The organism is Streptomyces sp. NPDC001002 (assembly GCF_053599215.1).
Window position 1 is genome coordinate 1 of record NZ_JBSFLV010000018.1, and the last position, 99,196, is coordinate 99,196.

Below are 99,196 nucleotides of genomic sequence, written 5' to 3' on the forward strand. Positions count from 1 at the left end.
CTACTGAGTCGAGTTCGGTCTTGGCGCCGGCGACTTCTGTGCGGGTCTCCTCGGGCAGCAGCAGCCAGAGCGGGGGCCAGCAGCGCACTGCGTCGCCCGGAGGACAGCGCGATGGCCTCGATGCCACAGAAGATCACTACTTTCCTGATGTTCGAGGGCGGGGCCGAGGAGGCGCTGACCTTCTACATGTCGCTGTTCGAGGACGCCGAGATCGTCGACATCTCCCGCTACGGAGCCGACGGTCCCGGCAAGGAGGGCACGGTCGAGCGCGCCACGTTCGCGCTCGCCGGCCAGCGGTTCATGTGCATCGACAGCTACGTCAACCACGCCTTCGGGTTCACCCCGGCGGTGTCACTGTTCGTGGAGTGCGAGACCGAGGCCGAGCTCGACCGCCTCTACACCGCCCTCGCTGCTGAGGGCGCGGAGCTCATGCCCCTGGGGTCGTACGGCTTCAGTGCCAAGTTCGGGTGGGTCAACGACCGCTTCGGGGTGTCTTGGCAGCTGAACCTGCAGGAGTGACGGGGGTGTTTCAGCCGGCCGCCGCCGTAGTTTTCATCGTCGCCTTCACCAACTGCTCCCGGTGCGCCCGGGCCCTGGCCATCAGCCGGTCGAGGGTGTCCCTGGTCTGCACGAGGTCGGCGATGTGGGCGGAGAGCCGCTCCCGCTCCAGTGCCATCCGCTCCAGCGCGGAGTCCGAGTTCTCCTCGCTGGGCGCGTCGACGCAGGGCAGCAGTTCGGCGATGGTGCGGCTGGACAGGCCCGCTGCGTACAGCGCCTGGATGAAGGCGACCCGCTCGACCTCGTCGTCCGAGTAGTGCCGCTGCCCGCTGGCGCTGCGCGTGCTGGTGAGCAGGCCCTGTTCCTCGTAGTAGCGCACGGACCGGACGCTGACCCCGGAGCGTGACGCGAGTTCGCCGATCCGCACGAAGCCCTCCCTGCTTGGTTCTGTTCGACGGGTTCTGCCTGCCTGGTTCCGCACTGAGTCCTGCGTCACAGGCCCTTGCCCCTGACATCGGTGTGAGGTTTTAGCGTAGCCGCCGTACCCGGGACACGGGTACGGCGACCACGCGAAGGAGCCCTGACATGACGACCCTCTTCACCAGCTACCGGCTCGGCGGCCTCACCCTGCCGAACCGGACGGTCATGGCCCCGATGACCCGGGTCCGGGCCGCTGCCGGTGGTCTGGCGACGCCGTCGATGGCGACCTACTACGCCCAGCGGGCCACGGCCGGGCTGATCGTGAGCGAGGGGGTGCAGCCGAGCGCGATCGGGCAGTCCAACCCGGGCACACCGGGACTGCACACCGACGAACAGGTGGAGTCGTGGCGCCCGGTGACCGCCGCCGTCCACGCCAACGGCGGCCGCATCTTCGCCCAGCTCATGCACGGCGGCCGGGTCTCCCACCGCGACACCATCGGTCTCCAGCCGGTCGGTCCCTCGGCGGTCCCGGCGGTCGGCGACGTGTTCACCCCGACCGGGCCGCAGCCGGCTCCGATGCCACGCGCCCTGGACACCGCCGAAGTGCCCGAGCACGCGCGGTCGTACGCCGAAGCCGCCCGCCGTGCCGTGGACGCGGACTTCGACGGCGTGGAACTCCACGGCGCCAACGGCTACTTGATCTCGCAGTTCCTCTCGTCCAACGCCAACCTGCGCACGGACCGCTACGGGGGCCCGATCGCCAACCGGATCAGGTTCGCCGTCGAAGCCGTCACCGCCACCGTCGAGGCCGTCGGCGGAGACAGGACCGGCATCCGGCTCTCACCGGGCGGGACCTTCTGGGGAGTTGAGGAGGCGGAGGTCCACGACCTCTACGCGGCGCTGCTGACGGAGTTGGCTCCGCTCGGGTTGGCGTACGTGCACCTCGAAGCCACCGCCGACGAGGTACTCCTCGTGGCTCTGCGGCGAGTGTGGCCGGGCACCCTCGTCATGAACCCCACACTTCCGATGGGCCCCAAGCAGACGGGCCGGGACGACGCCGACCACTGGCTCGGCCTGGGCGCCGATCTCATCAGCTTCGGCCGTGCCTTCCTCGCCAACCCCGACCTGGTCGAGCGGTTGCGTAGCGGCCTCCCCATCGCCCCCGTCGACGAGGCCACGTACTACCAGGGCGGAGACGCGGGCTATCTGACGTACGGGGCGCACCAGCACGCGGCCTGATTCCGGGGCGCGGTCCCCGTCGAGGCGCGGTCTCGGCCGGTGTGCGCGCGGCTCAATTCCCTGGGCTACACTGGATCTTGAGCTGACCGCATCAACTCCGGTCGGCCGGTGCTGCGTCGGTGGTCCAAGGAAAGACGTCCCGCTTCCCGCGGGGAAATGCAGGTGCAAGGCCTGCCCGGCGCTCGATCACAGGGCCTGTCCCGCACACGGTGCGGGACAGGCCCTGTCTCTTGCTCCTGGACGTCGGCTCAGCGCGTGGGGAACAGCTGAAGCTTGGCCTTGCGGCCGGAGACCGACTTCACCCAGACCTTCAGGTTGTTGAGCTGAACGGTGCCGCCAGGACTGGTGCTGCCGCTCAGGTGGACTCGGCCCGAGGTGGCCGACATCTTCACGGAGCGGGAGCTGACGCTCGTGATCTTCAGGCTCCCGAACCCGAACTTGCGGCTGTTGACCTTGATGGTCTTGGGCGCGGACACGGTGATCTTGCACCGGCCGTCGTAGCAGGGCCCGTGGGCGGCCGCGGATGCCACCGGTGTCATCAGGCCGAAGCCCAGTGCGCCTGTCATGGTCAGAGTTACGGCAGTCGTCGTGGCTCGCCGGCGCATGGTCGTGCTCATCATGGACCTCCAGTTCCAAGGCGGAATTCCGCTTGGCATTTCTAGACGGCCCGACTCGGGACCCCTCCCGAGACAGTCCTCGGCCCCTCCCGAAACGGCGCCTCGAAGAGCGATGAGTCTCGACGTGATCGCCGGTCTCTACCCCCGACAGGCTTTGGACGGCACCTCGGGCTTCGGGAGAGCATCATGACCGCCACGTACACCTTCGACGTCTTCTCCAGCCTCGACGGCTTCGGCGCCGCCGAGGGCGACTGGACCGGCTACTGGGGCAAGCAGGGCCCCGAGTTCCTCGACCACCGCCTCGGCCAGTACAGCGAGGAGCAGCGGATGGTCTTCGGGGCCACCACGCATCGGGACTTCGTACAGATGCTGGCCGCGAGCACCGAGGACTCCGAGGTGCACGACCCTTGGGTGACGCGGATGTTGAGCCTGCCGGCGACGGTCGTGTCGACCACGCTCAAGGAGCCCCTCGACTGGGCGGACGCGACCCTCGCGAACGGTGACGCCGTCGACGTCGTGGCTCGGCTCAAGAAGGAGTCCGAGGTGCCGCTGCGCTCGCACGGCAGCCTGGCCATGAACAGGTCGCTGATGGCCGCCGGTCTGGTCGACCGCGTCCAGGTGACGATCTTCCCCGTGATCACCGGTCGGACGGGACTGGCCCCGATCTTCCAGGGCGCGGCCGACTTCGACCTCGAACTGATCGAGCACAGGACGCTCGACGGCAGCATCCAGGAGCTCATCTACCGGCCCACTCTGCACGGCTGAGTGGCCGACGCCGTTCTTATCGGATTCCCGAGGCCACGCTGTGCGCGAGGAGGCTCTCCGCGGTGTCGGCGATGGTGTCGTCGATGGGCCGGGGCGTCCAGCCGAGGAGCCGCTGTGCCTTCTCCCCGGTGGCGTCGAAGTCGTGGCCGAGTTGCGGGCGGACCGCGCGCAGTTGCGGGTTGAACCGGCTGAGGACGCGAGCGAGGGCCAAGGGCATCTCGCGGGTGGGCGCTTTGGCGGCACGGTCGCCGAGCCGCCGGCGCAGGATGTCGGCGACCTCGATCATGCGCAGGCTGTCACCGGCGGAGGCGAGCCAGCGCTCACCGGCCGCGACCGGGTCGGTCATGGCCCGCAGATGCAGGTCCGCGACGTCACGGACATCGACCCAGCTGGAGCCGAACGGCGGGCAGGCGGGAACATCGCCGTCGAGCATTCTATGGATGATCCGCAGCGAGGGCGGATCGTCGGGCCCGAGAACGGGTCCGAGCACACCGACCGGGTGCACGGCGGCGAGTTCGAGCCCGTCGCCTTCCTCCTGGACGAACTTCCAGGCCGCACGCTCGGCGAGCGTCTTGGACTTCTGGTACGGCGCGATGTCGGCGTCCACATTGGTCCAGTCCTCCTCTGTGAACGGTGTCGAGCGCGGCGGATGCCCGTAGCCGACGGCGCCGAACGCGCTGGTCAGCACGACCCTGCGCACGCGGGCGTCGCGGGCCGCCCGCAACACCCTCAGCACGCCGTCCCGGGCGGCGCCGACCATCGCCTCCTCGCTCTCCGGCCCGTTCCGCAGCGTCGGCGAGGCGACGTGCAGCACGTACTCGCATCCGGCGACCGCGTCCGCCCACCCGTCGTCGCCGCGCAGATCGGCGCGTACGACGGTCAACCTCGCGTCGTCGAACGCGGCCGCGTCATGCAGCTGGGTGCGGAGCGCGGACTCGCGTCCCAGGTCGCGCACGGTGGTGCGCACATCGTGCCCGGCTTCGAGCAGTGCGAGGACGCACCAGCCCCCGATGAAGCCGGATCCTCCGGTGACCAGTACCTGTGTCATCGCGTGTCTCCTTGGTTCGTGAGTTGTCCACCGGCAGCAGCCGGCTGGTGAGCGGTCTGCCACATGGCAGGGACGGTCTGCCTCACGACAGCGACATGCCGGGGATGCGGGCCCGGATCGCGTCCAGCTCGGCCTCGTCGGACACGCCCTGCCAGTCGTAGCGCGGCGTGTACGGGGCCTCCAGCTCGCGCACCTCGTCGTCGGTGAGCTCGACGTCCAGCGAGGCCAAGGCATCGTCGATCTGCCGGATCGAGCCGGCCCCGACCAGGGGTGCGGTGACGACGGGCTGGTGGCGCAGCCAGGCCAGGGCGATCTGCGCGCGGCTGACGCCGTGCGCGGCGGCGACCTTCCCGACGGCGTCGACGATCGCGTGGTTGGACGCTTCCTCGGCGGGCGAGTAGAGCAGGTCGGCGAAGTCGCCGTCGGAGGCGGAACGGCTCGTCGACCTCGCCTCGTCCCAGGCACGGGCCAGCCGGCCGCGGGCCAACGGGCTCCAGATGATCGTGCCGACGCCCTCGTCCAGGCACAGCGGGATCATCTCCCGCTCCTCCTCACGAGCGAGCAGGTTGTAGTGGTCCTGCATGGACACGAACCGCGCCCAGCCGTTCCGCCGCTGCAGGTGCAGTGCCTTCGAGAACTCCCAGGCATGCATGGAGGAGGCGCCGAGATAGCGCACCTTGCCCGCCTTGACGAGGTCGCTGAGGGCTTCGAGGGTCTCCTCCAGCGGCGTCGCGTGGTCGTTGCGGTGCACCTGGTACAGGTCGATGTAGTCGGTGCCGAGGCGGCGCAGCGAGTGGTCGACCTCGGTCATGATCGCCTTGCGCGACAGGCCGCGGCCGTTGGGGCCGGGCCGCATCGGGTGCCGGAGCTTGGTCGCGATCACCACGTCGTCGCGGTCCGCGAAGTCCTTGAGCGCGCGGCCGAGGATCTCCTCGCTGGAGCCGTTCGAGTACATGTTGGCGGTGTCGAAGAAGTTGATGCCCGCTTCGAGGGCGTGCTTGATCAGCGGCCGGCTGGTCTCCTCGTCGAGGGACCAGACGGGGTGGCCGCGGTCGGGTTCGCCGTAGGTCATGGCGCCGATGGCGACGGGGGAGACGTCGAGGCCGGTACGGCCCAGTTTGATGTAACGCACGAGGGGGCTCCTACAATGGGGAACGAGAGCAAGCGGAGAACTCTCCGGTTGACCCTTGTGACGTTAACGGAGAACTCTCCGTTTCGCAATCGGGCGACCGTACGCCCATGAGGAGGAGCCATGCCCGACGCCGCGTCGCAGCGTTCTGACGCGCTGAAGAACCGGGAGGTGATCCTCCAGGTCGCCCATGACGCGTTCGCCGAGTCGTCGGCCGTCTCGCTCAACTCGATCGCCAAGCGCGCGGGGGTCGGCGCCGGCACGCTCTACCGGCACTTCCCGACCCGTGAGGCGCTGATCCTGGAGGTCTACCGCCACGACGTGGACCGTCTGATCGGCTCCGTGCCGGACGTACTGGCCGCCCACGCCCCGCTGGACGCGCTCCGCCAGTGGTTCACGACCCTCGCCGCCTACGTACGCCTCAAGCACGGCCTCGGCGACGCACTGAACACCGCCGCCGCGCAGGAGGTCGTCAGCACGACGTCCATCGCGGTCACCGCCGCCGTAGGCCGCCTCCTCGACGCCTGCGAACGCGCGGGCGCGGTACGGCCCGGCCTCGACCCGATGGACGTCATCATGCTGCTGAGCTGCCTGTGGCGGACGCCTGACAACCCTGAGGGCGCGGCCCAGGCCGAGCGCCTCATGGAACTGGCGATCGACGGCTTCCGGCCGTAGAAGAGGCGAGTTCAGCGCGTGGGAAATCGCGCGGGAAATGACGAAGGCAAGGAGATGTGTCTCCTTGCCTGTCTCAAGTTATAGCCCAGTGGGGGGCTTGCGGCAAGGCCCGGGTCGCAGCGCACAATCGTCCGCCAAGGCCACAACCTGCGGAAATGAGGGCACCACGTGCGAGTGTTGGCGACGTCCGGGGGACGCGGTGACGTCGGATCACGGGCGGGATCGGTAGTGCGACGGAAGACGGTCGCCTCGGAGGTGTCGCGATGACCGAGCGATACGTGCGGGAACTTCAGGAAGTCGACGAGACGCAGGTCGCGGTCGTCGGCGGCAAGGGCGCGCACCTCGGCGATCTGTCGCGGATCGACGGCATCCGCGTACCGCCCGGCTTCTGTGTGACGACGGACGCCTACGGGCGGATCATGGCGGAGGCGCCGTCGATCGACGAACTGCTCGACCGGCTGTCGCGCCTGGACGCCGACGACCGGGAGGCGATCGGCGGGCTCAGCGCGCAGATCCGTCGGACCATCGAAGAGATCGTCATTCCGGGCGATCTGGCGGCGGCGATCACCGGCGCGCTCGCGCGGTTCGGGGAGCAGGCCGCCTACGCCGTCCGGTCCAGCGCGACGGCGGAGGATCTGCCGACGGCGTCCTTCGCCGGGCAGCAGGACACGTATCTGAATGTCGTGGGGCCGGCGGCGATCCTGCGGCACGTCAGCCGGTGCTGGGCCTCGCTGTTCACCGAGCGGGCGGTGGCCTACCGGCTGCGCAACGGTATCGATCACCGCACGGTCCGCATGGCCGTGGTCGTGCAGCGGATGGTCTTCCCCGAGGCGTCCGGCGTGCTGTTCACGGCCGACCCCGTCACGGGTGACCGGAAGGTCGCCACCGTGGACGCCGGGTTCGGCCTGGGTGAGGCTCTGGTCTCCGGTCTGGTGAACCCGGACGTCTTCAAGGTGCGGGACGGTGAGGTCGTCAGCAGGGCGATCGCCGCCAAGCAACGTGCCCTGCATGCCCTGCCGGCCGGCGGTACGCGGGAAGTCACGGTCGACGCGGAGCGCCAGGACCAGCCGGCGCTGACGGACGCCGAGGCCGTGCGACTCATAGATCTCGGGCGGCACATCGAAGCGCGTTTCGGCCGGCCTCAGGACATCGAATGGTGTCTGGTCGACGGGGACTTCCAGATCGTGCAGAGCCGGCCGATCACGACGCTGTTCCCCGTGCCCGAGTCGGGTGACGAGGCCAATCACGTGTACGTCTCCGTGGGGCATCAGCAGATGATGACCGACGCCATGAAGCCCCTGGGGCTTTCCATGTGGCGGCTGACGGCCATGGTGGCGATGCACGAGGCCGGCGGGCGGCTGTTCGTCGACGTCACTCCGCGCCTGGCCTCGCCTGCGAGCCGTGCCGCTCTGCTGGACATCATGGGGAGAGGTGACCCGCTGGTCAGGGACGCGCTGGAGACCGTCCTGGAGGGCGACGACTTCGTCCCGTCGGTCCCGGCCGCGGTTCCCGGCGGACCGCCGGTCGGCGGTGGACCCGCTCCGATCGAGACCGACCCGGCCATCGTCACCGAGCTGATCGAGCGCAGCCGGACATCCATCGCCGCCCTGGAGCGCGACATCAGCGCCAAGAGCGGACCGGAGCTGTTCGACTTCCTGGTGGAGGCCTTCGAGGAGCACAAGAGGGTCCTCGGTGATCCGCTGAACATCCAGGCGATCATGGCGGGGATGGAGTCCACCTGGTGGCTCAACGACAACCTGGGGGAGTGGCTGGGCGAGAAGAACGCGGCGGACACGCTCACCCTGTCCGCCCCCGACAACATCACGTCGGAGATGGGACTCGCGCTGCTCGACGTCGCCGACGCGATCCGCCCGCATCCCGAAGTGGTGGCATTCCTGCGGGGCGTCGAGGACGACGACTTCCTTGACGAGCTGCCGAAGCTCGCGGGCGGGACCGAGGCTCGTGACGCCATCGAGGCCTATCTCGACCGGTACGGCATGCGCTGCGTCGGCGAGATCGACATCACGAGGCCGCGCTGGCGCGAGCGCCCCAGCACGCTCGTACCGGTGATCCTCGACAACGTCAGGAACTTCCAACCCGGTGCAGCGGAGCGGCGTTTCGAGGAAGGGCTGCACAAGGCGCGGGCGGGGGAACGGGACGTTCTGACCCGCCTGCGGGCCCTGCCGGACGGGGACCGGAAGGCCGACGAGACCAAGCGGATGATCGACCGGGTCCGCACCTTCATCGGATACCGGGAGTTCCCGAAGTACGCCATCGTCTGCCGCTACTTCGTCTACAAGCGGGCCCTGTTGGGGGAGGCCGAGCGTCTCGTGCAGGCAGGTGTGCTCGCCGAGCGGGAGGACATCTTCTACCTCACGTTCCAGGAACTGCGCGAGGTCGTGAGCTCGCACCGGGTGGACGACCGGCTCGTGCCGCAGCGCAAGGAGGCGTTCCGGTCCTACCTCGCGCTCACCCCGCCCCGGGTGCTCACCTCGGACGGTGTGGCCGTCAGTGGGTCGTACCGGCGTGGGGACGTGCCGGCCGACGCTTTGGTCGGGCTGCCGGTCTCCGCCGGGACCGTCGAGGGGAGGGCGCGCGTCGTCCTCGACATGGCCGATGCCGATCTCGAAGCGGGCGACATCCTGGTCACGACCTTCACGGACCCCAGTTGGTCGCCGCTGTTCGTCGCCGTCGCGGGCCTGGTCACGGAGGTGGGCGGGCTGATGACCCACGGCGCGGTGATCGCCAGGGAGTACGGTCTGCCGGCCGTCGTGGGCGTGGAGCGGGCCACGCGACTGATCCGCGACGGGCAGCGGATCCGCGTGCACGGAAGCGACGGCTACATCGAGATCCTGTCCTGACCGTTGCCGTTCCTCACCCGCGAGGTGTCCGTCCCCTGTCGTTCGGGGCACGGCGACGGAGTTCGCGGCGAAACGGCGCACCCCTGCGGGAGTTCCCGTCGGCGCATCGGTAGTGTCCGCTGCGACGCACCGGGCCCGCGGCACCGCGGTCCGCGAGGAGGAGGATCACCATGGCGGATCGTGGGGACGAAGGCGCGGCGGACGAGGCATCCGCGACACGGTCGCCGGAGGGTCGCCGGGCGCTCAAGCGGGACACGGTGCGGCTCGCCGTGGTGATCGGCGCGCTCGGCGTGGTCTTCGGCGACATCGGGACCAGCCCGATCTACACCCTCCAGACCGTGTTCAACCCGAGCGACCCGCACCCGGTCCCGGTCAGCACCCAGAACGTCTACGGCGTGGTCTCGCTGGTGTTCTGGTCGGTGATGGTCATCGTCACGGTCACCTACGTGCTGCTGGCGATGCGCGCCGACAACGAGGGCGAGGGCGGCATCATGGCGCTCATCACGCTGCTGCGGCGCTGGAGTTCACAGCACGGCGGGCGAACGGCCGTCGTACTGGCCGGACTTGGCATCTTCGGTGCCTCGCTGTTCTTCGGCGACAGCATGATCACCCCGGCCATCTCGGTGCTGTCCGCGGTCGAGGGGCTCAAGGTCGTCGAGCCGTCGCTGGACAGCGCGGTCGTACCCATCACCGCGGTGATCATCGTGCTGCTGTTCCTGGTGCAGCGGCGCGGAACCGCGGCGGTGGGCCGGGTGTTCGGGCCGATCATGATCCTCTGGTTCACGGCGATCGGCGCGTGCGGTGTCGTCGGCATCGTCGACCACCCGGGCATCCTCCGCGCGCTGTGGCCGAGTTACGCCCTGAGTTTCCTCTTCGGCCACTTCGGCACCGCCTTCTTCGCGCTCGCCGCGGTCGTCCTCGCCGTCACCGGCGCGGAGGCGCTCTACGCGGACATGGGGCACTTCGGTCGCCGCGCCATCACCCGCGGCTGGCTGTTCCTCGTCTTCCCCGCCTGCGTCCTGAGCTACCTGGGCCAGGGCGCGCTGATCCTCGACGACCCGGCCAACATCAGCAGCCCGTTCTTCCTCCTCGTACCCGACTGGGGACGGTGGCCGATGGTCCTGCTGGCCACGGCGGCCACGGTGATCGCCTCCCAGGCGGTGATCACCGGCGCGTACTCGGTCGCCTCCCAGGCGGCCCAGCTCGGCTACCTGCCGAGGCTGCGGATCGCCCACACCTCCGAGTCCACCATCGGCCAGATCTACGTCCCATGGATCAACTGGCTGCTGATGGTCTCGGTCCTCACCCTCGTCTTCGCCTTCCGCAGCTCCACGGCACTGGCCTTCGCCTTCGGCATGGCGGTCACCGGCACCATCACCATCACCACCCTGCTGTTCTTCTACGTCGCACGCGCGAAGTGGGGCACCCCCGTCTGGCTCATCGCGACCGGCGCGACCCTGCTGCTCACCGTCGACCTGCTGTTCGTGGCGGCCAACCTGACCAAGCTCGTCCACGGCGCGTGGCTGCCGCTGCTCATCGGCCTCACCGCGTTCACCGTCATGACGACCTGGCAGCGAGGCCGCGCGATCGTCACCGCGGAGCGGGCCCGCCACGAAGGTTCCCTGCGCGAGTTCGTCGACCAGCTCCGCAGCGGGGAAAGGCCGGTGCTCGAAGTCCCCGGCACGGCCGTCTTCCTCAACCGCGGCAAGGAGACGGCGCCCCTGGCCATGCGCGCCAACGTGGAACACAACCACGTACGGCACGAACAGGTCGTGATCCTGTCCATCGAGACCGAACCGGTGCCCCGCGTCCCGGACGACCAGCGGACCGTCGTCGACGGCCTCGGCTACGGCGACGACGGGATCATCCACGTCACCGCCCGGTACGGATACATGGAGACACCCGACGTGCCCGGCACGCTGGCGTTGGTGGACCCGGCCCAGACCGAGGGGCCGCTGCACCTCGACCAGGCGTCCTACTTCCTGTCAAAGATCGAGCTCCAGCGCGGCAAGGCACCGACGATGGCCCCCTGGCGCAAACGCCTGTTCATCGCCACCTCGTACATCACGGCCGACGCCGCCGAACACTTCGGCCTCCCGCAGGACCGCACGGTCATCATGGGCTCGCACATCGAGGTGTAGACGCCGCCGACGGCTTGACCGCAGCCGGTTCGGAAGTGTGCGTTCCGCCCTGTCAGGAGGCCGTCTCGGCGGCCGCCGGCCTCGGTTCCCGTACGGCGACGCAGTCCTCCGCGTGCACATCGTGACCGGCGGAGCAGCGCGTCACCGTGTGGACCTCCGCGCCGCAGTCCCGGTGCATGAAGCGCCAAGGGGCCCGGTGTCCCTCGGACACCCAGGTCTCGCCCCAGTCGCGCAGGGACATGATCGCGGCGAAGAAGTCCCGGCCCCTGTCGGTGAGTTGGTACTCGAAGCGCTTGCGCTGGCCGGGCTCCTGGTACGGCACCTTCTCAAGGAACCCGGACGCGGTCAGGTCTTTGAGCCGGGCCGCCGTGGCCGCCTCGCCGATGCCCACCCGCTCGGTGAAGTCCTGGAACCGGCGGGTTCCGAAGAATGCCTCGCGGATGATGAGCAGGGACGAGCGCGTGCCGACCACGTCCAGCGTGCGGGAGACCGGGCAGTTGGCCAGGGACAGCGCGTCTGGGCGCTTCGGCAGGTCATCCATGAGAGCAGCCTACTTGCTGACTATTGCTGGCCGAAGTCAAGGCTTCCTGGAGTCAGGACCACTGACAGAAGCAACGGCAGGGGTCGGCGCGCTCGGCAGCCGATGGCGCACGAAGAGCGCGGACGGGACGGCGACGACCAGCAGCGTGATGCCGCCGACCAGTAGCCCTCGGTGCACGGCGTCCGTGAAAGCTTGGGGCACGGCTTCGGCGACGGTCCTGGCGAGGGACGCGGGCAGTCCGGCGCCGCCGCCCCCGTGCGCCGCGCCGGCCACGACACGGTCGGCGTCCGAGGCGGGAATCCCGGCGTCCACGAGCCGCCCGCGCAGGTTGTCGGGGAAGCGGGTGGTGACGATGGTGCCCAGCACGCTGGGGCCGAGGACGTTCCCGAGCTGACGGGCCATGTTGATGGCCGACGCGGCCATCCCTGCCTGCAGTGCGGGAACGCTGCTGACGGCTGCCGCCGACGACGGGGCGACCAGCAGTCCACCGCCGATGCCCGCCACGAGGAGACCCGGCCACATCGCGCCGTACCCGTCGAAGGGGCCCACGGAGAGGAGGGTGAGTGCGCCCGCGCCCATCGCCACGAGGCCCGCGGTGAGCACCGGGGTGAATCCGAACCGGCGCACCAGGCGCGGTGCGACGGCGCTGACGGCGATGAAGGTGACGAACAGGACCAGCAGCCGTACGCCGACACCGAGGGTCGTGTACTGACGGACGCGCTGCATGTACAGCACGCTCAGCAGCGCCACCCCGACGAAACCGAACATGGCCGCCGCGGCTACGCCCATCACCGCGCTGAACGAGGCGCTGCGGAAGAGGCGCAGGTCGAGCATCGGGTCCGCGTGCCGCAACTCCACCCGCACGAAGAGGGCCGCCGACACGGCGAAGACCACGTACATGGTGATGATCCGCGGCTCCGCGTAGCCGCTCGCACCGCCCTGGATGATCGCGTACGTCGCCGAAGCCAGCGTCACGGTGCCCAGCAGGACGCCCGCCAGGTCCAGGCGGCGCGAGGGGTGCTTGCTCTCGTGCACGAACACCGGCGCGAGCGCGGCGGCCGCGGCGCCGACGAGGAGGTTGGTGAGGTAGACGGAGTGCCAGGAGAAGTGCTCCAGCAGCAAGCCGGCGATCAGGGGGCCGACGGCCAGTCCCAGTCCCGAACAGGCCGCCCACGCGCTGATCGCGGTGGTGCGCTCGTGCGGATCCGTGAACGTGGTGCTCACGATCGTGAGGCTGGACGGCAGTACGGCCGCGCCTCCCACGCCCATGACCGCCTGCGCGGCTATGAGGGTTCCGGGGCTGTCGGCGACGAAGGCCAGTGCGCTGCCAGCGGTGAAGACGAGCGCGCCGAGGATGAAGGTCAGCCGCCGTCCGATCAGGTCGCCCAGGGTTCCCGCGGACATCACCAGGCTGACCACGGCCAGGCTGTAGGCGCTGGTCAGCCAGACCAGCGTGGCCGCCGAGATGTGCAGGTCGGCCTGGATGCGGCCGAGCGCCGAGATGGTGCCGGTGATGTTGACGAACGCCATCATCACGCCGAGGCACACGACCATCAGGCCGAGCCACCGGCGAGGAACGGTCCCGCCCTCGGCGGTCCCGGGGAGAGGCGGGGCGGTCCGGGATCCCGGGCCTGCCGACTTCTGACTTTGTGTAGGCATAGCCAGGACAGTAGCAGGCTGACTTTGGTGAGTAGAAGTTAGGTGGGGAGAGCTTTACGGTCGGGTTCTCGGGCTCGATCGATGTCGGTCGCCGATGCGCGTGGACTCGCGGGTCACGCTGATTCGCGTGGACCCATGGACTTTGGCGATTCGCGAACCGCTATGGACCTCGGCGACTTGTTCACTTACTGTCTAGACATGCCTGGACAGGTTCACAAGCATCACCGCATCGCCCGCGTCCTCGCCGACGAGATCCGCTCGGGTGTGCACGCGGACGGCAGCAAGCTCCCCGGAGAGCACTCGCTCAGAGAGCGGTTCGGGGTCAGCCGCACCACCTTGCGGCAGGCTCTTCAAGTGCTCGGCGAGGAGGGACTCATCGCCACCCACGCGGGCATCGGCTCCTTCGTCACCTTCGACGGGACACCGCTCGACCACCGCCTCGGCTGGACGAGGGCGCTCGCCCAGCAGGGCACCGAGCTGACGACCGAGACCCTGCGGTTCGACGAGGTCAGCGACCCGGAGCTGGCCGCCGAACTGGGGCTCGCGTCCGACGCGTTCATAGCGCTGGACCGGGTCAGACGACTGCCCGACGGCCACGGCGTGTCGCTGGAGCGCAGCCGGGTCCCGGCCACCGGAAGCCTGGCGGGCCTGCCCGAACGCGGCCTGGAGGAGGGCTCGCTCAGCCGGGTCCTGGCCGGCGCAGGGCGCATCACCGAGTCCGGCGAGGGCGTGGTGTCGGTGCGCGGGCTCGACGCGGCCGAGGCGCAGATCCTGCACCGCTCGCCCGGCGAGTCCTTCCTGCGCCTGAACCAGGTCTATCGGGCGGCCGACGGTTCCGTCGTCGAACAGGTCACCAGCCTGCTCGACCCCGCCCGATTCGAACTGCACGTACGTTCCGGTCGAGGAGGCCGACAGTGACCGACCGACTCGACCGCGCCCTCGGCGCCTACTACGGACTCGCCCTCGGCGACGCCCTCGGCATGCCCACCCAGGTGATGTCCCGGCAGGACGTCGTCCGCGTCTACGGCACCCTCACCGGCTTCGAGCCCGCCCGCCCCGACAACCCCGTCAGCGCGGGCATGCCCGCCGGATCCGTCACCGACGACACCGACCAGGCCGTCATCGTCGGACGCCTCATCGACGAGGGCCACGGCCGGATCGACCCGTTGCGCCTGGCCCACGAACTGCTCGCCTGGGAGAAGGAGATGAAGGCCAAGGGCTCCTTCGACCTGCTGGGCCCGTCCACCAAGGCCGCGCTCGACGCGGTGGCCGCCGGCGCTTCTGTGAAGGAGGCCGGCCGCACCGGCACGACGAACGGCGCCGCGATGCGCGTCACCCCGGTCGGGATCGCCTTCCCCGCCGAGCCGCTGGATCCCTTCCTCGACCACGTCGTGGAGTCCTGCCAGGTCACCCACGACACGAACGTGGGGATCGCGGGCGCGGCCGCCGTCGCCGCCGCGGTCAGCACAGGGGTGGACGGCGGGTCGCTGGACGAGGCCGTCGCCGCCGCCGTGACCGCCGCCCGGGCCGGTGCCCGACGCGGGCACTGGGTGGCGGGGGCGGACATCGCCGCTCGTATCGAATGGGTACGCGGCCTGGTGCGCGACCTGCCGGAAGCCGAAGCCCTGGACCTGATCGTCGACCTCGTCGGCACCAGCGTCGCCAGCCAGGAGTCGGTGCCCGCCGCGTTCGCGGTGCTCACCGTCGCCGACGGCGAACCCTGGCGGGCCGCACTGCTCGCCGCCAACCTCGGCGGCGACAGCGACACCATCGCGGCCATCGCGGGCGCCGTCGCCGGCTCGGTCACCGGCCTGTCGGGCCTGCCCGCGGACGCCGTACGCACCCTGCGCACCGTCAACTCCCTGGAACTGGAACCCCTCACCGCCCGCCTGCTCACCCTGCGCTGAGCACCTCCTTCCCCATCCTCCCAACTCCCTTCTGCCACCCGCGCTTTCCGCACCCGCAAGGAGGTTCCGTCATGACCGCTTCGAAGACGAACGATCGCGTCGGCACCATTGAGACCCGGGGGATCGAACCGGTCCCCGACAGCGAACGGCACGGCCACGCCGGACAGATGTTCTGGACATGGTTCGCCGCCAACATCAGCATCCTCGGGCTGCCCCTGGGCGCCACCCTGGTGGCGTTCCGCGGCCTGAACATCTGGCAGGCGGCGCTCGTCGCCGTACTCGGCTCGTTCGGTTCCTTCGCCCTGGTGGGAGCACTGAGCCTCGCCGGCAAGAAGGGCGGCGCGCCCGCACTCACGCTCTCGCGCGCCGTCTTCGGTCAGCGGGGCAACGCGGGTCCGACGCTGATCACCTGGCTCAGCCGGGTCGGCTGGGAGACCATCACCACCACCACGGCGGCCTACGCGCTGCTGGCCCTGCTGAACACCGCGTTCGGCGTGGGCCGGGGCACGGTCCTGACGCTCGTATGCCTCCTGTTCTTCATCACCTGCACGCTGCTGATCAGCGGCCTCGGTCACGCGACCATCATGTGGATCAACAAGTGGGCCACCGTCGTCTTCGGGGTCCTCAACCTGATCGTGATGGGCTTCCTCGTCGCCACCGTCGACTGGTCCCGGGTGCTCGACACCCCGGCCGGTGCGACGAGCGGGGTCGTCGCGGGCATCGGGTTCATCGCCGCGGGCACGGGCATCGGCTGGGCCAACGCCGGTGCGGACTACGCCCGTTACCTGCCCCGCAGCATCCCGGGCCGACGACTGGTGGTGGCCTCGGCGTTCGGCGCCGGCATCCCTCTCGTCCTGCTGATCTCGCTGGGCTCACTGCTCGCCGCGGGGGACGGCACGCTGGCCACCTCCTCCGACCCGGTCGCGGCGATCAACGCCATGCTGCCCTCCTGGATGGCCATCCCGTATCTCATCGCGGCCTTCGGCGGCCTGCTCATGTCGAACCACCTCTCCACCTACTCCGCCGGACTGACGATGATCACCCTGGGCCTGCGCGTCCCGCGCGCCCTCGCCGTCACCTTCGACGTGGTGCTGATGTTCGCGGGCGGCATCTACTTCATGCTGATCGCCGACGATTTCTACGGTCCCTTCTCCACCTTCCTGACCTTGCTGGCCGTGCCCATCTCCGCGTGGATCGGCGTCGGCGCGGTCGATTCGCTGCGCGGCCGCACCTACGACGCCGAAGCGATCATGGACACTCGCCGCACCAGCCGTTACTGGTACACGGGCGGCTTCCACCTGCCCGCCGTGCTGGGCTGGGCCGGCGCCATCGTGGCCGGACTGCTGTTCACCAAGGCGTCGACCAGCGCCGACGACGTCTGGTTCGAAGGCCCCCTGTCCAACACCTGGCTCGGTGTGAACGGGCTGGGCTGGGCCATCGCCATGGTCGTCGCCGGCGCCGTCTATGCGGTGTGCGGTCCCCGGGGCGGTTCTCTGGTCGCCGACTCCTCCTCTCCGTCCGCCGCCCTTCAGGAGGCCGCACGATGAGCGGCCGTCTCGTCCTCGCCGGGAACGTCCTCGCGGACCTGGTCATCGAGGTGCCCGCGCTGCCCGAGCGTGGCGGTGACGTTCTCGGCACCCGCACCGAGACCACCGCGGGCGGCGGATTCAACACCCTGGCCGCCGCCGCGCGCCTCGGCACGCAGGCCGTCTTCGCCGGTCTCCACGGCACCGGCCCCTATGGCGACCTCGTCCGTGCGGCCCTCGCCGCCGAAGGCATCGCGACCCTGTTGCCCGCGCGTACCGACCGTGACACCGGCTTCACCGTCGCCCTGGTTGACGACGGGGGCGAGCGTACCTTCGTCACCAGCTTCGGCGTCGAAACCGATCTCACGTCGGCCGACACCCGGACGATCGCCGCCGGGCTGAGCGATGGTGACCTGCTTCAACTCTCCGGCTACGCGCTGGTGTTGCCCGGCAACGGACCCTTGCTTGCCGAACTCACGGTCGGCCTTCCGGCAGACGTCACCGTCTGTCTCGACCCCGGTCCTCTGGTGGCCGACATTCCCGACCAGGTCCTCGCGCCGGTGCTCGCCCGTACCAACTGGCTCAGCGTCAACGCCCGGGAGGCCCGGCTGATGAGCGGTCACCCGGAGCCGAGTGCCGCGGCCAATGTGCTGCGCGAGAGGCTGTCACCGGGGGCGGGTGTCCTCGTGCGGGCCGACAAGGACGGGTGCTGGCTGGCGGCTTCCGACGGGGCGCCGGTCCACGTACCCGGATTCCCGGTGGACGCGGTGGACAGCAATGGCGCGGGTGACGCGCACGTCGGTGCGTTTCTCGCCCTGCTCGGTCAGGGTCACGACCCGCTGACGGCCGCCCGTGGGGCCAACGCTGTGGCGGCTTTCGCGGTGACCCGCCGTGGTCCCGCCACCGCACCGAGCCGGGCCGAGCTGGCGGAGTTCCTCGGGGAGGATTCCCTTGCGGGACTTCTCTTCGGTTCCGCGCAACCCTGAACAGCGTGAGTTGCCGGTGACCGGTCGTTCCTGAGTGACGTCGCGACCGCGTACGTCAGTCGGTCCTCGGCCTCAGCTGTTCACCGGGTGGACGGTGAGCAGGTCGGCGAGGTCGACGCGGGTGAGGAACTCGCGCCGGATGCGGTCGGCGAGGTCCGAGACCTCCTCGGATCCGTCGTTCGCGGGGTCGATGGTGACCCGGTAGGGGCGCTCTCCGGCGGGGAGCCCGACTATGCGCGTGATCTCGTCGGAGACGAGAGAGGCCTCGGCGCCTTCGGGGGCCAACGCGGCGAGTTTCTCCGCGACTTGCCCGACGAGCCCGGCGTACTTGGTCTCGTACTCGGCCTCGATGTCCTTGTCAGCGGGTCGGCCGGAGTGGGCGAAGTGGTTGGTGCCGCTGGTGAACGAGCCGGGTACCACGATGGTCGTCTCGACGCCCCAACGGGCCAGTTCGGCCGCGTAGCTGACGGCGAGTGAGTCCATGGCGGCCTTGGCCGCGAAGTACGGCGCGAGGTAGGGCGGGGTGCCGCCCTTCACGCTGCTGCTGGAGACCCAGACCACCAGGCCCCGGCCGGCCTCGCGCATGGCGGGCAGGGCGGCGCGGTTGACGCGCTGGGTCGACAGGACGTTCACGTCGTACAGGTCGGCGAGCTGTTCGGGAGTGAAGGCCTCGGCGGGGCCGGTGACCATGTGGCCGGCGTTGTGGATCAGGACGTCGATACGGCCGTGCTCGTCGAGGATCTGGCGGATCGCGGCGTCGACGGATTCCTGTGCGGTGACGTCGAGTTCGACGGACCGCAGGTCGACTCCGTGTTCCTTGCTGTACGCGGCGGCGGCCTCGACCTGTGCGGCGTTGCGGGTGGTGGTCTGCCGTATTCCGGCGTAGACGATGTGGCCGGCGTCGGCCAGGGCGCGGGCGGTGAGGGCGCCGAATCCGCTGGAGGCGCCGGTGATGACGACGATGTTGCTCATGGTCTCTGTCTCCTTCGGAGCGTGGAGGGGCGTGGGTGGTGGTGTGGAGGGATCTGGGCGGTGTGCGGGGGCCGTCACGCGATGCCGCCGTTGGTGTAGAGGATCTGACCGTTGACCCAGCGGGCCGGGCCGGCGAGGAAGGCCACCGTCTCCGCGATGTCCTGCGGGGTGCCCAGACGCTCCAGCGGCGCCGCCTTGGACAGGTTCGCGATCGTGGCCTCGTCCTTGCCGTCGAGGAACAGCGGCGTGGCCGTCGGGCCCGGTGCCACGGCGTTGACGGTGACGTCCTTGCCCCGCATCTCCCGGGCGAGGACGAGCGTCATGGCCTCGACCGCGCCCTTGCTCGCCACGTAGGCGCCGTAGGACGGGAACTGGAGGCGGGTGACGGAGGTGGAGAAGTTGATGATCGCGCCGCCGCCGCGCACGCGCCGGGCCGCCTGCTGGGAGACGACGAAGGTGCCGCGGATGTTGGTGCGGTGCATACGGTCGAGGTCGTCGAGGTCCAGGTCCGCGATGGGGGAGAGGAGCATGATGCCGGCCGTGTTGACGACCACGTCGATGCCGCCGAACTCCCGCTCCACGGTCTCGAAGGCCGCGGCCATGGCGTGCTCGTCGGCGACGTCACCGCTCACCGCGACGGCCCGGCCGCCGGCCGAGGTGATGGCGGCGACGGTCTCGTCGGCCTTGGTCTTGTTGCCGGCGTAGTGCACGCCGACCGCGATGCCGTCCGCCGCGAGGCGTTCGGCGACCGCGCGGCCGATACCGCCGGAGGCGCCGGTGACGAGGGCTACACGGTTGGTGCTGTCGTTGCTCATGACTTTTCCTTCGGTGTTGTTGTCGATCGATGGGGGCGAGAGGTGGGCGGGGTGGTGCGGTCCCGGCAGGTCAGCTGCTCCGGCCGGGGTCTGCCAGGTGTGCCAGCCACTGCTTGAGCAGCGCGGACTCGGCGGGGGTGAAGGGCTGAGGGGTGAACTCGTCCGCCGAGGCCAGCAGCGTGGTGGCCGCTGCCTGCCGCGCGTCGTGCGTGGCGGTGTCCGCGGCCGGGTCGAGAAGGATGTCCCGGTGGATCGCGTCGCGGACCATGACGGAGAGGCTCATGTCCGGATACAGGGCGGGACGCGTGATCAGGGCGAGGGCGACACCGGTGTTTGCCGACATGACCATCCGCGCGGCCACGTCCGACGCCACGCGCAGGCGGCCCTGCTGAGCGAGCCGGTCGAGAACCTCGCGCAGGATCCGCATGGCCTCCGTCGCGGCCTCGGGCTGCTCGCCCAGGGCCGAGGAGAACATCAGCTTGTAGGCGTTGGGGTGGGCCAGCGCGAACGCGGTGTGACTGTCCCAGCCCGCCCGCAGATCCTGCAGCGGATCCGGGGACTTCTCGGCGGCCCGCTTGCTGCCCAAGTACTGGTCCCACACGTAGTCGACCGTGGCCGTGAGCAGCCCGTTTTTGTCGCCGAACAGTCGGTACAGCACCGGCTGCTGGACGCCCGCGGCCTCGCTGATCGCGCGGGTCGACACGTCGCCGCCGGGGGAGTGGGCGAGCAGCTCCGCCGTCGCCTCGATTAGCGCTGATCTCGTATCCATGCAATCGACGATAACAGTCTGCGTTATCGATGGCAACAGATATCTGTTATCGACGATGCGGCCGGTCGGTGACGCCTGAACTGATCGTGGCCTTCTTCGACCTGCACCTGCGCAACCGCCCCACGCCCCTCCTGGTCTTCAAGCAGGAGAGGGGCGCGGGGCGGCAGTAGGCGGCGGATCGTCAGACGGCCGCGTCGAGAACCGAGCGGATCACGAGTTCGCCGACGTCGACCTGCGCGGGCTGGTTCACCGCGTACACGATGGCGTCGGAGATGGCGGCCGTGGGCAGCGCGAGCTTGTCCGCCATGCCCTGAACCCACGCCATGGTGCCGGGGTCGCCGCCCTGGATCAGCTCCGACTCCACGAAGGAAGGGCTGACGATGGTCACGCGGACGTCGCCGTTCTCCTTGCGGATGCCCTCCGAAATGGCCCGCACCGCGTACTTGGTCGCGCTGTACACGGCGGTGGTGGGCGACACCTCGTGCCCGAGCGTGGAGGCGATGTTGACGAAGTGACCGGAGCCCTGGGCCTTCATGAGGGGCAGTGCCGCCGCGATGCCGTGCAGCACGCCGCGTACGTTGACATCGATCATCTGGTCCCAGTCGGCCGTCCGCCCCATGATCAGCGGCGACAACGGCATGACACCGGCGTTGTTGACCAGGACCTCGATCCGCCCATGGCGCTCGTGCGCCGCGCTGACGAAGGCCTTCACGCTGTCGAGGCTCGTCACATCGAGTTCGGCGTGGTCGGCGGAGCCGCCGGCGGCCTTGATGCTGTCGGCGATCTCGGCCAGCCGGTCGACCCGGCGGGCACCGAGTACGACGTGGTGTCCGGCGGCGGCGAGGGCCCTGGCGGTGGCCTCGCCGATGCCACTGCTGGCTCCGGTCACCAGGACGATCTTCGACGTTGAGGTGGTGGTCATGTGATGCTCCGGTTTCTCTTCATGGCTGACGAGTCATGGCTGACGAGCAGCAATATCGAGATTGGCACCGTGAGAGCAGCGAAAATGCGTCGGCGAACGCCCAGCCGAACATAGGTCCAGCTGGGCCACGATCGACTCCGAAGCCGTGCCGCGGTGGGCACACAATGGGTGTATGGACCAGAACACCGAGCTGGGGGAGTTCCTCCGTTCTCGCCGCGCACGCCTGACTCCCGAGTCGGTCGGCGTACCGACGAGCGGCCGGGGCCGCCGGGTGCCGGGTCTGCGCCGCGAAGAGGTGGCTCGGCTGGCCGATGTGAGCACCGACTACTACACCCGGCTGGAACAGGGGCGGCATCCCCGTGTCTCCGAGAGCGTGCTGGACGGAGTGGCCCGCGCGCTGCGCCTGGGTCCGGTCGAGCGCGACTACCTCTTCCACATCGCGCGCCCGCGGGTGACCCACCCTCGGCGAGACCGCGCGCGACCCGAGCGTGTGCGGCCGGAAGTGCATCAGATGCTGGATGTACTGGGGAGCGTCGCACCGGCCTTCATCGTCAACCACCGACTGGACGTGCTGGCCTCGAACTACCTGGTCCGCGCGCTCATCACGGACTTCGACGCGCTCGCGATCCGGGAGCGCAACTTCGCGCGCTTCGTGCTCTTCTCTCCCGCCGCGAAGGAGCTGTACGACGACTGGGAGGCCATCGCCCGGATCATCGTGGCCAACCTCCGCCTGTCCTCTGGGCGCCATCCCGACGACACCCGCCTCAACGAACTCATCGGCGAGGCCTGCGTCAAGGTCCCGGAGTTCAACGGCTGGTGGGCGGGTCACCAACTGGACGACTGCAGCCACGGCACCCAGCGGCTCCACCATCCCGTGGTCGGGGACCTGACCGTGCACCACGAAGCACTGAACTTCTCGACCGACCCGGACCACACCATCTGCCTGTACACCGCCGAACCCGGCTCTTCCTCCGCCCAGACCCTGGCGCTGCTCGCCAGTTGGAGCGCGCCGCACGCCCCGGCGGAGGGGTTCCGTTCCGGGGCGTGAGGCGGTCGGTGCTACTTGGTGGCGAGGAAGAGGTAGTCGGCGGTGTAGGGGACGCGGGCGCTGGGCTGTGTGGTCGGGTTGCAGGTGCCGGCCGGTGCGACGCCGCCGACGGTGTTGAGCCGCAGGACCGACGTCGTCTTGGACAGGAGTCCCTCACTCTTGCCGGTCTGCTGTGCGCGGAGCAGGAGCTGGGGGATGTTGCCCGTGCCGTTGTCGAACTTGTTGACGACGCTGCCGGTCACCGAGGAACCGTCGGGCGCGATCCACTGCGGGGGGCCGGCGGGACCGTGCTTGGCGAAGCTGTGCTGGATGTCGCCCTGGAGGGTGGCGTCGACGTTGTCCTGGGTGAAGGCGTAGGAGCCGTCCTCTTGCTTGGTGCAGGCGTAGATCTGGGCGCCCTTGACCACGCCGGCCAGCGCCGAGTGCCGGATGGCGTTCGGCAGGGAGACGGCGCCCGGCAGCGCGATGGCCTGTCCGCGGACCGCGCCGCCCGGGAACTCGGCGGTGTGCAGGTTGAAGTAGAACTGATCGGGGTGGGCCTTGATGCTGCGGAGCAGGTCGGCGTCCTTGACCTTCACGCTGCCGAACACGAACGGCGTGCCGTCCTTGAGCTTCTCCATGAAGAACGGGATCTTCACGTCACCGTTGGTGCCCCGCGCACCCTGGTGGAGGTGGGCCATGGTCGGGGTCCCGGTACCGGTCCACGCGAACGCGAAGGACACCTCGTCGCCCTGGATGCGCATGAGGGCCACCGCGCTGCCGTCCTTGTCACCCACCGCAGGCTTGCCCTTGACGGGCACCTCGTTGTCACCGGTGAGGATCGAGGTGAAGTACGTCGCCCCCGGCTTGTTCTCGGAGTAGCGGCCGAGGGCGCCCGCGGCCTGCGTCGCTCCTGCCGCCGGAGGCGAGACGTTGGCGTTGGCCGCGCCGTCCGCGCCATTGCAGGCGGTCAGAAGCAGGGTGCCGGTGACAGCGGTCGCGGCGATGGTCCCGAATCGCTTGAACATCATGGATCTCGTTCTCCCCGTGATAGCCGATCCGCGGCTGGCCCGCGGTCGTTCCTCCTCCATCACGGGCCCCCTGGGGCGATCCCTCAGCACATGACACTCCTGAGACATCCCTGAGAAGAGACGGGATCACTGAGGACACGATCTTGACATTACGACGCCCACGGACCGGTGCGTGCGGCGCGCACCGCGCCCCGGTCCGAGCGGCGGGCGGCCCGAGTGGCCGCTGGTAAAATGACGAGAACGCTTCGACGCCGCCGGGGCCCGTACCAAGGGGTACGGGCCCCGGCGCGTTGAGGGCATCAGACCGAGGAAGGTTCTCCATGAACGCGCAGCCGCCCGTCGCTTCCTTCGCCACGCTCGGGCTGCCGCCCGAGCTGGTCGAGAAGATGACCGGCCTCGGAGTGACGGAGCCCTTCCCGATCCAGGCGGCGACCCTGCCCGACGCCCTGGCCGGCCGGGACGTGCTGGGCCGGGCGCGCACCGGCTCCGGCAAGACGCTGGCTTTCGGGCTCGCGCTGCTCGTACGCACCGCGGGCCGGCGAGCGGAGTCGAAGCGGCCGCTCGCACTGGTCCTGGTGCCGACCCGAGAGCTCGCCCAGCAGGTCGGCGACGCGCTGGCGCCGTACGCGCAGACCTTGGGGGTACGGCTGGCCACGGTGGTCGGCGGACTGTCGATCAACCGGCAGACGGCGCAGCTGAAGACCGGCGCCGAGGTGGTCATCGCGACGCCCGGGCGGCTGACCGACCTGGTGTCGCGCCGGGACTGTCACCTGAACCAGGTGCGGATCACGGTCCTCGACGAGGCGGACCAGATGTGCGACCTCGGGTTCCTGCCGCAGGTCTCGGAGCTCCTGGACCAGGTCCCCTCCGACGGGCAGCGGCTCCTGTTCTCGGCCACGCTCGACCGTGACGTCGACCGGCTGGTGCAGGACCACCTTCACGACCCTGTCCTCGCGTCGGTCGACCGGGCGGCGGGCTCGGTCACGACGATGGAACACCACGTGCTGAACATCCACGCCGCCGACAAGTACGCGACCGCGACCGAGATCGCCGCGCGGGACGGCCGGGTGCTCATGTTCCTCGACACGAAGGCCGGCGTGGACCAGTTCACCCGGCACCTGCGGGCCAGCGGCGTACGGGCGTCCGCCCTGCACAGCGGGAAGTCGCAGCCCCAACGCACGCACACGCTCGCGCAGTTCAAGGACGGTGAGGTCACCGTGCTGGTGGCCACCAACGTCGCCGCGCGGGGCATTCACATCGACGCCCTCGACCTCGTCGTCAACGTCGACCCGCCGGCCGACGGCAAGGAGTACCTGCACCGGGCCGGGCGCACCGCCCGCGCCGGGGAGTCCGGGCGGGTGGTCACCCTGGTCACCCCCAACCAGCGGCGCGATGTGAACCGGATGATGTCCGAGGCCGGCATCCGCCCGACCACCACCCAGGTGCGCTCGGGCGAGGCGAAGCTGACCGCCCTCACCGGCGCCAAGCGCCCGCCCACCGAGACGAAGACCTCTGGCGGCAACGCGCCCTTCCGCGGCATGGGCACCCGCCCGGGCCGCCCCGCCAAGGAGTCCCGCAAAGCCGCCGAGGCTCGTAAGACCGCGGAGGCTCGCGCGGCGGCCCGGGTCCGCAAGGGCCGCTGACCTCAAGGGCCGCTGACCTCAAGGGTGCTGCCGAGGGCCGGCGGCCTCGCCGGGCGACTTCCGCTCCGACGAGGGCGCCGGTCCGTCAGGCGTAGTAGTGGATCGTGCCGTGCAGAGCGGGTTCCATGCCTTCACAGTGCTGCACGAAGGTGGCGGCGAAGGCCTGGATGGCGCCGTCGTCACCGCGAGCCAGCTCGGTCACTGTGAACTCTCCGGTGACCGTGTTGCAGCCGCGCCCCACGCCGAAGACATCCAGTCCGGCCACTGAAGCACTCTGCGAGCGCTCCGCCTGGTAGGTGTGCCCGACCTCGAACTGCGCGCCGACGGGCGGGGTCAACAGCGCGGTCCAGTACTCCCGCTTGCCGGAGACGTCGTACGCGACGCCGTTGGCATAGGGCCTGAGCGCGAAGGTGCTGGTGGCTCCCTGATGAGTCTGGGTCTTCCCCTGGCCTATGTAGTCGCCGGGGTCGCTCGTGTAGGCGTAGGCGAGCGGGTAGGCGCGGTACCTGACGACGCCCTCGAGAGCGGGGGCGTCGGCGTTCTCGCAGTGCTGGGTGTACGTGGCGTCCAGGACCGTGATCGCGCCGGACGCGTCGGTCTCGATCTGGTTGACCGAGAACTCGCCGTAGACCGTGTTGCAGCCACGGCCGTCTCCGGAGACGTCGAGTCCGGGTGAGCGTCCGGTCCGAAACGAGGCGCGCTCGGCATCTCGGTAGACGCCCGGCCGCAGTTGCTCGCCGATGGGCGCCGCGAGGTCGACGTCCCACCACTCGTCGGCGGTGCTCACGCTGAGTCGCACGTACCCCGCGTTGCCACCGACACTGATGTCTGCCGTGGACGGTGTGTAGGTGGCGCTGGTGCCCTGGCCGATGTAGTCGCCGCTCTGGCTGGTGAAGTTGTACTCGGTCACGGCCGTCAGTCCGCCTGTGTCAGCAGACGCCGTCCCGGCCACGCCGACACCGAGGCCGACGGCCACGGTGAGACTCAGTAACGCGCCCAGCAGCGAGCGCCCTAATCCTGTGCGTCTGTGCACAGTCACATTCCCCTCGTCGGTATCGAATACGGCCGGCCCTGGTATCGAATACGGCCCTCAGCCGCAGGTCAGCGTCGGCGTCCCCCAGTCACCGTGGTCGTTGCCGTTCCCGTCACCCGCGTCACCGACCTTGAGGTCGATCACCTGGGCGCCGCTGACGTCCACGTCGATCGGTACGGCGGCCTGTCTGCCGCGGATCGTCGGTGTGGTGACCAAGGTCTTGCCGTCGGCGATGACGGAGAACGTCACCGTCCCCCCACCACCCGTCTCGTCGTCGACGCCGACGTCCGCCGTCAACTTGGAGCACTTTCCGGCGAGATAGAGCTCGACGTCGCTGACCGAGTTGGTGCCCAGGCCCTTGGCGTGGCCGACGCCGGCGATGGTGATCGGACGGCCGTCGCCGGCCGCCTGTTCGCCGACGCTGCTGTCACGTTCGACCGGGCCCCAGCCGTTGGTGGACGACAGGAACGGCAGGTCGCTCACGGCGCTGGTGCCGGTCGGTGGAGCCGGTGGGATTCCGCGGACGATACGTTCGTCGCCGCCGCCGGCCTGGTGTCCGTTCTGGCGGTAGTGCGCCGTGGTGGTGAGGGGCGTGGCGGAGGGCAGTGTTCCGGACGGTGGCTGGACCTTCCAGGTGAAGGTGGCCGATGTGCCGGGTCGGACCCGCTTGACCGACGTGGGGCTGGTGGCGGTCACGGTCCAGCCGTCGGGCGCGGAGAGTTCGGCCGTGAGCCGGGTGACGGACGGTCGGTTCTTCGGCACGTCCACCGTCGTACGGGCCGTGAACGCTTGGTCCGGCTGAGCGGTGTCCGGCACGTCCAGAGTGACGTCCGCTCCTGGACGCTTCGGCATCGCGTACGTCCGAGGGTCGTAGCGAGGGCTGTCGTTCTGGGCGACGCGCAGAGAGGAGGCGTAACTGCCGTAATTGGTGAGCGAGACCTTGCCGAGTCCGCCGGTGCTGCCGTCCAGGTTCCAGACGGCGATGGCGATGCTGTTGTGCCCGTTCGGGTCGAGGACGCCGTTGGGGACCGGGAAGGTGTGCTGCGGGCCCAGGTAGTTGACGTAGTTGCCGACCTGCCAGCCGTTCACGAAGATCGTGGCGCGGTACTTGCGGGACGGGTCGTCGGTGAAGGTCAGCCCGAGCGAGGTGTCCTGGCCGTGCGGCAGATCCAGGGTGGCGTCGGTGCGGTACCAGGAGACTCCGGGACGGGTGTCGGTCGTCGGGAGCGTCACGCGGCTCCAGTTGGCGTCCGGGTAGCCGGGCAGGGACCAGCCGGCGCGCTCGCCGTACAGGCCACCGGTCGAGAGGGGGCCCCGCACGGTGTCCTGCAAGTCCTCGCCGCCCCGTACGCCTTGGAGCCGCCAGGTGACGGAGGTCAGCGGCGCCCCGACGAGGGAGGCGCTGGCCAGACCGCGCGCGGTCTTGTTGCCGTTGGTGGAGTTGTAGTCCTCTTCATGTCCCATGTTGACGGTCAGCACGGAGAGGACGTTGTCGCCGGTGGACTTCACGGAGCCTGCCGGGAAGGTGAAGTCGCCGCCGCCCGTGGTGGAGCTGCCCAGGAAGGTGCCGTTGAGCCAGGCGGAGAACGCCTGCGCGCCTCCGCCGGAGTCCGAGACCAGGTGGATGCCGGTCTCTTTGCCGGTGGCGTGGAAGCGGCCGCGGTACCAGGTGTTGCCGGTGTGGAAGCCGTAGTCGTCGGCGTAGAGCACGGGGAGTGAGTTGACGCCGGAGACGCTGTTGGTGGTCGTCTTGTCGGCCACCTGCCAGCTGGTGTCGTCGAAACCGGGGGCCGCCTCGGGGGATTCGTCGGCGTGCTTCCAGTTCGTCAGTGCCGGCAGGTGGATCGGGGCAGCGACCGGGATGGTGCCGGCCAGGCTCCCCGTGTCGGTCGCCTTGGTGCTCAATGTCCGCCCGTTCCAGGTGACTTGGGCGGCGGAGGTGAACACCTCGATGTTCTTGTCGTCGGCGTTGTCTCCGGTGAGCGCCACGGTGTGGCCGCCGTTCTTGCTGGTCGCAGTCCGCAGCAGGTGGGTGCCGCGCACCAGCACCGGGCCGGACGCGGTGTCCTGGCGCCAGAAGGTCTTCGCCGTAGCCTTGTCGCCGACGAGCAGGAGCAGCGGGCGCTTCCCGCCGCCGCTGATGCTGATGCGTACGAGGCCCTTGTGCGTGTAGTTGAGCCGCAGGTCGCCGGTGGCCGCGTCCCAAGTCGTCGTGACCGTACCGCCGTTGGCGGTCACGGTGGGCTTGGTGGCGTAGTGCAGGACGGTCTCGCCGTCGCTGCCCTCGTCGCCGTAGAGCACGGCGATGTCGCGGTCACCGATCGTCGCGTCGGTCATGAGCTCGGAGGTCGAGTACTGCAACTGCGCGTCCCCGAGACGGTAGTTGGCCAGGATCACGTGCGAGTCGCGTCCGTCGAGCGTGATCGCGGTGCCGGGTTGCTGCGGCACGACCGGATAGGTCGGCTCCGTGGCGGAGTCGCCCGTCGGTACGTCGATGGCGTCGATAGCCACGTAGTTGTCCGTGGACCCCGAGCTGTGGGTGCCGTTGACGACGATCTTCAGCGTGTGCGTGCCGGGTGTCAGGCCGGTCTTCTGGAAGAGCACCGCCTGGTTCTCGCTGCCGGAGTCGTCGACCGTCGCCGTCTTGGTGCCGTCGAGGTAGACGTCGGCGTAGCCGTGGTTGTTCGTCTTCGAGCCGATCCAGCGGATCGCGGTGCCGTCGAAGGGGACGGTGAGCGAGTCACCGGACTTGTTCGAGAACGACTCCGTGTGCTTGTAATCGCCGCCGGTGTAGCTCGTGTCGGCCACGTGCGACCACGAACCGGCGTACTGCAACGCGGAGTCGGGGTCGTCCCAGGTGTAGGTGGTGTCCGACGTCGGCTGCGCGTTGAAGTCCAGCGCGATGTGCGTCTTGTCGACCGCCGTGGACGTGGAGTTCCCGTGCCGCAGGACGTGGAACTGCGTCTTGGTGTCGGGATTCATCCGGGCGGTGTCGACGACCGCCGAGTTGTCCGGCGGGGTGGCCCTGATCGCCTCGGTCTTGGTCAGCGGGGCGACCGACTGCGTGAAGTACCCGATCAGCTTGTCCTCGTCGTACTTCGGATCGAGCTGGCGGGTCTCGCGGATCGCGGCCCCGTAGTCGTACGAGGTGTAGTTCTGGGGCATGCCCAGCCAGCCCCAGTTGGTGCCGCCGTAGGTCATGTAGAAGCTCTGCGCGGTCGCGCCGACGGCGATGTTCTGCTTGTAGAAGACGTTGGCGAACTTGTCGTTGATCAGCTCGGCGCACTTGTCGTAGCCAGGGCCGCCCCAGGGGTCGAAGGCGCCGCCCTGGAACTCCGGTGAGTACAGCGGCTTTCCGGCCGGGTGGTCGTAGCTGATGTCGGGGACGCCGTTCCACTTCGCGGGGTTGGAGCAGTCGAAGCCCTGGGGATAGGAGTCCGGGCCGTCGACGTCCAGGGCGCCGGTACCGGAGTTGAAGGTGCCGTTGTTGTTGCCGGTCAGCGGGACCGTGATGCCGTCGGCACGGGCCTTGTCCTCCAGGTGCTGCATGTACGAGCGGCCGGCGGCCGAGCCGTTGTAGTACTCGTTCTCGACCTGATAGGCGATCACCGACCCGGTGCCGTTGGTCAGTTGATGGCGGGCGATGATCCGGTCGATCTGCGTCAGCCATTCGTCCGCGTACTTCAGGAACCGCGGGTCGTCACTGCGGTTGTTCTCCGCCTTGGTGGTCAGCCAGCCCGGCAGACCACCGCTGTCGACCTCCGCGTTGATGTACGGCGCCGGTCGCGCGATGACGTAGAGCCCGGCCTCCTCGGCCATGTCGAGCAGCTTGTCGACGTCCCGCACCCCGGTGAAGTCGTACACACCCGGCTTGGGCGAGTGGTAGCCCCAATCGAAGTACAGCGAAGTGGAGTTGAAGCCGGCGGCCTTCATCTTCTGGAAGATGTCGCGCCACAGGTCCTGGCTCGGGAGCCGGAAGTAGTGGAACTCGCCGGACCACAGATAGGTGCGCTTGCCGTCGACGAGGAACGAGTAACCGTCGAGGGTCACCGTGTGCGCCGGCGCGGCTGCGGCGGGCGGTGGAGCGGGTTGCTCTGTGCCGACGTCCATGGCCGCGGCGGGCGCGGTCATTCCCGCGGCCAGGGCGATGGTCGCGGCAGCGGCCAAGGCTGCCCTCCACCACCGGCGGCCGGGTCTCGCAGGTTCCGATCCGATCCCATGACTCCGCACTGCGGCCTCCATAGCCCCTGAGCGATCAGCATCGAACAGACTCAGGCAAAGCCGAACAGTAAAGGGGCACAGGGCTCAACACAATGGGGCCGGAGAAGACGGTCGAGGCAGCAGGGGCGGGAGCGCTCGCTTCGGGCCCGGCCGGGAACCCGGCGGAGAATTCGGCTCCGGAGTCTCCACGCCGTCGCGGTGAGTTCCTAGCATGTGATCGAGAACGGGAAGCCCGAAGGACATCGAGGGCGGCCACCGGTCCCGAGCGTCTCGAGACCGCTGCCCGCCGGCTACCGATGAGGTTCGCTATGCCTGATGACGCGTTCCCGGTGCGCCCGGCCGCGACGCGCCCGGGCGGGTGGCACGAGGACGCGGTACGGCGGGCAGCCGTGGGCCGGGCCCTTGCGGCGGCGATCGCGCCGGAGGAGGTGGCCTGGTTCGCCGCGCCCGTCGGCGGCCGGTTGGTTCTCGGCCAGGTCCTCGGCGCACGGACCAGAGCCCTCCCGGGGCTGATGGTGGCGGCGGGACGCGGACTGACGGGAAAGGCCGCCGCGAACGCGCGGCCCGAGTTCGTCGACGACTACTTCGCGGCGGACAGCATCACGCACGACTTCGACCGGGTCGTCGCCGATGAGTCGATCGCCCGCATGCTCGCGATTCCCGTACGGTGCGGTCGCGCCGGCGCGGGCGTCATCACCGTCGGTGCGCGCACGCACGGACGGTTCAGCGACCGCCGGATCGACGCGGTCGCCGCACGGGCCCGCGAGTTCGAACGGACCCTTGGGCTGGTCGACGACCTCGATCGGCGGATGGAAGCCGCGCTCGCCCGACAGCACGAGGCCGCCACCGCCTGGCTGCGGGAACAGGTGGCTTCCCGGGTCCGCGGACTCGACACCGCGCTGGCCGAGTTGCGCGTGCTGAGCGGCGACGATCCGGCGATGGCGGACGAGCTGGCCCGCTTGGAGCGGCGGACCGCGGAGTTGGGCCGGGCGGTGCGCGGTCCGATGGGTGCGCGTACCGCCGCCGACGCGTCCAGCGTGGCCGATCCGACGACGGCCGCCACCTCCGGCGCGGTGAGCATCGCGTTGACGGGATTGACCACGCAGCCGGCCCGCAGGATGCCGTGATAGGCCGCGACCCATTCCCACCGGTTCTCCGAGAACAGCGTCACCGCTGCCCCGGGCCGCACCCCACCCGCGCTCAGCGCGGACGCGACCCGGTTCACGGCCGCGTCCAGCTCGCCGTAGGTGAGGGACCGGTCCCGGCAGACGAGCGCGGTACGGTCGCCGTGCCGTGTCGCGGAGGCACGGATCAGGTCGGCGGGATCCTGGACACGCATCTCAGCCGACCAGGGAGGCCGGGAGGTCCGAAGGAAGCTCCGTGTCGGCCAGCGGCCGGACGTCGATCACCGCCGAGTAGCTCTCCTCGCCGACCAACAGGCCGGTCTCGTCGAACGGCCAGGAGATCAGCATGCGCATCCTGACCTCGTGGACCGCCTCGGGCGTACTGGTCGGCACGCCCATTCCCGTCACGCTGGCGCCCGGGGTCAGGGAGGTCATCACCCCGTCGGTGATGATGATGTCGTCGGCGACCGTGAGCCGGTCGATGTCGAACTGGAAGTACAGCTGCCCCTGGGCCCGGCGTTGCAGATAGAACTCCCGGATCGCGTCGGGTGAGGCCGGCTGCATCTCGTCCGGGGCGCCCCACGTGCGGTACTGCTGGTGCCGAGGGGAGATCGTCGCGAGGAGCGCGGCCACGTCCTCGGTGATCTCCCCGATCATGTGCGCGCGCAGCACCCTCAGTTGCTCGGCGTGTTTCGCGTTGCTGGTCCGCGCGATGCGATCGTCGATGTAGTCGATCATCGAAGTGCGGTTGATGGCCATCTCGGTCTCCCGGCTCGGAGCTGCGTATACATCGGATACACGGCTGACCTCATTGAACGCGGGGACCTCGGCGCCGCCAATCTCCCATCGGAGACATGGCCTACGTCATCACCGCACCGGAGTGTCGGGAGGCCCTGGTCCAGGAGACCCGCACTGCGCAGTCGCGCCGCTGCGACACAGGCGGGTCAAGCCCCGGCAGCCTGCTGCAGCGCGCCGATCGTCAGATCGGTGAGCCGGTGGAGGTAGCGGTCGTCCACCGGCCGGCCGTGGGCGAGGCGCCAGAAGACCGGTGCGATGGTCAGGTCGAGGACGAGATCGACATCGTCGTCGGCCAGTTCACTCCGGTCGCGCTCCCGGTTACGCCACCGGCAGCGCCACCTCACGGGAGTTCCTCGCCCCCTACCTGGACTACCACCTGGGCGACGGGATCGCCGAGCGCATCAGCTGCCCGGTACTGGTCTGCTCGGCGGGCGACGACCTGTTCTTCGCCGGCGACGGGACGACGACGAAGCCCCAGCCCCAGGAGCTCTACGACCACCTCACCGCCCCCGCGCACGTGCAGCACTTCACCGCCGCCGAAGGCGCCGACGCCCACGGTCACGCAGGCGCCGAACGGCTTGCCATGGAGCGCGTCTTCGACTGGCTCGACACCACCCTGGCCACCACCGACTCCCGGCAGTACCTTACGGAGATCGCAGGAACCTGCGGGAAATCAGCGACCGGTTCGAGATACAGGACGCCGTCCACCAATTGGTCCGGGGCTTCGACCGCCGCGACTGGCACACTGTCGAGCACCTGCTCGCCGACACCGTCGTCTCCGACTACACCGCGATGCTGGGTGGTGAAGCGCAGTCGCGCACTGCCGCGGAGCAGACACGGCACTACCAGGAGCAACTCGACCCCCTGGACGCGACGATGCACGCGGCCACGACCCTGCTGGTCGGCCTCGACGGCGATCGCGCCACAGCAAGCGTCAACATGCTTACGTGGCTGCGCCGCGAAGTCGCCCACGACGGCCCGTTGTGGTCCAACGGCGCCGCCGGGGACATCGAGTTGATCCGCACCGACGGCCGCTGGCGCATCGCCCGGATCACCGTGCGACCCGCCTGGGCCGACGGCAACCGAGGCGTCCTGGCCCCCGCCCACTGAATCGACCGGCCCCGCAGGCACGTTCCTCATACAAGGAGTGACATGACCATCGCCATCGACGTCCACGCGGCCGTCGCCCCCTCCGGCCGAGCAGACCGCATCGGCCGTGGACTCGCGGCTTTAGCCGCACTCGCCACGGTCGGCGCCTTCGCCGACGGAATCGTCAGGATGAGCGACGCGGCCGATGACCGCCTCTGGATCGAAGCCTGGCGAACCATCACCTACGCCTTCTTCATCGGGCTCTTCGCCCTGCTCGCGGCCAGGCCCCGCCGCTCAGCGGGCATCTGGGAACTGGCGATCGCCGGCAAGACCGCCCTGGTCGTGTTCGCCGTGGCGGTCGGTGACATTCCCGAGGCGCGAGTGGCCGGCATGGTCGACTTCGCTCTCGTCGTGGTCGTCGCGCTGGCCTACGTACTGTGCCGAGGCTGGCAGGCCTGGCGACCGTCGCTGTGACAGCGGCTCGATCCCGTCCGCTGGTACCAGCTGTTACCATCGGCCCATGGCGAAGACGCAGAAGGGCTGGCGGGTCGACGACGAGATCGCGGAGCTGGCCACGGCCAGGGCCCGGGACCGTGGGATGAGCGTCGGTGACTACATCGCCGCGCTCGTACGGGAAGACGTCGGTGGGCTCAGGCAGCGGGGCCTGGACGCGGCACAGCGGTTCCTGGACGAGCACCAGGCGGTGTTCGACGAAGCTGAGGACGCCGACCGTCGCTCCTCGGGGGCGCACGCCGCCTGATGGAACTGCACATCGACGTCCCCTGGGTCCTGCAGGTCGCGGAGATCGCGGGCGCGGCGGACCCGGCTCCCGACGACTACGGGGTGCCGGTGGCCGCGGTCGCCTGCCACCGCGCCGAACTGCTGGACACCCCCGTGTACGACGGCCCCTACGCCCGTGCCGCCGCGCTGGTGCACATCCTCGGGCGCTGCCACTGGCTGGAGCGCTCCAACATGGCCGTGGCCGCCGCGACCGGCGTCATGTACCTGGAGGCCTCGGGCATCCAGGTCAAGCCCACCCGCGACGACGCCGTCGCGCTCCGCGACCTGCTGCGGGACCCCGCCTGCACCGCCGCCCGGATCACCGCGCTGCTGCGGGCCTGGCCCCACGCCACCTGAACCGCGCGGCACGCGGCTCCACCCGCACCTGCTCATTCGCCTTCACAGACCAGCGGTGGGTTCGCGGTCTGTGAAGGCGATCGGCTGTGTGGCTCGGCGTTTTCCGTCAGGCAACGTCCGACGCTTGCCATGTGGCCTGCACCAGAGCCCGCTCCGTATCGGCCAGATACACAGCCGCGGCGAGCCACGCGCGTGCGTACCCGTCCGGGTCTGCTTCCTCCGTGCGGCCGAAGACATCGCGGCTGCGCCGGTCCGCCTCCGCGGCGAGGGCGTGTGCCAGGTCCGCGGCCGTCCGAAAACCGCTCCGCCGCAGTGCCACGACGGCACCGGCTCGGTCGCCGTCGCGCGCGGGTTCGGCAGCCGCTCGGCGACCGCCTGACACAGCGACCTCGACCAACCGCCGCAGCCGCCACAAGGGCGCCTCCGCCACCGGGTCCGACGGGATCCGGAGGAGCCCGGTCGGCTCCGGGAGTGCGTCGGCGGGCGGCAGGTGGTTGCCCTCAAGGCGGTCGTAGCCCAGGTCGGCATGCCCCGACCACTCCGCCGGTAGCCGCAGGGTCGCCGGGCTTTCGTCCGGCAGCGGGCCGACGGCGAGCGGGCGGAGCGTGGCCGCGCGATCGGGGTCCAGGCGTCCGACGACGCGCAGGCGCAGTCCCGGTCGGGACGCCAGGCGGCGAAGGTTCGTGGTGTGGGCGAGGTCGGGGTGACCGTTGGACGGCAGCAGACGGATCAGGAGGCCGTCCGTGTCCGTCCCGCCGGGGAGCAACTCCTGCGCGACCAAGTGATGGTCGACCACTCCGACGATGACGAGATCACAGCCGATCAACTCGCCGGCCGCCTGCTCGGCCCCCTCGGGATCGCTCACCGGAGCATTCCCGAGCCGCGCGGCGACGGCCTCGGCGAGGGGCCGGGTGAACAGGGCGGCCATCGGCCCCGATGTCCAGGACCGGCCCGCGACCGGTGTGGCCCGGACTCCCTTGCCGGCACCGAGACGGCCGTCCGAGGAGAGCGTCGCCCCCGAGATCAGCAGCCCGCCGCGCGAGAGTTGGGCGTGGTCGAGGCTGCCCGAGCCGAGCGCGACCGTGGCCGTCGCGGCGCCGCGCGCACGGGCGGGACCGCCCGGTCTCACGTCCGCGACGCTGAACCAGCGCCCGTCGTCGGAGAGGAGATGCGTGACGACTCCGCCGTACCCGGTCGCCGAGATCACCGGCTCCCGGCACACTCCGTGCACGCGCAGCGCGCCTTCCGGCCGGTAGTTGCGGCGGGCGGTGCCGACCAGGGCCGGGGCCGGGTGGGCTGCGGCCAACAGGCCCGTGGTCAGGAGGAGTTCACGGAGGTTGGCGACCAAGTCGTCGAGCCGGTGGCCGTCGTGGCGGGATCGGGCGCCCCGCAGTCCACGGACCACCCGCAGGGCCGCCGCCTCGGCGCGGTGCAACCCGGCGAGTCGGGCGGTGTGCGACGCGCGCAACACCTCGGCCTGCGCCACGGCACCGGCCGCGGGCACCCCGGCGGCGAGCACGGCGGCCGCGGCGGTCCAGAGTGCGCGGGCGGCGGCCAGTTGGGCTTCTGTGGGGCCAGTCTGCGGCGCAGCGTTGGCCGCGGCAGGCCCGGGTACGGCAGCGGCGGCCCGGACGGCGTCCGTGCTGGTTGCGTCCGTGGTGCCCTGCGCCGGCGGTACGCCCTTCGCAGAGCTGCCGACCGCGTGGTCCGTCGACGTGCCGGCCGCGGTGTCTGCGTACGTCACCGTCTCGGCGCCGCCCGCTGCGTCCGCGTACGCATCTGTCCCCGCGTCCGCCATTGTCTCCGCGTCCGCAACCGGACACGCGCCGAGTACGGCCGCGCGGTGCAGGCACCTCGGGGCCAACAGGCAGCTGCACACGGCCTGTTCGGCGTCCGTGACCGCTCCGGAAGGGCCGGGGGTGAGGACGACCTCCGCGTCCTCGCCGCACCGCACGCGTCGCGCGGTGCCCTCGACGGTGACGGCCGCGCTCACGTACGTCTCGATCGCGGTGTCGAGCTTCTTGCGCAGTCGGGAGGTCAGGCCCTCGACGGCGGCAGCGGCCACCTCGGGTGCCACCGGGGGCAGTTCGGGGTTCATCGGGTCTCTCCGCGGAGGCGTTCGCCCACCCAGCGGGCGAGGGCGAGAGGACTGAGGGCGGCGACGGGCATGCCGGCCGCGACGAGTTGCTGGGCCACGGGCACGGAGTAGCGCGGGTTGCCGGTGTCGTCCAGGGCCGCGCAGCCCATCAGATGCACCCCGGAACTCGCCAACGCCCGTACCTCGCCGAGGAGTCCGCCCAGCGGGTAACCCTCCTCGAAGTCGCTCACCACCACCACGAGGGTCCGGCTGGGTACCGTCACCAGGGAGCGGGCGTGGGCCAGACCGGTGGCGATGTGCGTGCCGCCGCCCACCTTTACCTCCAGCAGCAAGGACAGCGGGTCGTCGACCCGGTCCGTCAGGTCGATCACGTCCGTGGAGAAGGCCAGGAAGTGCGTGCTGAGCGTGGGTACTCCGCCGAGCACGGCCGCGGTCAGCGCCGACCAGATGACGGAGGCCTCCATCGATCCGGACACGTCCACCACCAGGATCAGCCGCCAGTCCGCCTCCTTGCGCGAACGTGTGCTGAACACCGGCCGTTCCGGCACGACCAGGGTGCTGCCGTCGGGCCTCTTGCGGGCGTGGACCAGGTTCGCGCGCAGGGTGCGCGGCAGGTCGATCCGCCCTCCCGGACGCCGAGTCGGTCGAGGCGTGGCCAGCCCGGTCAGCGCGGGCCGCATCCGGGTGGCCAACTCCTTGGCCAACTCGTCGACAAGGCGCCGCACCAGCGGGCGCAGCCGGGCCAGTTGCTGCTCGGGCATCCCGCCCGCCAGCGACAGCACGGAGGTCAACAGATCGACAGACGGGCGTACGGACTTGGGGTCGAGCTCGGCCAGTACGTCGCTGCGCCCCTGGTCGGCGGCGCGGGCCAGGACCTCCTCGCGTACCTCCGTGCCGAACAGCGCCTGGAGTTCCTCGGCCCACTCACGCGCGGTCGGGAAGGAGGTGTCCTGTCCGCCGCCGCGACCGTTCTCCTGGCCCAGCTCGGAGGAGCCTTCGCCGCGCCCGGTGCCGTACAACTCGTCGAGTGCGTGCGCGTAACGGCGGGCGTCCGCCGGCAACCGGTCGCTCTCGCGGCCCAGGAGCAGGCGCCACCGGTCCGTCGGCGTGAGACGGAGGACGCCGTCGGTCGGCTCGCCCTCGTCGGACGGGTCCGGCGACGGCAGTTGACGTGCGTCGGCGGGAACGGCGTCAGAAGAATCGGCGCTCTCCGGGCCCGAAACCTCGGCGTGCCCCGGCAGCGGGATCGCCGGCCGCAGGGACTCCACCGCCGTACGACCTGCCTCGTCCGCCGCCGTCCACAGGGCCAGTAGCTGCGGAGAGGCGGTCAGCGTCAGGTCGAGGCGGTCGCCCAGCCGTTCCGTGATCGTGTGCAGGAGCCGGTCGCGGCCGGCCGGGCTGAGCGTGTCGAAGCCGCCGCGCAGGGCGGGCAACCGGGCCAGGAACGCCTGGTCCCCGAGCGAGTCGATCCGGTCGAGGAGAGGGTCGAGCGCGGTGGGCGCGGACTGGAGCAGCGGCGCGGCCCCGGTCAGCAGCCCGGCGAGTCTGCGAGCCAGCGCGTGCCGCCCGTCGGGTCCGGCGGCAGTATCGATCCAACCGGCGGCCCGCGCGCCGAGCGTGTCCGCGTCGTCCAGATCCAGCAGGACCCGGCAGGCGAGGGCGGCTCCTTGGACGAGAGGAGAGGCTGTGTGCGCGAGGCCGCCCAAGGCCTCGTCCATGCGCAGCCCCAGACGGTGTTCACCGGCGCGGGCGGCCAGGGCGACGAGCGCGGCGGCCTCCTCCGGGTCGTCGCTCCCCGCCAGACCGGGCAGCGACCGTACGGCCGACTCCAGCAGGTCGGCCGCGAGTACGGCCGCCGCCTCGCGGCCCTCTGGCGTGGTGCCGGGCAGATGGCCCCGGCGCAGCGCCTCCAGCAGATCCAGTCCGGTGAGGATCTCGGGGAGTGTCGCGGAGGCGGGCAGCACCTCGGCCGCTTCGGCCAGCCGCTGGGCGACCAGCGCGGGCAGATCGCAACGGGCGGCGTCCCGCAGCCCCGTCAGGACCAGCGCGCAGGTGGGACCACCCTCCGCCGACTCCCTGCGGAAGGTCTCCCGCAGGGTTCCCTCGGCCGCCAGCGCGGCGGTCACGCCCCGCACCCCGGCCAGGTCGAGCCGGACGGGAACGGACGGCACCCACGCCAGCCGCCACTTGGTGGTGAGCGCGGCGGCGTCGCCCGTACCGGACACCTCCACGGCCTCGCCGTATCCCACCCCGCACACGTCGAGCCGCCGAAGGAGGATCTCGCGCCGGTGGTCGAGGGCCGAGCGGAGCGGGTCGAGGCGCAGTTCGCGCCGAGCGGGCTCGTCGGGACCGGGCAGGCGCAGGGCGGCGAGTTCGGCCTCGACGGAAGGGCCGAGCCCGGAGCGCGGGGTGCCCGGCGCGACCCGGCCGCGGTCGGTACCCACCAGGACCACTTCCAGGGCCCGCGCGAGAGCCCGGCCCCGGCCGAGCGGCTCGCCCTGGCCCATCACGGACGTCAGCGCTTCCAGCACCTCACCCCGGCCCGGCGCCGGGAGCCCGCGCAACCGGGCGAGGTCGCAGGCCACGCGCAACGTCTCGCGAGCCTCGCCCGTCCCCGCGGTGTGCCCGGCGGCGCGCAACTCCCGGCACACCCCCGTGATCGCCCGGGCAGCGGCGTCGAACAGCAGCTCGGGGTCGCCCCCGGCGCTGAACACCGCCTGCTGCCAGCGGGGGTCGCGGATCCCGGCGGGGTAGCCGGAGCGGGAGTCGAGCAGATCGAAGGCGTATGGGACCAGGGAGGTGGCGACGGTGGACGGTTCCTCGGGGAGCGCCGGTCCACCGGATGCCGGCCCGCTGGCTCCTTCCTCCGACGCCCGTTCCCGGCCGCCCGCCACACCGGCCAGCGCCGGTGCGTGAAAGGCGCCGATCACCGCCGCCACCCGGCGTCCGCCGACCGCCGCGAGGGCGATCCTCTCCTGCATGTGCGCCTCGCGCGCCAGGTCCACCGCGGGCACTCCGCCCGACGATGAGGCGTCCTGTCGCAGCGCCCAACCGACACCCAGGGCGGCCCGGCGCAACGACTCGGGGGTGCAGCCGGGCGCGAGGACCTCCACACTGCGGTCCCACAAATCGTCCCCGGCACGGCCGGTTCCGGCCGCGGTGAGCGCCTGCGCGAAGGAGACGGGCGCGGGGTGGTCGGCCGTATCGGCATGGGTGCCACCGGCATCGGCAGAGTGCTCCGCGTTCCACCGCGCATCGCCCATCGGCAGATCGCAGCAGACGACCTCCACGCCCCGCTCGCGCGCCCAACGCACCGCGGCGAGTTCGGGCGAGAAGTCGGCGAACGGGTAGAAACCGAGCCGTCCGTCCTCACCCGCGCCCGCGAGCGCGACCGGCGCGAGCGTTCCGGGTGCGCCGAGGTGGGGCAGCCACGACTGGAAGTCGGTCGGCAGCTCCACGCACACCACCTCGGCGCCGGCCGCGTCCAGCAGCGCGGGCACGGCGGCGGCGAGCGCCGGGCTGTGGTGGCGTACGCCCAGCAGGTACGGCACCACGGAGTCGGCGAGCGCGTCGAGCGCGGCCCTTGGTTCTTGCGGGAGGGCGTCGAGCGCCGCCCTCGGGTCCTGAGCGAGCGTCACCGAAGGTTCTCCCGCAGGTCCCACAGCCGGCGCCAGGTCGCCGAACCGTCCTCGGCGCGGCGGCGCACCGGGCCGTCCCAGTAGCCCAGCAGGCGTGCGTGGTCGGAGGGGTCGTCCTTGCGGACCACGCCCAAGAGATGGCCGGGTACCAGGTCGAGGGAGTCCTCGGCGGGCAGGTAGGCGGCGGCCACCCCGAGGGAGACGGCGACCTGGACCGCTTCCGCGGTGGACATCACCGTGCCGGGGCGCTCCACGTCCCAGCCCTCGGCCGAGCGTCCGGCCCGCAGGTCGCGGAAGACGGTCACCAGGACGTCGAGCACCGCGTCGTCGACGTCGAAGGCCGCGCCCGCCCGCTCCACGGCCGCGACGGCCTGCCGCTTCACGAGCGCGGTCTCGGCGTCGACGTCCGAAATGGGGTGCACGGTCTCGAAGTTGAAGCGGCGCTTGAGCGCGGCGGACATCTCCGAGACACCGCGGTCGCGCAGGTTGGCGGTGGCGATGACGGTGAAGCCGGGGGCGGCGGCGACCTGCGCGGCGTCGGTGCCGGACAGTTCGGGCACGCTCATCCGGCGGTCGGAGAGGATCGACACCAGCGCGTCCTGCACTTCGGGCAGACAGCGGGTGATCTCCTCGACGCGCGCCACCATTCCGGAGCGCATCGCGCTGAGCACGGGCGAGTCCACCAGCGCCTGGGGAGTGGGTCCTTGGGCGAGGAGGAGCGCGTAGTTCCAGCCGTAGCGCAGGGCGTCCTCGGTGGTGCCCGCGGTGCCCTGCACGGTCAGTGCGCTGGTGCCGCAGACGCCCGCCGACAGCAGCTCCGAGAGCATCGACTTGGCCGTGCCCGGCTCACCGACCAGCAGCAGTCCGCGTTCGCCGGCGAGGGTGACCACGCACCGCTCCACCAGGGCGCGTTCACCGACGAACTTGGGGGCGATGACGAGTTCGCGGGGCAGCGTCTCGTGGGGCTTGGGCAGCTTGAGTGCTTCGCCGGCGGTGCCGCACACGAAGGTGATGACGGATCGGGGCGTCAGCCGCCAGCCGGGCGGGCGGGGCCCCTCGTCGTGGGCGGCGAGGAAGGCGAGTTCGATGGCGTGGCGCTCTTCGGCGGGCAGCGTCTGCCGGGCGGGCAGGGCCGTCGCCGTGTCGGTCGCGGTCATGAAAGTCCTTGCTGGGTAGGTCTGTTGGTCGTTGATGAGGGGGCGCCGGTGCTGTCCGACGCCCCCGTTACTGCGTCCGTCAGCGGCGGCGACCGCGTCGCACCCTCAGCTCCTCGAACCGGGGAGCGTCGCCCTCGCGGACCCGCTGCCAGGCCTTGCGGTACAGGTCCGCCACCGGTTCGGTCGGCACGATCACGCCGAAGGACGCGTGATCGCCGTGGACGCCGTCGAACATGGGCAGCTTCCAGCGCTCCAGGGGAACGCGCGGGGCCGGCTGTTCGGCCCAGCCGCCGGGCAGGAAGAGCGAGCGTCCCGCCCTGGTGCGGGTGGCCTCGACCACGAGGTCGGTGGCGGCCAGTTCGGCGCGGGCCTTCTTGAGGCGGGCCGGCTTCCATCCCGTCCACCGGGCGGTCGCGCGGTCGGTCGGGTCGGGCATGGCGAGCAGCATCAGGTACAGCGTGGCCGCGTCCTCGCCGAGTCCGTACGCCTCGGCCGCCTCGGTGACCAGGTCGGGCACGGAGTGGCCGGGGTGCTGGGGCCACCAGGTGCCGTCCTTGTCCCGTTCGCCCGCGATCGGCTCGCCGGGGTCGGCGAGGAGGGCGGCGAAACGGGGGTCGCGGACCAACTGCAGGGCGACCTCGGCCGGGTACGGCTGGTCGTCGATGCGAGTGGCGGGCAGATAGGGGTCCTGGCCCGCCTCGTCGAGGAGGTCGACACGGATGCCCGGGGCCGGCTGGTCGTCGTGGGTGGCGAGGACGACTGCGCCGTAGCGCTCGAATCCCGGTCCGGTCTCGGTGGGTGTGCCCGCCGTCTTCCGGAAGGTCGGGAGGCTGATGTAGCGGCCCAGGTCGAGCATGAGACCGGGGGCGGCGAGCCGCCCGCGCACGGCGGTGAGTACGGGTGGCAGCGCGGCGCGGATCGGGTCGCCGGCGGGCAGCCGGTGGGCGAGCCAGGCGGCGAGGCCGACCGAGCCGACCAGGGTCTGGTTGGTGAACCCGGTGCCGTCGTCGCCGACGGGCCGCACCCGGTCGCCGTTGACCTCCCACCGCAGATCCCGGCTGAGCTGCGGGGCGTGGGCCGGGTCCAGCAGGGCGGGCAGGGCTTCCCGTACCGGCCACGGGGCGTGCTTGAGGGTGCGGACGGCGTCGCTGAGCAGGTCCTCGGGGATGGCGGAGCGCTTGCCGAGCCTGCTGTTCCACACGGCGGCGGCCGCGGCCACGTCCGGGCCCTCGGTCCACAGGCGGACCGGGTCGGCGGGCAGCAGCGCGGCCACGACCGCGGCACGGACGGCGGCGTCGATGCCCTGCAGCTCGTCCTTGGCCAGTGCCGCCGGGGCGACCTTCACCCCGATGACGTTGCGTGCCTCCGTGCTGAGGAAGGCCCGATCGTAGGCGTCGACGCCCGGCAGTCCGGCGACGACGAGCCGGGCCATGGTCTCGGTGACGCCGGTGAGGCGGGCGAACTCCTCGGCCGCGTCCGGGAACCACGGTGCCGGACCGCGCTCGGCGAGTTCGGCGAGGAAGGAGCCGAGCCTGCCCCGGGGTTCGTCCTGGCCGATCGGGTCGCAGGCCAGGACCTTGTAGGGCTCCGGCACGGCGAACCGTCCCGCCGGATCGTGGATGAGGCCGGTGAAGTCGCAGCCGTCGTCGTCCGGGGACCCGCGTCCGGTCACCGCGACGAAGGCGCCGTCGGCCAGCGGCAGCAGCCCGTACCAGGAGCCCTCCCGCCAGTCGCCCGAGCCGGTGCGCAGCCGGTGCGCGTCCAGATGCAGGGCCACCTTGCGCCAGGTGCCGGTCGCACCCGTCTGCCCCAGCCCCAACCGGTCGAATGCGGCGAGCAGTTGCCGCAGTGTGTCGCGGTGCTCGTCGGTGGCGGTGCCGGCGGCCGCGCGGAAGGCGAGAGCCGCCGTCCGTTCGAGCAGGGTGTGCAACTCCGGCTGGCCGGTGGGCAGTTCGGGTCCGTCGAGGTGGAGCCGGCCGTCGAGCGGCTCCGGTACGGCGTCGGTCGCCTCGGCGGCGCGGGTCAGCACCCGCAGGGCGCGGAAGACGGTGTCGGCGCCGTCGTCCCGGTTCCACCAGTACCCGTTCGACGCGCCGAGACCGCTCATCGCGTCGCGGATCAGGCTGTCGGAGGGACCGGCCGGGCCCTCGTCCTCCAGGCCGCCCTCCAGCGCCCGGGTCAGCCTGGTCGCCGCCGCGTCCAGGACGGCCTGTTGGGCCGCCGCGTACCGCACGACCCCGGCGATGCCCGCGAGCAGGGCGGGGTGGGTGACGGGCAGCAGGGTGCGGATCGCGCCGGGCAGCGCCTCCGGGTCCTTGTCGGCGGCGGCCGACAGCAGGGCGGCCGTCGTGTCCCGGTCGATCTGCCGCAGTCCTGCGGAGCCCTCCGGGTCGCGCGGGGTCAGGCACTCCCAGTACTGCACCGGCGGCAGCAGCAGGGTGCCCTCGCCGAAGACGCCCGCCGTGCGGTCGGTCTTCCCCCAGGCGGTGACGACGCCGTCCGCGTCGACCAGGTCGAGCTGCCAGCCGTTGTGTACGACGGCGGTGGGCCGCTCGGCGCCCGGGAACATCACCAGCGTGAACGGCCGGCCCGCGTCGGAGGGCACCGTGAGGGTGTGTCCGGCGAGATCCTCGACCCGCGTGGAGCCGTCGGGCAGTTGCAGCCTGCGCAGGCCGACGAGGCCGTCGACGGGAGCGGAGGCGGGGGCGGCGCCGGACGTGGGGGAGGGGCGCAGCCGACCCCCGGCGAGGGTGCTGCCCGCGGGGGCGTCACGCAGAGCGTCGGCGAGGAAGGCGGGCCGGCTCATGCGTCCGAGCTCGTCGGTGGCCGGGTCGTACTCGTACCAGCCGTGCTCGTCACGGTCCTCGGAATGCGCCTGCCAGACCCAGTAGTTGGAGCCGTCGAAGAGCAGCGGACGCTCCTCGGGCACCGTGGTGTCCCCGGCGTGGAGCACACCGCGGCCGGTGGTCCTGCCGCCGCCGGGCAACGGCAGGGTGATCGGGAAGTTGCCCTTGTACCAGTCCATTTCGGTGCCGCGGGTACCGTTCGGGCCCGCCAGGCTCTCGACCCGGTCGGCGCGGGTGTGCCAGTAGCCGCGCAGGCCGTCGTTGCGGCTGTTCCAGTAGACGAGGAGTTCGCCGTCGACGTGGTGGAATCCGGGGTCGCCGTACCGGTCGCCCGTGGGGATCCGCAGGTCGTGGGTGAGCAGGGTGCCCTCGGTGCCGATCACGCGGGCCTGGGCGTCGCCGGCCACCACGAGGTGGGGCCAGGCGTCGGCGACGATCAGGTCCTCGACCTGGTTCTTCGGGACGAGGTCGGCCGCCGCGCTCTCCCAGGCGGGCCAGCCGAGTTCGTCGAAGAGACCGCCCTTCAGGGTGCGTGCCAGCACGGGCGCGAGGTCGGTGGCGATGGCCTTCCGGACCTCCGCCTCGGCGAGCGCCAAGGCCTCCGAGGGCAGCCACTTGAAACGGGCCAGCGCGTCGGGCAGTTGGGGCAGACCGACCGCGGTGAACCGCTCGACGACCGTCCGCACCCACTGCGTCAGCAGCGGACGGCCGCCGGGGGAGGCCGCCAATAGGCGGATGGCACGCAGTCCTTGCTCGTCGCCGCTGAACCGGTCCGCGCCCTTCAGGAAGGCGTCGTGGAACCGGGCGTCGGCGCCCAGGAACAACAGGTCCCGATGTCCGTCGCCCGAGGCCCACTGCTCCAACGGCAGGCTGTCGTTCTGCTCCGGAGCGGCCACGGGGATGTCCAGGGACAGCAGCAGGTCGATCAGGTCGATGTCGTGGGTGACCTTCAACGCGCCGTCGGACGCGGCGAGTTCGGCCCGAAGGCGGTCCGCCGTCCGCTCCACGAGCGGGTACAGCTCGGGCATCCGGGTCGAGCCGCGCCAGGAACGGGCCCGCTCGCGGAACGTGACGAAGCGCTCCAGCCAGCCCGCCGTGCCGTCCCGCGGACGCTCCTCCTCGGGCAGGGACGCGTCCCACAGCCCCGCCGTGGCGCCGGAGTCCTCCAGCACCTGGAGCCACAGTGCGGGCACCTCGTCGTCGTAGCCCGCCGCGGGGAGCATGTCCAGCAGGGTGCCGCGCACCCGCCGCTCGCGCGCGGCCAGCGCCACCAGCGCGGCACGGTGGCCCTTCCACCAGCCGGCCGCCGCACGCAGGGTGGCGGGCAGACCGAGCAGCTCGGACAGGTAGTCCTGTTCGGCGCGGTCGGCGTCCTGACCCGCGGCGCGGGCCAGCTTGCGCAGATCGCCCGCCATCTGCGCGGACGGCGGCAGACCGCCCGCCGTGCGGCGCAGACACAGCCGGGTGAAGCGCCGCAGCGCCTCCTCGGCCGGCACCCGGGCGCCCAACTCCTTGCCGTAGGCGGACAGCACCTTCACCGGCAGTGCGCCCGCCAGGGCGAACTCCAGGAACACCGCGTCGAGACGGTCCTCCTCGATGACCAGCCCGTGCTCGGCCTCGGCCTTGCGGGCTCGGGTGAACAACTGGGCCGCGTAGGTGGCGTTCTCCTCGGCGAGGAACACCCGGGCCGCCTGCTCGTAGAAGGTCGGCAGGAAGTGCGGGACGGAGGCCGCCAGCCGCGCGCCGAGCTCCACATAGGCGTCCAGGGCGGTCTTGGGCCGGGACTTCGCCTGCCGGGCCGCCCGCTCCAGGTCCGGTACGACACCGAGCGCGTGGTGTCCGTCCTCGGGGTGGTGCACCAGCACCCACTCCGGGAAGCCCAGCGACTGGCGCAGCCCCAGCCCCACCACGGCCGGTTCGGCGTCCTGCTCCAGGCCCAGGAAGCCGGCGGCCAGGTCCTCGGCCGCGCCCAGTTCACCCGCGACCAGCCGTACCACCACCCGGTCGTCCAGACCCGGGTGCTGGTAGCTGCGTGCCGTCAGCGGCACCGCCCGCTCACCGGCGCCCTCCGTGTCCGGCGGCAGCACCGCCCCCGCCGCGAGCATGTCCTCGTACGACACCTGCGTCCCCCCACTCATGCGTTCTTGTCCTCCTCGATGTCACGGCCCGCGTACAGCGCCGCGGCCATGCGCATCCCCTCCGACCAGGCCACCGGGCCCACCTCGCGCAAAGGCAGGGCACGGCCGTCCTGGTCCTGCCAGCTGAGGCCGCCGGTCTCCACCGTGTCCTCCCAGTACGGCTCCCCGATCCACACCGAGGCCTCCACGACCCGCCCGCCGTCGCGCACCCGGGCCGTGGAGTAGCCGCCGGAGACGCGGTAGCCCAGCGAACTGGCGCGCGCGGCGAGGGCGAAGCGCGAGCGGAACGAGCCGCCCGCGAACTCCCGCACCTCGGTGGCGTTGGGGGCGAGGTCGTCCGGCCGCTGCCAGGTCGCCCGGTGGATCTGCTCGACGCGCTGGACGATGCCCAACTCGGCCGCGAACTCCCGGATGTCGTCCAGGTCCGGCAGCAGCACCGGGTGCGGCAGGGTCACCGTGCGCGGGGACAGCCGTACCGTCTCGCCGTCGAGGTTCACCACCCGCAGCTCGCCGTCCTCGGTGGTGCCCCGCAGGAAGCCGACCTCGTCCGGGTCGTCGCCGACCACGGCCAGGTCGCGCAGGGCCGACTGCCAGGCCTCGTCCGGCCACACGCGGGCCAGCAGGCCGGTGGGGACGGGCAGCGACGACACCATCCAGGAGTCGACCTGCGCGACGCACCCCGCTGCGTGCCGATCCAGCCATTCGGCGAAGCGCCGCAGCCGGTCCACCTCGGGGTGATCCTTGAGCGCGCGCGGCAGGGACTTCAACTGCCGCCCCGCCGACCGGCCCCCGGTGGCACGCGCCGCCACCCGCCCCTCCACCAGGGCGACTTCATACCCGTCACCCGCCGACAGCCAACCCACGATGCCCCCGCCTCCCACATCAAGACAGCCTGAAGAAAGCACAGTTCGGCCGGTCCCTCCCGGCGTCTGTGCGACGACATGCGGAACGTTAGCGGCGATCACTGACATTCGGCCGAGCGGGCTGTGGACGGGCTGAAATCAGCCACCGCGGCCGGGTCGCGCTTAGCACACCACGTAATGAGCCAGCTGTGTGGGGCACTTCCAACGCGTTAAATCTCAGCGAACTTTTCTACAACCATTGGTCACGCGCGCCTGTCTGGTTAGCAAGAGTGTGCCGAGGTTCGTCAAGAGGAGTTCAGAACGTGACCGTGCGTTCCTTTGCCAGGCGGATGCGACCGCGAGTGGAGCGGAAGACCGCCGAGGGGCTGTGGCAGCTGCGTACGATGCGAAAGCGCCGCAGATCGGCGGTCACGGACCCGGCGCTGCGCCCGGTGACGGTACGCGGCCAGCATCTGTACGGGCGGGTCGTGACGAGCTTCAGCGCCGCCGAGGCGGCCGCCGCCAACCTCGATCTGGTCGTCGCCGCGCTGGAGCAGGAAGGCATCGCCTACTTCCTCGTGCCGGCCTCCGGCACCCGGCACACGGTCGGGCTGAACGCCGTCAACCGGGAACGCTTCCTCGCCGCCTTCGAGGCGCGGAACGCGGACCGGGCGGTCTTCATCGGCCGCCCGCTGCCCGGCGGCAAGCTCAAGCACCCTGCCCTGCTCATGGACGGTGTCCTGCCGGCCGCGCTGCGCACGGCACCCACGCTGCGGATCGGCGAGAACCACCTCGGTCCCGCCGGTCAGTTGCTCGGCGGCCCCGACCTCGCCTGTGACGTCGAGTTCTGGGAGGACGGCGCGCAGCTCCTGGCCCGCGAGGACGGGGAGCGGCGCCTGGCGAAGGTCCAGCCGCAGGCCTCCCAGGACGTCTTCGCCGAGTCCCTGGTCGCACCCCGCACCAACGACATCGCCGACGTGCTGCCGACCTCCGAGCAGACTCCGGCCACCCTGCGGATCGCCGACCGTGAGCTGCCCACCTTCGGCCCGCTCACCCTGCCGACCGTCAACGACGTGACCTTCCCCGTCGACGTCGTCTACACCTGGGTGGACGGCGAGGAGCCCGAGATGCGGGCCAAGCGCGCCCGCCATCAGGGCCTCGGCACCGCCGAGATCCTCGACAAGGAGACCAACGCCTCCCGCTACACCAGCCACGACGAGCTGAAGTACTCGCTGCGGTCGCTCGCCATGTACGCGGACTTCGTACGGCACATCTACCTCGTCACCGACGGGCAGAAGCCCCACTGGCTCGACGACACGGCACCGGGCATCACGGTCGTGGACCACCGCGACATCTTCCCGCCGGACGTGCTGCCGGTCTTCAACTCGCACGCGATCGAGACCCGGCTGCACCACATACCCGGCCTGTCGGAGCACTACCTCTACTTCAACGACGACGTGTTCGTCGGCCGCCGGGCCAGCGCCGAGACCTTCTTCCACGGCAGCGGCCTCATGAAGATCCCCGTCTCGCCCCTGAAGATCGGCATCGGCAAGCCGCACGCCGAGGAGACGGCCACCAACTCCGCGAGCAAGAACGTCCGCCGGCTGCTGCTGGAGAAGTTCGGCCGCATGACGACCAACAACTTCATGCACACCCCGCTGCCCCAGCAGTGCGAGACCCTGCGGACCCTCGAAGAGCTCTTCGCCGACGACATCCGCCGCACCACGGCGTCCCGCTTCCGCTCGCCGCAGGACATCGCCATGACGGCCCCGCTGCTCTACCAGTACGCCCTGATGACCGGACGCGGTGTGCCGGGCAGGTTCAGCTTCCGGTACGTCAACATCAGCCGCCCCGACGCCGAAGCGCGCCTCGCCGAGCTGGCCCGTACCCGCCGCTTCGACTTCTTCTGCCTCAACGACGTCGACGTACCGCCGGAGGAGCGCGAGCAGGTCGGCACCCGCATGCACGCGTTCCTGGAGGACTACTTCCCCTTCCCGAGCCCCTTCGAGAAGCAGTCCGTCGAGAAGCAGAGCTGAAGGGGGGTACGTCCATGGATCTCCGCCACCGTTTCGTGGCGCCCCCGGGCCTGCGTGCCGCCCGGAACCTGCTCCGGCGCCTGGGCCTGTGGCTGTCGGCCCGGCTGTGGGCGCTGCGCGCGGCCCGGGCCCGCCGGCGCCTGCGGGCCGCCGTCCCCGGCCTGCGCCGGATCGCCCGCGGACCGATGCGGCTGTACGGCCAGACGGTCGCCGGCTACACCGCCGCCGAGGCCGCCGAAACCGACCTGGAGCGAATGTGCGGCCTGCTGGAGGCCGCCGGTGTCCCGTACTTCCACATCCCCGCGGGCCAGAGCGACGGCACCCGGCCGGTGATCGGTGTCGAGGACGGCCACCGTGCCACGATCCTCGCCCAGGCCACGCGCCGGTTCGCCGGCGGCGTCGCCTACGTCGGCGCGGTCGACCCGCACGGCACGGTGACCCGTGCGGTGCTGTGGGCCGACGGCAGGCTGCCGCGGGAGCTGAGGCGAGCCCCGGTGCTGCGCGTCGGAGTGATCCGCCTGGGCCCCGAGGGGCAGGTGTTCACCGCACTCGACACCGGCTGCGACCTCGAGTTCTGGCAGTACGGCCGGGACCTGCCGGCGGCCCGGAAGCCGGACCCCGTGTGGCTCACCGTCCCCGGCACCCGGCTCGGCGAGACCTTCGGCACGGCGCTCGTCGCCCCGCGCCGCAACCCCGTCTCCGAGGTCGTCCCGGCGACCGCGCAACAGCCCGCCGCGGTGGCCGGCCGCCGCCACAGCGTGCCGACCTTCGCCGCGTTCGCCGAACCGGGCATCGACGAGGTGCGCTTCCCGATCGACGCCGTGTACACGTGGGTCGACGGCGACGACCCCGTGCTGGCCGCCAAGCGCCGCGCCCACCAGGACCTCGACCGTGGCGGCATCGCCCCGCGCGAGACGGGCGCCTCCCGCTACACCAGCCACGACGAACTCAAGTACGCGCTGCGCTCGTTGGAGATGTATGCCGATTTCGTCCGGCACGTCTACCTCGTGACCGACTCGCAGATCCCCGCCTGGCTGAACCCGGAGGCGGCGGGCCTGACCGTGATCGACCACCGGGACATCCTGCCGCCCGACGCGCTCCCGGTCTTCAACTCCCACGCCATAGAGAGCCGGTTGCACCACATCCCGGGCCTGTCGGAGCACTACCTCTACCTCAACGACGACGTCTTCTTCAATCGCTCGGTACGGGCCGAGACCTTCTTCCACGGCAACGGCATCGCCCGCATCCCCCTGTCCCCGCTGAAGCTCGGCGTCGGCGCCCCGCACCCGCTGGAGCCCGCCCCCAACTCGGCGGGCAAGAACGCCCGCGAGGTCATCAGGCGCTTCCACGGCAGGCAGGTCACCCACAAGTCGCTGCACACCCCGCACCCCCAACTGCTGTCCGTCATGCGGGAGATGGAGAGCCGCGGGATCGAGGAGCTGGAGCGGACCGCCTACTCGCGCTTCCGCTCCACCGCCGACGTCGCGCCCGCCTCCACCCTGCACCACCACTGGGCCATCGCGACTGGCAGAGCGGTCCCGGCCGACTACCGCTTCCGCTATGTGGAGTTGGGGACACCGGACATGCAACGACGCCTGGCCCGCCTCGCGGAGGGCGAGGACGTCGACTTCTTCTGCCTCAACGACGTCGACACCGCCCCGGCCACCAGGGCGCGGGCCCAGGCCGCCATCCACGCCCTCCTGGAGTGGAAGTACCCCTTCCCGAGCCGCTTCGAGGGAGCGCTCCGCCCGACACCGGACTCAACACGTGCGGGGTTCTTGCGAGTTGGGTGACACCGTCACAGCCGCAGGACGACCAGGGCCGTGTCGTCGGTGTTGCCCCCGCTGGGGAGCAGATCGGCGAGGAGGGCGTCGGCCAGGGCTTCGGGTTCCGCGTCCCGGTGACGGGCGAGGGAGCCGGCGAGGCGGGCCAGACCGCGGTCGATGTCCTCCGTACGGCGTTCGATCAGTCCGTCGGTGTACAGGACGAGAGTGGCGCCCTCGGTGAAGGGGATGCTCGTCTCCGGTCGGCCGACGTGCTCGGGGCGGGCGCCCAGGGGCGGGTCGGTGGCCCGGTCGAGGAAGGTCACCGAGCCGTCGGGGTCGAGCAGGGCCGGCGGAGGGTGGCCCGCGCAGCTGTAGGTGATGGTGCGGTCGTCCCAGTCGACGAACGTCGTCACCGCGGTGGCCGACTCGGCGCCCTCGACGAAACGGGCGTACAGACCGAGCGCCTCCAGGGCCGAGCCCGGCCCGTCGGCGACCCGGCAGGCCGCGCTCAGGGCGCTGCGCAGCTGGCCCATGGCGCAGGCGGCCGCCAGACCGTGCCCGACGACGTCACCGACGGCGACCGCCATGCCGCCGTCGGGCAGGTCGACCAGGTCGTACCAGTCTCCGCAGACGTTCAGCGCGCCCACCGCGGGCCGGTAGCGGACGGCCGCCCTGTGGTGGCCGACCGGTCGCGGCGGGGGCAGCATCGCCGCCTGCAGGGTCAGCGCCACCTCGCGCTCATGGGCGTGGGCCCGGCGCAGTCGCTCGTTGACCTCCTGCAGCTCACGCGCCCGGGTGTACAGCTCGGCCTCCAGGACCCGGGCCCGTCTGTCGTCGGCCTTGCCGCCGAAGGCTCGGATGAACTCGGTGACCTCCTCCACCCGGTGGGCGATCAGCATGACCTCCCCGTCCTGGTCGAGTACGGGCGCGTTGACCGGGCTCCAGACGTGCTCCACCCACTGGCCGGGCCGCTGGGGGTCCTCGATGTCGTAGCGGACCAGCGCCATGGTGTCGCGCTCGCCGGTGGCCACCGCGCGCAGCATCGACTCCCGGGTCTCGCGCATCCCGGCCGCCGCCGGGTCCTTGGGGTTCTCGGGGAAGACGTCGAAGATGTAGCGGCCGACCAGTTCCTCGCGGGTACGTCCCGACAGGCGCTCGAAGTCCTCGTTGGCGTCGACGTAGACCAGCTCGGGGGTGAGCAGCGCCACCATGCCGGGCAGCGCGCGGAAGACCGCCGCGTAGTCGATCTCCGGATCCTGCATGGTCTGCCCGATTCGTCGCCGAGGTTCGATGTGTCGTTCCACGATAGGAGGGATCCGGCCACCAGGCCCGGAAAGTGCTCTCTTCGGGTCCCGATGAGTGCTCACGCCGTTGACGTCCCCGTTCCGGTGCCCACGGCCTGTTTCGACGGCTTCGACGACCGTCGTTCGTAGAGCATCGGCCACACGGTGATCAGGACGAGCAGCCAGACCAGGGCCACGGTCCTGACGTGGGCGCCGAAGGCGGCCAGCAGCAGCGGCAGTACGCAGCAGGGCAGGGCGACGGACAGCAGCCAGCGCCGTTCCCGGGCCGCTTGGCCCAGCCAGGCCAGTCCGCTGAGCAGGAAGTACCCGGCCAGCGCCGAGCACAGCAGCCAGCGGGTGGCGTCCGGCAGTGTCTCCAGGTGCTCGGCGGCGGCTCCGAGCGCGGCGGCCAGGGCGGCGAGGCAGCCGGAGACGAAACAGTGCAGGGGCAGTGCCGCGCGGGCGGGCAGCACCCCGGCCGCCAGGTGCGGCACTCCGGCGTAGCCGTGCCGGAAGGACAACGCCCACAACGCGGCCAGCAGGAAGAACGCCGCGACGGCGAGCGCGTACAGCTTCCTGTCCCACTCCGCGTCCGACGTGGCCTGGACCACCTGGGCGACACCCTCACCCAGCACGATGATCACGAAGAGACCGAGCCGCTCGCTCAGATGCTCCGTCTGCGACCGGGCGAGCGATGTGCCTCGTCCGGAGTCCCGCCGGGCGGGCCGGTTGCCGAGCCGCTCCCGGGCCACCTGACGCTCGACGATGTCCCGCGCGGAGACCGCGAACGTGACGTACAGATCAAGGGCGATACCCAGGGCCCAGAGCCAGTAACGGGTCGGTTCGTGAGCCCACAGGGAGACGATCCACGGGATCACACCGAGCGACATCTGCGCGGCCGGCCAGTCGACGAGGATCTGCCGACGGTGCTGCCAGGCCCGTGTCGCAAGGGCTCGGATCAGGATGTACGCCAGGGCGAACACACGCGCGTGCTGATCGTCGCCCTCGTGCACGCCCGGCACGGCAGCGGCCATGACGGCCATGCCGAACATCGCGGCCAGCACCGTACGGACGTGGGTGTTCTCGTAGGCCACGTTCGCGTACAGGGTGAAGCAGATCCACGCCGTCCAGAAGGCGAGGAACAGCAGCGCGTACAGGCCGAGGTCGGACACCTCGGGGACCCCGTGCAGCAGATGCGCGATCTGCGCCACGCCCGCCACGGCGACCAGGTCGAAGAACAGTTCCAACCAACTGGCGTGCCGGTTCTCCTCGTTGGTCGGTCGCGGGACCGCTGCCGTCGTGTCGTCGTCGCTCACGGCACCACCATGCCCTGTCGCCGATCATGGCGTCCCTCGGTTCGCTCATCCCCGCATGTCCGGATCCGAGGGGTTGATGGCCGGACGCGAGAGGCGCGGAAGGCAGTGCGGTGGGCATGGTGGTGTACGGACGCACGGTTCCCACCGTGCTACGGACGCACGGTCCCCGCCGTGCGCATCACCCGGAAAGCGCGAGCCTCATGACCGACACCATCGCCGGAGTGGAGATTCCCCGGACCGCGGCCGTCACGGAGGCGACCGAGATTCTCCGTGGAATGACCGGATCGCTTCTCTTCCACCATTCCCGGCGGGTATTCCTCTTCGGCAGCCTGCAGGCGCGCCGCCTCGGCCTTCAACCCGATCCCGAGCTGTTGTACGTCGCGGCCATGTTCCACGACGCCGGTCTGGTGACCCCGTTCTCCGCGGCGGAGCAGCGCTTCGAGGTCGACGGAGCCGATCACGCGCGGGCGTTCCTGCTCGGCCGCGGGTTCTCGAAAAGCGCCGCCGACGTGGTGTGGGAGGCCGTGGCGCTGCACACGACGCCCGGGATCCCGGGCCGGCTGGGGCCGGAGACGGCCGCCACGAACCAGGGCGTGCTGACGGACGCCCTCGGCTGGGGCCTGGACGCGCTGGACGGCGACGCGGTGGAGGAGATCCTCGCCGCGCACCCGCGCGGAGAATTCAAGAAGGAATTCCTTCAGCAATTCGTCGAAGGGCTCAAGAACCGCCCGGACACCACCTACGGGACCATCAACGCGGATGTGCTGGAACACTTCGTTCCCGGTTTCCGGCGCGCGAGCATGGTCGACCGCATCACCGACGCGCCTTGGCCGAGCTGACCGTAGAAACACTGGAAACCGTAGAAACACCGGAAGGAGACACCGTCCATGCGAGCCATCACCGCCCAGGACCGGGATGCCGGCGCCACCGGGCTGACCCTCACCGACCTGCCGTATCCCCATGCCGCCGAGAACGACGTCGTCGTACGCGTGCATGCCGCGGGATTCACCCGGGGCGAGCTCGACTGGCCCGGCAGCTGGACGGACCGTGCAGGGCGGGACCGCACGCCGAGCGTGCCCGGGCACGAGGTCTCCGGCGTCGTGGCGGAACTCGGTTACGGCACCACCGGCCTCACCGTCGGCCAGCGGGTCTTCGGCCCGACCGACTGGACCCGCAACGGCTCGCTGGCCGAGTACGTCGCCGTGGAGGCCCGCAACCTGGCCCCGCTTCCGGCGGACGTCGACCACACGGTGGCGGCCGCGCTGCCCATCTCCGGACTCACCGCCTGGCAGGGCCTGTTCGACCACGCCCGGCTCACCACCGGCCAGAGCGTCCTGATCCACGGTGCCGCGGGCGCCGTCGGCTCGATCGCGGTGCAGCTCGCACGGGAGGCGGGCGCCCACGTCACCGGCACCGGCCGGGCGGCAGACCGGGACACCGCGCTGGCCTTGGGCGCGCACGCGTTCCTTGACCTCGACACAGACGGGTGGCAGCAGGCGGGGGAGGTCGATGTGGTCTTCGACGTGATCGGCGGCGACATCCTCGACCGCTCCGCCGCGCTCGTCCGCGCCGGCGGCACCCTCGTCACCATCGCCGCGCCGCCCAAGGTCCGCCCCAAGGACGGACAGGCGCTGTTCTTCGTCGTCGAACCCGACCGCGCCCGTCTCGCCGACCTCGCCCAGCGGGTCAGGGACGGACGGCTCAGCGTGCGGGTCGGCGAAGTGCGGCCGCTGGCCGAGGCCGTGGCCGCCTTCGCCCCGGCCAGGCGGGTCGCCGGCCGGACGATCATCCAGGTCGTCGAGGAGTGATGAGCCTTCCTGACGGCCCGGTCATCGGCGCACGCTCGCGCGGCGGAGAGATCCTCGTCGGCCGTACATGACGTGCGGCCCGGCACGACCCGGGGTCGGATGGGAGGCGTGCAGAGATCCAAAACATCGCGGTACGACCGCGCACGCCTGCGTCTCATCGTCCTGCTGACCGGCCTCGGCCTCACCGTGGCGGCGGCACCCCCGGAATCCGAACCCGCGCCCGCGCGGGGCAACGCCTACATGGGCATCGGAGTCACGGCCCACGAACGAACCACCGGCACACCGGAGGCGATACCCCCGGACACACGAGCCGTGTGGACGGAGGGCGTCGACGTCTCCAGCCACCAGCGCGACGTCGCCTGGTCCACCCTCTGGAGCAGCGGCACCAGATGGGCCTACACGAAGGCCACCGAAGGCACCTCCTACCAGAACCCGTACTTCACCCAGCAGTACGGCGGTTCCTACGGCGTCGGCATGGTCCGCGGCGCCTACCACTTCGCCGTACCGGACTCCAGCAGCGGCACCGCGCAGGCCGACTACTTCGTCGACCACGGCGGGGACTGGTCCGGCGACGGCCGCACGCTGCCCGGCGTCCTCGACATCGAGTGGAACCCGTACGGCGCCTCCTGCTACGGCAAGTCCACGAGCGGCATGGTCAGCTGGATCCGGGACTTCGTGAACCGCTACAAGGCCCGCACCGGACGCGCCGCCGTCATCTACACGTCCACGTCCTGGTGGACCAGTTGCACCGGCGGCTACACCGGCTTCGGCGCCACCAACCCCCTGTGGGTCGCCCGGTACGCCTCGTCGGTGGGGGCGCTCCCGGCGGGCTGGTCGCAGTACACGATGTGGCAGTACACGTCGTCCGGAGCGACGGTCGGCGACCACGACAGATTCAACGGATCCCCGGACGCGCTGCGGGAGTTCGCCGTCGGGTGACAGGAAAGTGCGCCGGACACGGGGTCGTTCTCGCCGAGGACGGCCCCGGTCGCATCGGCTCGCCCCGAGTTGGGGACTCAGCGGTGAATGGCCAGGTGCGTGTCGCTCAGCCTGCTGCCGCTCCCGCCCCACCGCAACGCGATGATCTCCGCCGCGATCGCGACCGCGGTCTCCTCCGGAGTGCGGGCACCGAGGTCCAGGCCGATCGGTGAAGCCAGCCGGGACAGCGCCTCCTCGCTGACGCCCGCCGCACGCAGCCGCACGAGCCGGTCCTCGTGGGTGCGGCGGCTGCCCATGGCGCCGATGTAGCGGGCCGGTGTCGTCAACGCCCGCTCCAGCAGCGGCACATCGAACTTCGGATCGTGGGTGAGCACACAGATCACCGTGTTCTCGTCGACGGGGTTCTGGTCGAGAAAGTCGTGCGGCCACTGCACGATCAGCTCGTCCGCGTCGGGGAACCGCTTGCGGGTCGCGAAGACGGGACGTGCGTCGCAGACCGTCACGCGATAGCCGAGGAACTTGCCCATCCGCGCCACCGCGCCCGCGAAGTCGATCGCGCCGAACACCAGCATCCGCGGCGGCGGGGCGAAGGACTCCACCAGCACCGCGACCTCGCTCCCGCGCCGCTCACCGGCTCGGCCGACGCGGATGACGCCGGTGGTGCCGAGCGCCAGCATGCCGTGCGCCCGCTCGGTCACGCCCTCGTCCAGACGGCTGTCACCGAGGGACCCGAGGCCGGTCCGCTCGTCGGAGAGAACCACCAACTGGCCGCCCGACAGCGCGGGTTCGAGAACCGAGGCCACCGCGACGGGCGTACCCAGGGCGATGCGGCGCAGCACCTCGGGCAGTTCGGGGAAATGGGTCGCGCCCATCGGCCGCACCAGCACCTCGACGGTGCCACCGCAGGTCAGGCCCACGGTGAAAGCATCGTCGTCGCTCACTCCGTACCGCTCGACCACCGGCCGGCCCGACGCGATGACCTCACGGGCGACCTCGTAGACGGCCCCCTCGACGCATCCTCCCGAGACGCTGCCCACCACCTCGCCGTCCTCGGCGACGGCCATGGCGGCCCCCGGCTGACGCGGTGCCGAGTTCCAGGTGCGGGTGACCGTGGCCATCGCGAACGCCTTGCCTGCCGCATGCCAGGTCCCGATCGTGTCGGCGATGTCCCGCATCAGGGCTCCCTTCGCCCGGCCGGCCGTGAGCGCAGCCTGTGCCGGGTGTTCGCCCGCGTCAACGGCGACTTCAGCGATCGCTTAGGTGGCGCGGGACGGATTAAGCGACTCCTTAAGTCGCTGTTGACGGATTCGGTGCCGGGAGGCCGAATGACCGGACACGACGACGTCGTCGCCCAGGTACGCAGAGAGGGATCGCGATGCAGGTTCCCGCGCCATTCGAGTACGAGCGCGCCACCAGTGTCGATCACGCGATAGGACTGCTCGACCGGCTCGGCGACACCGCGCGGCTGATCGCGGGCGGGCACAGCCTGCTGCCGATGATGAAGCTGCGCCTCGCCAACTTCGAGTACCTGGTCGACATCAACGACCTGTCGGACGAGCTCGGTTACATCACCGTCGAGCCAGGACTGATCAGGATCGGTGCCCTCACCCGCCACCGCGAGTTGCTGGAGTCCGCCCAACTCGCCGACCCACTCCCGATCTTCGCCGACGCGGAGCGCGTCATCGCCGACCCCGTGGTCCGCAACCGTGGCACCCTCGGCGGCTCGCTCTGCCAGGCGGACCCTTCGGAGGACCTGTCCGCGGTGTGCACCGCGCTCGACGCACGGTGCGTCATCCAGAACAAGGACGGCCGCCGCGAGGTGAGCATGGAGGACTTCTACCGCGGCCCCTACGAAACGGCGGTCGGCGACGCCGAGATGCTGATCGAGGTCCGCTTTCCCGTCCGTCCCGGCGGATCGAGCGCGTACGAGAAGGTCGAGCGGCGGGCGGGGGACTGGGCGGTCGTCTCCGTCGGCGTGGCCGTGTGGCTGGACGGGGACGTGATCTCGGACGCGCGGGTAGGTCTGGCTGCCGTAGGGCCCAACACCACCGGACTGCCCGAGATCTCGGAGGCCATGAGGGGCCACCGTCCGTCGGAGGAACTGTACGAACGGGCCGGCACCATCGCCGCCGCTTCCTGCGATCCGGTGACCGACCGCCGCGGCAGCGCCGAGTACAAGCGGCACCTCGCCAAGGAACTGACCATTCGCGCACTGCGCCGCGCCGTGGACCGGGCACGCACGTCGACAACGGCCGTACGCGGCCCGCTGGGAGGCTGACATGCAGGTCACGATGGTCGTCAACGGTGAGGAGGTCACCCGCGAGGTGGAGGGACGGCTCCTGCTCGTCCACTTTCTCCGCGATCACCTCGCGCTCACCGGCACCCATTGGGGCTGCGACACCAGCAACTGCGGCACCTGCGTGGTCTGGCTGGACGGCGAACCCGTCAAGTCCTGCACGGTGTTGGCCGCGATGGCCGGCGGACACGAGGTCCGCACGGTCGAGGGGCTGGAGACGAACGGCGAACTCGACCCCGTCCAGCGGGGTTTCATCGAGTGCCACGGACTCCAGTGCGGCTTCTGCACGCCCGGCATGATGATGACCGCACGCGCCCTGCTGGACCGCAACAAGAACCCGTCGGACCAGGAGATCAGGGAAGCGATCTCGGGCCAGATCTGCCGGTGCACCGGCTACGCCACCATCGTCAGGTCCGTCCAGTGGGCCGCCGCCGAGGAGGCGGGCACCAGGACGACCGCACCGGCCGACGACGGCACACCCCCGGACACGACCGTCGCCGGCACGGCGTCGAGGAGGTCGTCATGAGCACGGTCGCCGATCACCCCGCGGAAGGGCCCGTCACCTCGTTCACCGACAACGACCAGCACCCCGTCGGACACGGGCGCATGCTCCGCAAGGAGGACCCCAGGTTCGTGCGCGGCCGGGGCCGGTACGTCGACGACGTCCAACTGCCTGGCATGCTCCACCTCGCGATCCTTCGCGCCCCGATGGCACACGCCCGCATCCTGAGCGTGGACACCTCGCTCGCCGAGGCCCATCCCAAAGTGAAGCTCGTCGTCACCGGCGCGATGCTCGCCGAGAAGGGCCTCGCGTGGATGCCGACCCTCTCCAACGACGTCCAGGCCGTGCTCGCCACGGACAAGGTCCGCTTCCAGGGCCAGGAGGTGGCGTTCGTGGTCGCCGAGGACCGGTACGCGGCCCGTGACGCGCTCGAACTCATCGACGTCGAATACGACATCCTCGACCCGGTCATCGACGTACGCACCGCACTCGCGCCCGAGGCCCCGGTCATCCGCGACGACCTCGAAGGCAAGGCCGACAACCACTGCTTCGACTGGGAGACCGGCGACGAGGCCGAGACCGCCGCCGTGTTCGAGCGCGCGGACGTCGTCGTCAGCCAGGACCTCGTCTACCCGCGCGTGCATCCCGCGCCGATGGAGACCTGCGGCGCGGTCGCCGACTACGACTCGGTCGAGGGCCGCCTCACCCTCTGGTCCACCAGCCAGGCCCCGCACGCCCACCGGACGCTGTACGCGATCGTCGCCGGACTGCCCGAACACAAGATCCGCGTCATCTCACCCGACATCGGGGGCGGCTTCGGCAACAAGGTGCCCATCTACCCCGGCTATGTGTGCGCGATCGTCGGCTCCCTCCTCACCGGCAAACCGGTCAAGTGGATGGAGGACCGCTCGGAGAACCTCACCAGCACCGGATTCGCCCGCGACTACGTGATGCGCGGCGAGATCGCCGCCACCCGTGAGGGGCGCATCCTTGCGATCCGCACCAACGTCCTGGCGGACCACGGCGCGTTCAACGGCACGGCCGCGCCCGTGAAGTACCCGGCGGGATTCTTCGGGGTCTTCACCGGCAGCTACGACATCGAGGCCGCCTACTGCAAGATGACCGCCGTCTACACCAACAAGGCCCCCGGCGGCGTCGCCTACGCCTGCTCGTTCCGCATCACGGAGGCCGTCTACCTGGTCGAGCGCATCGTCGACTGCCTCGCCTTCGAACTCGACATGGACCCCGCCGAGTTGCGGCTGAAGAACTTCATCAAGCCCGAACAGTTCCCCTACCGCAGCAAGACGGGATGGGTCTACGACTCCGGGAACTACGAACCCACCATGCGCCTGTCCATGGAACTGGCCGGGTACGAGGAGCTGCGCCGCGAGCAGGCCGAGAAGCGGGCGCGCGGTGAACTCATGGGCATCGGAATCTCGTTCTTCACGGAGGCGGTCGGCGCCGGGCCGCGCAAGGACATGGACATCCTCGGCCTCGGCATGGCCGACGGCTGCGAACTGCGCGTCCATCCCACCGGCAAGGCCGTGGTCCGGCTCTCCGTGCAGTCCCAGGGACAGGGCCACGAGACCACGTTCGCGCAGATCGTCGCCGAGGAGATCGGCATCCCGCCGGCCGACATCGACGTCGTCCACGGCGACACCGACCAGACACCCTTCGGCCTGGGCACCTACGGCAGCCGCTCGACCCCGGTCTCCGGCGCGGCGGCGGCACTGGTCGCCCGCAAGGTCCGCGACAAGGCACGGATCATCGCCTCGGGCATGCTGGAGGTCTCCGTCGCCGACCTGGAGTGGAACAAGGGCGCCTTCCACATCGCCGGCGACCCGGCCAAGTCCGTCACCATCCAGGACATCGCCATGCGCGCGCACGGCGCGGGCGACCTGCCCGAGGGGGTGGAGGGCGGCCTGGAGGCGCAGATCTGCTACAACCCCGAGAACCTGACCTACCCGCACGGCGCGTACATCTGCGTCGTCGACATCGATCCCGGAACCGCGCAGGTCAAGGTCCGGCGCTTCGTCGCCGTGGACGACTGCGGCACCAGGATCAACCCGATGATCATCGAGGGGCAGGTGCACGGAGGCCTCACCGACGGGGTCGGCATGGCACTGATGGAGATGATCGCCTTCGACGAGGACGGCAACTGTCTCGGCGGCTCGCTGATGGACTACCTGATACCGACCGCACTCGAAGTCCCCGACTGGGAGACCGGGTTCACCGTCACCCCCTCGCCGCACCACCCCATCGGCGCCAAGGGCGTGGGGGAGTCCGCGACGGTCGGCTCGCCACCCGCGATCGTCAACGCCGTCGTCGACGCGCTGCGCCCCTTCGGCGTCCGGCACGCCGACATGCCACTGACGCCGTCACGGGTGTGGGACGCGATGCGAGGTCGGCCCGAGCCGCCCATCTGACGCCAAGCCCTCGACGCCCGTTGACCCAAGGAGGTGGACACGACCCATGCCGACAGCGAATCCGGCGCCGACAGCGCCGGAACGGCCGCCCTCACTGAGTACGCGGATGCAGCAACTGACCGCCGCCCGCGTGCCGTTCGTCCACGCCACCGTGGTCCGCGCCCAGGTGCCGAGTTCGGCGCACGCCGGTGACGAGGCGATCGTGCTCGCCGACGGAACCATCGACGGCTTCGTGGGCGGCGTATGCGCGGAGACCAGCGTACGAACGGCCGCGCTCGGCGCGCTCGACGGCGGTGGGCCGCTGCTGCTGCGCGTCCTGCCCGAGGACGAGACCGGGTTCCCCGAAGCGCCGGGCGCGCGCGTGGTGGTCAACCCCTGCCTCTCGGGCGGGGCGTTGGAGATCTTCCTCGAACCGAGGCTCCCGCCACCGCTCGTCGAGATCGTCGGCCGGACGCCGGTCGCGGACGCGGTCGCCGCCATGTGTGAACTCCTCGGCTACACCGCGGCCCGGTCGCTGCCGTCGGAACACCTGCCCCGAGGAACCGACGCCGTCGTGGTGGCGAGCCACGGCCGCGACGAGGAGGAGTCGTTGCGGAGCGCGCTGGCGGCCGAGGTGCCGTACATCGCACTGGTCGCCAGCCGTGCACGTGGCGCGTCGGTGGTGGCCGGCCTCGACCTCCCGGACGCGGACCGCGCCCGGATCAGCAGCCCGGCCGGCCTCGACATCGGAGCACGTACCGCGCCGGAGGTCGCCCTGTCGATCCTCGCGGAGGTCATTACCTCGGTCCGTACACGGCGGGCCCTGCCGGCGAGTGAAGGCACCTCCGCCGCCGCTGAGAGCGCCACGGACCCGGTCTGCGGCATGACGGTCACCGTCCTGCCCGACACACCCCATCTCACCGTCGAGGGAGTGGACCTGTGGTTCTGCGGCCCGCACTGCCGCGACCGGTACGCGTCCGCGCAGCGCGATGAGTGACGCCTTCGCGGACGCCGACGACGTCAGGCGACGGCTCGACGAGGTCGACTACCTCGTCGACGAGGGCACGGCCACCGCGCTGTACCTCGCCGTCGCATTGGAACGCCCCCTGCTCGTCGAGGGCGAGCCGGGTGTCGGCAAGACCTCCGCGGCCAAGGCCCTCGCCGCCGCGCTGGACGCCCCTTTCATCCGGCTCCAGTGCTACGAGGGACTGACCGCGGCCGAGGCCCTGTACGAGTGGAACTACCAGCGGCAGCTCCTCGCCATCAGGCTGGCGGAATCACGTGCGGAACAGCTCACCGACGCCGACCTGTTCACCGAGGAGTTCCTCCAGGACCGACCGATCCTGCGGGCGATCCGACATGCCGGCCCGATGGCACCCGTGCTGCTGATCGACGAGATCGACCGGGCCGACGACGAATTCGAGGCGCTGCTCCTGGAGTTCCTCGGCGAGGCCGCCGTCACCGTCCCGGAACTCGGCACCTTCCGTGCCGAGCGCCGGCCCCTGGTCGTCCTCACCTCCAACCGGAGCAGGGAACTGCACGACGCGCTGCGCCGCCGCTGCCTCTACCACTGGATCGACTTCCCCGCACCGGAGCGGGCGGCCGACATCCTGCGCAGATCCGTACCGGCCGCGAGCCGCCCGCTGATCGCCTCCGCGACGGATTTCGTAGGCCGGGTCAGGCAGTTGGATCTCGACAAGGCCCCCGGAATGGCCGAGGCCATCGACTGGGTCTCCGCCCTGACCGCACTGCGCGCCACGAACCTGGTCCGCGCCGACATCCTCCGCACCCTCAGCGCACTGGCCAAGAGTCCCGACGACCACACCACCATCACGGACGCGCTGGACGAACTGGGCTATCCGCAGCCCGCGTCCGCGTAGCGCGGGAACGGACGCCAACCGATGAGGATCGACAACAAGTTCACCGTCGACGCACCGATCGACCACGCCTGGGAGGTGTTGACGGATCTGGAGGGCATCGCGCCCTGCATGCCCGGCGCCGAACTCACGGGCGTCGACGGGGGCGTCTACAGCGGCAAGGTGAAGATCAAGGTCGGTCCCGTGATCAGCCAGTACGCCGGGACCGCCGAGTTCGTACAGAAGGACGAGGCCGAACACCGGGCCGTGATCCGGGCGAAGGGCAAGGACTCCCGGGGCGCGGGCAACGCGTCGGCCGTCATCGACGCGAGGTTGACCGCGGAGGGGGACGTCACCACGGTCACCGTCGAGACCGACCTCAACATCACCGGAAAGATCGCCCAGTTCGGCAGCGGGATGATCAAGGAGGTCTCGGAGAAACTGCTGGGCCAGTTCGTCAAGAACCTGGAGACCCAGCTCCATACGACACCGGAGGCGCCGATTTCCGCCGCGGCGCCGGCGAATTCCTCGAAGGAGGAGGAACAGAGGCAAGGCCAGAAGCAAGAACAGAAGGAAGAGCAGACGACCGTCACCGCACCAGCCGCGCACACCACCGCCCCGGTCGATCTCCTCGACCTCGCGGGATCCTCCGTCTACCGCAGGCTGATACCGGTCCTGGTCGTCCTGGTCGTGGTCATCGGGATCGTCGTCTACTTCCTGGCCCGGTGAGCCGGACGCCATGAACGCCCCCGCCTCCGCCCCGGCCCTGCTGCGCGGTGTCGACCTCGCCGCCTTCGCCACCGCGTTCGCGGTGCGGTTGCGGCAGCACGGCGTCGGGGTCGGACTCACCAACAGCGCGACCTTCGTGCAGGCGTTGACCGTGTCACCGCCCTGGACCCGGACCGAGCTCTACTGGACCGCCCGGATCTGTCTGGTGCGGCGCGACGACCAACTGCCGTACTTCGACGCGGTCTTCGCCGCCGTCTTCGAGGACGCGGTCCTCGCACTCGACCCCAACGCCCGCAGAGAACGCGGCCCTCAACGCACCCAGGCACCAGAGGGCAGCCCGGGCCGGGGAGCCGACGAGAGCGTCGACCGAGGAGGGCTCCCGTGGGTGACGCTGCCCCGCATGGTCGAGGACGGCGACCAACAGGACGCGCAAACGCCGGAGTCCGGGCTGCTCGTACCCCGCCCCCGGGCCAGTGGAGACCCGGGAAATCTCGACGTGCCGTTCGAGCAGTTGGGCCCCGAGGAGACCGCCCTCCTGGGCCGTTGGCTGGAGAACGCCGTACCCACCTGGCCCCGGCGTCGATCGCGGCGGCTCGCGCCGGTCGGCGGCACCCGCGGCCGCATCGCGCTCAGGCTCACGCTGGCCCGGGCTCGCCGGACCGGCTGGGAGCCGCTGTGCCCCGTACGGGTGCGGCCCGTGCACGCACCGCGTCCCGCCGTCATGCTCTGCGACGTCAGCCGGTCCATGCAGGCACAGGCAGTCGCCTACCTCCATCTGATGCGTGCGGTCGTCCTGCGAGCGGGCGTCCGTGCCGAGGTCTTCGCCTTCGCCACCTCCCTCACCCGGTTGACGCCCGTCCTCGCGCACCGGTCCGCGCAGACCGCGATCGAGAACGCGACGGCCCAGGTCACCGATCGGTTCGGCGGTACGAGGATCGCGAGCAGCGTGCGGGCCCTGCTCGACTCACGGCACGGTGAGTGCGTGCGGGGCGCGGTCGTGATCATCGGCTCCGACGGATGGGACGCGGACAGCCCGGAGGAACTGGCCGAGGCGATGCAACGGTTGCGGCGACGTGCCCATCAGGTGATCTGGATGAACCCGCGCGCGGCGGCGCCAGGCTTCGAGCCACGCGTCGGAGCGATGGCGGCCGCGCTCCCGTACTGTCACCGCTTCCTGCCCGCCGACACCTTTCACGACCTGGAACGCGTGCTGGGCGAGATCGCCACCGTGCGAAGGGACGGCTCGCGCGTCAACTCCACAGCGTCACATGGATCGCGGGCCTGAAGCGTCCCGCGTTGACACCCCCACCGCGCAGCATCGCCTGGGTGGCGCGAGGCGTCGTCACAAACCGCACCAGTTCCTCGGCCGCGGCCGGTGCCGTACGGCCGGAGAGCGTCGCCGCATGCCATGCGCTGCGCGCGTTGAGCGCGGGCACGGACAACTGCCGTAGATCACCGGCCGCGACGTCCTGGGTCACGGCGGACGACAGGACCAGGGCCACGCCCTTGCTGTGCTTGGCCTCCTCGACCGCGGCGGTGTGGCTCTGGAAGATGCGCTGCTGCTCCTCCGGGACGTTGATCTGGCGGAGCACCGTCGTGGCCAGGTCGGCCCGGTCGACGGCGGAGGGGCCCAGCAGCCAGGTCTGCTGCCTGAGTTCACTGACCGACGCCTCGGTGCCCAAGGGGCGGCCGGCCAGGGCGTGTTGGGGACCGACGACCAATGCCATCGCGTAGTTCAGGAACGGTGCGCACGCGATCTTCCCGTCCGTGGACGCGGGCCGGGGGCCGAGGGCCACGTCGATCGTGCGGTTCACCAGCAGTCCCGCGAACTGGTGGCTGCTGTGCACGCTCAGCTCGACGTCGAGGTCGTCCGCGCGATTGGCGAACAGGTCGATGAGGCCGGGAGCGGCGTACTCGGCGAAGAGACTGGACGCCCCCACCCGCAGGAGCCGGCGCCCGAAACCCGCCTGGCTCACCTCCAGAATGGTGCGGTCCTGAAGGCCCAGCAGCTCGGTCGCGCGGCTGGCGAGACGCAGTCCGCCCGGGGTGAAGGCGAGACCGGCTCCCGTACGCGCGAACAACTTGTCGCCGAGTTGCTTGCGCAGGTGGGCGACGTGCATCGAGACCGCCGCCTCCGACACCGACAGGTCGCGGGCGGCGGCCTTGACCGAGCCGAGCCGTACGACGGCCGCGAACGCCCTCAGCTGAGTAGGCGTCACGTGATCCTCCCCTGTGTCGTTGTCGGTTCAAATTATCTCGCGTGATCGCGGGAGGCTACAGATCGCGAGAGGGATTGTGCCGTGCGGACGAGACGGGGAGGGCCGCGTCCGCAGGACTGCGCGGGGTGGGTCGGAGTGTACTTCGCTCGGCGCTCAACTCGCCGAGTGGAAAAGGGGGTTGGGCGGGATCCGCAGGCCTCAGCGCAACCGGCGTGCGCGCAGCACGATGTCGTCCGTGTGGTGGGCCCCGGCACCGCCCTCGGGGGCCACGCGCGGGCGCTGCTCGTCCACTTCGACCGCCCAGTCGTCGTCGAGCAGCGCGGCGACCATGGCGGGCCAGACGTAGTCGGCCGGGTCGAAACCGCTGTCGTCCGGCTGGTGGGTGTCCATCCCCGCGTGGTGCACGAGCAGCAGCACACCACCCGGGGCGACGGCGGCGAGCAGCGCGCGCTCGGACGCGGAGTCGGGGGTGCGCAACAGGGCCGGGTACTGGGCGGAGACCAGATCGAAGGAGGCCGGCGGGAGCGCCGCGCCCGTCAGCGCCGCGTGGATCCAGCGAACGGTCACGTCCGCGTCCCGTGCGTGCCCGACCGCCCGCTCCAACGCCACGCCCGAGACCTCGAGCGCGGTCACGTCCCATCCGCCGCGGGCGAGCCAGACGGCGTCCGCGCCCTCGCCGCAGCCGACGTCGAGCACCCGGCCAGGGGTGAGCGAGGCGACCTCGGCCACGAGCGCGCCGTTGGGCCGTCCGCTCCACAGCTGCTGCCGGTCGGCGTACCGGGCGTCCCATTCCTCACGCAGCGCGGGGTCTCCGGCGTAGGCGCCGGCGGGCGAGGGGGCGTCGAAGGCAGCCGATTGCGCAGCGATGTCGTCAGTCATGCGCCCACCGTCGGCCATGACGTCCTCGCGGGACCACTTTTGTTGCCGTTCCCGCAAATCGACGTCCCCCGAGCGGCACCGGCACGAGTCACCATCCGTCCATGCGCGCCAGTTCCTCGCCGTCCGCGTCGTACACGCGGAAGACGGGGCCGCCGCCTGCCTTCCTGGGGCTTCTGGTCCGCTCGACGGGGTCCTCGGGGCTGCTCACGGCGTACGTGCTCACGTAGGCGGGCCGTCCGGCCAGGCGCACGATGGGGAGGACGGTGGTCAGGCCGTCCTCGGTCATGGTGATCCGGGTCGCGGGAATCCTGCCGTTGTAGGCGAGGACGTGCACCACGCCCTTGGCGAGGGGGGTCCAGTTCTGGGTCATCGGCACGGCGCCGGTTCGATAGGTGTCGAGGACGCCGACGCAGATGGGTTTCTCGTCGCCGGCCTGCCCGTCGCACATCTCGGTCGGTTTGAGCAGGTACCAGACACCGAGGCCGGCCTGGATCCGTTCGCCTGGGCGGACGATCCGCACCTCCGAGTCACGGTTCGCCGTGCGGTGCGGTGAGGGGGAGTGCGAGGGGATCGGACGGGGGCTGGTGACGGTGTGCGAGGCGTCGGGCTCGGACAGGGCGACGACTCCGATGCCGACGGGTACCAGCAGTGCCGCGCCGAGAGCGGCGGCCGCCAGACTGCGGCGTCGTTTGATGACCTTGCTGCGCTGCACGATCCGGTCGTGCGGAAACGACGGGGGGACGAACTCGCGTGCGGCCTCGTCGAGTGCCTGCCACAGTTCGGGTACCGGTGGCTGAGGCGACATGTCGGTCTTCATCACGGGTCCCCTTTCACCCTTGGGCCGCTGCGGCGGCGTAGTCGGACAGGGCCGCGCAGTCGCGCAGTTTCTTCAGGGCGCGGCTGGCCTGGCTCTTCACGTTGCCCACCGAGCAGTTGAGGATCTGCGCAGTCTCCTGCTCGCTGAGGCACTCCCAGTAGCGCAGCACGACGACCGCGCGTTGACGGGGCGGGAGTGTGGCGAGCGCGTCGAAGAGCTCGGAGCGGTCGGCGTAGGTGTCGTGCATGCTGAGCTCACCGGCGGGTATGCGCGGCTCGGTCAGGTGAGGCGTGAGGAGTTGCACGACCCGCCGCCTGCGCTGCCGCGTGGTGTTGTTGTTGATCAGCGCCCGGCGGACGTACTGGTCGGGTGCGTCGAGGGTGCGTACGTGGTTCCAGCGCAGGTACACCTTGGCGAGGGTGGTCTGCACGAGGTCCTCCGCCTCGTGGTGGTCGCCGTTGGTCAGCAGGTAGGCGATGCGCAGCATCCGCCGCCAGCGGACGGCCGCGTAGGTCTCGAAGTCCGTGAGGTCCGGGAGATCCGGGAGGTCGTGCTCGGAAAGTTCCTCCACCCGGTCCGGTCCGCTGCTGTCGTCCGCCTCCTGGTCCGCTCTCCGGACCGCCGCTCTTCCAGAGGCGGCAGGCGTACGAGGGCTGATCATGCGCACACCCCGTCTTCCCCGTTTCATCCACTGTTCCGCGCCCTGGTCAGGGAGCGCGTATTCCTGTCAGTAACACCCCTGAAGAGGCACGGTGGTTGCATGCCGCCCCGCATCTCGTGGTCGAGGGGTGCCGGAGGACGAGGCTGGGTGCGGGCTCGCCCCGTCCCGCCCATTGACTGTTTGCTATAGCAGGAGGCATTCTTGTCGGCATGAGCACCGACGCCCTGGGCACCGTGGAGACGATGTCGCTGGCCGACCAGGCCTACCGGCGACTGCGGGACGCGATCCGCGACGGCGTGCTGCGGCCGGGCGAGAAGATCACCGAACGTGATCTCGCGGCCCGGCTCGGCGTCAGCCCCACCCCGGTGCGGGAGGCGCTGCGCCAGCTGGTGCACGAGAAGGTCGTCGAACGGGTCGGCCCGCGTGCTCTGCGCATCGCCGACCACTCCTCGGCGGCCCGCTCGGAGATCGTCGAGGCGGAGGTGCGGCTGTCCGCCCTCATGGCCCGGCTCGCGGCCCGCAACGCCACCGCCGAACAGCTCACCGCTCTGGTCTCCCTGCTGGCGGAGACCGACCTGATCGTCGCCGACGTCGAAAAGACCCTCGCCGAGCAGGGCTTGGAGGGTGATGTCGCCGAGCGGCTCACGACCGTCTTCCACAAGCTGCGTCTCTTCCATCGCCAGGTGGAGGAGTGCGTGGGCAACCCGGTGCTGACCGGGCTGCTGGAACAGGCCCGGGCGTTCAGTTACGAGGAACGGCTCGATCTCACGATGAAGCTCGCACCCGAGCGCGCCGACTCGTTCCGTGCCCGCTACCACGAACACCGCCGGCTCCTGGACGCCCTCCTCGAACGGGACGAGGACCGCGCCGAGGAACTCGCCGCGCACCACCACCGCGCCGCGCTCGTCCAGCTCTCCGGCAGCTGACAGTCACCGCCCGGGTCCCCTGCCCGCCCCCCCAGGCGGCGGACAGGGCTTCCCCTTCGCCTTCCCAAGGCCTCACCTTTGCCCAACCCTTTTGCTATAGCATGTAGCACTGGAGCCGCCATGATCCCCGATTCCCCGCCCGCTCCGGGCGCGACGACAACCGCGCCCCCCTCACACGCGAGCGAGCAGCTGAACCGCAGCGCCGTGCTCTGGGTGACGCTCGCGGTGTTCGCCCAGGAAGCGGTGTGGAACTTCTACGACGCCCAGGTCCCCGAGCAACTGCGGCACCACTTCACCTCAGCCGGCGTGATCGGCCTGATCATGGGTCTGGACCACTCCTGGGGCATCTTCACCCAGCCCTCCGTCGGATTCCTCTCCGACAGGCTGGCCCGCCGACGCACCGGCCGCTGGCCGATCATCCTCGTCGGAGCCGCCGTCGCCACGGTGCCGTTCGCCCTCATACCCTGGGCCGGCAACCTCCCCCTGCTGCTGGTGTGCGTGGTCGGTTTCGCCGCCGTCGCCAACGCCTTCAAGGGCGTCACCGAGACCCTCGTCTCCGACTACGTCGCCCCGTCCGTGCGCGGCAGGGCCCAGGGGTTCGTCAAGGCCGGCGTCAGCCTGACCATCGTCGTCTCCTCCCTGATCAGCCTGCTCGTCGTCGACCGCTCCCTGCGTCTCGCGTTCGCGATCCCGCCGCTGCTGATGCTGATCATGCTCGGTCTGTCCTGGACGTTCCTCGGCCGCCGCCACACCGAGCGAGTGCTCCCCGAGGAAAAGACGGACCGGGCGGGGGAGTTCGGCTCGCCGTGGGCTGTGGTGAAGGACGCCGTACGCTCACCGTCCAGTCCGACACTCCAGCTGATGATCGGCATCTTCTGCTTCGCCGGCATGTGGTCGGCGCTGCGCTCCCTGATGACTCCGTACGGAACGCAGGTCCTGGACCTGACCCGGGGAGAGGCCGGTGGACTGGCCCTGCCCGGCGCCGTCGCGTTCCTCGTCTGCGTCCTGCCGATCGCGTACCTCTCCGACCGGCTCGGACAGATGCGTGCCATGCGCTACGGCGTGGGCCTGTTCATCGTCGGCCTCCTCGTCGGCTTCGCCGTCCCCACCGTCCCCGGCACGATCGCGTCGATGGTGCTGTCCTCCCTCGGGTACGCGTCGTTCGCGGTCAACGCGCTTGTCGCGCTGTGGAATCTCGCCCCCACCCAGAGGGTCCTCGGTACCTACACGGCCCTGTACACGATCGCGTCCGCGTCCGGGATGGCGCTCGGTCCGGCGGTCCTCGGCACGACGATCGACCTCACGAGCTGGCGCTACATGCTCCTGAACGCCGCGTTCTTCGCCGGCGTCACCTTCCTCGTCTTCACCCGCCTGGCCCGCCGTACCCCGGACCGGCCCATGGCGTAACGCCCCGACCGTTCCGCCTCGTTCACACGCAGCACCGAAAGGCACCGACCTCATGGAACTCCGCATCCTGGCCCCCACCGGAGCGCTCGGCGCCGGGTTCGACGCCGACGCCTTCGCGCGTGGCGTCGCCGCCCGCCCGGACGTGATCGCCTGCGACGCCGGGTCCACCGACTCCGGCCCCGCCGCCCTGGGCTCCGGCACCCCCAAGCTCTCCGCCCAGGCCGTCACGCGCGACCTGCGCCTGCTCCTCCAGGCCCGTGACGAACTCGGCGTACCGCTGATCATCGGTTCGTGCGGAACGTCCGGCCGAGACGTCGGCGTCGACGGGATGGCGGACCTCACCCGCACGCTGGCCGCCGAAGGAAACCTGCACTTCAAGCTCGGCCTGATCTACTCGGACCAGCCCGCGGACCGTCTCCAGACCCTTTACGACGCCGGCCGCATCCGACCCCTCGCGAATGCGCCCGCCATCGACCGGGAGCTCTTCGCCCGCAGCCACACCGTCGCGATGATGGGAGTCGAACCGCTCCAGGAAGCCCTCCGGGACGGCTGCGACGTGATCCTCGCAGGGCGGGCCAGCGACACGGCCCTGTTCGCGGCCCTCCCGCACCTCAAGGGCGCCGACCCGGGCCTGACCTGGCACATGGCCAAGACCATCGAGTGCGGCGCGGCCTGCGCCGTGCCCCCGTCCGCCAACGGCCTGCTCGTCACCCTGCGCACGGACCACTTCGACGTCACCACCCTCGCCGACGGCAGCCGACTGACCCCCAGGTCCGTCGCCGCGCACACCTTGTACGAGAACGCCGACCCGTTCCGCGTCGCCGAACCCTCCGGCGAGTTGGACACCACCGACGCCACCTACGAAGCGGTCGACGACCGGACCGTGCGCGTCCGAGGCGCCCGCTACCTGCCGGCCGACGGCTACACCAACAAGCTCGAAGGCGCCGAACTCGTCGGCCACCAGACCGTCATCATCGGCGGGGTGCGCGACCGCGTCGTCATCGACGCCCTGCCCAAACTCCTGCCGATGGCCAAGCAGTACTTCGACGCCAAGATCCTCGACGTCTTCGAGGGAGCCGTCGACCCCGCCGACATCGACATCGACTACCGCCTCTACGGCGCGGGTGCGGTGCTGGCAGGCCGCGAACCCGACCCGCTGTCGCCCCGCGAACTCGGCGTCCTGATCACCGTCACCGCCCCCGACCAGGAAACCGCCCACGCCATCGCCACGTTCGTCGCCCACGCCAGCAGCCACCTGCCGATCCCGGAGTACGACGGCCTGGTCTCCACCCTCGCCTACCCCTACTCCCCGCCCGAAACGGACCGCGGCCCCCTCTACCGTTTCACCCTCAACCACGTCGCCACCGGCGTCACCCCCACCGAACTGTTCCGCACCACCACCGAGGAGCTGTGACCCCATGACCACCCTGCTCGACTACTGCTCCCTGATCCGCTCCAAGAACGCCGGCCCCTTCACCCTGACCTTCGACTTCATGTGCCACGACCAGGATTCGTACGACGCCCTCGTCGCCACCGGCTTCCTCGACGAGAACCTTTTCGCCACGCTCTTCGAAGCCGACCCCGACGACATCAGCGTGATCAACCACCCCCTCGCCCTCGCGGTGAAGGTCTCCCTCCCGCGTCCGACCGTCCAGGGCGACCTGCACGACAGCGACTGCTATGCCGGTCAGCAGTACGCACCGCTGATGGACATGGAAATCCCGGTGAAACGTGCGCAGTGAGTGAAGCGCGGGAACACTTCAGGCCATTGATCTGACTCCCCGTCAGTTCTCGGTATTCTCCCCCGGCCCCCACAGGCGGGACGACGACAGTGAGGCCGCGGCCCTGGACCAGGGCCCCGAGCCGCAGTCTGCCGTCCCCTCATGCCTGAGGAAGCCATGACCCCCACCCCCCACCTCACCGCATCCGACGTGCGCACAGAGCGTCCGGCCCGGTTCCAGCCCGCCGAGCGTGCTTCGCTCCCGCACACCGCAACCGCGACGGTGGACATCGTCGTGCCCGTCTACAACGAGGAACGCGCCCTGCCCGGCTGCCTGCGCACCCTGCACGCGCACCTGTCCCGGGACTTCCCCTTCCCCTGGCGGATCACGGTCGCCGACAACGCGAGCACCGACGCCACCCTCGCCACCGCCCGTCGCCTCGCGGACGAACTGCCCGGCGTCGGTGTCGTCCACCTGGACCGCAAGGGCCGCGGCCTGGCTCTGCGCACAGTCTGGGGCGCCAGCGACGCCGACATCGTGGCGTACATGGACGTCGACCTGTCCACCGGCCTGGACGGACTGCTCCCGCTGATCGCCCCGCTGGCCAGCGGCCATTCGGACCTTGCGATCGGCTCCCGGCTGGCGGCCGGCGCGCGCACGGTGCGCGGACCGCGTCGCGAGTTCGTCTCCCGCTGCTACAACGGCGTCATCCGGCTCACCCACGGCGTCCGGTTCACCGACGCCCAGTGCGGATTCAAGGCAGCCCGCACCGAGATGCTCCGGCCGCTGCTGGAGGTGACCCGCGACGACGCGTGGTTCTTCGACACCGAACTGCTCCTGCTCGCCGAGCACAACGGACTGCGGATCCACGAGGTCCCGGTCGACTGGGTCGAGGACATCGACACCCGGGTCGACGTGGTCAGCACCGCCACCGACGACCTGCGCGGCCTGTGGCGCATGGCGCGGCTCAAGGCCTCCGGCGAAGCCCGGGTCGCGCTGCGGCCCCGCCCCGCACCGGCCGCCGAACACCCCAACGCCGTCCTCGCCCCCGCCGGCCGACGCGGCGCGCTGTCGTGGGAGATCGGCTGCTTCGTCGCCATCGGCGTCGTCTCGACGCTCGGACAGGCGCTGCTGTACTGGCTGTTGCGCGGCTGGTGGACCCCCGCCGTCGCCAACCTGCTCTCGCTGCTCGTCCTCACGGTCCTGAACACCGAGGCCAACCGACGGCTCACCTTCCGCCACTCGGCAGCCCCGCCCGCCCGCGTCCACCTCGGCGCCGGAGGCCTGTTCGTCCTGGGCTACCTGGTCACCTCGGGCGCGGTGCTGTGGTTCAAGCACCTCGACCCCGGTGCCTCGACGGCCGCCGAGACCGCGGTCCTCGCCACCGCGTCCGTCGCCGTGACCTGTGTCCGTTTCGCTGTGCTGCGCCTGGCCGTCTTCGCCGGCCCGCGCAGCCGTACCCGTCGATGAGAGCGAATCCCGAGATGACCAACTCCGCGCACATCATGCCCGTCCCCGCCGCGACGTCGGCGGACGACGGCAGCAACACGGATACGTCCGTCCGCGCGCTGCCCGCGTGGGCCGCACCAGCCGCCCTCGGCGCCGTCCTCGTCCTCGCGGCGGTGCTGTACGGCTGGGCCCTGAACTCCCTCGGCTGGAGCAACAGTTACTACTCGGCGGCCGTGAAGTCGATGGGGCGGAACTGGACCAACTTCCTCTTCGGCTCGTTCGACCCCGCGGGCGTCGTCACGGTCGACAAGCCGCCGGCCGCGCTGTGGCCGCAGGTGATCAGCAGCAAGATCTTCGGGATGCACGGCTGGGCGCTGATCCTGCCCCAACTGCTCGAAGGCGTGGCCGGGGTGCTGGTGCTGCACCGCACGGTGCGCCGTTGGGCGGGGGAAGGCGCGGCGCTGCTCGCCGCGCTGGTGCTCACCCTGACGCCGATCACCGTGGCCATCAACCGGGACAACAACCCCGACACGCTGCTGGTGCTTCTGCTGGTGTCGGCCGCGTACGCGCTCACCCGTGCGTTGCAGGCCGAGGGCCGGGCCGCGACCTGGTGGTTGTGTGCGAGCGGCTTTCTGATCGGGTGCGGGTTCCTCACCAAAATGCTCGCCGCCTGGATGGTCGTTCCCGCGTTCGCCGTCGCCTGGCTCGTGGGAGGAAGCGGCGCCTGGATACCGCGAGTCGGGCGGTTGTTGGGCGCGGGGGCCATCCTGGCGGCGTCCTCTCTATGGTGGGTCGCCATGGTGGCCCTGTGGCCGGGGGACCGGCCGTACATCGGCGGCAGCGAGGACGGTTCGGCCTGGGATCTCGTGATCGGCTACAACGGGCTGGGCCGGGTCTTCGGCTCCAGTGACGGAACGTCCCAGGCGATGGGCGGGGCGGGCGGCGGATTCGGCGGCGAGGCCGGTCTCGGACGGCTGTTCAACGACCAGGTGGGCGGCCAGATCAGCTGGCTGCTGCCGGTCTGCGCGCTGGCTCTCGCGGTAGCGGTCGCCTGCGCGGTACTGCGTCGGCGCGGGAGGCTGTCGGACTCCGGCGTGCTGCCGGCTTCCGGCTGGCTGCTGTGGGGGACCTGGCTGGTGGTCTGCGCGGCCGTGTTCTCGACCCAGAAGGGCATCTTCCACCCGTACTACACCACTCAACTGGCCCCGGCGATCGCCGCGTTGTGCGGCGGGCTGCTGGCCGCCCTGGTCCGCGTCCACCGCGCACGACTGCGCTGGGCACCCCTGGCCGGCGTGGCCGCGGTCGCGGTGAGCGTGGTCTGGGCGGCCGCGCTCATCCGCCGCCAACCCGACTGGAACGGCTGGCTGTTGTGGCCCGTGCTGCTGGTCGGCTGCGCCGCCGTCACCCTCCTGTTCCTCTCCCGGCGCCGGGCCCGGCTGGTGGTGGCGGCCGTGGGCGCGGCGGTCCTGTCGATCCTGCTGGCCCCGGGCGCCTGGGCCGCGACCGTCCCCGGCTCCACCGGCATGGGCGGCACCAACCCGACCGCCGGCCCGCTGACCCTGGGCTTCGGCGGGGGTATGCCCGGGCGGAGCGGTGCCCCGGACGACCTCCCGTCGGGGCTGCCCTCCGGTATGCCCTCGGGCATGCCGACCGGGGGAGCGGGCATGCCCGGCGGCGCGGGTGCCGGCGGCAGTGGTCTCCCGTCGTTCCCGGGCGGCGCATCGGGTACCGCTCCCGGCGGTAGCGGAGGCGCCCCGAGCGGGCGCGGTGGCCCCGGTGGCATGGGAGGCGCGGAACTCACCGCCGACCAGCGCAAGATCCTCCAGTACGCCGTCAAGCAGTCGCCCGACGCCCGGATCAAGCTCGCCGTCGAGGGCGGAGCCAATGCCGCCGCCTCGTTCATCCTGGACACCGACGAGACCGTCATCGGCATGGGCGGCTTCATGGGCGGCGACAATGCGCCCTCGGTGACCCAGCTGGAGAAGTGGACCAAGAGCGGCGAACTACGCTTCGTCCTGGGATCCGGCACGGGTGGCGGCGGTTTCCGGGGCCAGTCCGGCGGCGCCGCCCAGCAGCGCTCCGACTGGATCGCCGACAACTGCACCAAGGTCGCGGCGTCGGCGTACGGCGGCACCGCGGCGCAGGACGACCAACAGGACAGCGGTGGCGCGGCCGGCTTCGGCGGAAGTGGCGAGCTCTACGACTGCGCCCCCGAGTAACCAACCGAGGCCGCCCCCACGGCCGTAGGACGGCAGAACGGACCAGCACACGCAATGACCGAGCAGCCCCCAGCGGAGCGGCCGCGACACCGGCTTCTCGTGGTCGAGGACGAGCCCAGCATCCGCACCCTGCTGGAGGCGACCCTCCGGCTGACCGGATACGAGGTGCGCGGCGCCGACACCGGGCGCTCGGCCCTCCAGGAGATCGAACGCCTGGAGCCGCATCTCGTCCTGCTCGACGTGATGCTGCCCGATCTGGACGGCTTCGAGGTGACCCGCAGGCTGCGGGCGGCGGGGAACGACTGTCCGGTCCTGTTCCTGACCGCCCGCACCTGCGTCGACGACCGCATCAGCGGGCTGACCGCCGGCGGGGACGACTACGTGGCCAAGCCGTTCAGTATCGAGGAGGTGCTGCTGCGCATCGAGGCCATCCTGCGCCGCACGGCACCGGCCGCCGAACCGTACGCACCGCAGAGCGTCCTGCGCTACGCCGACCTGGAACTCGACGAAGGCGCCCACGAGGTGCACCGCGCGGACCAGTACATCCCGCTGTCTCCTACCGAGTTCAAGCTCCTGGCCTACCTCTTGGCCAACGCCGGCCAGGTGATGAGCAAGATGCAGATCCTCGACCACGTCTGGAGCTACGACTTCGCGGGTGACGCCCGGATCATCGAGACCTATGTCCGATACCTGCGCAGGAAGATCGACCGCTTCGACCCGCCGCTGATCCACACCGTCCGCGGCGTCGGCTACTGCCTGCGGCTGCCCCGCGACTCCGGCGGGACGCAGGAGCAGTGACCCGGTTCCGGCCCCCGCCGCCCGGGTCCCTGCGCCGGCGCCTCGTCGTCGGCGTCACGCTGCTCGCCACCACCGCGGTCCTGGCCTCCCAGGTCATCGGCTTCGTGGTGCTCAGGTCCTGGCTGCTGGACCGCGTCGACGACCAACTCCGCGGGTTCCATCCACCGATTCTCGCCTTCCAGGACGCGCGCGAGGGCGCCCTCCGGCATCCCGGGGACCGCCTCGGGCTGCTGCCCTCCGACTTCCAGTTGTACTTCTACGACTCCTCCGGCCACCTTGTCGACGAATCCCTCGGTTCCGGGGTCAAACCGGGGCCCCGACTGCCCGATGACGCACGCGACCTCGGACTGCGGGACGGGCATCCCGAGAGCAGGTCCGCAGTGAGCGGCGACGGCCGTTGGCGGATACTCCTCAACCCCGGCCCGGACGGCATGAGTTCGGTGGTCGCCCTGCCGCTCGACACGTTCGACGACGCCACGTCGAAGATCCTCTGGCTGAACGTCGTCCTGCTCGCCGTCACGGTCGTCGCACTGTGCGCCCTGGGCCGCTGGGTGGTGAGGCTGGGACTGCTGCCGCTGATCAGAATGGAACGCACCGCACAGGACATCACCGCGGGCCGGCTCGAACTCCGGTTGCCCGACACCGACCCGCGCACCGAGATCGGACGCCTGGGCCGCGTCCTCAACTCCATGCTCGACCGGCTGCAGAAGGCACTGCTGGCCCGAGAGGCCTCGGAGGAGCGCCTGCGTCGCTTCGTCGCCGACGCCGGCCACGAACTGCGCACCCCGCTCACCGCCATCCAGGGCTACGCCGAACTCGCCCTGCGCCCCGAGCCGCGCCCGGAGCACGAGCGGGACGAGGCCAACCGGGTCATCGCCCGCAACGCGGAACGGATGAGCCTGCTCGTCGACGACCTCCAACTCCTCGCCACCCTGGACAAGGAGCCCTCCTACCGACGTGAGCCGGTCGACCTGCTGTCCCTCGCGGCGGACGCCGTCAGCACGGCGGCCGTGCACAGCGCGTCGCACCCCGTCGACCTCGGCCCGCTGCACACCTGCGCCGATCCGACCGGAGCCCAGGAACTCGACGTCGCCGAGACCGTGGGCGACCCGCACCGCCTGCGCCAGATCCTGGAGAACCTGCTCTCCAACGCCGGCATCCACACCCCGCAGGGCACCCGCGTTCACGTCCGGGTCGGCACGAAGAAAGCGGCTCCCGGCACCGGCGGCGTGGACCGTCCCGGCCGCACCTCGGTCTCGCCGCCCCTGCCCGAGGGGTTCCCGGTCGCGGTCATCGAGGTGGCGGACGAGGGACCTGGCCTCGAACCCGTCGACGCCGAGCACGTCTTCGAACGCTTCTACCGGGTCGATCCCGCCCGCTCACGCGCCCACGGCGGCAGCGGCCTCGGCCTGGCCATCGCCGCGGCCATCGCGGAGGGCCACGGCGGCCGACTCGAACTCGACACCGCCCCGGACCAGGGCTGCACCTTCCGCCTCGTCCTCCCCACCACCGGCCACGCCCCCGAATCTCGTTGATCCCGCGGGCACTTGGCCCCGATTCCTCGTGCACGGCTATGGGAAGTTTTGGGGTGCATCGTTACCCTCCGGCCATGATTCCCACGGTGGTTTGGGGCACAGGCAATGTCGGGCGTGCGGCCATCAGAGCCGTCGCGGCGCACCCGATGCTCAGCCTTGTGGCCGTGCTGGTGTCGAACCCCGCCAAGGTCGGCAAGGACGCGGGCGAGCTCAGCGGACTCGATCGGCGCCTCGACGTGACGGCCACGGACGACGTGGAGGCGGTCCTCGCCTCGCGTCCCCGCGCCCTCGTGTACGCGGCCTCCGGCGACGTCCGCCTCGACGGCGCGATCGAGGACATCGCCCGCGCACTCCGCGCCGGCGCGGTGGTCGTCACACCGTCGCTGTACGGCATGTACGACTGCACGAACGCACCGGACGAGATCCGTGACGTGCTGGTCGAGGCGGCAACGGCCGGGGGCGGCTCGCTGTTCGTGTCGGGCGTCGACCCCGGCTGGGCCAACGACGTGCTCCCGCTGCTGGTCAGTGGGCTCGGCTCCGAGATCGACGCCGTCCGCTGCCAGGAGATCTTCGACTACTCGACGTACGACCAGGAGGAGTCCGTCCGCGACCTGATCGGCATGGGACATCCACTGGACTACCAGCCGTTGATGCTCGTCGAGACCATTCCGACCATGATCTGGGGCGGCCAGCTCCGGATGATGGCCCGCGCGCTGGGCGTCGAACTGGACGGCATCGAGGAGACGTTGGAGCGACGGCCCCTCGAATCGACCGTAGTCACCGACACGATGGGGGAGTTCGCGGCCGGCACCCAGGGAGCGATACGTGTCGAGGTGCTGGGCATGGTCGGGGGCGAGCCCCGCATCGTCGTCGAGCACGTCACCCGTATCCACGCCTCCTGCGCGCCGGACTGGCCGGTACCGCCGGACGGCGGGGCGGGCGCGCACCGCGTGATCGTCGAGGGGCGGCCCCGCATAGAGGTCACCGTCGAGGCCACGGACGAGGGAGAGAACAGGGCCGCGGGCGGCAACGCGACGGCGGCCGGCCGGCTGGTGAACGCCATCGACTGGCTCGTCGAGGCCGAGCCGGGTCTTTTCGACGCACTCGACGTCCCGCTGCGCCCCGCGGTGGGCAGACTGGGAAAGAAGTGATCATGCGGATCGACATCCCTGAGGGCGCCGAGCCCATCCCGCACGTCTGGGGCGACATGGTGCCCAAGATCGGTCACGCGGCCAGCGTGTTCTCCATGTCCGTCTATGAGTACTCGACCCTCGGACTGCGGGAGTTCGAGGCCGCCCGGCTGCGGATCGCGCAGATCAACGGCTGTCTGTTCTGCCTGGATTGGCGGACCGAACGCGAGGGCGAGGAGAAGGTCGACGCAGGGTTCCTGGACGCGGTGGCGGAGTGGCGTACGACGGACGCCTTCGACGACCGGACCCGGCTCGCGGCCGAGTACGCGGAGCGCTACGCGGTCGACCATCTGAACCTGGACGACGAGTTCTGGGACCGGATGAAGGCGCACTACAGTCAGGCGGAGATCGTGGAGCTGAGCATGAGCATCGGCTCATGGCTGGCGTTCGGCCGTCTCAACCATGTGCTGGGGCTCGACAGCGTGTGTGTCCTGCCGTCGTCCTAGAGTTCCTGACACGACAACTCGGGCTGCGGGCCGGGGCGTTGGCCGCGGCCCACAGTTGTCCGGTCGGAGATTCACTGTCCGGTCAGAGGTCCTCGGCGATGACCTTCTCGATGTTGCGTTCCGCGAGCGCGGTGATGGTGACGAAGGGATTGACGCTGACGTTGCCGGGAATCAGCGCGCCGTCCACCACGTACAGGCCCGAATAGCCGCGCAGCCGGCCGTAGTTGTCGGTGGCCTTGTTGAGGACGGCTCCACCGAGCGGGTGGTACGTGAGGTGGTCGCCCCAGATCTTGTACACGCCGAAGAGGTCGGTGCGGTAGATGGTGCCCTCGGTGGCGTTGATCTTGTCGAAGATCGACTTCGCCATGGTGATCGACGGCTGCTTCCACGCGGTCTGCCAGTCCAGGTCCACCTTCCCCGTCGCCGCGTTCCAGGTGAACCGGCCGCGGTTGGGATTGTTGGTGATCGACAGGTAGAACGAGGCCCAGGTCTCGATGCCGGTCGGCAGCGGTGCCACCTCGGCGAACGCGCCGCCCGCCACCCAGTTGTCGATGCCCGCCGTCGGGATGGACGACTGGAGCGCTCCGGTCGGGTCCCACAGGTGGTTGGCCCGCCCGCACATGACGTTGCCGTTCTCGCCCCAGCCGGCGCCGATCTCGCTGTTGAGAGCGGGCAGCGCGCCCGTCGCCTTGAGACGGACCAGCAGTTTGCTGGTGCCGACGCTGCCCGCGGCGAAGAACACCCGTTGCGCCGTGACGGTCTTGGTGGTGGTGACGCCTCCGGTCGTGTCGAGCTGCTCGATGGTCACGGTGTAGCCGCCGGTGGTGGGAGTCACCGTGGTGACCCGGTGCAGCGGTGAGACGGTGACCCGGCCGGTCGCGCGGGCCTGCGCGAGGTAGGTCTTCTGCAGGGACTTCTTGCCGTAGTTGTTGCCGTACAGGATCTCGGCCGCCAGGGCAGACTTGGGCACCGTGCCCGCCGCCTCCTGCTTCATGTAGTCCCAGTCGTAGACGTTCGGGACGAACGTGAAGCGGAAACCGGACCGTTGGGCGTGCTTACGGCCCACCCGGGCGAACTGGTAGGCCTCCGCCGTCTCGAACCAGGCCGGGTCGATCGTGTTGACGCCGAGATTGCTGTTCGCGCGCGGGTAGTACACGTCGTACATCTCGTCGGCATCGACCGACGGAAGCACGCCCGGGAAGCGGCTCCTCTCGGGTGTCACCGCCATCCCGCCGTTGACGAGGGAGCCGCCGCCGACGCCGCGGCCCTGGTACACGATGATGCCGCCCATTTCCTCGGCGTCGAGGATGCCGGTGTACTTCGGGACGTCCTTGTCGAGCGGGAAGCCGAGGAAGTTGCTGATCGGCTGCTTGGTCCGGGTGCGGAGCCAGTAGGACCGGTAGTCGGGGGAGGTGGTGTTGGCGAAGATCTTGCCGTCCGTCCCCGGGGTGTCCCAGGCCATGCCCATCTCCACGATGTGCACGTCCACGCCGGCCTGAGCGAGCCGCAGCGCGGTGACCGAACCGCCGTATCCGGAGCCGATCACCAGGGCGGCCACCTGCGCGCCGGGCTCGATCACAGCCGACGTCTGAGCGGCTGCGGAGGCGCTGGGAAGGTCAAATGCGCCCAGCGCCGCAGCGCCAAAAATAGAACCTGTTCCACCAATGAGGCGACGCCTGGAAATACCTCTTCCTTGCAGGTGGTCGCCTGATCTGGAGTCCATGTAGATCCCTTTCCTCTCACACAAAGGAAACTGGTTCTACTGATATTTGGTAAACAAGTCACGAGAAACCTATCGGTAACTTACGTGTTATTCCCGAGTTACTCGCATCAGGAATTCACCGCCGGCACACCGCTCTCAGGAGACCTGGCGGTGGATCTCCGTCTCCACCCGTACTTCCACCCATGGGTCCAGGTGCGAGAGGGCCGGCGACAGCACGCTTGAGGGCATGACAACGACCGACTGGATCACCGACATCGCCCTCCTCCTCGTCGTCTTCCGGCAGCTGCGGGAAGGCCGACTGGACCTCAGGACGTACCTGATCCCCCTGGGGATCGTGGCCTTCGTGGCCTCCCAGTACCTGCACACCGTGCCCACCGGCGGCAACGACCTCGAACTGATCGGCACCTTGGTCGCCGTCGGCGCGGTGCTCGGCATCGCGGGCGGCATCTACACCCGGATCCGCACGACCGGCGGACACCTGTTCATCAAGGCGAGCGTGGTCTCGGCGATTCTGTGGGTGCTGGGCATGGGCGCCCGCATGGGATTCCAGGTGTGGAGCGACCACGGCGGCGCCGACAACATCGCCCGGTTCAGCCTCACCCACCACATCACCACCGAGCAGGCATGGGTCGCCGCGTTCGTCCTGATGGCGCTCACCGAGGTGGTCACCCGCCTGGCCACGATCTTCGTCCGGAGCCGCATGGTAGAGCGCGAGGTTCCCTCGGGCCGGCGCCCCGCGGCGGTCCTCGACCACACCGCCTGACCGTGGGTTATGGTCGCGCCGTGTCCGCACCCGAGAGTGCCCTCGCCTCCGGGCCGGCTCCCGACAGGGAGTCCGGCCCGCGGGCCGTGCCCCGTCAGGACCCGCGCCTGCACGCCGCCATCACCCTGGCGGTCGTCGTCATCTCGATCGCGACCGTGCGGCCGGTCGGCTTCACCGGCCGCGGACTGGCCGTCGCCGTCCTGCTCGCGGTCAACTGCGTCGCCCTGTCGGCCCGGCATCTGCCCGAGGCCAGGTTCCCGCCGCGTGTCGCCCTCGTCTGGCTGACCGTCGGCGTGGTTGCCGCCGCCGCCCTGGTCGGAGTGAGCAGCAGCGGCTCCAGCTACCTGTTCGCGTACTTCCTCGTCGGTCACATCGGCTACCGCCTGCCCCTCGCGCAGGCGCTCTCGCTGGCCGCCCTGTCCAGTCTGCTGTGCGCCGCCGTCCTGTACTTCGAGCTCGGCCCGGGACATCAGTCACAGGCCTGGACGCTCGGTGCCAGCACCGGTCTGCCGGTGGTGGCCGGGATTCTCAGCCGCAGCAGGCAACGAGCCGTGGAGGCCATGATCGAGTCCGCCGAGTCCGCCGAGCGAGCAGCCCGCGCCGAGGCCCGCACCGCCGTCCTCACCGAGCGCAGCCGCATCGCCCGGGACGTCCACGACGTACTGGCGCACTCGCTGGCCGGCATCAACATGCAACTGGAGCTGGCCGACGCCCTGATCGACACCGGCGACCTGGAGAAGGTCCGCGAGGCCAACGGCAAGGCGCACAGCATGGTCCGGGAGAGCCTGAAGCAGGCCCAGTGGACCGTGCACGCGCTGCGCGAGGACTCCCTGCCGCTGCTGGAGAGCCTGACCGCGATGATCGAGTCCTCCGGCCACCGTGACGTCCTCACTGTCACCGGGACCGTCCGCGAGCTGCCCGCGCAGGTCACCCAGAACCTGCTGCGGATCGCCCAGGAGGCGCTGACCAACGCGGCCCGGCACGCTCCGGGCGCGACCGTGGGGGTGGAGCTGACGTTCGCCGCGGCGTCGAGCACACTGGTGATCCACAACGGGCCCGCGACCCGCGAGGCAGCCGCGGGCGTGGGCAGCGGAATGGGACTGATCGGCATGCGGGAACGCGTCGCCCTGCTGGGCGGCACGATCACCGCGGGTCCGGTCGTCGAAGGACCGGAACAGGGCGGTTGGCAGGTGGAGGCAGTGATCCCGGGATGAGCGAACCGACCAACAACCCCGAGCGGCTGAGGGTGATCGTCGCCGACGACCAGGCCGCCGTCCGCGAACCCCTGGCCGCTGTCCTTGGCATGTCCGAGGACATCGAGGTCGTCGCGGCCGCGGCCGACGGCACCGAGGTGCTCACCGCCGTGGCCGGCACGCCGGTGGATGTCGTGCTGATGGATCTGCGGATGCCCGTGCTGGACGGCATCGAGACGACCCGCCGACTGAGCGAGGAGTATCCGCAGATCGCGGTCGTGGTGCTGACGACGTTCGCCGACGACGACTCGATCCTGGCCGCCCTCGGCGCCGGCGCCCGCGGCTATCTGACGAAGAACGCGGGCCGCCAGGACATCATCCGCGCGATCAGGGCCGCCGCCGCGGGCCAGTCCGTACTCGACCGCGAGGTCCAGGACCGCCTCCTGGCCACCGTCCGCACCCGCCCGCCGGCCCCCGAACAGTCCCTGCCCAAGGACCTCACACCCCGCGAGCGCGAAGTCCTCGCCTGCATCGGCCAGGGCCTGCCGAACCGCGCCATCGCCGAGAAGCTCTTCATCAGCGAGGCTACGGTCAAGACCCACATCAACAACCTGTTCGCCAAGGCCGACATCCGGGACCGAGCCGACGCGGTCCGCCGGGCCATCGCGGCGGGCCTGACGTGAGCGGTCGAGCGGGCCTGACGTGAGCGGCAGAGCGGCTCTGACATAGGTGGTCGGATGGGCCCCGACCTGAGCGGTCGGGCGGTCCCGGATCTCGCCGGGAGCGAAACGCTGTGGTCCGCGCGCCCCCGCGCGGCCAGAATGACGGGATGCCACGCCTCGTCGTCATCGACGCCCCGTCCAACCTCGGCCTGCGCCCACCCACCGAAGGCAGCGTCCCGGGCTGCTACAAGCTCGCGGGCGCCTTGCGCGAGCAGCGATTGCTGCAGCGGCTGGGCGCGTACGAGGGCGGAGTGGTCGTGCCGCCCCGCTACGACCGCGGTGACTGGAGCGAGGGCGACGGCGTGTTCAACGCCGAGGCGATCGCCACGTACACCCGCAAGCTCGCCGATCGCATCGAACACCACGTCAGGGCGGGGGACTTCCCGGTCGTCCTGGGCGGGGACTGCTCCATCCAGCTCGGCGCCTCGCTCGCCCTGCGCCGCATCGGCCGGTACGGACTCGCGGTCATCGACGGTTCCGCCGACTTCCGCCACCCCGGCAACTCCGACCGCGTCGGCGCCGCGGGCGGCGAGGAGTTGGCCCTCGCGACCGGCCGCGGCCAGAGCGACCTGACGGACCTCGAAGGACTCCAGCCGTATCTGAAGGACGAGGACGTACGGGTCTTCGGAATCCGGGACTACGACGACGAGCGCGCCGAGCTCTCCGAGTTGAAGATCATGAACGCGACGGTCGGGGAGCTCCGGGAGTGGGGCGCCGAGGAGTTGGCGCGCGCGGTCGTCCAGACCCTCGAAGTGCCCGTGACCGAAGGGTTCTGGGTGCACCTCGACGCGGACGTCCTCGACCCGTCCGTCATGCCCGCCGTCGACAGCCCCGACCCCGACGGACTCCTGCCCGACGAACTCGCCCCGCTGCTACGGACCTTGGTGCGGTCGGAGCGGTGCGTCGGCTTCAACCTCACCATCTACGACCCCGATCTCGACCCCGACGGTTCCTGCGCGGCTCTCCTCGCCGACATCCTCGAATCGGCGTTCACCGGCCCCTGACCACGAGCGAGGCGCGGCCCCAACTGGCGCAACCCTTCCGCTAGTTCACTGGTCCAACACGCGACGGCGGGAAACGGGCCCCCGGCGCCGGTCCCACCCCTTCCGTGCCCGGGCAGGCCACAACCCGGGAGTCCCGCAGTGCGCAGCAACCGCATCCTCTCCAGACGCCGTACGAACCGGGCGCCGGGCGCGTTCGCCGTGACGGTCCTGCTGGCCGTCGCGGGGGCGATCACCGCTCCGGCGTCACCCGCCGCCGCTGCCCCCGCGCCGATCACCCACGACGACTTCGACAACGACGGCTACCGCGACCTCGTGGTCTCGGCTCCCGGCGGCACCGTCAGCGGCAAGAAGAACGCCGGTTACGTAGCCGTCCTCTACGGCTCGGCGAGCGGGCTGTCGACCCACCGCAAGGCGACGTTCAGCATGAGCACCCCCGGTGTCGAGGGCCTCGCCGAGAGCGGTGACCGTTTCGGACAGGCCACCGCCACCGCGGACGTGGACCGCGACGGCTTCGACGACCTGATCGTCGGCACCCCCGGCAAGGACATCGGCGCGGCCGTCGACGCGGGCTCGGCCACCGTGCTGTTCGGCTCCGCCACCGGCCTGCGGGCCGCCGGCAGCAAGTGGCTGAAGGAGATCACCCCGGTGGCCGGCAGCCGCTTCGGGTCGGGCCTGGCGGCCGGCTGGTTCAAGGTCGACGACTCGTCGGTGGCGATCCTGTCGAAGGACTACCTCTGGTCCTTCGGCTTCGAAGTCACCCCGCGCGGCCGGGTGATGGAGACCGACCAGAGCCCGCTGTCGATGTTCGTACCCGCGGGCTTCGAGCCCACCGCCCTGACCATGGGCGACTACAACAAGGACCGGGCCGACGACCTGGTGATCCTCGGCAGCGGAACCTACGACACGGCGGGTGTGTACGGCAGAGCCGTGTACGTGTCCGGCGGGCGGGGCGGCTGGGCCGGCCACTACGAGCTGTCCGGCGGAGGACAGGTGGGTGCCTCGGGCGACGTCAACAAGGACGGCTACGCCGACGTCGTCGTCGGCGCGCCCGACGAGCGCGACTCCCTGGGGAATCTGAACACCGCCGGTGTGGTCTTCGTCCACTTCGGCGGACCGAACGGTCCGGGCAGCGCGACGGGCGGCTACAACCGCCAGTTCTGGACGCAGAACTCCCCGGGCGTCCCGGGCGTGAACAGGCCGGGCGACCGTTTCGGCGGAGCTCTCGCCGTGCGGGACGTCGACGGGGACGGCTACGACGAGGTGGCCATCGGAGCGCCGGGCAACGACATGGGTAGTGCCGTCGACGCGGGCACCGTCTGGTTGCTGCGTGGCTCTCCGACCGGGCTGACCACGAAGGGTGCCCGCCTGCTGAGCCAGAGCCCGCGCTCGGTCCCCAGCGTCCCGGAGAAGGGCGACCAGTTCGGCGCCGCGCTGCGGCTCATCGACGACGACCGCGACAAGAGGGCGAGCCTGGTGGTCGGCGTTCCCGGAGAGGACGGGAACAACGGCGGCGCATGGGTCTTCCCCGCCACCACCAAGGGGCTCTCCCTCGACCGCTCATGGTCCTTCAACGGCGGCACCCTGCACGCTCCCAACCCCGACGCCCGCTTCGGCGAGACCCTCGCGCCGCACGGCCGTTGAGGTCCCCGCGCCGGGGAATGAACGGCGGGGCGTCGCGGTTGGAAGGAACGTGGGAATGGAGGGGACAGTGTCCCCGGGCCTCACCTATTGCCTGCGGGGACGATCGTCCGGCTGAAGCCCCGCAGAGCACATCGCCGCGTAGGCGACCGCCCTTCATTCCCACAACGCGCAGACGTGGCCCCGGGTGCTTCGATCGCCCCGGGGCCGCGGTATGCCGACCACCGGAAACCGCGTGCGCCGCATGATCCAAGGGCGTGAGAATGGCGCGATGGACCATCACTTCGTCGGCATCCCGGAGCTGACCGCCGTTCCCCGTGTCGCGGTCGTCATCGACGTCATGCGCGCCTTCACCGTGGCCGCCTGGGCCTTCTCGCGTGGCGCCGAGAGGATCGTCCTGGCACCTACGCAGAGTGCGGCACTCGCCTTGAAGGAGAGCCACTCGGGCTGGCTCGCCCTGAAGGACGGACCTCCGGCACCGGGCTTCGACGCGGTCAACTCACCCGGCCTGCTCAGATCACGCGACTTCACCGGCCGCACGCTGGTGCAGAAGACGACAGCGGGAACCGTGGGCGCGCTGGCCGTCGCGGACGCGCCCCTGGTCCTGTGCGCGAGCTTCGTGGTCGCCGGCCCGACCGCGCGATTCCTGCGGGCGAAGGACTCGGGCCCGGTGACCTTCGTCGTCACCGGCGAGGAGGGCCACGCCGACGAGGACCTGGCCTGTGCCGAGTACATCGGCCGACGCACGGCCGAGAACGACGTGGAGGCGACCCCCTACGTGCACCGCGCGAGGACCTCTCGTGCCGCGGCGGAACTAGGCGCCGGGCTGCGGAGCGGAAGTCACCCGGACGATGTCGAGCTCTGCCTTGAGGTCGACCGGTTCCCCTTCGCGATGGTGGCTCGCCAGGAGGAGTCCCTGATGGTGCTGCGTCCCGTCGAGGTGCCTGCCGCCTGAGACGCTGTCGTGCGGGAACGCGCGTGGTAGCGTCGGTATACAAACTGTATGCGATGTCTGGGGGTTGCCGTGGCGTCCGGTCGGGAGAAGGCCTACGCGTATCTCAAGGACACGGTGTTGACGGACCCCGAGATGCAGGGGGCTTTCCTCTCGGAGCAGGAGCTCGCCGATCGTATCGGTGTCTCCCGCACCCCCATCCGGGAGGCGCTGCTGCTGCTCGCCGCCGAGGACCTGGTCGAACTCGTGCCCAAGCGCGGAGCCCGGGTCGCACCCCTGACGGGGCGTGAGGTGCGGGAGCTGATGGAGCTTCGGGGCGTGGTCGAGCGGTACGCCGCCGAGCGGCTCGTCGCGGCCGAGCGCGTGCCACTGGAGGAACTCCGCGCCCTGCTGGAACGGCAGCGCGAGCTGACCGGAGCCGAGGAGACCCACGAGTTCATCGCCGTCGACCACCGCTTCCACGCGTCCCTGGTGTCGGCCGTCGGCAACACCCTCCTGGACCGGCACTACGACGGCCTTCGCAGCCGCCAGGTCCGCGCCGGGGTGGTCGCCGTCTTCAACCAGCAGGGCCGGCAGAAGGCGGTGCTCGACGAGCACGAGGCCATCGTGGAGGCTCTCGCTGCCGGTGACGCGCGGGCCGCGTGCGCGGCCATCGACCACCACCTGGAATCGACCCTCAAGGTGCTCCTCGACGGCTGAACTCCCTGTGTATCAAGGGCAGTTGATCACTCGGTTCAGGGATAGGTGATCACCAGCATCGTCACCCCGTCCGGCGAGATCCACGGTCCGTGCGGCATGCCCGGCGGACGGCACGCGTACATGCCCGCCGTGAAGGTGCGGTCCAGCGTCAGGTCGTGCATCGCCCCCTCGACGAGATACACCTCCTCCCATACGTCGTGCAGGGCCACGCCCGCCGCCGAGGAGTCCGTGCCCGGCGCCCACCGGACGAGTGCGGTGCGCCGACCGCTGTCGGGGTCCTCGGCCAGCACGCACTCCTCGACGCCGGGTCCGGCACCCGCCGGGGCGCGCCAGGGCCCGTCGGGCCGAAAGAACTCCAGCTCGGGCCCGCTCATCCCCACACCTCCGGCCGCCGGTTCGCCAGTACGGACGTCTTCTCGCGGACCGCGCCGACCTCGTCGACGTCCAGGTCCGCCACCAGCAGTTCAGGCTCGGCGCCGAGAGAAGCTCGTACGGTCCCGTCGGGGCCGACCACCAGGCTGTGCCCGATGCCGGTCGGCGCGGGGCCCGGAGGCGTGCCGGGATCGGCCTGGCCGACGGCGGCGACCCAGACGGTGGCGTCCAGCGCGCGGGCGCGCACCAGCAGCTCCCACTGGTCGAGCTTGCCGGGTCCTGCGCCCCACGAGGCCGCAAGCAGTGTGCCCACGGCTCCGGCGTCGGCGTGCGCGCGGAACAGCTCGGGGAAGCGGACGTCGTAGCAGGTGGCCAGTCCCAGGCGGACACCGTCCACGTCGATCACGGCGGGGCGGGAGCCCGGGGCGACAGTCTCGGACTCGCGGAAGCCGAAGGCATCGTAGAGGTGGATCTTGTCGTACGACTCCTCGATGTCGTCTCCGGTGGCCAGCAGGGTGTTGGTCACCCGCCCCTCGTCGGCCGGGGTGAACATGCCGGCCACGACGACCGTGCCGGTCGCGCGGGCGATCTCGCGGACCCCGTCGGCCCACGGGCCGTCGAGAGGCTCGGCGAGCGGGGTCAGAGGTGTGCCGAAGCAGGCCATCGACGCCTCCGGGAAGACGACGACACGGGCTCCGGCGTCCGCGGCGCGGCGCGTCCACTCCTCGACGAGACGCAGGTTCTTCTCGGGGTCGGGGCCGGTGGTGAGCTGGCTGAGGGCGATCCGCATGGGGTGGTCTCTCCTTGTCCGGGGGCGTTGTCAGCGTGGCAGGGGGAGGTCCGCCGCGGCCGGGGTCTTCGGCGCGGCGAGCCGCTCGTCCTCGTCGACGGCGGCCTCGGGGTTGCGGCCCAGGAGGACGCCGACCAGCGAGATCGCGGAGGCGAGGGCGATGTAGAGGGCCAGCGGTACCCAGCTGTCGTACGCGCTCAGCAGGGTGGTGAACAGCAGCGGGGCGATGGCGCCGCCGATGATCCCGGCCAGGGTGTACGCCAGCGAGGAACCGGTGTAGCGCAGCCGGGGCGAGAACTGTTCGGCGATGAAGGCGGCCTGCGGTCCGTACAGGCAGCAGTGGATCACGAGGGCGACCAGGACCCCGGCGGCGAGCGGCAGCCAGGAGCCGCCGGCGGCCATCGGGAAGAACACGAACGGCCACACCGCGGCCGCCACCGCCGAAATGCCGTACAGCAGGCGGCGGTTGACGCGGTCGGAGAGCGCGCCGGCCAGGGGCATCAGGAAGACCTGGACCGAGGAGCCGATGAGGACGGCCGCGAGGGCGGAGCCGCGCGACATGTCGAGTTCCTGGGTGGCGTACGTCAGCACGAAGACAGTGAACATCGCGTAGAGGACGTCGGGGCCGACCCGGCACAGGATCGCGGCGGTCAGGGCGCGGGGCTGGGTGGTGAAGACCTCGCGGACGGGGGCCTCGGGGCGGGACTGCTCGGCCGCCATCGCCTTGAAGACCGGGGTCTCCTCCAACTTGGCCCGGATCCACAGGCCGAAGCCGACCAGCACGCCGGACAGCAGGAACGCCACCCGCCAGCCCCACGACTCGAACTGCGCCTCGGTCAGCAGGGCGCCGAGGGCGGCGAGCACACCGTTGGCGAGCAGGTTGCCCGCGGGCGGGCCGACCTGTGCGGCGGAGGCGTAGAAGCCCCGGCGGCGGGAGTCGCCGAACTCGCTGGACAGCAGGACCGCGCCGCCCCACTCGCCGCCCACGCCGACACCCTGGGCGAAGCGCAGCACGACCAGGGCGATCGGAGCGGCGACGCCGATCGTGCCGTAGGCGGGCAGCAGACCGATCAGGAACGTGGCCACGCCGATCAGGACGAGCGTGGCGATCAGCACCTTCTTGCGGCCGATCACATCGCCGAGGCGGCCGAAGACGAAGCCGCCGAGGGGACGGGAGAGGTAGCCGACCGCGTAGGTGGAGAACGCCAGGAGCGTGCCGGTGAGCGGGTCCTCCGAGGGGAAGAACAGATCACCGAAGACCAGGGCGGCCGCGGCGGAGTAGACGGCGAAGTCGTACCACTCCAGGGCCGTGCCGGTCAGGCTCGCGACGAAGGCGCGGCGGACGCCGGAGCGCTTCTCCGCGACTCCGGCGTCGCTCTTCGGGGTGTCGTGCATGGGGCCCATCCTTGCTCGGGGACATCGACCTTCCGGCATACTTCTTGTATACAGGTCGTATGCGCAAGCCCTGCGCCGGAAGTTAACCGCGGAGAAATCACGATCCGCGGACCCGTATTTCCTTGGGAGGACCCTCATGGCCGTGCTGACCTTCGAACTGCCCGACGGATCGACGCGCGAGGTCGATGTCGTCCAGGTCCTCAACGCCGGGTACGCCGGACGCAGCCAGGACGACGTCGCCGCGCACGTCAAGGAACTCGCCGAGCTGGGCGTGCCGGGCCCGTCCGTGACGCCGGCGCTCTACCCCGTCTCCCCGTACCTCGCCCAGCAGACCGAGCGCGTCGCCGTCCAGCACGGCCGCACTTCCGGCGAGGCGGAGTGGGCGCTCGTCGTCGCGGAGGACGGTGAACTCCTCCTCACTGCCGCCTGCGATCACACCGACCGCGACCTTGAGGTGCACGGGGTGGCGTGGAGCAAGAACGCAGGACCCGACGTCCTCGCCCGCCGTGCCTGGCGCCTGGCCGACGTGGAGTCCCGCATCGACGAACTCACCTTGCGCGCCTGGGTCAGCCACGCCGGCACCGAGACCGAGATCCAGACCGGCACGCTCGCCGAACTCCTCGCCCCCGCCTACTGGGTGGACGTCCTGCGCTCCCGCGGTGACCTGACCCCCGGCACGGTCCTGATCTCCGGCACCATCCCGATGGCAGCCGGCGTCGACCAGTTCGCCGACGGCTGGCGCGTCGAGCTGGCCGATCCGTCGGCCGGGGACACCATCAGCCTCGCGTACGACGTCCGGCCGATGCCGGAGCCGATTGGCTGATGGCCGATGCCGGAGCCGATTGGCTGGCGGCCGGACGCGGAGGCGTAGTCGGGTCGTGGGTGAGCCTGCTGTGGCGGCGAGACGCACTCGGGCACGACACTGCTGTCAGGGTGGGTGAGTTCACCTGGTTCGGTGCTTGCCTTCCGGGGGCGTACCGCATCTGATCGGATCCTTGCCCGGACCGGACTGACAAGCCGGAGGTTGACCCGTATGACCGTCGTCGTCTGGATCGTCGAGGGCACCTGGCCCGCGAGCGTGGACGCCGCCCGTGCCCACGCGCCTGAGGGGTCGCAGGTCGTGCTCCTGCACGTCACCGGGCACGAGGTCCCGGGCGTCGCCCACGGGGCGTTCGCCGGGCTGCTGGGGCGCGGTCACCCCGAACGCGACCCGGGCACCCGCGTGGAGGAACTCGCCGGCGTCTTCGCCACCCGACTGCTCGAAGAGGCGGCGGAACGTCTCGGCCGCCCCAGCACCCGCGTCGAGCGTTCCGGCCACATCGAACGCGAGGTCGTCGCGGCGGCCGAGGGCGCCGAGTTGCTGATCCTTGCCCGGGACGGCGACCGCACCCGCCTCGGCCCCAAGAGCCTGGGCCCGCACAGCCGGTTCGTCGTCGACCACGCTCCCTGCCCGGTGCTCCTGGTCTGGCCGGAGACGGCACCCGGAGTGTCCAGTATCCCGGCGCCGCCCCCACATCACCGGTAGGGGCCGAGGTACGCGGCTCGGGTCACGTGGGCTCGTGTCCCGAGGCGGCGTCGATGGCCGCCTGCACCACTTCGAGCAGCGCGGCCAGGCCGGGCACCTGCTCCCACTCCACGGCCGTGTAGTGCCAGGTGGTGTGCGCCCCCGGGCCCGAGATCACCACGGTCCGCTTCCCTTTCCGGTCGGGATCGGAGACGCGTATGCCCATGTGCCGGATGTGGAAGCGCTTGGGGTAGTTGCCGAAGATCTCCAGTATCCGGCCGTCGAACGAGTACAACTCGTTGCCGACCATCGTCGTGATCTCGTCGTTCATGGGGGAACCCTATGCACGGTGGTCAGCCGATACCAGGTACCTGTCGTGCACCGTCCGCCCTAGGGTGGAGCGATGTTCGATCGCTTGGAGATCACGGTGCTGCCGCCGGGGCAGCGTTACCCCGCCCAGTTGCGCTTCTGGGTCAACGGCACGGACCTGGTGGAGAGCTCGGTCGGCCCCGGCGGTCGTGGGCCTCTGGTGTCGGAGTTCCTGCCGGTTGGACTCCCTGGCCCGCTGCGGGCGACGTCCGAACCGCGGCGTGTGCGGTTGGGTGAGCCGGAGTGCACAGGGGGATGCTGCGGCTTCCTCTCTGTCGTCGTGCAGCGTCTGGGGAATGTCGTCCAGTGGTCGGGATGGGAGGTTCCCCACCAGGAGGAGAGACCGTTGGAATTCGACTTCGACGCGGATGAGTACGACGCGGAGGTGGCCCGTGCCGAGGCAGAGCTTGGGCGGCGCTCGGCATAGCCCGGGGTGGTTGGTGCGTCTCCCGCGTTGAATACGGGCAGTCGAAGCCGCCTAGGTGGCGCCGCCGCCGGGCCCGCTGAGGGTGAAGTCGTCGGCGTAGTAGCTGCCTTGGGCGTACCAGCCGTGGACGTAGATCGTCGCGCTGGTCTGGGAGGTGCCAGTGGTGAAGGTGACGGTCAGTTGGCTGTATCCCGAGGGCGAAGTCGTCCATGTGGAGCGGCCGTTGTTCACGCCGATGTAGACGTTGGAGCCGCGGACCCAGCCGCTGAGCGAGTAGGTGGTCTTCGGTTGGACCGCGACCGTCTGATCGCACTGCGCGGTGTCGCGCGAACTGACCTTCCCCTGAAGGGCCTTGGAGCCAGAGTGGACGGGGGAGGAGACGATCGAGCCCGGGTTGCCGGGACAGTTCCACGGCGAGAGGGTGCCCGACTCGAAGCCGGGGTTCGTCAGGACGTCGATGGGCTCGACCGCGCCCGGGGCGGCCGCCGTCGGAGCGGCCGAGGACGGGCTGGGGCTCGCCGAGGGTGCGGTCGAGGTGGCGGAGGTAGGGCTGGGGATCAGGAGGGAACAGCCGAAGCCGACCACGGCCGCCGCGACGACCGCGATCGATATGGCCGCCCGGCGCTGTCCGGGCCCCAGGCCCGGGTGGTCCACGGGACGCGTCGGTCGGGCCTCGCCGTCGGCCGCTGGCAGTTTGTCGGTCCTGCCACCGGGGACGGGCGGGAGTTCCTGTGTCTCGTCGTTGATCGGGGTGTGGGGGAGGGGTGCGGCCGCAGCCGCCTGGCTGCGGTAGTCCTTGTCCTGGCGTATGTCGTCGAGGAGTTGGGCCAGCGCGTCGGTGCGGCGCGGGCGCAGCACGCGGATGGGCTCCAGTGCGGGGCGGTCCTGCGGGGATGGGGACGTGGGCGATGTGGGCACGGTGCTCTCCTTCCGTCCCGGGGCAGAGATCGGTGCTGTCCCTGTGGAGTTGATTACGCAACGCCCGCTGCGGAGGTTCAGCCGGTGGAGATCCTTCCGGCGACGCCCTCGCCCTTTTCGTTGACGCCCTTGTCCTCTTCCTTCGTGTGCCCGATTCAGGGCGGTGCCCCCGGAGGCACGGCATGCTGCGGGACCCGCGTGTGGTCGAGATGGTCGACGCGCTGGATTTCGAGTCGACGGCTGAAGGGTGCCGGACCACCCTCACCCGCACCACGACCGGTCAGCGCGCGGCGGCCACCGCCAGCAGGAACCAGCCCGTGTGCGGGATCCACTGTTCGGCCCACCGCCACGACTCACCGTCCGGGGCCTCTGCGGGCAGGAACGCGATGTCGTCCTCGTCCGTCCAACCGGAGGTGATGCCGTTGACGATGCCGCCGGGCAGGTTCGGGAAGTCCGACTCGTAGTCGACGTTGCCGCGTCCACGGCCCTGAAGCATGCACACCTGGAAGGGATTTCGTCCGGTGATCCACGCCAACTGGTCGTCCGCGAAATCGAGGAGCCGCTCCCGGTCGGCCACGGACACGCCGTGCACGTCCGCGCAGAAACAGGCCGCCGCCGCGAGCGAGGCGATGGTGGCGTTCTCCCCCTGCCACCAGTAGCCGGTCTCGTTGGCGTGCGGGAAGAAGAACGCATCCCGGTCGCTGCCGCCGGCCGGCCGGACCCGCTGGCGCGGGTACCCGAACGGGTTCGGCACGGCGGAGGTCCGTACGAGCGTGTCCCGCATCGCCTCCACCGCCACTTCACGTGCCCGGGCCGCCTCGGGCGCGTCCGGGAGGACCGCGGCGAACCTGAGCAGGGCGAGGACCGGCAGACCGGCCTCCACCGCGTGGAAGAAGGGCCTTCCCTCGGCGTCGGCACGGAACCAGCCGGGGCCGCCGTCGTCCGGGCGCACGTACCGGTCGCACAGCGACCGCGCCCGCCGCCGGGCCGCCTCGCTCACCGACCGACCCTCCAATGCGTCACCCGAACCCAATTCCGCGCCTGCACCGACCAGTTCGGCCACGGCCAGCAGCGCCGCGTAGTCGTCGATCACCGACTCCGTGCCGTCGTCGAGGTACTCCAGGTTGTGGGCTTCGAGGTGAGCGAAGCCGGAGAGCGCCGCTTCCAGGTACTCCGGTCCGGTGAAGTCGCCGTGATCGTCGAAAGTGGACGCGCGCGCCAGGGCAGCCACGGCGAGGCCCCCGCCCTGCCGGTAGGCAGCCTGGTAGCGGTCGGTACGGACGCACTCCGCGAGCGGCGCCGTGACGAACCGTTCGTCGAGCCGCTTGGTCAGGGCGTCGAAGATGCCGGTGTAGAAGTAGCCCTCGGGCGCACGGAAACGCATCAGGAAGTCAGCGCCCCACAGGGCCTCGTCGCGCAACCGGGTGCCGAGCGAGCGGACCAGAGCGGGGTGCCGCTCGGCGATCGCGTCGCGGGCCGCCGCCATCGCCCAGGCGCAGAGTGGGATCTGCTGCGGGCTCATGGTCCGGGTGTAGGTGAGGTGGCTCAGGAACTTGCTCGGATCACCGCTCGCGTCCAGCCAGCCGCCGCGCGCGTCGACCTCACGCCCGCTCTCGTCGCCCCACAGCCGAGCGTGCCGGTCCTTACGGTCGATCTCGCCGCTGGACCGCATCGCCCTGAAGTACGCGAGCACGTCGGACATCGTTTGACGCTGGATGCCGTCCGCGGAGATCTCGAACGGCTCCGACACCGACTCGCGTCCGCTGCCGTCGACCATCCGCACCGTGTACGTCCCTGGCGGCAGGTCCCGTGGGAGCGCAACCCGGGTGAATGGGCCCTGCCGCCAGCCGGGGACGGCCACGACCGGTCCGGCGGTGAGCGGACGCGAGCCGCGGTCGGGGCCGGGACCCTGACCGGGGCCCAGTAGTTCGCACACGCCCGGCGCGAGCCCGTCCGGCAGCACGGCGATCACCGCCTTGGACGCCGCGAGGCTGTGGCCCAGGTGAGCGGTGAGGATCGTAGGAGAGTCATTGGCCGAGCGCACCCTCGGGTACCGCCCTTTCCGTCGTGCCTGTCGCGGCTGTCGTGCAGGTCGTGCCTGTCGTTCGTCGATCCGGTCGTGCCAAGGTGCGCGCCCGCGCCGTCACGCCAGCATCGCCGCCATCGCCACAACCATGGCCACGCTGCCCCCCTCCTGCAGCGCGGCCCCGCGCCGGGCCCCCACCCCGTCGGTGGGCGGGGGCCCGGACGTTGTGACGAGCGTGGTGAGGCGGACACCCACGCGGGCCAGAGCCCAGCAGCCGACGAGGAGCAGGAAGAGCCGGATGTCGTACGTCCCCGGGGCACCGGGCATGTGCATCGCCGACCGGTGACCGGGCGCCCCGTCGCGCCCGATCCGGCTGGCGCACGCGGTCAGGACCGCCATCGTGGCGAGATCGACAACTGCCGTACCCCGCCCGCCCGATGGCCCGGTGACTGCGGTCCACAGGGCGACCGCGGCCACCGCGCAGGCTCCCGTCGCCAGGGCCGCGCCGCTCGCTCCGCACACCATCAGCGCGCGGAACGGGCCGGCGAGCCGGTCCATCACGCATGCGCAGGCGCCCAAGAGGCCGAGCAGCGCGGTCAGTTGATGTACCGACGTCATCAGTACGGATAGTGCACCGGGTCGGAGTTGACCGTCCGCCACCGCCGCTCGGTGAACTCCTCAAGGTTCGCGTCGCCACCGGCCCTGCCGCCGAGACCGGACTGACCGACCCCGCCGAACGGGGCGAGGGGTTCGTCCTGCGGGGTCGCGTCGTTGACGTGGACCATGGCGCAGTGCAGCCGACGCGCGACCTCGGTCGCACGGTGCACGTCGGTGCCGACGACCGAGGAGACCAGGCCGTAGCGCGTGTCGTTGGCGAGCGCGACGGCCTCGTCCACGCCGTCGACGATCGCGACCGGCGCGATGGGGGCGAAGATCTCCTCCGTCCACAGCGCGGAAGCCGGGTCGACGTCCACGACCACGGTGGGCCGGAAGAACCTTCCCTCGCTCGTGCCCCCGGTCAGGATCCGGGCACCGCCCGCGACCGCCTCGTCCAACAGACCTGTCGCACGCTTCAGTTGGGCGTCGTTGATGATCGGTCCCAGACCGGTGCCGTCCCGGAGCGGATCGCCCACGGTGACCGCCGCGGCCCGGTCGGTCAGGTTGCGCAGGTAGGCGTCGGCCACCGCGCGGTCGACTATGTGCCGTCCGGCGCTGATGCAGGTCTGCCCCTGGTAGTGGAAGCTCGACCACGCGCCGATCATGGCCGCCTGGTCGATGTCGGCGTCGTCCAGGACGAGCAGGGCGTTGTTGCCGCCCAGTTCCAGCGAGGTCTTCTTGAGCAGGGACCCGGCGGTGCGGGCGATCTCCCGCCCGACCGTCGTCGAACCGGTGAAGTGGACCATCGCCACGTCCGGGTGCTCGACCAGCCGACGGCCGACCTCCTCGCCCCCGGGCAGGACTTGGAAGATGCCGGCCGGGGCGCCCGCTTGCTCGAAGAGTTCAGCTATCGCCAGCCCGCCGGACACCGGGGTCTCCGGCGACGGCTTCAGCAGGACCACGTTGCCGAGGGCGAGGGCGGGTGCGATCACCCGCATCCCCAGCACCAGCGGGAAGTTCCACGGCGTGATCGCCCCGACCAGACCGACCGGGATCCGCTCCGACACCGAGAAGCGCCCCGCGTGGCCGGTCTGCAGCACCTCGCCGACCGGCCGCGAGGCGAGCGCGGCGGCTTCGGTCAGCTCTCCGACCGCCGAGGCGATCTCGTAGTCGGCCTTGCCCGCGATGCTGCCGGTCTCCCGCATGATCAACTCACGGAATCCGTCGGCCTGTTCGAGAGCGGTGGCGACCCTGCGCAGGACCGCGGCACGCTCGGAGTAGGGGAGTGCCGCCCATGCGCGTTGTGCCGTGACCGACGAAGCGACGGCCGCGTCGACATCCGCGGTTCCGGCGGCGCCCGCGACGCCGAACACCTCGTCGGAGGACTTGTCGCGGACCGGGAGGGTTCCTCCCGCGGCGGGCGGCCGGAAGCGTCCGTCGACGAATAGGGCGTTCGACCAGGGGTGGTTGTGCTCTGCCATGTTCAACTCCATTCGGGATTGCGTCCGGGGAGGGGGAGGGGGAGGGGGATCCCTGACAGCCCCGCCCCGGCCCGCACTTGGCCCACCGACAGCCTTCTCATCGTTCTC

Annotated in this window: 85 protein-coding genes and 1 pseudogene; 48 read left to right on the forward strand and 38 right to left on the reverse strand. The window is 70.8% G+C overall.

What is annotated here, in order from left to right:
• Positions 1-120: 120 nt before the first annotated feature.
• Positions 121-519, forward strand: a complete 399-nt coding sequence (locus tag ACWDR3_RS11255; RefSeq protein WP_450352212.1) for a VOC family protein — start codon at positions 121-123, stop codon at positions 517-519.
• Between the two features lie 10 nt (positions 520-529).
• Here ACWDR3_RS11255 and ACWDR3_RS11260 read toward each other — a convergent pair whose 3' ends face one another.
• Entirely contained in the window at positions 530-925 is a 396-nt protein-coding gene (locus ACWDR3_RS11260; protein ID WP_450352213.1) for a MerR family transcriptional regulator, read from the reverse strand.
• A gap of 158 nt (positions 926-1,083) precedes the next feature.
• On the opposite strand from ACWDR3_RS11260, the gene ACWDR3_RS11265 reads away from it, so the two are divergent.
• Positions 1,084-2,157, forward strand: coding sequence for an alkene reductase (locus tag ACWDR3_RS11265; RefSeq protein WP_450352214.1), 1,074 nt, complete (start codon positions 1,084-1,086; stop codon positions 2,155-2,157).
• A 248-nt stretch (positions 2,158-2,405) separates the two neighbouring features.
• Here ACWDR3_RS11265 and ACWDR3_RS11270 read toward each other — a convergent pair whose 3' ends face one another.
• Positions 2,406-2,723: a hypothetical protein gene (locus tag ACWDR3_RS11270; RefSeq protein WP_450352215.1), complete on the reverse strand. Its 318-nt coding sequence runs from the start codon at positions 2,721-2,723 to the stop codon at positions 2,406-2,408.
• A gap of 237 nt (positions 2,724-2,960) precedes the next feature.
• On the opposite strand from ACWDR3_RS11270, the gene ACWDR3_RS11275 reads away from it, so the two are divergent.
• Positions 2,961-3,539 (forward strand): dihydrofolate reductase family protein, encoded by a 579-nt coding sequence (locus ACWDR3_RS11275; RefSeq protein ID WP_450352216.1) that lies wholly within the window; start codon positions 2,961-2,963, stop codon positions 3,537-3,539.
• 16 nt (positions 3,540-3,555) lie between these two features.
• Here the strand turns inward: ACWDR3_RS11275 and ACWDR3_RS11280 are convergent, their stop codons facing one another.
• Both ACWDR3_RS11280 and ACWDR3_RS11285 read right to left on the reverse strand, forming a co-directional pair.
• On the reverse strand, positions 3,556-4,587 hold the full coding sequence (locus tag ACWDR3_RS11280) for an NAD-dependent epimerase/dehydratase family protein (RefSeq protein ID WP_450352217.1): 1,032 nt from the start codon (positions 4,585-4,587) through the stop codon (positions 3,556-3,558).
• 82 nt (positions 4,588-4,669) lie between these two features.
• On the reverse strand, positions 4,670-5,719 hold the full coding sequence (locus ACWDR3_RS11285; RefSeq protein WP_450352218.1) for an aldo/keto reductase: 1,050 nt from the start codon (positions 5,717-5,719) through the stop codon (positions 4,670-4,672).
• A 120-nt stretch (positions 5,720-5,839) separates the two neighbouring features.
• On the opposite strand from ACWDR3_RS11285, the gene ACWDR3_RS11290 reads away from it, so the two are divergent.
• The 3 genes from ACWDR3_RS11290 (at position 5,840) to ACWDR3_RS11300 (ending at position 11,393) form a co-directional block, all read left to right on the forward strand.
• The gene (locus ACWDR3_RS11290) at positions 5,840-6,391 is read left to right on the forward strand and encodes a TetR/AcrR family transcriptional regulator (protein WP_450352219.1); all 552 of its coding nucleotides are present in this window, start codon (positions 5,840-5,842) and stop codon (positions 6,389-6,391) included.
• A 263-nt stretch (positions 6,392-6,654) separates the two neighbouring features.
• Complete coding sequence (rph, locus tag ACWDR3_RS11295; protein WP_450352220.1) at positions 6,655-9,252, forward strand: rifamycin-inactivating phosphotransferase; 2,598 nt, start codon at positions 6,655-6,657, stop codon at positions 9,250-9,252.
• A 170-nt stretch (positions 9,253-9,422) separates the two neighbouring features.
• Positions 9,423-11,393 (forward strand): potassium transporter Kup, encoded by a 1,971-nt coding sequence (locus tag ACWDR3_RS11300; protein WP_450352221.1) that lies wholly within the window; start codon positions 9,423-9,425, stop codon positions 11,391-11,393.
• A gap of 52 nt (positions 11,394-11,445) precedes the next feature.
• Here the strand turns inward: ACWDR3_RS11300 and ACWDR3_RS11305 are convergent, their stop codons facing one another.
• Positions 11,446-11,934 (reverse strand): winged helix-turn-helix transcriptional regulator, encoded by a 489-nt coding sequence (locus ACWDR3_RS11305; protein WP_450352222.1) that lies wholly within the window; start codon positions 11,932-11,934, stop codon positions 11,446-11,448.
• Between the two features lie 36 nt (positions 11,935-11,970).
• The gene (locus ACWDR3_RS11310; protein ID WP_450352223.1) at positions 11,971-13,593 is read right to left on the reverse strand and encodes an MFS transporter; all 1,623 of its coding nucleotides are present in this window, start codon (positions 13,591-13,593) and stop codon (positions 11,971-11,973) included.
• A 198-nt stretch (positions 13,594-13,791) separates the two neighbouring features.
• Here ACWDR3_RS11310 and ACWDR3_RS11315 point away from each other — a divergent pair, with 198 nt between their 5' ends.
• From ACWDR3_RS11315 to ACWDR3_RS11330, 4 genes are all read left to right on the forward strand, one after another.
• Entirely contained in the window at positions 13,792-14,511 is a 720-nt protein-coding gene (locus ACWDR3_RS11315) for a GntR family transcriptional regulator (RefSeq protein ID WP_450352224.1), read from the forward strand.
• A complete protein-coding gene (locus ACWDR3_RS11320) occupies positions 14,508-15,500 on the forward strand; it encodes an ADP-ribosylglycohydrolase family protein (RefSeq protein ID WP_450352225.1) in 993 nt (330 codons plus the stop codon). The genes ACWDR3_RS11315 and ACWDR3_RS11320 overlap by 4 nt, the downstream gene beginning before the upstream one ends.
• Positions 15,501-15,571: 71 nt before the next feature.
• Complete coding sequence (locus ACWDR3_RS11325; RefSeq protein ID WP_450352226.1) at positions 15,572-17,047, forward strand: purine-cytosine permease family protein; 1,476 nt, start codon at positions 15,572-15,574, stop codon at positions 17,045-17,047.
• Positions 17,044-18,012, forward strand: coding sequence for a PfkB family carbohydrate kinase (locus tag ACWDR3_RS11330; protein WP_450352227.1), 969 nt, complete (start codon positions 17,044-17,046; stop codon positions 18,010-18,012). Before ACWDR3_RS11325 ends, ACWDR3_RS11330 begins: the two co-directional genes overlap by 4 nt.
• Before the next feature lie 72 nt (positions 18,013-18,084).
• Here the strand turns inward: ACWDR3_RS11330 and ACWDR3_RS11335 are convergent, their stop codons facing one another.
• The 4 genes from ACWDR3_RS11335 to ACWDR3_RS11350 form a co-directional block, all read right to left on the reverse strand.
• Positions 18,085-18,984 carry an SDR family oxidoreductase gene (locus tag ACWDR3_RS11335; protein WP_450352228.1) on the reverse strand — a complete coding sequence of 300 codons (900 nt, stop codon included), beginning with the start codon at positions 18,982-18,984 and terminating at the stop codon, positions 18,085-18,087.
• 74 nt (positions 18,985-19,058) lie between these two features.
• Positions 19,059-19,799: an SDR family oxidoreductase gene (locus tag ACWDR3_RS11340; protein ID WP_450352229.1), complete on the reverse strand. Its 741-nt coding sequence runs from the start codon at positions 19,797-19,799 to the stop codon at positions 19,059-19,061.
• A gap of 70 nt (positions 19,800-19,869) precedes the next feature.
• On the reverse strand, positions 19,870-20,568 hold the full coding sequence (locus ACWDR3_RS11345; protein WP_450352230.1) for a TetR/AcrR family transcriptional regulator: 699 nt from the start codon (positions 20,566-20,568) through the stop codon (positions 19,870-19,872).
• 181 nt (positions 20,569-20,749) lie between these two features.
• Complete coding sequence (locus tag ACWDR3_RS11350; protein WP_450352231.1) at positions 20,750-21,490, reverse strand: SDR family oxidoreductase; 741 nt, start codon at positions 21,488-21,490, stop codon at positions 20,750-20,752.
• 172 nt (positions 21,491-21,662) lie between these two features.
• On the opposite strand from ACWDR3_RS11350, the gene ACWDR3_RS11355 reads away from it, so the two are divergent.
• Entirely contained in the window at positions 21,663-22,538 is an 876-nt protein-coding gene (locus ACWDR3_RS11355; protein WP_450352232.1) for a helix-turn-helix transcriptional regulator, read from the forward strand.
• A gap of 11 nt (positions 22,539-22,549) precedes the next feature.
• Here the strand turns inward: ACWDR3_RS11355 and ACWDR3_RS11360 are convergent, their stop codons facing one another.
• Positions 22,550-23,548 carry a CHRD domain-containing protein gene (locus ACWDR3_RS11360; RefSeq protein WP_450352233.1) on the reverse strand — a complete coding sequence of 333 codons (999 nt, stop codon included), beginning with the start codon at positions 23,546-23,548 and terminating at the stop codon, positions 22,550-22,552.
• Between the two features lie 320 nt (positions 23,549-23,868).
• Here ACWDR3_RS11360 and ACWDR3_RS11365 point away from each other — a divergent pair, with 320 nt between their 5' ends.
• Positions 23,869-25,191, forward strand: a complete 1,323-nt coding sequence (locus tag ACWDR3_RS11365; RefSeq protein ID WP_450352234.1) for a DEAD/DEAH box helicase — start codon at positions 23,869-23,871, stop codon at positions 25,189-25,191.
• 85 nt (positions 25,192-25,276) lie between these two features.
• On the opposite strand, the gene ACWDR3_RS11370 is transcribed toward ACWDR3_RS11365, so the two are convergent.
• The 6 genes from ACWDR3_RS11370 to ACWDR3_RS11395 form a co-directional block, all read right to left on the reverse strand.
• Positions 25,277-26,101 (reverse strand): hypothetical protein, encoded by an 825-nt coding sequence (locus ACWDR3_RS11370; RefSeq protein WP_450352235.1) that lies wholly within the window; start codon positions 26,099-26,101, stop codon positions 25,277-25,279.
• 180 nt (positions 26,102-26,281) lie between these two features.
• Positions 26,282-30,355 (reverse strand): beta-galactosidase, encoded by a 4,074-nt coding sequence (locus ACWDR3_RS11375; RefSeq protein WP_450352292.1) that lies wholly within the window; start codon positions 30,353-30,355, stop codon positions 26,282-26,284.
• 670 nt (positions 30,356-31,025) lie between these two features.
• On the reverse strand, positions 31,026-31,784 hold the full coding sequence (locus tag ACWDR3_RS11380; protein WP_450352236.1) for an AMP-binding protein: 759 nt from the start codon (positions 31,782-31,784) through the stop codon (positions 31,026-31,028).
• 1 nt (position 31,785) lies between these two features.
• Positions 31,786-32,328 (reverse strand): hypothetical protein, encoded by a 543-nt coding sequence (locus tag ACWDR3_RS11385; protein ID WP_450352237.1) that lies wholly within the window; start codon positions 32,326-32,328, stop codon positions 31,786-31,788.
• A gap of 185 nt (positions 32,329-32,513) precedes the next feature.
• Positions 32,514-32,711, reverse strand: a complete 198-nt coding sequence (locus tag ACWDR3_RS11390; RefSeq protein WP_450352294.1) for a TetR/AcrR family transcriptional regulator C-terminal ligand-binding domain-containing protein — start codon at positions 32,709-32,711, stop codon at positions 32,514-32,516.
• Positions 32,708-32,929: a hypothetical protein gene (locus ACWDR3_RS11395; RefSeq protein WP_450352295.1), complete on the reverse strand. Its 222-nt coding sequence runs from the start codon at positions 32,927-32,929 to the stop codon at positions 32,708-32,710. The genes ACWDR3_RS11390 and ACWDR3_RS11395 overlap by 4 nt, the downstream gene beginning before the upstream one ends.
• 110 nt (positions 32,930-33,039) lie before the next feature.
• Between ACWDR3_RS11395 and ACWDR3_RS11400 the strand changes: the two genes are divergently transcribed.
• The 4 genes from ACWDR3_RS11400 to ACWDR3_RS11415 are packed head-to-tail and all read left to right on the forward strand — an operon-like array spanning position 33,040 to position 34,593.
• The gene (locus ACWDR3_RS11400; RefSeq protein ID WP_450352293.1) at positions 33,040-33,477 is read left to right on the forward strand and encodes a nuclear transport factor 2 family protein; all 438 of its coding nucleotides are present in this window, start codon (positions 33,040-33,042) and stop codon (positions 33,475-33,477) included.
• A 42-nt stretch (positions 33,478-33,519) separates the two neighbouring features.
• Entirely contained in the window at positions 33,520-33,930 is a 411-nt protein-coding gene (locus ACWDR3_RS11405; protein WP_450352238.1) for a hypothetical protein, read from the forward strand.
• 46 nt (positions 33,931-33,976) lie between these two features.
• The gene (locus tag ACWDR3_RS11410) at positions 33,977-34,216 is read left to right on the forward strand and encodes a hypothetical protein (RefSeq protein ID WP_124004695.1); all 240 of its coding nucleotides are present in this window, start codon (positions 33,977-33,979) and stop codon (positions 34,214-34,216) included.
• Entirely contained in the window at positions 34,216-34,593 is a 378-nt protein-coding gene (locus tag ACWDR3_RS11415) for a fic family toxin-antitoxin system, toxin component (RefSeq protein ID WP_450352239.1), read from the forward strand. The genes ACWDR3_RS11410 and ACWDR3_RS11415 overlap by 1 nt, the downstream gene beginning before the upstream one ends.
• A 106-nt stretch (positions 34,594-34,699) precedes the next feature.
• Here the strand turns inward: ACWDR3_RS11415 and ACWDR3_RS11420 are convergent, their stop codons facing one another.
• From ACWDR3_RS11420 to ACWDR3_RS11440, 5 genes are all read right to left on the reverse strand, one after another.
• The gene (locus ACWDR3_RS11420) at positions 34,700-36,691 is read right to left on the reverse strand and encodes a hypothetical protein (RefSeq protein WP_450352240.1); all 1,992 of its coding nucleotides are present in this window, start codon (positions 36,689-36,691) and stop codon (positions 34,700-34,702) included.
• On the reverse strand, positions 36,688-40,329 hold the full coding sequence (locus tag ACWDR3_RS11425) for a vWA domain-containing protein (RefSeq protein ID WP_450352241.1): 3,642 nt from the start codon (positions 40,327-40,329) through the stop codon (positions 36,688-36,690). Before ACWDR3_RS11425 ends, ACWDR3_RS11420 begins: the two co-directional genes overlap by 4 nt.
• Positions 40,326-41,486 (reverse strand): ATP-binding protein, encoded by a 1,161-nt coding sequence (locus ACWDR3_RS11430; RefSeq protein WP_450352242.1) that lies wholly within the window; start codon positions 41,484-41,486, stop codon positions 40,326-40,328. Before ACWDR3_RS11430 ends, ACWDR3_RS11425 begins: the two co-directional genes overlap by 4 nt.
• 79 nt (positions 41,487-41,565) lie before the next feature.
• Positions 41,566-46,470 carry a DNA-binding protein gene (locus ACWDR3_RS11435; protein ID WP_450352243.1) on the reverse strand — a complete coding sequence of 1,635 codons (4,905 nt, stop codon included), beginning with the start codon at positions 46,468-46,470 and terminating at the stop codon, positions 41,566-41,568.
• A complete protein-coding gene (locus ACWDR3_RS11440) occupies positions 46,467-47,333 on the reverse strand; it encodes a DUF4132 domain-containing protein (protein ID WP_450352244.1) in 867 nt (288 codons plus the stop codon). Before ACWDR3_RS11440 ends, ACWDR3_RS11435 begins: the two co-directional genes overlap by 4 nt.
• 302 nt (positions 47,334-47,635) lie before the next feature.
• Here ACWDR3_RS11440 and ACWDR3_RS11445 point away from each other — a divergent pair, with 302 nt between their 5' ends.
• Positions 47,636-49,348, forward strand: a complete 1,713-nt coding sequence (locus tag ACWDR3_RS11445) for a stealth family protein (RefSeq protein ID WP_450352245.1) — start codon at positions 47,636-47,638, stop codon at positions 49,346-49,348.
• Between the two features lie 14 nt (positions 49,349-49,362).
• Positions 49,363-51,141, forward strand: a complete 1,779-nt coding sequence (locus ACWDR3_RS11450; protein WP_450352246.1) for a stealth conserved region 3 domain-containing protein — start codon at positions 49,363-49,365, stop codon at positions 51,139-51,141.
• 5 nt (positions 51,142-51,146) lie between these two features.
• On the opposite strand, the gene ACWDR3_RS11455 is transcribed toward ACWDR3_RS11450, so the two are convergent.
• Both ACWDR3_RS11455 and ACWDR3_RS11460 read right to left on the reverse strand, forming a co-directional pair.
• A complete protein-coding gene (locus ACWDR3_RS11455) occupies positions 51,147-52,376 on the reverse strand; it encodes a PP2C family protein-serine/threonine phosphatase (protein WP_450352247.1) in 1,230 nt (409 codons plus the stop codon).
• A gap of 101 nt (positions 52,377-52,477) precedes the next feature.
• On the reverse strand, positions 52,478-53,713 hold the full coding sequence (locus ACWDR3_RS11460) for a low temperature requirement protein A (protein ID WP_450352248.1): 1,236 nt from the start codon (positions 53,711-53,713) through the stop codon (positions 52,478-52,480).
• Between the two features lie 200 nt (positions 53,714-53,913).
• Here ACWDR3_RS11460 and ACWDR3_RS11465 point away from each other — a divergent pair, with 200 nt between their 5' ends.
• The 3 genes from ACWDR3_RS11465 (at position 53,914) to ACWDR3_RS11475 (ending at position 56,460) form a co-directional block, all read left to right on the forward strand.
• Entirely contained in the window at positions 53,914-54,552 is a 639-nt protein-coding gene (locus tag ACWDR3_RS11465; RefSeq protein ID WP_450352249.1) for an HD domain-containing protein, read from the forward strand.
• Positions 54,553-54,600: 48 nt separating this feature from the next.
• Positions 54,601-55,521, forward strand: a complete 921-nt coding sequence (locus ACWDR3_RS11470; RefSeq protein ID WP_450352250.1) for an NADP-dependent oxidoreductase — start codon at positions 54,601-54,603, stop codon at positions 55,519-55,521.
• A gap of 99 nt (positions 55,522-55,620) precedes the next feature.
• Positions 55,621-56,460: a lysozyme gene (locus ACWDR3_RS11475; protein ID WP_450352251.1), complete on the forward strand. Its 840-nt coding sequence runs from the start codon at positions 55,621-55,623 to the stop codon at positions 56,458-56,460.
• 77 nt (positions 56,461-56,537) lie between these two features.
• Here ACWDR3_RS11475 and ACWDR3_RS11480 read toward each other — a convergent pair whose 3' ends face one another.
• Positions 56,538-57,635, reverse strand: coding sequence for an XdhC family protein (locus ACWDR3_RS11480; RefSeq protein ID WP_450352252.1), 1,098 nt, complete (start codon positions 57,633-57,635; stop codon positions 56,538-56,540).
• Positions 57,636-57,835: 200 nt separating this feature from the next.
• On the opposite strand from ACWDR3_RS11480, the gene ACWDR3_RS11485 reads away from it, so the two are divergent.
• The 7 genes from ACWDR3_RS11485 (at position 57,836) to ACWDR3_RS11515 (ending at position 65,533) form a co-directional block, all read left to right on the forward strand.
• Positions 57,836-58,738 carry an FAD binding domain-containing protein gene (locus ACWDR3_RS11485; RefSeq protein ID WP_450352253.1) on the forward strand — a complete coding sequence of 301 codons (903 nt, stop codon included), beginning with the start codon at positions 57,836-57,838 and terminating at the stop codon, positions 58,736-58,738.
• Position 58,739: 1 nt separating this feature from the next.
• A complete protein-coding gene (locus ACWDR3_RS11490; protein WP_450352254.1) occupies positions 58,740-59,282 on the forward strand; it encodes a (2Fe-2S)-binding protein in 543 nt (180 codons plus the stop codon).
• Positions 59,279-61,684, forward strand: a complete 2,406-nt coding sequence (locus tag ACWDR3_RS11495; protein WP_450352255.1) for an aerobic carbon-monoxide dehydrogenase large subunit — start codon at positions 59,279-59,281, stop codon at positions 61,682-61,684. Before ACWDR3_RS11490 ends, ACWDR3_RS11495 begins: the two co-directional genes overlap by 4 nt.
• 106 nt (positions 61,685-61,790) lie before the next feature.
• Positions 61,791-62,660, forward strand: coding sequence for an XdhC family protein (locus ACWDR3_RS11500; RefSeq protein ID WP_450352256.1), 870 nt, complete (start codon positions 61,791-61,793; stop codon positions 62,658-62,660).
• Positions 62,653-63,543, forward strand: coding sequence for an AAA family ATPase (locus ACWDR3_RS11505; RefSeq protein WP_450352257.1), 891 nt, complete (start codon positions 62,653-62,655; stop codon positions 63,541-63,543). The genes ACWDR3_RS11500 and ACWDR3_RS11505 overlap by 8 nt, the downstream gene beginning before the upstream one ends.
• A 21-nt stretch (positions 63,544-63,564) precedes the next feature.
• Positions 63,565-64,248 carry an SRPBCC family protein gene (locus tag ACWDR3_RS11510; RefSeq protein WP_450352258.1) on the forward strand — a complete coding sequence of 228 codons (684 nt, stop codon included), beginning with the start codon at positions 63,565-63,567 and terminating at the stop codon, positions 64,246-64,248.
• A gap of 10 nt (positions 64,249-64,258) precedes the next feature.
• Positions 64,259-65,533, forward strand: coding sequence for a vWA domain-containing protein (locus ACWDR3_RS11515; RefSeq protein ID WP_450352259.1), 1,275 nt, complete (start codon positions 64,259-64,261; stop codon positions 65,531-65,533).
• Here ACWDR3_RS11515 and ACWDR3_RS11520 read toward each other — a convergent pair.
• The 4 genes from ACWDR3_RS11520 to ACWDR3_RS11535 all read right to left on the reverse strand — a co-directional run bounded on the left by ACWDR3_RS11520 (position 65,499) and on the right by ACWDR3_RS11535 (position 68,734).
• Positions 65,499-66,467 carry a LysR family transcriptional regulator gene (locus tag ACWDR3_RS11520; protein WP_450352260.1) on the reverse strand — a complete coding sequence of 323 codons (969 nt, stop codon included), beginning with the start codon at positions 66,465-66,467 and terminating at the stop codon, positions 65,499-65,501. The genes ACWDR3_RS11515 and ACWDR3_RS11520 overlap by 35 nt on opposite strands.
• Positions 66,468-66,665: 198 nt before the next feature.
• Positions 66,666-67,346 carry a class I SAM-dependent methyltransferase gene (locus ACWDR3_RS11525; protein WP_450352261.1) on the reverse strand — a complete coding sequence of 227 codons (681 nt, stop codon included), beginning with the start codon at positions 67,344-67,346 and terminating at the stop codon, positions 66,666-66,668.
• Between the two features lie 88 nt (positions 67,347-67,434).
• Positions 67,435-68,163, reverse strand: a complete 729-nt coding sequence (locus ACWDR3_RS11530; protein ID WP_450352262.1) for a hypothetical protein — start codon at positions 68,161-68,163, stop codon at positions 67,435-67,437.
• Between the two features lie 13 nt (positions 68,164-68,176).
• A complete protein-coding gene (locus ACWDR3_RS11535) occupies positions 68,177-68,734 on the reverse strand; it encodes a SigE family RNA polymerase sigma factor (protein WP_450352263.1) in 558 nt (185 codons plus the stop codon).
• A 299-nt stretch (positions 68,735-69,033) separates the two neighbouring features.
• On the opposite strand from ACWDR3_RS11535, the gene ACWDR3_RS11540 reads away from it, so the two are divergent.
• The 10 genes from ACWDR3_RS11540 (at position 69,034) to ACWDR3_RS11585 (ending at position 80,515) form a co-directional block, all read left to right on the forward strand.
• Positions 69,034-69,750: a GntR family transcriptional regulator gene (locus ACWDR3_RS11540; protein WP_450352264.1), complete on the forward strand. Its 717-nt coding sequence runs from the start codon at positions 69,034-69,036 to the stop codon at positions 69,748-69,750.
• A gap of 120 nt (positions 69,751-69,870) precedes the next feature.
• A complete protein-coding gene (locus tag ACWDR3_RS11545; protein ID WP_450352265.1) occupies positions 69,871-71,157 on the forward strand; it encodes an MFS transporter in 1,287 nt (428 codons plus the stop codon).
• A gap of 52 nt (positions 71,158-71,209) precedes the next feature.
• On the forward strand, positions 71,210-72,571 hold the full coding sequence (locus ACWDR3_RS11550; protein WP_450352266.1) for an acyclic terpene utilization AtuA family protein: 1,362 nt from the start codon (positions 71,210-71,212) through the stop codon (positions 72,569-72,571).
• A gap of 4 nt (positions 72,572-72,575) precedes the next feature.
• Complete coding sequence (locus ACWDR3_RS11555) at positions 72,576-72,899, forward strand: DUF4387 domain-containing protein (RefSeq protein ID WP_450352267.1); 324 nt, start codon at positions 72,576-72,578, stop codon at positions 72,897-72,899.
• A 156-nt stretch (positions 72,900-73,055) separates the two neighbouring features.
• Positions 73,056-74,348, forward strand: coding sequence for a glycosyltransferase (locus ACWDR3_RS11560; RefSeq protein WP_450352268.1), 1,293 nt, complete (start codon positions 73,056-73,058; stop codon positions 74,346-74,348).
• A gap of 14 nt (positions 74,349-74,362) precedes the next feature.
• A complete protein-coding gene (locus tag ACWDR3_RS11565; RefSeq protein WP_450352269.1) occupies positions 74,363-76,546 on the forward strand; it encodes an ArnT family glycosyltransferase in 2,184 nt (727 codons plus the stop codon).
• Positions 76,547-76,600: 54 nt separating this feature from the next.
• On the forward strand, positions 76,601-77,344 hold the full coding sequence (locus tag ACWDR3_RS11570; RefSeq protein ID WP_450352270.1) for a response regulator transcription factor: 744 nt from the start codon (positions 76,601-76,603) through the stop codon (positions 77,342-77,344).
• Positions 77,341-78,879, forward strand: coding sequence for a sensor histidine kinase (locus ACWDR3_RS11575; protein ID WP_450352271.1), 1,539 nt, complete (start codon positions 77,341-77,343; stop codon positions 78,877-78,879). The genes ACWDR3_RS11570 and ACWDR3_RS11575 overlap by 4 nt, the downstream gene beginning before the upstream one ends.
• Positions 78,880-78,953: 74 nt before the next feature.
• A complete protein-coding gene (locus ACWDR3_RS11580; RefSeq protein ID WP_450352272.1) occupies positions 78,954-80,030 on the forward strand; it encodes an NAD(P)H-dependent amine dehydrogenase family protein in 1,077 nt (358 codons plus the stop codon).
• A 2-nt stretch (positions 80,031-80,032) separates the two neighbouring features.
• Positions 80,033-80,515 carry a carboxymuconolactone decarboxylase family protein gene (locus tag ACWDR3_RS11585; protein ID WP_450352273.1) on the forward strand — a complete coding sequence of 161 codons (483 nt, stop codon included), beginning with the start codon at positions 80,033-80,035 and terminating at the stop codon, positions 80,513-80,515.
• An 82-nt stretch (positions 80,516-80,597) separates the two neighbouring features.
• Here the strand turns inward: ACWDR3_RS11585 and ACWDR3_RS11590 are convergent, their stop codons facing one another.
• Positions 80,598-82,238, reverse strand: coding sequence for a GMC oxidoreductase (locus ACWDR3_RS11590; RefSeq protein ID WP_450352274.1), 1,641 nt, complete (start codon positions 82,236-82,238; stop codon positions 80,598-80,600).
• Positions 82,239-82,464: 226 nt separating this feature from the next.
• Here ACWDR3_RS11590 and ACWDR3_RS11595 point away from each other — a divergent pair, with 226 nt between their 5' ends.
• The 7 genes from ACWDR3_RS11595 to ACWDR3_RS11625 all read left to right on the forward strand — a co-directional run bounded on the left by ACWDR3_RS11595 (position 82,465) and on the right by ACWDR3_RS11625 (position 89,209).
• Positions 82,465-83,001, forward strand: a complete 537-nt coding sequence (locus tag ACWDR3_RS11595) for a hypothetical protein (protein WP_450352275.1) — start codon at positions 82,465-82,467, stop codon at positions 82,999-83,001.
• Positions 83,002-83,021: 20 nt separating this feature from the next.
• On the forward strand, positions 83,022-84,215 hold the full coding sequence (locus ACWDR3_RS11600) for a sensor histidine kinase (RefSeq protein ID WP_450352276.1): 1,194 nt from the start codon (positions 83,022-83,024) through the stop codon (positions 84,213-84,215).
• Positions 84,212-84,877: a response regulator transcription factor gene (locus tag ACWDR3_RS11605; protein WP_450352277.1), complete on the forward strand. Its 666-nt coding sequence runs from the start codon at positions 84,212-84,214 to the stop codon at positions 84,875-84,877. Before ACWDR3_RS11600 ends, ACWDR3_RS11605 begins: the two co-directional genes overlap by 4 nt.
• A gap of 146 nt (positions 84,878-85,023) precedes the next feature.
• Positions 85,024-85,920, forward strand: coding sequence for an arginase family protein (locus ACWDR3_RS11610; protein ID WP_450352278.1), 897 nt, complete (start codon positions 85,024-85,026; stop codon positions 85,918-85,920).
• Positions 85,921-86,058: 138 nt separating this feature from the next.
• Positions 86,059-87,561 carry a hypothetical protein gene (locus ACWDR3_RS11615; protein WP_450352279.1) on the forward strand — a complete coding sequence of 501 codons (1,503 nt, stop codon included), beginning with the start codon at positions 86,059-86,061 and terminating at the stop codon, positions 87,559-87,561.
• Between the two features lie 268 nt (positions 87,562-87,829).
• Positions 87,830-88,513: a 2-phosphosulfolactate phosphatase gene (locus ACWDR3_RS11620; protein WP_450352280.1), complete on the forward strand. Its 684-nt coding sequence runs from the start codon at positions 87,830-87,832 to the stop codon at positions 88,511-88,513.
• A gap of 69 nt (positions 88,514-88,582) precedes the next feature.
• On the forward strand, positions 88,583-89,209 hold the full coding sequence (locus ACWDR3_RS11625) for a GntR family transcriptional regulator (protein WP_450352281.1): 627 nt from the start codon (positions 88,583-88,585) through the stop codon (positions 89,207-89,209).
• A 35-nt stretch (positions 89,210-89,244) separates the two neighbouring features.
• On the opposite strand, the gene ACWDR3_RS11630 is transcribed toward ACWDR3_RS11625, so the two are convergent.
• Genes ACWDR3_RS11630 through ACWDR3_RS11640 form a run of 3 tightly spaced genes read right to left on the reverse strand, consistent with a single transcriptional unit; the run spans position 89,245 to position 91,766 of the window.
• Positions 89,245-89,583, reverse strand: coding sequence for a cupin domain-containing protein (locus ACWDR3_RS11630; RefSeq protein WP_450352282.1), 339 nt, complete (start codon positions 89,581-89,583; stop codon positions 89,245-89,247).
• Entirely contained in the window at positions 89,580-90,371 is a 792-nt protein-coding gene (locus ACWDR3_RS11635; protein WP_450352283.1) for a carbon-nitrogen hydrolase family protein, read from the reverse strand. Before ACWDR3_RS11635 ends, ACWDR3_RS11630 begins: the two co-directional genes overlap by 4 nt.
• A 30-nt stretch (positions 90,372-90,401) precedes the next feature.
• Entirely contained in the window at positions 90,402-91,766 is a 1,365-nt protein-coding gene (locus ACWDR3_RS11640) for an MFS transporter (protein ID WP_450352284.1), read from the reverse strand.
• Between the two features lie 136 nt (positions 91,767-91,902).
• On the opposite strand from ACWDR3_RS11640, the gene ACWDR3_RS11645 reads away from it, so the two are divergent.
• Both ACWDR3_RS11645 and ACWDR3_RS11650 read left to right on the forward strand, forming a co-directional pair.
• The gene (locus ACWDR3_RS11645; RefSeq protein ID WP_450352285.1) at positions 91,903-92,589 is read left to right on the forward strand and encodes a DUF2848 domain-containing protein; all 687 of its coding nucleotides are present in this window, start codon (positions 91,903-91,905) and stop codon (positions 92,587-92,589) included.
• A 210-nt stretch (positions 92,590-92,799) separates the two neighbouring features.
• A complete protein-coding gene (locus tag ACWDR3_RS11650; RefSeq protein WP_450352286.1) occupies positions 92,800-93,291 on the forward strand; it encodes a universal stress protein in 492 nt (163 codons plus the stop codon).
• 22 nt (positions 93,292-93,313) lie between these two features.
• Here ACWDR3_RS11650 and ACWDR3_RS11655 read toward each other — a convergent pair whose 3' ends face one another.
• Complete coding sequence (locus tag ACWDR3_RS11655) at positions 93,314-93,601, reverse strand: hypothetical protein (RefSeq protein ID WP_450352287.1); 288 nt, start codon at positions 93,599-93,601, stop codon at positions 93,314-93,316.
• 72 nt (positions 93,602-93,673) lie between these two features.
• Here ACWDR3_RS11655 and ACWDR3_RS11660 point away from each other — a divergent pair, with 72 nt between their 5' ends.
• On the forward strand, positions 93,674-94,066 hold the full coding sequence (locus ACWDR3_RS11660) for a hypothetical protein (protein WP_450352288.1): 393 nt from the start codon (positions 93,674-93,676) through the stop codon (positions 94,064-94,066).
• A gap of 60 nt (positions 94,067-94,126) precedes the next feature.
• On the opposite strand, the pseudogene ACWDR3_RS11665 reads toward ACWDR3_RS11660, so the two are convergent.
• The 4 genes and pseudogenes from ACWDR3_RS11665 to ACWDR3_RS11680 all read right to left on the reverse strand — a co-directional run.
• Positions 94,127-94,561: pseudogene (locus ACWDR3_RS11665) on the reverse strand (carbohydrate binding domain-containing protein); the annotation flags it as partial.
• A 703-nt stretch (positions 94,562-95,264) separates the two neighbouring features.
• Positions 95,265-97,028, reverse strand: coding sequence for a glycoside hydrolase family 9 protein (locus tag ACWDR3_RS11670; protein ID WP_450352289.1), 1,764 nt, complete (start codon positions 97,026-97,028; stop codon positions 95,265-95,267).
• A gap of 99 nt (positions 97,029-97,127) precedes the next feature.
• On the reverse strand, positions 97,128-97,628 hold the full coding sequence (locus tag ACWDR3_RS11675; protein ID WP_450352290.1) for a hypothetical protein: 501 nt from the start codon (positions 97,626-97,628) through the stop codon (positions 97,128-97,130).
• A complete protein-coding gene (locus ACWDR3_RS11680; protein ID WP_450352291.1) occupies positions 97,628-99,088 on the reverse strand; it encodes an aldehyde dehydrogenase family protein in 1,461 nt (486 codons plus the stop codon). The genes ACWDR3_RS11675 and ACWDR3_RS11680 overlap by 1 nt, the downstream gene beginning before the upstream one ends.
• Positions 99,089-99,196: the final 108 nt, after the last annotated feature.

What these genes read in the sequence shown, in the direction of transcription:
- ACWDR3_RS11255 (WP_450352212.1), top strand. Translation starts at nt 121, where the DNA reads ATGCCACAGAAGATCACTACTTTCCTGATGTTCGAGGGCGGGGCCGAG.
- ACWDR3_RS11265 (WP_450352214.1), top strand. Translation starts at nt 1,084, where the DNA reads ATGACGACCCTCTTCACCAGCTACCGGCTCGGCGGCCTCACCCTGCCG.
- ACWDR3_RS11270 (WP_450352215.1), bottom strand. Translation starts at nt 2,723, where the DNA reads ATGACAGGCGCACTGGGCTTCGGCCTGATGACACCGGTGGCATCCGCG.
- ACWDR3_RS11275 (WP_450352216.1), top strand. Translation starts at nt 2,961, where the DNA reads ATGACCGCCACGTACACCTTCGACGTCTTCTCCAGCCTCGACGGCTTC.
- ACWDR3_RS11280 (WP_450352217.1), bottom strand. Translation starts at nt 4,587, where the DNA reads ATGACACAGGTACTGGTCACCGGAGGATCCGGCTTCATCGGGGGCTGG.
- ACWDR3_RS11290 (WP_450352219.1), top strand. Translation starts at nt 5,840, where the DNA reads ATGCCCGACGCCGCGTCGCAGCGTTCTGACGCGCTGAAGAACCGGGAG.
- rph (WP_450352220.1), top strand. Translation starts at nt 6,655, where the DNA reads ATGACCGAGCGATACGTGCGGGAACTTCAGGAAGTCGACGAGACGCAG.
- ACWDR3_RS11300 (WP_450352221.1), top strand. Translation starts at nt 9,423, where the DNA reads ATGGCGGATCGTGGGGACGAAGGCGCGGCGGACGAGGCATCCGCGACA.
- ACWDR3_RS11305 (WP_450352222.1), bottom strand. Translation starts at nt 11,934, where the DNA reads ATGGATGACCTGCCGAAGCGCCCAGACGCGCTGTCCCTGGCCAACTGC.
- ACWDR3_RS11310 (WP_450352223.1), bottom strand. Translation starts at nt 13,593, where the DNA reads ATGCCTACACAAAGTCAGAAGTCGGCAGGCCCGGGATCCCGGACCGCC.
- ACWDR3_RS11315 (WP_450352224.1), top strand. Translation starts at nt 13,792, where the DNA reads ATGCCTGGACAGGTTCACAAGCATCACCGCATCGCCCGCGTCCTCGCC.
- ACWDR3_RS11325 (WP_450352226.1), top strand. Translation starts at nt 15,572, where the DNA reads ATGACCGCTTCGAAGACGAACGATCGCGTCGGCACCATTGAGACCCGG.
- ACWDR3_RS11330 (WP_450352227.1), top strand. Translation starts at nt 17,044, where the DNA reads ATGAGCGGCCGTCTCGTCCTCGCCGGGAACGTCCTCGCGGACCTGGTC.
- ACWDR3_RS11335 (WP_450352228.1), bottom strand. Translation starts at nt 18,984, where the DNA reads ATGAGCAACATCGTCGTCATCACCGGCGCCTCCAGCGGATTCGGCGCC.
- ACWDR3_RS11340 (WP_450352229.1), bottom strand. Translation starts at nt 19,799, where the DNA reads ATGAGCAACGACAGCACCAACCGTGTAGCCCTCGTCACCGGCGCCTCC.
- ACWDR3_RS11345 (WP_450352230.1), bottom strand. Translation starts at nt 20,568, where the DNA reads ATGGATACGAGATCAGCGCTAATCGAGGCGACGGCGGAGCTGCTCGCC.
- ACWDR3_RS11350 (WP_450352231.1), bottom strand. Translation starts at nt 21,490, where the DNA reads ATGACCACCACCTCAACGTCGAAGATCGTCCTGGTGACCGGAGCCAGC.
- ACWDR3_RS11355 (WP_450352232.1), top strand. Translation starts at nt 21,663, where the DNA reads ATGGACCAGAACACCGAGCTGGGGGAGTTCCTCCGTTCTCGCCGCGCA.
- ACWDR3_RS11360 (WP_450352233.1), bottom strand. Translation starts at nt 23,548, where the DNA reads ATGATGTTCAAGCGATTCGGGACCATCGCCGCGACCGCTGTCACCGGC.
- ACWDR3_RS11365 (WP_450352234.1), top strand. Translation starts at nt 23,869, where the DNA reads ATGAACGCGCAGCCGCCCGTCGCTTCCTTCGCCACGCTCGGGCTGCCG.
- ACWDR3_RS11375 (WP_450352292.1), bottom strand. Translation starts at nt 30,355, where the DNA reads ATGACCGCGCCCGCCGCGGCCATGGACGTCGGCACAGAGCAACCCGCT.
- ACWDR3_RS11380 (WP_450352236.1), bottom strand. Translation starts at nt 31,784, where the DNA reads ATGCGTGTCCAGGATCCCGCCGACCTGATCCGTGCCTCCGCGACACGG.
- ACWDR3_RS11385 (WP_450352237.1), bottom strand. Translation starts at nt 32,328, where the DNA reads ATGGCCATCAACCGCACTTCGATGATCGACTACATCGACGATCGCATC.
- ACWDR3_RS11405 (WP_450352238.1), top strand. Translation starts at nt 33,520, where the DNA reads ATGACCATCGCCATCGACGTCCACGCGGCCGTCGCCCCCTCCGGCCGA.
- ACWDR3_RS11410 (WP_124004695.1), top strand. Translation starts at nt 33,977, where the DNA reads ATGGCGAAGACGCAGAAGGGCTGGCGGGTCGACGACGAGATCGCGGAG.
- ACWDR3_RS11415 (WP_450352239.1), top strand. Translation starts at nt 34,216, where the DNA reads ATGGAACTGCACATCGACGTCCCCTGGGTCCTGCAGGTCGCGGAGATC.
- ACWDR3_RS11420 (WP_450352240.1), bottom strand. Translation starts at nt 36,691, where the DNA reads ATGAACCCCGAACTGCCCCCGGTGGCACCCGAGGTGGCCGCTGCCGCC.
- ACWDR3_RS11430 (WP_450352242.1), bottom strand. Translation starts at nt 41,486, where the DNA reads ATGACCGCGACCGACACGGCGACGGCCCTGCCCGCCCGGCAGACGCTG.
- ACWDR3_RS11435 (WP_450352243.1), bottom strand. Translation starts at nt 46,470, where the DNA reads ATGAGTGGGGGGACGCAGGTGTCGTACGAGGACATGCTCGCGGCGGGG.
- ACWDR3_RS11450 (WP_450352246.1), top strand. Translation starts at nt 49,363, where the DNA reads ATGGATCTCCGCCACCGTTTCGTGGCGCCCCCGGGCCTGCGTGCCGCC.
- ACWDR3_RS11455 (WP_450352247.1), bottom strand. Translation starts at nt 52,376, where the DNA reads ATGCAGGATCCGGAGATCGACTACGCGGCGGTCTTCCGCGCGCTGCCC.
- ACWDR3_RS11465 (WP_450352249.1), top strand. Translation starts at nt 53,914, where the DNA reads ATGACCGACACCATCGCCGGAGTGGAGATTCCCCGGACCGCGGCCGTC.
- ACWDR3_RS11470 (WP_450352250.1), top strand. Translation starts at nt 54,601, where the DNA reads ATGCGAGCCATCACCGCCCAGGACCGGGATGCCGGCGCCACCGGGCTG.
- ACWDR3_RS11475 (WP_450352251.1), top strand. Translation starts at nt 55,621, where the DNA reads ATGGGAGGCGTGCAGAGATCCAAAACATCGCGGTACGACCGCGCACGC.
- ACWDR3_RS11480 (WP_450352252.1), bottom strand. Translation starts at nt 57,635, where the DNA reads ATGCGGGACATCGCCGACACGATCGGGACCTGGCATGCGGCAGGCAAG.
- ACWDR3_RS11485 (WP_450352253.1), top strand. Translation starts at nt 57,836, where the DNA reads ATGCAGGTTCCCGCGCCATTCGAGTACGAGCGCGCCACCAGTGTCGAT.
- ACWDR3_RS11490 (WP_450352254.1), top strand. Translation starts at nt 58,740, where the DNA reads ATGCAGGTCACGATGGTCGTCAACGGTGAGGAGGTCACCCGCGAGGTG.
- ACWDR3_RS11495 (WP_450352255.1), top strand. Translation starts at nt 59,279, where the DNA reads ATGAGCACGGTCGCCGATCACCCCGCGGAAGGGCCCGTCACCTCGTTC.
- ACWDR3_RS11500 (WP_450352256.1), top strand. Translation starts at nt 61,791, where the DNA reads ATGCAGCAACTGACCGCCGCCCGCGTGCCGTTCGTCCACGCCACCGTG.
- ACWDR3_RS11505 (WP_450352257.1), top strand. Translation starts at nt 62,653, where the DNA reads ATGAGTGACGCCTTCGCGGACGCCGACGACGTCAGGCGACGGCTCGAC.
- ACWDR3_RS11510 (WP_450352258.1), top strand. Translation starts at nt 63,565, where the DNA reads ATGAGGATCGACAACAAGTTCACCGTCGACGCACCGATCGACCACGCC.
- ACWDR3_RS11515 (WP_450352259.1), top strand. Translation starts at nt 64,259, where the DNA reads ATGAACGCCCCCGCCTCCGCCCCGGCCCTGCTGCGCGGTGTCGACCTC.
- ACWDR3_RS11525 (WP_450352261.1), bottom strand. Translation starts at nt 67,346, where the DNA reads ATGACTGACGACATCGCTGCGCAATCGGCTGCCTTCGACGCCCCCTCG.
- ACWDR3_RS11530 (WP_450352262.1), bottom strand. Translation starts at nt 68,163, where the DNA reads ATGAAGACCGACATGTCGCCTCAGCCACCGGTACCCGAACTGTGGCAG.
- ACWDR3_RS11540 (WP_450352264.1), top strand. Translation starts at nt 69,034, where the DNA reads ATGAGCACCGACGCCCTGGGCACCGTGGAGACGATGTCGCTGGCCGAC.
- ACWDR3_RS11545 (WP_450352265.1), top strand. Translation starts at nt 69,871, where the DNA reads ATGATCCCCGATTCCCCGCCCGCTCCGGGCGCGACGACAACCGCGCCC.
- ACWDR3_RS11550 (WP_450352266.1), top strand. Translation starts at nt 71,210, where the DNA reads ATGGAACTCCGCATCCTGGCCCCCACCGGAGCGCTCGGCGCCGGGTTC.
- ACWDR3_RS11555 (WP_450352267.1), top strand. Translation starts at nt 72,576, where the DNA reads ATGACCACCCTGCTCGACTACTGCTCCCTGATCCGCTCCAAGAACGCC.
- ACWDR3_RS11560 (WP_450352268.1), top strand. Translation starts at nt 73,056, where the DNA reads ATGACCCCCACCCCCCACCTCACCGCATCCGACGTGCGCACAGAGCGT.
- ACWDR3_RS11565 (WP_450352269.1), top strand. Translation starts at nt 74,363, where the DNA reads ATGACCAACTCCGCGCACATCATGCCCGTCCCCGCCGCGACGTCGGCG.
- ACWDR3_RS11570 (WP_450352270.1), top strand. Translation starts at nt 76,601, where the DNA reads ATGACCGAGCAGCCCCCAGCGGAGCGGCCGCGACACCGGCTTCTCGTG.
- ACWDR3_RS11580 (WP_450352272.1), top strand. Translation starts at nt 78,954, where the DNA reads ATGATTCCCACGGTGGTTTGGGGCACAGGCAATGTCGGGCGTGCGGCC.
- ACWDR3_RS11585 (WP_450352273.1), top strand. Translation starts at nt 80,033, where the DNA reads ATGCGGATCGACATCCCTGAGGGCGCCGAGCCCATCCCGCACGTCTGG.
- ACWDR3_RS11590 (WP_450352274.1), bottom strand. Translation starts at nt 82,238, where the DNA reads ATGGACTCCAGATCAGGCGACCACCTGCAAGGAAGAGGTATTTCCAGG.
- ACWDR3_RS11595 (WP_450352275.1), top strand. Translation starts at nt 82,465, where the DNA reads ATGACAACGACCGACTGGATCACCGACATCGCCCTCCTCCTCGTCGTC.
- ACWDR3_RS11605 (WP_450352277.1), top strand. Translation starts at nt 84,212, where the DNA reads ATGAGCGAACCGACCAACAACCCCGAGCGGCTGAGGGTGATCGTCGCC.
- ACWDR3_RS11610 (WP_450352278.1), top strand. Translation starts at nt 85,024, where the DNA reads ATGCCACGCCTCGTCGTCATCGACGCCCCGTCCAACCTCGGCCTGCGC.
- ACWDR3_RS11620 (WP_450352280.1), top strand. Translation starts at nt 87,830, where the DNA reads ATGGACCATCACTTCGTCGGCATCCCGGAGCTGACCGCCGTTCCCCGT.
- ACWDR3_RS11630 (WP_450352282.1), bottom strand. Translation starts at nt 89,583, where the DNA reads ATGAGCGGGCCCGAGCTGGAGTTCTTTCGGCCCGACGGGCCCTGGCGC.
- ACWDR3_RS11635 (WP_450352283.1), bottom strand. Translation starts at nt 90,371, where the DNA reads ATGCGGATCGCCCTCAGCCAGCTCACCACCGGCCCCGACCCCGAGAAG.
- ACWDR3_RS11640 (WP_450352284.1), bottom strand. Translation starts at nt 91,766, where the DNA reads ATGCACGACACCCCGAAGAGCGACGCCGGAGTCGCGGAGAAGCGCTCC.
- ACWDR3_RS11645 (WP_450352285.1), top strand. Translation starts at nt 91,903, where the DNA reads ATGGCCGTGCTGACCTTCGAACTGCCCGACGGATCGACGCGCGAGGTC.
- ACWDR3_RS11650 (WP_450352286.1), top strand. Translation starts at nt 92,800, where the DNA reads ATGACCGTCGTCGTCTGGATCGTCGAGGGCACCTGGCCCGCGAGCGTG.
- ACWDR3_RS11655 (WP_450352287.1), bottom strand. Translation starts at nt 93,601, where the DNA reads ATGAACGACGAGATCACGACGATGGTCGGCAACGAGTTGTACTCGTTC.
- ACWDR3_RS11660 (WP_450352288.1), top strand. Translation starts at nt 93,674, where the DNA reads ATGTTCGATCGCTTGGAGATCACGGTGCTGCCGCCGGGGCAGCGTTAC.
- ACWDR3_RS11675 (WP_450352290.1), bottom strand. Translation starts at nt 97,628, where the DNA reads ATGACGTCGGTACATCAACTGACCGCGCTGCTCGGCCTCTTGGGCGCC.
- ACWDR3_RS11680 (WP_450352291.1), bottom strand. Translation starts at nt 99,088, where the DNA reads ATGGCAGAGCACAACCACCCCTGGTCGAACGCCCTATTCGTCGACGGA.